The following is a 115,343-nucleotide window of genomic DNA, read 5'->3' as shown; positions in this document are numbered from 1 at the left end:
TGTTTCTTGTCAGGAACATACTTGAATATCAAAGGGATAACAAATAGGCTCAGACTGGACACGATGAACAAAGCACGCCAGCCAAAGTATTGCTCCACGAAACCGCCGAACACAGGCCCGAAGCCGGAAGCAAAGGCAATTGTGGCGGATAAGGTTCCCAGCACCCGTCCCTTGACTGTAGGCTTAAAATACAGGGTTACTGCCGCATAAGACAGGGGAGAGATGGATGAGGCCCCTGCTGCCTGCAGCAGTCTTCCAATGATGACTTGCAAGTATGAAGCTGCAAAAAAGCCGATCATAGAGCCGAAAGCTAAAAGGATTAAACCAATGACATACAGCTGGCGAAAGGAAAAGGACTCCGTTAACTTGCCGTAAGTACCGGCGCCGATAGCCATCAAAATGCTGTAACCGACCATAACCCAGCTCACCTGCGAGGAGGTCAGGGCAAAGTCAGCGGAAATCGAAGGTATAGACAAATTAAACATGGTCATATTGATGTTTCCGAAAATAATGAGCAAGCAAAGTGTCCCCATTAATTTCCGCTCATTGCCGGATAAAGCCATTGATTGAGTATCCATAGCCTGTCCCTCCATTACAGGAAGTCAGGAAAGGTGCGGCATTTTTGCGCCTGATCTCTATCGTGTCCCAAGAAAACATAGGACGGCCGAACATCCTGAATTAACTCCTGCATGCGAGTAATCGATTTGGCAGCCATCTCTTGATCGAATGTCAAGAACGGTACGCTATTCTCGAAGTTCTCCCGAGTATAAGCAACATCAATTGTCAGTAGCACTGGACCCGACTTTTCCGTTGTGACAAGGACTGATTGATGGCCAGGGGAATGACCCGGAGTGAATAAAATTTGAACCCCCGGAATCAATTCATGGTCACCCTCAATGATTTGATATTGTAAATCGGGCAGCCTGCACTCTAATGGAGAGTAATCCTCATTGTTTATGGCCGCATCATACTCTGCCCTTTGAATAAGGATCGGCGTATTGCGGAAATGCCCGTTTCCCCCAGAATGATCCAAGTGTAAATGGGAGCTAATGACCATTTGAATATCGTCAGGTCGATAACCTACACGCTTTAACACATTTACGATTGAGTCGCCGTCAGACATGTTGGGGACGACGCGCCCTTCACGTCTAGTCCCCTTGTAGTAATCGGGATTGTTGATAAAAGCGTCGGGCATTCCCGTATCGATGAGTATCGGCCCGCTGGTCGTTTCCAATAGAAAAGACCACACAGGCATTCCGACTAATTTCCCGGGGGCAAGGGTTCGATTAACTGCCGATTGATCTAGGAAACATTCACCTACAGGTAAAAAATACAACTTTTTTATATTCATCCCAGTTTCACCCTTCATATTATAAATTCGGACAGTTTGTCCGTTTTGTTTTGATTATATCGGACAAACTGTCCGATGTCAATTTGTCAACGGTGGTTGGGCTTCGGCAAAAGCCTTACACCTGCAACAATACGCCAAGCTAAAGAATGTCGCCTAGGTGGAGTGCAAAGAAACAACGGGGCTGCGTTAAAGCCGCAGTGTACAAAAACCAAGGGGATCGCGATATCAAAGTGAGCAAGAGTATTTGCGGCTAAAGAGCCACGCAAGACAAAAGCCAAGGAGCTAAGCGAAAACAGACCGCTTAGTCCTTGGCTTTTTACGATTATCATTCTATTTTTCTGGTGAGGGCGTTCAAATGTTTAGTTTTGGGACAGCCTCTTTTAACAAACTACCCGTTTACCCGTGGTTGAAAGGTACAACTGTTTCAGTAGGAGTAGTAATTGGAACGATAGCGCTAAAAAGCGCAACTGCTAGGCACATATCCGCCAATGCTTTTTTCATTTGTCAGCACTCCCTTTATAATATTTTCATATTGTTGTTGCTGCTCAGTTGTAGCTAATTTTCGCACTTTTTCATACATAGCAGTGGTTGTAATGAATTCCTTATATACATTCATATGAACTGCTATTGATAGATATTCCAGTATATAATTTATTGTGTCATGATAGGAACTTTGGTTGAGTTTATAAATTGCTAATTGATGCAACTTTCCATTCAGTGAACCAGAAGTGACCGTATGTCTGATAGTGATCGTTTTATTGAACAGATCAATGGTAGACCATTTTAGACCTACAACCTCACCCAATTAAAGATTTATATATATTTTTATAAAAAAAGGAAAAATATGAGTTTATCATCGTTGATGAAACACAGCGAATATACATCCACCAACTAGAGATTATCATTGATTATGTGAGACAAAACCAAGTTAAATGTGTTTTTCCATACGACCCAGATCAAGTCTTTACTACTAAAATTAAAGAACTCTTAAACAATTCAGTCGGAAAGATTGAGCAATTAAATCATAAAAAATATAAACTCACTCAAAAGATAAGGACTAATAAGGAGATTGCAGCTTTTATTACCAATTTATTCAATACCAATAATATCAACAATAATATGGACTATAAAAATATTCATCTTCAGTACTTTGATTCTGCAAAATCTTTGCGATACTAGTTAGAGCAGTTAAAAGAAAATAGTTGGGAAGTAATCGACTATACCAGTTCCAGCTATTACCTTTTATCAATTGATAAGTACTCAGTGGGAAATCGAAACGCTCATCATGTTATTGGACAAGAATTTGATAAAGTTGCCGTTGTAATAAACGAGCGTTTTTATTACAACGATTCTGGGCAGCTTTTGTCTACTAGAGAAGCGGGGGCACCTCCCTATCGTATGGACAAAATGCTGTACCAAATGCTAACGAGAGCACGACAGGAGATTACTGTTGTAATCTATAAAAACAAGGATATGCTGAATGCCTGTTTAAAAATAATGGGCTTAAAATGATTGATTGTAGTCAGGAGATAACAATGTTTCGGTTCAGCCATCAATCCAGCGGGAGAAAATTTTTAGAGGTAAAGATTGATTGAATAACTGCTACGGGCTGTGCAGTCGATCAGTTGGACTTAATTAATAAGGAAAGGATGAGTTTTATGAAACTAAGCCTAAGTCGAAAAGCTAATCTTGAAGGTATGCTGATAGGAGATCAAGTTACAATTGGAGGGCCGGCGGTAGAGGAGAACATCCGGTTTGAAGTATTGAGAAATGAATCGGGATTTGAAAATAAGGTTTTTGATCGATTGGTAAAAAAGTTAGATAAAGAACCTTTTTCGACTGTAGATCAAGTAATCAAATATATTGAAACCTATTGAGTTCAATTGATTGAGGACCTGGAAGCGGCTGCGGAGTCAATCAGATCGATTGGGGAAGTGGCCAGCCTGCAGCCGGGTGCAGGTCGATATGTATGCCAATAATTGAGGACTTGAAAAGGGGGATTTTTTATGGCTGGAACGCAAACCAAGATAGATAATTTTAATGAACAATTACAGAAACTCAAGGACTTTTTTCAACGAATCATGGAGCGAGGGATGAACGGGTATGCGGGTGCCGTCTGGCCAGTTATTGTGCGTCGGTGGATAGATAGATGGGAAGATTCCCCTAAAGCTAAATATGTATACCAATACCCGGAAAGATTCTTTCGAAACCTGAGACACAGATATGATATCTTTTTGAATGCCGAAAAGAAGCCTGACCGTCTCGTAATGCTCAAGTACCTGGTGGACGAGCTCATGGACAATAAGATAGATATTCATCTATATCATTTTGGTATGTATCTGCTCTACCCTTACGCATCCCGGAAGCAAGAAGAAGATGCAGAGGCAGTTGGCAAAAAGCGATCCAAGTTTATTAGTCATCTGCCACGATTTGAATTGAAAAGCAACGATGAATTTGTATCTGAAGTGAGGTCCGATTTAATCTTACGACGGTACCCCGAAGTAGGAGAGGAAATTGTGACAGTGCCCTCTTTTAGTCAGCTTAGAATACTATTTACAGCGGATAACTTCGGAATCACACCGGAACATATTATTAGGATGCGGATTGGATAGAACCGATCCCTGGGTTGGAACTGAAAGTCAGGAAGTGGGTTGGGGAGAAGGACCCGATGACTCCGCAGCCGAAAAAAGATGGAATGATTGAAGATCTGATTACACTTGGACACGAAGGCAGCGGCAATGGCCTGCGGCATTTTGTTGCCGGTAAGCCGATCCAAGCGGGTAGCTACATGGAGGTTAAATTTGGGGACGGCTGGATACCAGGGAGATACGAGCAGAGATTTAAAGATTGGTGGGATGAAATGTTTAAGAGATTCAAATTTTGCTTCAGGCTTTATCAAGCGCGTTCGCTTGAAACTGTTTGCATAAGTTTTATATTTAGTTTTCTCGTTGGATTATTCTTGTATTTAGGTCATGCACCGGTTTCATGGTTGCCAATCTACATTATGGCATTCTTCTTGGATTGCTTAGCTTTAACACGAATAGTCTGGTGGCTACGAGTTCCTGGTAAAGGGACGAATATTTACGGCTATTTTCGGTGGGATAATACGATAGAAATTCATATCGGAAAGGTTAAATCACCAATGGAGTTTCAGCGTCGGATTAGAAACACAATCAAATATGCTCGTGAAAAAGGATATCTTATTGAATACACTTCCGGCATATTGACGCAGGTATGAGTTACGGTAATACATGAGACGAATTTAGCTATACTTTTTTTGGTATATGTCTGAGACTTTTTTAGCCGGGCAGATCGCCCACAGTTTACTCAAACGGATGTTGTGTCGCTGTTGCGGTTCAGGTAGAACCAGTAGCTAAAAGGAATCTACTGGTTCTCATTTCTCTTCACAGTTATAGAATGACGAGTGATCATATTAGGGTGTGATTATGTTATTGTTGGAGGATAAGTCTCAGTTATAATCCAAAAAAACGTAAAAAGTCTCAGTTATAAAGCAAGAAAGTATCACTTATAACTAGAAATTTTAGGAATGTAAGAATAACTTTTGTCTCAAGTATAGCCATTACTCATAGCTGGAAAGCAGCAGTTTGAACTACACAATCATAAGACCGGGGATTCTTTTGAATGAAATCGGTACGGGAAAAGTGGCTGCCGCGGAGAATATCACCTATGGCAGTATCCCACGTGAGGATGTAGCCCGTGCCATTGTGGCAGCTTTAGATGAGGAGAACACATACAAGCGAGCATTTGATCTGATTACTGGTGACGATTCAGTTGTCGAAGCATTGCAAAAAATCTGAAGATGAGGATCAAGTGTGAATCCAAACAATAAAGAATTATTTGCACCAATTACTTTGAAGTTTTGAAATCATGCCTAGAGTTGACAAATGAAACAAACATGTTAATGTATATGCTTGTGCATGCATTTTATTGATGCATTTCATAATATAAATCAGAGAGGAGTCTTTCTCACATGAAAGATTTATTTAGTCCCTATACAATTAAAGGTTTGGAATTGAAAAATCGTGTAGTTATGCCTCCAATGTGCCAATATTCGGTTGACAAAAAGGATGGGGTCGCCACAGATTGGCATTATATACACTACCTTAGCCGGGCGGTAGGCGGAGCTGGTTTTATCATAATTGAAATGACAGATGTAGAGCCAGATGGTCGTATCTCCGATTTTGATCTTGGTTTATGGTCAGATGAGCAGATTCCTGCTCTCAAACGGATTGTAGATGCTTGTCACAGCTACGGTGCCAAAGTGGGAATCCAGATCGCGCATGCCGGACGCAAGGCAGAAGATGCTGAAGTCCCTGTAGCACCATCTGCTATTGCATTTGATGAAAATTCTAAACAACCTCGCGCGCTTACAACAGAAGAGGTTAAAGGACTCGTTGAAAAATTTCGTGCTGCTGTAGCTCGCGCTGTTAAGGCTGGATTCGACAGCATTGAAATTCATGGTGCACATGGCTATTTGATTCATCAATTTCATTCGCCGCTTACGAACAAACGGGAAGATGAATATGGTAAAGATCTTACCCTTTTTGGTCGGGAGATCATTCAGGCAGCGAAGGGCGAAATGCCGGAAGATATGCCACTGTTGATGCGTATTTCTGCCAAAGAATATGTAGAAGGTGGATATGGTATTAAGGAAAGCATTGCTTTTGCCAAGGAATATCAAAAGGCAGGAGTAGATATGTTTGATATTTCATCTGGCGGTGAGGGACCTATAGCTGCATGGGGCAGACCAGGAACTCACGCAGCCTATCAAGTCCCCTTGGCAAAAGATATCAAAGAAGCTCTGGATATTCCGGTGATGGCCGTTGGAAGACTGGAAGATCCAATTTTGGCGAATGCAGTTATCGGAAATGAAGAGGCCGATCTGGTTGCTGTGGGTAGAGGGATGTTGAGAAATCCTTATTGGTCACTGGAAGCAGCATCAAAATTGAAAAAAGAAACTTCAATCCCTACACAGTATACTACAGGGTTTTAAGACTGACTGTATACATTACTGATTGAGCCTGCTTGGGTCAGTAAAACGATTCGAATCAAATAAATTGGCTTCATCAGCAGTGCAACCACAAGGAGAGCAACTTGCGTTTTATGGCGGCAAAGGAGCTCTTGCTAATCATAATTGGCCTGTCAAAGTTAAAAATGATGAACCTCTAGCTATATTCGACCAGGAAAATATTTTAAGTCCGAATGCAACGATAAAGGAATTTGAATTGGTCGATTAAGCAAAAAAAGTACGTCCTTTAGACCTTCTGTAAAGTACTCTATCAAGGTACTCTACAAAAGGTCTAATTAATGAGCTCTGCGATCACAGAGAGCATCCAGAATATTGTTGCTCAAACCAATTTGCTGGCTGCCTGGGCATGAGCATGGAAGAAGGTTTCCGATTGTGGCGGGAGAAGTGCGTAAGATTGCCGAATATGCTTTGAATCTGTGGGCGGAATCGATGACCAGACGATTCATCAAAGTACGGCATGTAGAACTTGACCTTACAAACAATAATGAAGATGTTCAGAGGAAGATACATAAGAAGAGATTCAGTTTTAGCTCTGATGTCTTTACATTGGACTTTGTGTAGAAAAATTGGTAAAGATACAAGCTAGTTACGGAGGATTTTTTTGTATCCCATATTTTCTCTAATTGACTTTGTGACTCGACATTATTATTATCTTATACTATAAGATTAATTATCTCATACTATAAGGTATTAGCGAGAAGGTGTTGTGACCAATGGATTATAAAGCATTAGCGACAGAACTATTCGAGTATATCGTCAAATCGCGGAAACCGGCATTAGAGGAACGAGGGCACTTCTCACGTGGCGAAATGGGGATTCTCATTTGTCTGAATTTCAATAAGGACGGGGTTACCTCTGGCCACTTGAGTGAATACTTGTCCGTCAGTACGGGACGGGTAGCAACGGCACTGAAGAGTCTGGAGAAGAAAGGACTAGTTGTACGGCGTACTGATGTCAACGACAAACGTAAGGTGATTGTATTCATTACGGATTCAGGTAAGCAATTTATGATTGATAGGCATAATGAAGGAATTGCATGGACCGAGAATGTTCTTCGAAAGTTAGACGAAGAGGATGCTAAAGAACTGATTCGACTCATTAAGCTTATTGTCTCTAGAAGCTGAATTTCTATGCAGATGCAGGACGCACCATACTTCACCAAACATCAAAGACTATCAGATAAAAGGAGAGCAACAGAATGCTAAAGATATTCAAATATCTCAAGAAAAATGAATGGATGCTCGTGCTTTGCAGCCTAGCTTTCATCGTTGTGCAGGTATGGCTTGATCTGAAGCTACCTGATTATATGGCGGAAATTACGACCAAGCTGCAAACGGAAGGAACGCCTGTGTCCGAACTGCTGATTCCCGGCAGTTACATGTTGTTTTGTGCCGTCGGCAGTATGATTGCATCTATTATTGTGGGCTATTTCGCGGCAAAGGTGGCTGCTGGGCTGGCTATGCGTCTGCGTGCGATGGTCTTTGACAAGACCTTATCCTTTTCAATGGAAGAGATGAACAGCTTTTCGACGGCAAGCCTCATTACCCGCTCCACGAACGATGTTACGCAGATTCAAACGGTGGTTGCGCTGGGGCTGCAGGTGATCATCAAGGCACCTATTCTGGCTGTATGGGCTATTGTGAAGATTGCGGATAAAAACTGGCAGTGGACCGCCTCCACAGGAGCGGCCGTGGCTGTTCTGATTTTAATGCTAAGTGTCATTGTTGTTTTCGCTCTTCCAAGTTTTCAGAGAATCCAGCGTCTCACCGATAATCTGAACAGGGTAACACGTGAGCATCTGATCGGACTTCGGGTAGTACGCGCTTATAATGCAGATCAGTATCAGCAGGAGAAGTTCGAGCAGGCTAACGTTGAGTTGACGAATACAAACCTGTTCGCGAACCGATTAATGACGATGATTGGCCCAGGTATGACCTTTATTATGTCAGGTCTGAGTGTCTCTATCTATTGTATCGGCGCTTACCTGATTAACGGGGCGGCCGTACCAGACCGCATTACGTTGTTTTCCAATATGGTCGTATTCTCCTCTTATGCAATGCAGGTGGTTATGGCCTTTATGATGGTAAGTATGATATTCATTCTGATGCCTCGCGCCTCGATCTCTGCCAAACGGATCATGGAGGTTTTGAATACCGAATCCAGCATCGTTAACGGGCATGAGACGACTGGAGAAGAGAGCGTTATGGGGCAAGTGGAATTCCGTAATGTCAGCTTCAAATATCCAGACGCGGAGGAGGCCGTGCTTCGCAACATTAGCTTTACGGCGAAACGAGGCGAGACGGTTGCCTTTATTGGCGCTACAGGCAGCGGAAAAACCAGCGTGATCAATCTGATTCCCCGTTTCTATGATGTGACCGAGGGAGAGGTACTCGTGGATGGTGTGAATGTCAGGAACTATAATCAGCAGGCACTCCATAACAAAATCGGGTATGTCCCCCAGAGAGCTGTACTGTTCAACGGTACGGTTGTATCCAACGTTTCGTATGGCGATAACGGAAGAGCAGGAGCTTCGGAGAAACTCGTTAAAGAAGCCGTTGGTATTGCTCAAGGAACGGAGTTTGTCGAAAAAATGGATGGTCAATATCAGGGTAGAATTTCGCAAGGTGGAGCGAACGTGTCCGGTGGTCAAAAGCAGCGGCTGTCCATTGCGCGTGCCATCTACCGTCAGCCGGAAATTTATATTTTCGATGATTCCTTCTCGGCATTAGACTACAGAACAGACCGGATTCTGCGCTCCGCTCTCAAAAAAGAAACCGGCCACGCTACGACACTTATCGTTGGTCAGCGCATAGGTACTATCAAAGACGCTGATCGGATTATCGTGCTGGACCAGGGAGAGATTGTAGGGAGCGGCACGCATGAAGAGCTGATGACGAACTGCAGCACCTATCAGGAAATCGCATATTCGCAGCTTTCGAAGGAGGAACTTATACATGGATAAGAATGAACACACCGTCGACAGCCAGCAAATGAAAATGAATCAGCGAGGTCCCATGGGTAAAGGAGCCGCGGGGGGCAAGGGTACTGGTGAAAAAGCGAATAATTTTAAAAAGACCATCAGTCAGCTTGTATCCTACAGCAAGGCCTATGTGCCTATGATTATACTCGCTATGGTACTGGGCCTGGTCGGCTCTACCCTCAACGTGATTGGCCCCGATAAGCTCAGTGATATTGCCAACCTGATTCAGGAAGGAATCGTAACCGGGATTGATGTAAGTGCTGTTCAGAAGATTGTTCTTGTATTGGCGCTTTTATATGGATTTGGTCTTATTTTTAACTATTTCCAGGGCTTCATTACGGCAACCGTCTCACAGCGTCTTACAAAGAAGATGCGGACAGAGCTGTCTCGAAAAATCGATCATATGCCTTTGAAGTATTTTGACTCTACGAGTTACGGTAATGTGCTTAGCCGTGTAACCAACGATGTCGATACCATTGGACAAACGTTAAACAACAGTCTCGGCACGCTTGTCAGTGCGCTGGCTACCTTCGTGGGCGCCTTGATTATGATGCTGTATACGAACTGGATCATGACCGTTACCGGAATTATAGCTACGCTGATCGGCTTTTGCCTGATGAGCGTGATTATGAAGCATTCACAGAAATACTTTGTAGCACAGCAAGCGGAGCTTGGCCAGATCAACGGTCATATCGAAGAAACCTATGCTGGTCATAACGTAGTCAAGGTATATAACGGGGAACAAGCAGCCAAGGAAGTGTTTCATGGTATTAACAGCCGCTTATATACAAATGCATGGAAGTCCCAATTCATGTCTGGTCTGATGATGCCAGTCATGATGTTCATTGGAAATTTTGGTTATGTCGCGGTCTGTGTCGTGGGAGCTTTGCTGGTCAACCAACAGACTATAACTATTGGAACTATTGTCGCCTTCATGGTGTATATTCGTCTGTTTACACAGCCCTTGTCGCAGCTGGCACAGGCCGCAACCAATCTGCAGTCAGCGGCTGCCGCCAGTGAACGTGTATTCGAATTTCTGGGTGAAGAAGAATTGGCAGATGAGCGTCACAAGACCATAAAGCTGGAAACTGCCAAAGGGGATGTCGAATTCAAACATGTCCGTTTCGGCTATAATGCAGATCGTATGATCATCAAGGACTTCTCCATGAAAGCTGAAGCTGGTCAGAAAATTGCCATTGTCGGTCCGACAGGCGCAGGTAAGACCACGCTCGTGAATTTGCTCATGCGGTTTTATGAGCTGAACGATGGAGAAATCTACATTGACGGCACCCCGATTAGCCAATTAACGCGCGAGAATATTCATGAATTATTCTGTATGGTGCTTCAGGATACCTGGCTGTTCGAAGGAACGATTCGTGACAATATCGTCTTTTCCAAAGATCATGTTACCGATGAGCAGGTGGAAGCTGCATGTAGAGCGGTGGGTCTGCACAGCTTCATTAAAACACTGCCGCAGGGCTATGATACAGTGCTGGATGACAAAGCCAATCTCTCTGCCGGTCAAAAGCAATTGATTACCATTGCAAGAGCGATGATTGAAGATTCACCCATGCTCATTCTGGATGAGGCCACAAGCTCGGTCGATACGCGTACGGAATTGCTGATTCAACAAGCGATGGACCAGCTGACTGTGGGGAAAACCTCCTTTGTGATTGCTCACCGACTTTCGACGATCAAGAATGCGGATCTGATTCTGGTCATGAAGGACGGTGACATTATCGAAATGGGTAACCATGAGGAATTGTTGGCTAAAGGCGGCTTCTATGCCGATCTATACAATAGTCAGTTTGAACATGCATCTTAAAAGTAACTGCTTGAAAGCACAATAAATATCCATATAATTCCAAAGACATTGACATCAGCATATGGACATTATAAGGTATGAAAGCCAGAATTTTTTAATCATAATTGTGGAGGCAGATCAATGAACCAGCGTTTTCGAATCACCCGTTCCATGCAGGAAAGTCCTGTGGAGCAATCCATTTCCCTGGAGGAGTGCAAAGATTACTTTGCATCCCAGCCAGACTTTTCGTATTCACGAGTGCTAATCATACAAGGTGCTGAGAGCACCATGTCGATCGAGGGAGATTTTTTCATGTGGAAGTATGCTGATGTAGAAATACCTTTTCGTCATTACATGGGTGATGTGTATGTGGCTATTTCCGATGAGGCTGTCGTGCCTAAGATGATTGAAATTGCAACAGATTTGCAAGCAGATGTGGTGGATGGGTGAAGAACTATTCACTATTCTTATTCTGCTGAAGGTAGTTGACTTCGTAGTATATCTTTACAGCAAATTGACAGTGCTGATTTCTGCCTGCTGACATCGAGTTACATAGATGTCAGCATTTTTGTTAATTATGTCAATATACTGGGAAGAATAATCCATACCATAAAATACATATTCCATTGGCTTGATGCTAAGAGACTTAACAGCTGGATCAACTAAAAGGGGAACATGCTAGGTTAGAGATGTTTCGCTGTTTCCCATTACGGAGGCAGTGCAAGCTGGTAAATTAGGCGAACAACCATTGATGGTAAAAAGCAGCGATTTAATTATTGCTTTGGATGGCGCATTAATGGAGATCTCCAGTTCGGAACAGTTTGGATTGTCAGGATGGGCTGTCAGCGCTCGTTTGTATGGGATGTTTAGCAAGGAAGACAGTGATGAGATTGTTTTGCGTAAAAAACTGGAGCTTCCCAACGGGTGAAGCATTTCGAATCATTTCCCTGCCTGACGCACACCATTTTGAATCGGTTAATGTGAACAGCTGCGGCAAGCCCTTGTCATTTAAAAGACGTGATGTACGAGGGCTTGACTGGATAACTGGTGAGTGGTTTCAAAAGATTCGTTTCCTGTCTGGTCACAGGGCAGAAGCTCACTCGGTTGTGATGCGCTCGGCAACAAAAACGATTCGATTCGTACACAGTATACATTCCACAACAAATGTTTCCGGTACGTTCGCTGTGGGAGTATTCACTTCATTCTTAAGGGTCAAGTCGCCAAAACTTTAAAATAGCAAGTCTCTTGCAACATGGAGACTTGCTATTTTGTATTTTCCGTTCATTAAATTTTGCGAAAAAAAATAGTTCCAAAGTTTTGAGTTTTCTAAAAATTTATATTTTTAAAGGGGAATAAAAACGTTTCTATTAATTAAAAAATAAAATTTATAGCTTAAATTAGAGGAAATTTAAGCTGAACTAAAATTTCAGGAGAAAAATTAAAGAAAATTCCGCATGTAAATTAGTTCAAAAGATCTATTAAAAGTCACTATCTATTTAAAAAGTGAAGAGTTATTAATTTTGAATCATTCCAGTTTAATGCAAATAAATTCCATGATATAGGTAATTAAAGAATATTGCTGAAAAAGTTGAAATTTGTCGGATAATGTCAGGAATATTTGTTATATTTGTGTTAATGGTATGTAACGTAAAATTTGTTTTGGCACAAGGGTTTTGGACTTTCTTGCAAGCCTACATCATTTTGATCTTATCAATTTATAAAATCAAAAATTTTGTTTTGAATCACGTTAACGGGTCATGGTCAGTATTCAATTTAATAAAAAAGTAAAATTCTTGCATTTTAAGATATGAAAATAATAGAATAATATGGGTTATTTATTGATTTCATGAAATCCATCAATTTGGAACTTATGTCCCATGCTAATCGGTTTTAAAGTTTGTATATTTAAAATAGCTAGAAAGTATTGGGAGGAAAAAAGGGATATAAGGATTTATTGTGAGATTTTGGACAGTAAGAGGATATTATATGTCGACTCGGTCATGTCTTGGTTTTAAAAACGTGATCCATCTGACTGAGAAGATCCAGTTATTTTGTTTCGCCCGACATGGGGGCTTTAAACCTGAATGGCTTACAGAACATGAAAGTTGTTCAACAGAAGCTCCATGGATATCAAGCAGAACAATATGCCCTCACGGCTTCCCGAAATGGCTTCATAAGTACATAAGCTGTTTTCTTTTTTAGAACTGTATGGGAGCACTGATTGTAATTGAAACAGCATGGCAGTTGTATAGGCAAAACTGCAAGATTCCCTGTCCATAGCATCATATCTGGTAAATCCGTCTCACATTTTCCGTATTCCAAAAGACTGCTCTATTATTTTTAAGGTATGCGAAATATATCCTTAACAGCCTGGGAAGCCCGTTGGCTCGTCCGATGACCATCATTTTTCATCCATGTACAAAATCAGGAAGTTGTAAGCGCAGTCGTGAGTATTTTTTTGTCCTTTCATCCTAGAATTACGCTCCTCACCACGCTGCAGCAGCTCATGTATCTCGCAGCATCGATACCCTCCAGCCAAGATTCAAACAGCACACAGCATGATACACTACGTTGTTAACACTGCGGCAACCATTCTACAACCCACCACCAAGATGTACTCTCAGCATAATTCAAAAATGTTCTCACTCCATGCACATATTCATACATCCAGAGTCAGAGTTATTTCACTATGTCCGCCCAACTAAAAAAGCTTGCACTGCGAAAGTGTGAGTGATGAAAAAGAGAGATGTGCTTGTTTCGATTCAGATTCAGCTCTTCGAAGACACCCATATCTCAATGGTATATCAGGAGTGGTCGCTTTTGCCGACTGTCATTGGCAATTTAATGCCGGTGAAAAGGTACGCATGACCAGTTCCTTGACAAGGACGGTCATTTATGAGGAGTTACTTTTTACCCACATCTATTTCGCGAGGAGAGATACGTATGACTCAGCACAATGTTCAATTGTTTGCATTAAGCCAACCACAGCAACGTATTTGGTACACGGAGCTTGTGTATCCCAATCGCAACACGTCCACGATTATTACCACTGTTAAAATCAAGGGAACAGTTCGAATAGATGCATTGCAGCAGGCAATGAACCGGGTGATTGCACAAAACGATTCTTTTCGTATCAAAATCACGGCTCGGGACGGCATCCCTTATCAATATGTGGAGCCGTTTGCTGCTCAAAGCATAGAAACGCTTCAGGTTACCCCGGAGGAAGCTGAGCTATGGGTCAGCCATCATAACGCACAGCCGTTCCCCTTGTTGGATTCGCAGCTGTATCGGTTTGTTATTTTGCGGTTGGGGGCAGAAGACACCTGGTTTAGTTTCAAAATGCACCATATTATTTCGGACGGCGTAACCATGGAGCAGGCCATTAATGAAATTACGGGGCATTATATGAATATTGTGCATGGTACAGGTTCAGATGCGTCGGCTCCAGCGAATTCATATCTCGATTTTATTCAGGTGGAGCAAAGCTATGAGCAATCGGAGCGCTATCAAAAGGACAAGACGTACTGGACGGAGAAATTTGCCGATTTGCCGGAGGTTACAGGTTTAAAATCATACAATCCACTTACGGTGAGTACGGCTGCACGCCGGGAGAACTATACACTGGAGCACGAATTATATCGTGGTGTCACGGCTTTTTGCGAGGCGAATAACATCAGTATTTTTACATTTTTCCTGGCTGCTCTGTATATTTATTTGCATAAAATGACAGGGGAACAGGATTTAACCGTGGGTACATTGTATGCTAACCGTACGTTGAAGAAGGAAAAAAATACAATGGGCATGTTCGTCAGCACTGTGGCTACACGTCTGCGGGTTGATCCGGAATCCGAGCTACTCACCTTCCTGCAAGGTGTTGGCAAGGAGCAGGCGTCCATTTTGCGGCATCAGCGTTATCCGTACAACAAAATCATGCAGGATTTGCGTGAACAGCAAAGCGGCACGGATATTCGCCGCCTGTTTGGCGTTACCATTCAATACCGTACACTGAGCTTCTCCCGTTTTGATGAAGCCGTTCAGCAGGTGCATACCGATTTCTGCGGAGATACGGTGAGTGACTTCGATATTGCCATGATAGACATGCTGGATGACGATAAACTTGTATTGCAACTGGATTATCGGACCGAGTTGTTCAGCGAGCAGGAGATCGCCCGAATTATTCGCCAATTCCTGAGTGTGGTAGAGCATATGGTGAAAGGGCCACAGAAGCGGATTCAGGAGTTGTCACTGATGAGTGACGAAGAGCGGGCACAAATTATGGATGTATTTAATGCGACAGCAGTGCCCTATCCACACAATGTGGGGATTCATGAGCTATTCGAGGAACAGGCAGAACGTACACCGGATCAGACAGCGGTTATGTTTGGAAATCAGTGTCTGACCTATCGGGAGCTGAATGAACGAGCGAATTCATTGGCCCGAATGCTTCAAGCACAAGGAGTAGGACCTGACAAACTGGTTGGTCTGATGGTGCAGCGCTCATTGGAAATGATCGTAGGTCTGCTGGCCGTTTTAAAAGCAGGTGGTGCATATGTGCCGATCGATCCCGAATTTCCGTCCTCTCGTATTGAATACATGCTGGAAGACAGCAAGGCCGAAGTGCTTCTGACCAGTCGTGATCTGGCAGAAGAACATCATTACATCGCCAATACCATGTTTCTTGAGGATGCAGCATTGTATCAGGGAGAAAGCGGTAACCTGGAGGCGATTGCCCGCCCAGAGCATCTGGCTTACGTCATCTATACCTCTGGTTCGACTGGAAATCCGAAAGGAGTTATGCTCCAGCATCGCTCGGTACTCAACTTTATTACCGGGATGCGTGAAATCATCGACTTTGAAGCGAACAAAACGATTTTGTCACTGACGACCATTTCATTCGATATTTTCGTATTGGAAACCATCCTGCCCCTGTTGAGTGGAATGACTGTTGTGCTTGGCGACCGCCAGCATCAGGTGAACCCTCAGGCGCTTGGTGAGTTGATTGCTCACCATCATATTGATATGTTGCAAATGACACCATCGCGGCTGCAAATGCTGATGGATCATGAATCAGGTTTCCGCGCGCTGCGAGACGTAAAGGAAATTATGGTCGGGGGTGAAGCCCTTCCGTCCAAGCTGCTCGCAGCACTGCGAGAAATAAACGGCCCCCGCATTTATAACATGTACGGACCTACAGAAACGACGGTTTGGTCGACCGTACAGGAACTGACTCATGCTCAAGACATTAATATCGGACGTCCTATCGCGAATACCCAAATCTATATCATGAATACGAGTGGGGAATTGCAGCCAGTCGGTGTGCCGGGCGAGTTATGTATTGCAGGGGAAGGACTGGCCCGTGGATATTGGAATCGCGAAGAACTGACGGCCGAGAAATTTGTGGATAATCCGTTTGCCGGAGGCAAAGTCGGGTATGAACGTATGTACCGTACAGGCGATTTGGCGAGATGGACGCTGGACGGCAACATTGAATATTTGGGACGGATGGACCACCAGGTGAAAATCCGGGGCTACCGGATCGAACTGGGCGAGATTGAATCGCAGCTATTGCAGGTGGAATCGGTACGAGAAGCGGTCGTCGTGGCCCATACGGACGAAACGGGTCAAAAACAACTCGTGGCGTACTATGTGGCGAGTCAAGAACTCGGAGCCAGCGAACTGAGAAGTGAGCTGGGGCGGGAGCTACCAAGCTATATGGTGCCGTCGTATTTCATTCAATTGGAGCAGATGCCGCTGACACCGAACGGTAAAATTGATCGTAAGTCCTTGCCAGCACCGGAAGGCAGCCTGCAAAGCGGAGCGGATTATGTAGAGCCACGCACTGCAACGGAACGGGCACTCGCAGCCGTCTGGCAGTCAGTCCTGGGCGTGCCAACCGTCGGAATGTTGGACAATTTCTTTGATCTGGGCGGCGATTCGATCAAGGCGATTCAAATCGTATCTCGTGCATTCCAGGCAGGCTACAAGCTGGACATGAAGGATCTGCTTCGGTATCCAAACGTTGCAGCATTGGCACCGCACATGCACGAGGCAAGTCATATGGCAGATCAGGGAGAAGTGAGCGGGGAAACAGCGTTGCTTCCGATCCAGCACGGGTTCTTTGAACAAGAGCAAGTGGATGCGCATCACTTTAATCAGGCGGTTATGCTGCACCGGGAGCAGGGCTTTGACGAAGCTGCTTTGCGTCAGGCGCTTATGCATTTGACGGAGCACCACGATGCACTGCGGATGGTGTTCAGGAAGACCGAGCAAGGCTATCAAGCGTGGAACCGCGGAATACAGGAAGGCGAGCTGTATCATCTGGACGTGCTGGACTTTAGGGATTTGACGGATGAAGCCATTCTGAGCTCGACGATTGAGGCGAAAGCAACTGAAATTCAAAACAACATAAACCTGTCCGAAGGACCGCTGGTAAATCTGGGTCTGTTCCGTTGCATCGATGGAGACCATTTGTTGGTAGCGATCCACCATTTGGTGGTCGACGGCGTGTCTTGGCGTATTTTGCTGGAAGATTTGGCAACCGGCTATGAGCAATCTTTACGGGGCGAGTCTGTCCGTTTGCCCAATAAGACGGATTCCTTCCGTCTGTGGGCTGATCAGCTGTCGACATATGCGAACAGTTCGGCTTTGGAGAAGGAGCGTGCGTACTGGCAACAGCTGGAGCAAGCGGCAGCTACACAAGCAGCTTTGCCCAAGGATTACACTTGCAAATCCGAGGTCAAGCCTCAGCTACGAGATGACCGCACACTGACCGTGGTATGGACTGTCGAAGAAACAGAACAATTTTTGAAGCAGGCACACCGGGCCTACAATACGGAAGCGAACGACCTGTTGCTGACAGCTCTGGGCACCGCAATTCAGGAGTGGGCAGGCATCCGTCAGGTGCTTGTAAATCTGGAGGGTCACGGACGGGAAGCCATTTTGCCGGATGTGGATATTACGCGTACGGTCGGTTGGTTTACCAGCCAATTCCCGGTTGTACTCGATATGGGCGAGGAACAGAATGTGGGACGGCGTGTCAAGAACGTCAAAGAAGGACTGCGCCGTTTGCCGCATAAAGGAATTGGATACGGGATTTTGAGATATCTTGCTGACGGGGAAGGGGAAGCCGCTTTTGTCGCCGAGCCGGAAATCAGCTTTAACTATCTCGGACAATTCGATCAGGATTTAAAGAATAATGCCTTTCGCATGTCTCCTTATTCCATCGGAGCTTCCATTAGTGACACGTTAACCAAGCGGTATGCTCTGGATATCAACGGCATGATCACGGACGGTGCACTGGAACTGACGATCAGCTACAGCAACAAAACATTCATGAAAAAGTCAATCAAAAAGCTGGCTGATCTGCTTCAGGAGAGCTTGCGTGAGGTATTGGCTCACTGTGTGGAAAAAGAGTTGCCAGAGCTGACGCCAAGCGACTTGTCCTTCCAAGGACTGACGGCTGGAGAGCTGGATCATATTGTAGAGCAGACGGCTACTGCGGGAGAACTAGAAAATATTTATTCGCTCACACCCATGCAAAAAGGCATCCTGTTCCACGGTTTAATGGAGCCGAAATCCGGGGCGTACTTTGAGCAGGCGACATTTGATCTGCAAGGTAGCTTTCAAGTGGAGGCTTTTGCCGAAAGCTTAAATCAACTGGTGGATCGCCATCAAATATTCAGAACGAATTTTTATAGCGGCTGGAATGAGCAGCCTTTACAGGTGGTGTACCGCCACAAACATGCCGGGTTCTGTTTTGAAGATGTGCGTTCAATCGGACAAGGAGAGCAGGACGCATACATTGCTGATTTTGCTGAGCGTGACAAAGTCGAAGGTTTTAATTTCAGCTCAGGCGAGCTGATGCGGGTGTCTGTTTTGCGTACAGGCGAGGAGTCGTACCGTTTTGTATGGAGCTTCCACCATATTTTGATGGACGGCTGGTGCTTGTTCCTGGTTGTGGGGGAAGCATTTAATACGTACTTTGCCATCCTCGAAGACCGCAAGCCGGAGCTTGTCCCGATAACGCCATACAGCGAATATATTGAATGGCTGGAGCGACAGGACAACGCGGAGGCTGAACGGTTCTGGAGTGATTACTTTGCTGGTTTCGAGCAGCAGACGGTATTGCCGCAGGCAAAACAGCTGGACGGTCACGCTAAAGAATATGAAGCGGACAAACTTTCGTTTACACTGGGCCGCGAAGTGACGGAACGGATGAACAAGCTGGTTAAGCAAAAGCAAGTGACGGTCAACACCCTTCTGCAAGCAGCATGGGGCGTTGTGCTGCAACGGTATAACAACAGTCGGGATGTTGTATTTGGCAGTGTCGTATCCGGCAGATCAGCGGATATTCCGGGCATAGACAAAATGATTGGTTTGTTCATTAATACGGTTCCTGTACGGATTCACAGTGAGAAAGATATGACGTTTGCTGCGTTAATGAAGCAGATACAGGAGCAGGCACTGGCTTCCCGTGCTTATGAAACCTATCCGTTGTATGAAATTCAGGCCCTGACAGAGCAAAAACAGGACCTGGTGAACCATATTATGGTGTTTGAAAACTACCCAGTGGAACAGCGTATGGAGCAAATGGGTAGCCGTGGTGAGAATGGTTTTACAATTACAAATGTTTCCGTATCGGAGCAAACGAACTATGATTTCAACATTACGGTTGTGCCGGGTGATGAAATTCATGTCCATTTAGAGTACAACGCGCGAGTATTGGAACGTACAGCTATAGAGCAAATCCGCGGGCATTTGCTGCATATGATTGAAGAAGCGATTAACAGACCAGATGCGCTGGTAGATGAGCTTGAGTTGGTGACTGCTTCGGAAAAAGCGAAAATCATCGACGGCTTTGGTTCCGTTGGTGTATCTGCATGGAGTGATGAAAAGCAATCAGAAGGGTTGTTCCACGCCTATGTGGAAGAACAAGCGCAGCTTGCGCCGGATCACGTGGCAGTTGTATACGAGGAGCGGCAGCTTACATACCGTGAGCTGAACGAGCGTGGGAACCAACTTGCTCGTAGATTGCGGAATGAAGGCATTGGGCGCGAATCCATTGTTGGTATTTTGAGCGAGCGCTCGGTGGACATGCTGGTCGGCGTATTGGCAGTATGGAAAGCCGGCGGGGCATATGTACCGTTAGATGCGGATTATCCGTCCGAACGTATCCGCTTTATGCTGGAGGACAGCGGTGCGACAGTGCTACTGACGCAAACTGGCTTGCAGGAGCGCGCGCAGGCATGGCTGGAGGAAAGCCGACAGGCTTTGGCCGGAGGGCAGTCTGAGGGCGAGCTGGAAACGGCGGTTAGCATTGAAACGATGGAAAGAGACAGCCTTAATGAGGGATTAAGCTTGAAATCAGATTCGTCATCTAATAGCGAAGCAGCATCCGAATCCGCAGCGAACTTGCGTCTGCACACCGTACTGGCGCTGGACGATGAGTCGTTGTACACCGGGGATGCCACGGATGTAGAACCTATCAATGAGCCGCAGGATCTGGCGTATGTGATCTACACGTCCGGTACAACGGGACGCCCGAAAGGGGTCATGATCGAGCATCACAGTTTGGTAAACACAGCCGCGGCATACCGCCGGGATTACCGTTTGAACCAGTTCCCGGTACGATTGCTGCAACTGGCAAGTTTCTCCTTCGACGTGTTTGTCGGTGATATCGCGCGGACGCTCTATAACGGTGGCACGATGGTCATCTGCCCGAAAGACGACCGGATTGACCCAAGCCGTCTGTACGGCTGGATTCACGACTACCAGATTACGGTGTTCGAATCGACCCCGGCCCTGATTGTACCGTTCATGCAGCATGTACATGAACAGGGACTGGACATGAGCAGTCTGGAACTGCTGATCACCAGCTCGGACAGCTGCAGCGTGACGGATTATCGGGTGCTGCAAGAACGGTTTGGCGCGGATGTTCGTATTATGAACAGCTACGGCGTCACGGAAGCGGCGATCGACTCCAGCTTCTACGACGAAGAACTGTCGAAGCTGCCAAGTAGCGGCAATGTACCGATTGGTCAGGCGTGGCTGAACGCACGGTTTTACATCTTGGACAGCCAGTTGAATCCGGTGCCGATCGGCGTGCTGGGCGAGCTGTGCATTGGCGGTGCCGGGGTGGCACGGGGATACCTGAACCGTGCGGACCTGACGGCCGAGAAGTTCGTGGCCAATCCGTACGTACCGAGTGAACGATTGTACCGCACAGGTGACTTGGCGCGGTGGATGCCGGACGGCAATGTGGACTTTATCGGCCGGATGGATTATCAAGTGAAAATCCGGGGCTACCGGATCGAGCTGGGCGAGATTGAAACGGCGATCCAGCGGGTGCCGGGTGTGCGTCAAGCGGTAGTCATCGACCGGACGGATGAGCGTGGACACAAGTATTTGTGCGGATACATCACAGGAGAAGCCGAGCTGCGGATCGAGGAGGTACAGGCCGAGCTGGAAGCAGCACTGCCAGCACATATGGTACCTGCACGCTTGATGCGACTGGAGACGATCCCACTGACGAGCAACGGCAAAATCGACCGCAAGGCCTTACCGGAACCGGAAGGAAGCATCCATACGGGTGCAGCTTATGTGGCACCGCGTACCACGGTAGAACAGGTTTTAGCTTCAGTGTGGGCCGGGGTGCTGGGTGTCGAAACGGTAGGCACGCAGGATAACTTCTTTGAACTGGGTGGCGATTCGATCAAAGCGCTGCAAGTATCCTCCCGATTGCTGCAAGCAGGTTATCGACTGGACATGAAAGACCTCTTCAGCAATCCGACGGTAGCGTCACTCAGTCCTTTACTTCGTACAGATGGCAAGATGGCCAGTCAGGAAGAAGTCGTAGGCCAGGTGGAACTGACACCCATTCAGCGGTGGTTCTTCGAGCAGCGGCCGGCTGACCTGCACCACAGCAACCAGGCGATGATGCTGTATCGAGCTGGGCGCTTTGACATAGAAGCGTTGCGCCGTACGGTGGAACGTATTGTCCAGCATCATGACGCATTGCGCACTGTATTCCGTGAGACGGAGCAGGGTTATGTCGCTTGGAACCGCAGTGTGGAGGAAGGCGAGCTATACACGCTGGACATTATAGATTTTAGCGGAGTGGAAGACGAATTCACCGCTGTAGAAGCTAAGGCGAGCGAAATTCAAGCGAGCATTCATTTGAGCGAGGGTCCGCTTGTGAAGCTTGGTTTGTTCCATTGCGCTGAGGGCGATCATTTGCTAATCGTCATTCATCATTTGGTTGTGGACGGTGTATCGTGGCGTATTTTGCTGGAGGATTTGGCATCCGGTTATGAGCAGGCTGTTGCAGGTAAAACAGGCACAACTATTCGACTGCCGCATAAAACAGATTCTTTCCAGGTATGGGCCAAACAGCTGTCAGCCTACGCGAATCGTGCGACGATGGAGCGGGAGCTAGCCTACTGGCAGCATATCGAACAGGCGGAAGCCAGCCTCGCGAAGCCTCTGCCGAAGGATTTTGCAAATGACAATGCACGGCTTGGAGACAGCGAGGTAGTGACAGTCAGCTGGACGAAGCAGGAAACCGAGCAGTTGCTCAAACAAGCTCATCGCGCGTACAACACGGAAATGAATGACCTGCTGCTGGCTGCGCTCGGAAAAGCCGTGTATGAATGGTCTGGTTCCGAACGGGTGCTGGTCAACCTGGAGGGCCATGGACGGGAAGCTATTGTACCCGACGTAGATATTACGCGGACGGTCGGTTGGTTTACGAGCCAGTTCCCGGTTGTACTGGATGGAAGTCTGGGACAAGGGGGAAATACCGCTCGTCTGATCAAACGGATTAAGGAAGGGCTGCGTCATATTCCGCAAAAAGGCATCGGTTATGGTATTTTGCGATACCTGTCAGATATGAATGTGCTGGAAAAAGCAGGCGTACAGTTACAGGCGCAGCCTGAGATCAGTTTTAACTATCTGGGCCAATTCGATCAGGACTATAAAGGCAATGATCTACAGCCTTCCTCCTATTCCATCGGTGTACCAGTTAGCACGAACGCGGCTATGGATTTTGCACTAGATATCAATGGATTAATCGAGGATGGGGAGCTGATGTTCACTATTCGCTACGGCACAACGCAGTTCCGTCATGACACGATTGCACGGCTGGGAGAGCTGCTAGCATCCGGCTTGCGTGAAGTCATTCATCATTGTGTAGCCCAAGATAGAACGGTGTTGACCCCAAGTGATGTCTTGTTAAAACATGTAACGCTGGACGAGCTGGAGCAATTGGTGAAAGATACACAAGATATGGGTGAACTAGAAAATGTGTATGCTTTGACGCCGATGCAAAAGGGTATGCTCTTCTTCAGTCTAATGGATGAGAGTTCGGCAGCTTATTTTGAGCAGGCCACCTTTGAATTGAATGGACGGTTTGATGTGGTTACTTTCGGTAAGAGCTTTGATCTGCTCGTACAACGTCATGAGGCGTTACGGACGAACTTTATCAGTTCATGGAAGGATGAGCCTGTGCAGGTCGTTTTCCGCAATCGCAGCGGAGAGTTGTACTATGAAGACCTGCGCGGACTGGAAAAAGAAGAACGAGTAGCGCGTGTTGAGGCTTTTACCCTTGCCGATAAAGCGAAAGGATTCAATCTCGCAGAAGATGCACTCATTCGTATTTCGATCCTGCAAACCGGGGATGAAACATATCACTTTATCTGGAGCTTCCATCATATTTTGATGGATGGCTGGTGCTTGTCCTTTATGACACAGGAGGTATTCGGCAGCTATCTGGCACTGCGCGCGGGTCATAAGCCCGTACTGGAGCCTGTTACGCCGTTCAGTCGATTTATTGAATGGCTGGAACGTCAGGACCGTGAGGCGGCCCTGCAGTACTGGAGCAGATATCTGGAAGATTATGAGCAGCAAATTACGCTCCCGCAGCAAAAAATACAGCCTAAATCGATGCACACCGGGGAATATGTTGCTGAAGACCTGGATTGCGAATTCCAGCCGGAGCTGGTTGCCCAGATCGAACAAGTGGCGAAGCAAAATCAGGTGACGATCAATACGCTGATTCAGACGGTATGGGGCGTCTTGTTGCAAAAATATAATAATAGTTCGGATGTTGTGTTCGGCAGCGTTGTGTCCGGTCGCCCAGGGGATATTCCAGGTGTGGAGCACATGATTGGGCTATTCATTAACACGATTCCAGTGCGCGTGCAGTCTGAACAAGGTGAAACCTTTGTCGAGCTGATGAAACGAACACAGCAGCAGGCGCTGGCTTCCAATGCCTACGATGCGTTCCCGCTGTATGAAATTCAAGCACTGACCGAGCAGAAGCAGGATTTAATCAATCATATTATGATATTTGAAAATTATCCGGTGGAGCAGCAGGTAGAGCAGTTGGGCAGTGATGGACAGGATAAATTTACGATTTCGAACGTGGTGTCTACAGAGGCAACCAACTATGATCTGAACGTCGTCGTTATGCCAGGTGAAGGCATCAAGATTCGTTTTATGTATAACACGCTCAGCTTTGATCAAGCAGGTATTGAGCGTCTGTATGGGCATTTTGCACGCCTGCTGGGGCAAATTTCGCTCAATCCGCATGTTCGTGTTGAAGAGCTGGAACTACTCACAGCAGCGGAAAAACAACAGATTACAGCGGCATTTAATGACACCGCTTGTGCTTTTCCGTCTCATCAGACGATCCATCAGCTGTTCGAGGAGCAGGTAGAATATACGCCAGATCAGGTGGCATTGGTGTTTGGACATCAGAGTCTGACTTATCGGGAACTGAATGAACGGGCAAATTCATTGGCCCGAATGCTTCAAGCACAAGGAGTAGGACCTGACAAACGGGTCGGACTGATGGTACAGCGTTCAGTGGAAATGATCGTAGGTCTCCTGGCTGTTCTCAAAGCAGGTGGTGCTTATGTGCCGATTGATCCCGAATTTCCGTCCTCTCGTATTGCATACATGCTGGAAGATAGCGAGGCCACAGTGCTTCTGACCAGTCGTGATCTGTTGGAAGAGCATCATTGCAACGCCAATGCCATATTTCTTGAGGATGCAGCCTTGTATCAGGGAGAAAGCGGTAACCTGGAGACGATTGCCCGGCCAGAGCATTTGGCTTATGTCATCTATACGTCGGGTTCGACTGGAAATCCGAAAGGAGTTATGCTCCAGCATCGCTCGGTCCTCAACTTTATTACCGGAATGCGCGAAGTCATTGACTTTGAAGCGAGCCAAACCATTTTGTCACTGACGACTATTTCATTCGATATTTTCGTCTTGGAAACCATCTTGCCCCTGTTGGGTGGAATGACGGTGGTGCTTGGTGACCGCCAGCATCAGGTGAATCCGCAGGCGCTGGGTGAATTGATTACTCAACATTCGATTGAGATGTTGCAAATGACCCCATCCCGGTTACAAATGCTGCTAGGTCATGAAGCAGGTTCCCGCACACTGCAAAGCGTGAAGGCCATTATGGTCGGGGGTGAGGCCCTTCCGTCCAAGTTGCTCGTAGCACTGCAAGAAATAAACGGTCCTCGCATTTATAACATGTACGGACCTACAGAAACGACGGTGTGGTCGACCGTGCAGGAACTGACCCATGCGGAGCACATTAACATTGGACGCCCCATCGCGAATACCCAAATCTATATCATGAATGCGAATGGAGAATTGCAGCCCGTCGGCGTACCGGGTGAGTTATGTATTGCAGGGGAAGGATTGGCCCGTGGGTATTGGAAACGTGAAGAACTGACGGCCGAGAAATTTGTGAATCATCCGTTTGCTGATGACAAGTCAGACCATGAGCGGATGTATCGTACAGGCGATTTGGCCAGATGGATGCCGGACGGCAACATTGAATATTTGGGTCGGATGGACCATCAGGTCAAAATCCGGGGCTACCGGATCGAACTGGGCGAGATCGAATCGCAGCTGCTGCAGGTGGAGTCGGTACAAGAAGCGGTCATCATGGCACGCACGGACGAAACGGGCCAAACACAGCTCGTGGCGTACTACGTGGCGAGTCAAGAGCTTGGAGCGGGTGAGCTGAGACATGAGCTGGGGCGGGAGCTGCCAAGCTATATGATGCCGTCGTATTTCATTCAGTTGGAGCAGATGCCGCTGACACCGAACGGTAAAACCGACCGCAAGTCCCTGCCAGCACCGGAAGGTAGCCTGCAAAGCGGAGCGGATTATGTAGAGCCGCGCACTGCACCGGAACGGGCACTCGTAACGGTCTGGCAATCCGTCCTAGGCGTGCCAACCGTCGGTATTTTAGACAATTTCTTTGACCTGGGCGGCGATTCGATCAAGGCGATTCAAATCGTATCCCGTGCGTTCCAGGCAGGCTACAAGCTGGACATGAAGGATTTGTTCCGCTATCCCCTCGTCGCAACCCTGGCACCGCATATGCACGAGGTCAGTCGTATGGCAGATCAGGGAGAAGTGAGCGGAGAAACGGCGTTGCTTCCGATCCAGCATGGGTTCTTTGCGCAGGCGCAAGTGGATGCGCATCACTTTAATCAGGCCGTTATGCTGCACCGGGAGCAGGGGTTTGACGAAGCTGCTTTGCGTCAGGCGCTTGGCAAACTAGCAGAGCACCATGATGCACTGCGGATGGTGTTCAGCAAGACTGAGCAAGGCTATAAAGCATGGAACCGCGGAATACAGGAAGGCGAGCTGTATCATCTGGACGTGCTGGACTTTAGGGATTTGACGGATGAAGCCATGCTCAGCGCAGCAATGGAGGCAAAATCCACTGAAATTCAAAGCAGTATCCAACTGCATGAAGGACCGCTGTTAAAGGCTGGTTTGTTCCGCTGTGCCGATGGGGATCATCTGCTGATGGTGATTCACCATTTGGTGGTGGACGGGGTATCCTGGCGTATTTTGTTTGAGGATTTGGCCACTGCCTATGAACAGGTCGTTCATCAGGAAGTGCTTCAGCTGCCGGACAAAACGGATTCCTTCCGTTCCTGGTCACAAAAACTTTCCACCTATGCGAATAGCACAGCTATGGAAAGTGAACACGCCTACTGGGAGCAATGGAACGCAGCCGCTTGGGCTGACCAAGTACGTTTGCCTGAGGATCAAGCGCAGGCTGAGCCCTTTACCTTGGCTGACACGGATACAGTGGTCGTCCAGCTTACGGAGGAAGAGACATCAAAATTATTGAAGCAAGCACACCGCGCATATAACACGGAAGTGAATGATCTGCTTCTGACGGCATTGGGCATGATGCTGTACACGTGGACGGGTCATGAACGCAGTCTGATTCATTTAGAGGGACACGGGCGTGAGAACATTTTGCCGGATACGAACATTTCTCGTACGGTAGGCTGGTTTACGAGTCCATATCCGGTATTGCTGGACATCGGTCGTGATCCCGCTTGGTCAGAACGCATCAAACAGGTCAAAGAGAGTCTGCGCCATATTCCGAATAAAGGACTGGGCTACGGAATCTGGAGATATTTGAGTGAATCCGGCCAAGTCGCCAGTCAGCAAGCAGATACACTGAACCCTGGTCAACAGCAAGCTTTTGCCGAGCCGCAAGTGAGCTTCAATTATCTCGGACAGCTGGATCAGGACTTGCCAAACAGCGATATGCGTAGGTCTCCTTACTCAATTGGATCAGTCGTTAGTGACCGGACGAAGATGAAATATGCTCTCGATGTGAGCGGGATCGTAACGAACGGCATCCTGGAACTGGACATTCGGTATAACGGCAAAGCCTTCCGTAAGGACACCGTCCACATGCTGGCTAATCTATTAAAATCCAACCTGCTTGAAATGATCGAGCATTGTGTCACACGGGAGCGGACCGAATTGACTCCAAGTGATGTATTGCTAAAAGGTCTGACCCTGGAGCAATTAGATACGATTAAGGAGCAGACCAAGACGGTTGGGGAATTGGAAAATGTGTACCCGTTGACCCCTATGCAAAAGGGTATGCTGTTCCATAGTTTGATGAATGCAGAAACAGGCGTGTATTTTGAACAGGCAACCTTTGATCTGGAGGGGTACTTTGAAACGTCCCTATTCGAGGAAAGTCTGAAGCTGCTGGTTAGCCGGCATGCTATATTACGGACGAATTTCTACAGTGGCTGGTATGGTCAACCGTTGCAGATTGTCTATCGTCATAAAAATTTGAGCTTCTTTTATGAGGATGTCAGAGGGCGCGAACACGCTGTAGCTGAATTTGTGACCCAGGATAAAGCTCGAGGCTTTGATCTAAGCAAGGATGCGCTTATGCGCGTAGCCGTCTTCCGCACGGGTGAAAGCTCATACCGTTTTGTATGGAGCTTCCATCATATTGTGATGGACGGATGGTGCCTGTCCCTGATGACGGACGAAGTGTTTGGGGCATATGTTGCCTTGCTGGAGCACAAGCAGCCAGAGCTCGCACCTGTCAAGCCGTATAGTGACTATATCGAATGGTTGGAACATCAGGATGCACAGGAAGCGACCCGTTATTGGAGTGACTATTTGGCAGGTTTTGAGCAGCAAACCTTGTTGCCTGGGGAGAACGCACAAGCTTCTGTCGTCGCACGGGATGAAGAACCGGACAGAAGTGGTGAAAGTTCAAATGCCGGCTATGTTTTGGAAAAGCTACCCTTTAGGTTGGGTAAAGAACGGACTGCGGCATTAAACCAAATGGCCAAGCAACAACATGTCACGATTAACACATTGCTGCAAAGCGTGTGGGGCGTTATTTTACAGCAATACAATAATCATCAGGATGTTGTGTTTGGTGGTGTGGTATCCGGTCGTCCGGCAGACCTTCCAGGCGTGGAGAACATGATCGGACTGTTTATCAATACTATACCGGTGCGGATTCAAAGTGAATGGAATGCTACATTTGCTGAAATATTGCAGCGCACCCAGGAACAGTCTTTGGCCTCCAGTGTCTATGATACGTTCCCGCTATACGATATCCAGGCACTGACTGAACAAAAACAAGACCTGATTCATCACATTATGGTCTTTGAAAACTACCCGATCGGGCAACAGATGAAGCAGATGGGCGGTTCCGGCGAGACAAAGGCACAAACAGGCTTCTCGATTGCCAATGTGGCACTTGCCGAGCAAACCAACTACGATTTCAACCTGATTGTCGTGCCTGATGAGGATATCTCTATCCTGCTTGAATACAATGCTCTCGTGTATAGCCGGTCTGCCATGCAGCGTATCCAGGGCCATATCGACCATGTCATCGGACAAATTGTGGACAATCCGAATATCCGAGTGAATGAGCTGGAATTGGTAACCCCGCAAGAACAGGCACAGATCGTTCAGGTTTGGGGAGATACGGCGGCAGCCTATCCGCAGGATCAAACGCTAAGTGCACTGTTCGAGCAGCAGGCAGCGAAAACACCGGATCAGGTGGCAGTGTTGTGCGGAGCGGAATCGTTGACCTACGCGGAGTTGAATGAGCGCGCGAACCGTTTGGCCCGGACGCTGCGTGCGGAAGGTGTTCAGCCGGATCAGCCTGTAGGCATTTTGGTTCACCGCTCGCTGGACATGATCGTCGGCATCTATGCGATCCTCAAGGCAGGCGGGGCCTACGTACCCATCGATCCAGAATATCCGGCGGACCGCATCCGCTTTATGCTGGAGGACTCGGAAGCTAAGCTGGTGCTGACGCAATCGCATTTGGCGGAGCAAGCGTCACTGAGTTTCGACGGCCAGGTGCTGGTGTTGGATCGTCATGCGCAGGATGGCCAAGACATTTACCACGAAGACGGTTCGAATCTGGAGCCACTGGCTGGCCCACACCATGTAGCCTATGTTATCTATACGTCCGGTTCCACGGGAAAACCGAAGGGCGTGATGGTGGAGCACCATTCCGTGCTGAACCGAATTTTGTGGATGCATGATCGATACGGCTTGAGTGCGGAAGATACGATCCTGCAAAAGACGGCCTTCACGTTCGACGTGTCGGTGTGGGAGCTGTTCTGGTGGTCGCTGGTCGGCTCGAAGGTGAGTCTGTTGTCCGTTGGCGGGGAAAAGAACCCGGAAGACATCGTTGACACGATTGCCCGCGATGGCGTGAGCACAATGCACTTTGTTCCCGCCATGCTGCATGCGTTCCTGGAGTACGTGGAGCAGCAGCCACGGGAAGTGATGCAAACGAAGCTGGCAACGCTGCGCCATGTCTTTGCCAGCGGCGAAGCATTGCCGCCGCAGCATGTCGCCCGGTTCCAGCGGCTTGTGTCGAGCCTGGCCGGAGCGAAGCTGATCAACCTGTATGGTCCAACCGAAGCGACGGTAGACGTATCGTACTTCGATTGCGAGCCGGATGAGGAATATGGAGTTATTCCGATCGGGAAACCGATTCAGAATATTCGTCTGTACATTGTGAAGGAAGGCACGGAGCAATTGCAGCCGATTGGGGTTGCAGGAGAACTGTGCATCGGCGGTGTCGGCGTAGCCCGAGGCTATCTGAACCGTCCGGAGCTGACGGCAGAGAAATTCGTAGCCGATCCGTTTGCCGGCGGGGAAGCCGGCTATGAACGGATGTACCGCACAGGCGATTTGGCGAGATGGATGCCGGACGGGAACATTGAATATCTGGGCCGGATCGACCATCAAGTCAAAATCCGGGGGTACCGGATTGAGCTGGGCGAGGTCGAATCGAAGCTGCTCCAAGTGGAATCGGTACGAGAAGCGGTCGTCGTGGCTCGTGTAGACGAAACGGGCCAAAAACAAATGGTGGCGTACTATGTCGCGGGGCAAGAAATGGGTGCCAGCGAGCTGAGAAGTGAGCTGGGCCGGGAGCTGCCAAGCTACATGGTGCCATCGTACTTTGTACAGCTGGAGCAGATGCCGCTGAGTCCAAATGGCAAAATCGACCGCAAGGCCCTGCCAGTACCGGAAGGCAGCCTGCAAACCGGAGCGGATTATGCTGAGCCGCGTACCGCGCAAGAACGTGCTCTGGCAGCGGTCTGGCAGTCAGTACTGGGACTACAGACTGTCGGTATTTTGGACAATTTCTTTGATCTGGGCGGCGATTCGATCAAGGCGATCCAAATCGCATCCCGTGCGTTCCAGGCTGGCTATAAGCTGGACATGAAGGATTTATTCCAGTATCCAACGGTTGCAACACTGGCACCGCATATGCACGAGGTCAGTCGTATGGCAGATCAAGGAGAAGTGAGCGGGGAAACCGCTTTGCTTCCGATCCAGCATTGGTTCTTTGCGCAGGAGCGCGAGCGTCCGCAGCACTTTAATCAGGCGGTCATGCTCTATCGTGCCGAGGGCTTTGATGAGACGGCGGTTCGCCAAGTCATGGATCACATCGTGAAGCATCATGATGTGCTTCGTACGGTTTTCCATCAGGATTCCTCTGGTTATACGGCTTGGACACGCGGTGTAGATGAAGGCGCGTTGTATACGCTGGAAACGATGGATTACCGTGAACAAGCATCCTATGCGGAAGCGCTGGAAGCGAAGGCAAATGAAATTCAAAGCAGCATCCACCTGTCCGAAGGACCTCTGGTCAAGCTGGGATTGTTCCGCACAGCCGAGGGCAATCATTTGCTCATAGCCATTCACCATTTGGTGATAGATGGGGTATCGTGGCGGATTCTGTTTGAAGATTTCTCTACTGGCTACGAACAGGCGATCAAGGGCGAGCCTGTACGATTGCCCTATAAAACGGATTCCTTCCAAACATGGGCACGGGAGTTGTCGTCTTACGCCAACCGTTCAGAGGCTGCATCGGATGAAGCCTACTGGCAGCAGCTGGAACAGGCCAAAGCGAAAGCGGCACCGCTGCCTAAGGATTTCGCCTACGAGGGCTCCTTGAATGCAGACAGCGAAGTGCTGACGGTGGAGTGGACCGAGGCTGAAACGGAGCAACTGCTAAAGCAGGCACATCGCGCCTATAACACCGAGGTCAATGATTTGCTATTGACCGCGTTAGGATTGGCGATGCACAACTGGACAGGCGCAGGACAGGTGCTGGTGAATCTGGAGGGACATGGCCGGGAAGCAATCCTGCCAGAGGTGGATATTACACGTACAGTAGGCTGGTTTACGAGCTTGTATCCGGTGCTGCTGGACACAGATGTCAACCTGACGCTGGCCCAGCGGATTAAAGAAACGAAGGAAGGTCTGCGCCGGATTCCACATAAAGGGCTGACGTATGGCACATGGCGCTACTTGTCCCCTGCGTTCGCATCGGATGAAGCGCAGGCGATTGGAGCAGAACCGGAAATCAGCTTTAACTACTTGGGGCAGGTCGATCAGGATGTGCAAAACAGTGGAATCACATGGTCATCCTATAGCGCAGGGGATACAGAGGATGCCCATTCACCGTTACTGTACACGCTGGATTTGAATGCGATGATCTCGGAAGGCACGCTGCGCTTGACGATCGCTTACAGCCGTAAGCAGTATCGCCAAGAAACGCTGGAACGTGTGGCGGGACTGCTGCAATCCGCTTTGCAAGAGGTGATTGCGCATTGCGTCGCTCAGGAACAGCCGGAGCTGACGCCGAGTGATGTGTCCTTCAAAGGTCTGACGACTGGAGAGTTGGAACAAATTGCGGAACAGGCGGCACATATCGGTGAGCTGGAAAATGTATACGCACTGACGCCGATGCAAAAGGGGATGCTCTTTTACAATCTGATGGATTCGCAATCAGGAGCTTATTTTGAACAGGCCTCCTTTGATCTGCGAGGACATTTTAATATCGCTGCATTTGCGGCAAGTTTGGATGTATTGGTGCAGCGGCATACGGTACTGCGCACGAACTTTTACAGTGGCTGGAAAGATGAACCGCTTCAGGTCGTGTATCGGAATAAGCGCAGCGAACTGTATGTAGAGGATTTGCGGGATATGGAGCAAGAGCAGCAAAACGAGTACATCCTCGAATATACGCGTAAAGACAAGCAAAGAGGCTTTGATCTGGCGCAAGATGCTTTGATGCGTGTGGCCGTTTTGCGCACAGGTGAGGATGCGTACCGTTTTGTATGGAGCTTCCATCATATCGTGATGGACGGCTGGTGCTTGTCGCTGGTGACAGGCGAAGTGTTTGCGAGTTATTTTGCGATACTGGCTCATAAGCAGCCGGAACTGGCCCCTGTAACGCCGTACAGTCAATATATCGAATGGCTGCAGCAGCAGGATCGTCAGGCCGCATCAGGTTACTGGAGCAAGGTTCTGGAAGGATATGAGGAACAGTCCCGCCTGCCACAGGCTAAAATGCAGGGCAAAACGGGGTATCAGGCGGAGCGTCTGGATTTTGACTTGGGCGCGGATCTAACGGCAGGCATTCAGCGCATAGCCAAGCGTTATCAGGTAACGATCAATACATTGATGCAGACCGTTTGGGGCCTGTTGCTGCAAAAATATAATGGCACAGATGATGTGGTGTTTGGCAGCGTGGTATCTGGACGTCCGGCAGACATTCCGAATGTGGAGCACATCATTGGTCTGTTTATCAATACCATTCCTGTACGCATCCGCAGTCAAGTGGACAGCTTATTCTCAGACGTGATGAAGCAAACCCAAGAGCAATCGATTGCTTCCCATACCTATGATACGTATCCGTTGTATGAAATTCAGGGGCTATCGGAGCTTAAGCAGGATTTGATCAATCATATTCTTATTTTTGAGAACTATCCGGTAGAGGAACAATTGGAGCAATTAGGTAGCAGTGATGAGTCCAGCTTCAGCATCACCGGAGCCGAGTCTGTCGAGCAGACCAACTATGACTTTAACCTGGTGGTGCTGCCAGGGAACACCATTCATATGAGCTTTGGGTATAATGCCCTGGCCTTTGAACGGGAAAGTGTAGAGCAAATTCGAGGTCATCTGGTACAGCTGCTGGAACAGGTGACAGCGAAGCCGGACATTCGCGTGTATGAGCTGGATATGGTAACCACGCGGGAACGTGAGCAAATTCTCAGCGTATGGGGAGATACGGCGACCGAGTATCCAAGCGAGCAAACGATCCATGGCTTGTTCGAGGCGCAAACCGCGCAGACGCCGGAGCAGACAGCCTTGTTCTTTGAAGGAGAGCAATTAACCTATCGCGAGCTGAATGAACGCGCCAATCGATTAGCTCGTACCTTGCGCAGTCAAGGCGTGACGAAAGATCGTTTGGTGGGTCTGATGACTGAGCGGTCGGTGGACATGATCGTAGGTATCTTCGGGATTTTAAAAGCCGGAGGTGCATATGTACCCATCGATCCAACCTATCCGGAAGAGCGTATCCGCTATATGCTGGATGACTCGGGTGCGAAGCTGCTGTTGACACAAGGTCATCTGGTGGACAAAGCAGTTATCGATGGCCAAGTGCTGGTGCTGGATGGAGCGCAAACGGTGTATCACGAGGATGGTTCCAACCTGGAGCGGTGGTCCGGTCCGAACGATTTGGCGTATGTGATCTACACGTCGGGTACAACGGGGCAGCCGAAGGGCGTGATGCTGGAGCATCACGGGCTGTGCAATCTGAAAACGTATTTTGATCAGACACTCAAGATCCGTACGTCGGATCATGCGCTGCTGTTCGCCAGCTATTCGTTTGATGCGGCTTGCTGGGAAATCTTCCAGGCGTTGTTCTGTGGAGCCACGTTATATGTGCCAACGACAGAAACGATTTTGAACTACGAGCGGTTTGAGCAATATATGGCGGATCATCAGATCACGGTGGCCGCTTTGCCGCCGACCTATGCGGTGTATCTGGAGCCAGAACGGATGCCAAACCTGCGTATTTTGTTTACGGCGGGTTCAGCATCCTCAACCGAGCTGGTATACAAGTGGAAAGATCAGGTGGCGTACTACAACGGCTACGGTCCCACCGAAAACTCAGTGGCGACGTCGATCTGGCCCGTATCCGAGGATGAGAGAGCCGGACAACTGATTTCCATCGGACGCCCTGTGCCGAATCATCGGGTGTACATGGTGGATGTGTATGGACATTTGGCTCCGGTCGGCGTAGCGGGTGAGCTGTGCGTGTCCGGTCCGGGTCTGGCGCGTGGTTATCTGGATCGTCCAGAGCTGACGGCGGAGAAATTTGTAGCGAACCCGTTTGCGGTTGGGGAAGCAGGCTATGAACGAATGTACCGTACGGGTGACTTGGCGAGATGGATGCCGGACGGCAACATCGAATATTTGGGCCGGATCGACCATCAGGTGAAAATCCGGGGCTACCGGATCGAGCTGGGCGAAGTCGAGGCACAAATATTGAAAGTGGAAGATGTGCAAGAGGTCATCGTGCTGGCCCAAGCGGACGAGCAGGGGCAGAACCAACTGGTGGCGTACTATGTTGCTGAACGGGAAGTAAGCGCGGGTGAGCTACGCAGCTTACTGGGCGAGGAGCTACCAAACTACATGGTGCCTTCGTATTTCATCCAGCTAGAGCAAATGCCACTGACGCCGAACGGTAAAATCGACCGCAAGGCCCTGCCGGCACCAGAGGGCAGTCTGCAAAGCGGAGCGGATTATGTAGAGCCGCGCACAGCGCTGGAGCAGACTTTGGTTTCGATTTGGCAGGCTGTATTAGGAGCGAAGAGAGTCGGGATTTTGGATAATTTCTTTGATCTGGGCGGCGATTCGATCAAAGCGATCCAGGTATCCTCCCGTTTGCTGCAAGCGGGCTACAAGCTGGACATGAAGGATTTGTTCCAATATCCTTCCATCTCGCTGCTGAGTGGTCATGTACACAAGGTCAGCCGCACAGCCGATCAGCGGGTGGTTTCGGGGGCAGTTAGATTGACCCCGATTCAGCAATGGTTTCTTGGACAATCCTCAGCAGAGCCACATTATTTCAACCAGTCGGTGATGCTGTATAGGGCGCAAGGCTTCGATGAAGCCGCATTGCGTGAAACGGTGACCAAGGTAACGGAGCATCATGATGCGCTACGTATGGTCTTCCGTCAGACCGAACAGGGCTATGAAGCGTGGAATCGCGGTTTGAACGAAGGTCAGCTGTACAGTCTGGACGTTGTTGATTTGACGGGTATCAAAGATGCTGCGGATGTGGCGGTGGCGATTGAAATGAAAGCGAATGCCATCCAAAGTTCCATTCGTCTGGACGAGGGACCACTGGTCAAGCTGGGGCTTTTCCGCTGCATGGATGGAGATCATTTACTGATTGCGATTCACCATTTGGTCGTAGACGGGATTTCATGGCGGATTGTGTTTGAGGATTTTGCCGCGGGATATGAGCAGGCGGTTCGTGGAGAAGCCATTCGTTTGCCATATAAAACGGACGCTTTCTCCACTTGGGCAGAGTGCTTATCACAATATGCGAATAGTCCGGCCATCGAAGACGAACGCGAATACTGGCACCGTCTTGCCCAAACGGAAGTTGCATCGTTGCCTAAGAATCAAGAGAGAGCAGAGGGACAACATTCTCTAATCAGAGACACTGCGACGGTGAGCGTAGCTTGGAGTGAACAGGAAACACGACTGCTGCTTCAGGAAGCACACCGTGCGTACCACACCGAGGTCAATGATCTGCTGTTAACCGCACTCGGCACAGCGGTATATAACTGGAACGGTCAGGAGCGTGTGCTGGTCAATCTGGAGGGACATGGCCGGGAAGCCATTATTCCAGATATTGACATCACCCGTACCGTGGGCTGGTTTACAAGCCAATATCCGGTGCTGCTGGATGTGGACGGAAAGGCAGCAGTCGGGCAGCGAATCAAGCGGGTGAAGGAAGACCTGCGCCATGTGCCGCATAAGGGCATTGGCTACGGTGTTTTGAAATATATGTCTCAGCATGATGCCCATCCTTCCTGGACCCTGCAGCCTGAAATTAGCTTTAACTATTTAGGACAATTTGATCAGGACTTGGAAAATGGGGATATTACGCTGTCTTCACATCCAGGTGGAGAGCCGATGAGTGACCATACCGTTCTGGAGCATCCTTTGAATGTGAACGGAATGATTACAGCGGGCGCGCTGACACTGGACATTCGCTATGACAGTAAGGTATATCATCAGCAAAATGTAGAAAAATTTGCGCAGTTGCTGCAGGAAAGCTTGCAGGAAGTGATCGCTCATTGTGCCTCCAAAGAGCGGAGTGAGCTAACACCAAGCGATGTATTGTTCAAGGGTTTGACGCTTGGGCAACTGGAGCAATTGACGGAGCAAACAGCTTCTGTGGGCGAGCTGGAAAATGTGTATGCTCTTTCGCCTATGCAGAAGGGGATGCTGTTCCATAGCTTGATGGAGCCGGAGTCAGGTGCCTACTTCCAGCAAGCGTCGTTTGATCAAAAAGGCAGCTTTGATGTAGCTGTTTTCCGCAAGAGTCTGGATGTACTGACACAGCGTCATGAAGCGCTGCGAACGAATTTCCATATGTTTGAGACAGGACACAGTCAGGAGCCATTGCAGATCGTATTCCGTCACAAAGATAGCGACCTTTCCTTCCAGGATATACGGGAAATGCAGGAAGCGGAGCAACAGGCGTATATCCAGGCGTTTAAGCTAGAGGACCAGGCTAGGGGCTTTAATCTCGGTACGGATGCACTCATGCGCGTACAGGTATTGCAAACCCATGAAGAAACGTATCATTTGGTATGGAGCTTCCATCACATTGTCATGGATGGCTGGTGCTTATCGCTGGTTACGGGTGAAGTGTTTGGTACGTACTTTGCGCTGCTGGAGCAGAAGCAGCCGGAGCTTGCAGCGATTACACCGTATGGCCAATATATCGAATGGCTAGAGCGTCAGGATGAACGTGCGGCAAAAGAATACTGGAGCAGCTATTTGGCGGGCTTTGAACAGCAAACGTTGTTGCCGGGTGCAGATGCTTTATGGAAGGAGCCAACGCCGGACAGCAAGGAAAAAGAAAAGGAACATGTTCCATCCACTACAACAAGCGACACCAGCAAATATATCTCTGAAAAAATAACGGTAGATCTGGATCCAACATGGAGCGAAGCCATACACCGGATTGCGAAGCAGCAGCAGGTCACGATTAATACGCTGATGCAGAGCGTGTGGGGCCTTATTTTGCAGAAATATAACAACAATGAGGATGTTATTTTCGGTAGTGTCGTATCTGGACGTCCAACAGATATTGCCGGCGTAGAGCATATGATTGGTTTGTTCATTAATACGATCCCGGTGCGGATTCAAAGTGAACGGAATGCCACTTTTGTGGAAGTGATGCGGAAAACGCAGGAACAGGCACTGGCCTCGGGAGCCTATGACAGCTTCCCGCTGTATGAAATTCAGGCATTGACCGAGCAGAAGCAGCATCTGATTAACCACATTATGGTATTTGAGAATTATCCGGTAGAGGAGCAAGTCGAGCAGCTTAGTGAAGTTCGTCCATCCGCTTTTGAAATTACGAATGTAGAGGTTGTCGAGCAAACGAATTATGATCTGGACTTGATTGTGATGCCCGATGAAACCTTCCGCATCATGTTCAGATATAACGCCAATGTATACGATCGGTCTACGATAGAGCGAATGCAGGGACATGTACTGCATGTCATCGAGCAAATCGTGAATAATCCGCATATCCGTGTGAATGAGCTGGAATTGGTGACACCCGAAGAGCAGACGCAGATCGTTCAGGTCTGGGGGGATACGGCGGCAGCCTCTCCGCAGGATCAGACGTTAAGTGCGCTGTTCGAGCAGCAGGTAGCGGAAACACCAGATCAAGTGGCAGTGCTGTACGGATCGGAATCGTTGACCTACGCGGAGTTGAATGAGCGCGCGAACCGTTTGGCTCGGACGCTGCGTGCCGCAGGTGTTGAACCGGATCAGCCCGTGGGCATTTTGGTTCACCGTTCGCTGGACATGATCGTAGGTATCTATGCGATCCTCAAAGCAGGCGGAGCCTACGTGCCCATCGATCCGGAATATCCGGCGGACCGTATCCGCTTTATGCTGGAGGACTCGGGAGCGAAGCTGGTACTGACGCAGTCGCATCTGGCCGAGCAAGCGTCACTGAGTTTTGGCGGCCAGGTGCTGGTGCTGGATCGTCATGAGCAGGATAGCCAAGACATTTACCACAAAGACGGTTCGAATCTGGAGTCACTGGCTGGCCCGCACCATGTAGCCTATGTCATCTATACCTCCGGCTCCACCGGGAAACCGAAAGGCGTGATGGTGGAGCACCATTCCGTGCTGAACCGGATTTTGTGGATGCATGATCGATACGGCTTGAGTGCAGAAGACACAATCCTGCAAAAGACCGCCTTCACGTTCGACGTATCGGTGTGGGAGCTGTTCTGGTGGTCGCTGGTCGGCTCGAAGGTGAGTCTGTTGTCCGTTGGCGGGGAAAAGAACCCGGAAGACATCGTCGACACGATTGCCCGCGATGGCGTGAGTACAATGCACTTTGTTCCCGCCATGCTGCATGCGTTCCTGGAGTACGTGGAGCAGCAGCCACGGGAAGTGATGCAAACGAAGCTGGCAACGTTGCGCCATGTCTTTGCCAGTGGTGAAGCATTGCCGCCACAGCATGTGGCCCGGTTCCAGCGGCTTGTGTCGAGCTTGGCCGGAGCGAAGCTGGTCAATCTCTACGGCCCGACCGAAGCGACGGTGGACGTATCGTACTTCGATTGCGAGCCGGATGAGGAATATGGAGTTATTCCGATCGGGAAGCCGATTCAGAATATTCGTCTGTACATTGTGAAGGAAGGCACGAAGCAATTGCAGCCGATTGGGGTTGCGGGTGAACTGTGCATCGGCGGTGTCGGCGTAGCCCGAGGCTATCTGAACCGTCCGGAGCTGACGGCAGAGAAATTTGTAGCCGATCCGTTTGCCGGCGGGGAAGCAGGCTATGAGCGGATGTACCGTACAGGTGATTTGGCGAGATGGATGCCGGACGGCAACATTGAATATTTGGGCCGGATCGACCATCAGGTGAAAATCCGGGGCTACCGGATTGAGCTGGGCGAGGTCGAATCGCAGCTGCTCCAAGTGGAATCGGTACGCGAAGCCGTGGTGCTGGCCCGTGCGGATGAAACGGGACAAAAACAAATGGTGGCGTACTATGTCGCCGGGCAAGAAATGGGTGCCAGTGAGCTGAGAAGTGAGCTGGGCCGGGAGCTGCCAAGCTACATGGTGCCGTCGTACTTTGTACAGCTGGAGCAGATGCCGCTGAGTCCGAACGGCAAAATTGACCGCAAGGCACTGCCAGCACCGGAAGGTAGCCTGCAAAGCGGAACCGATTATGTAGCACCGCAGACGTGGGTGGAAGTGAAGCTGGCTCACATTTGGCAGGATGTACTGGGTCTCACGCAGGTTGGTGTGAAGGAAAACTTCTTCGAGATTGGCGGACACTCGCTGCGGGCGACGACACTGGCCTCGAAGATTCACAAGGAGCTGAACAAGCCGCTTCCACTACGCAGTATTTTTGAAGCACCAACGATTGAACAACTGGCAACGATGTTAGAAAGTCTGGATCAAGTAACCTATGCGTCCATTCCGGTAACGGAAGAACGCAGCTTCTACCCGTTATCTTCGGCGCAAAAACGACTGTATGTGCTGCATCAGTTTGATCCAAGTGATGTGAACTACAACATGCCGTCGGTGCTGCAAGTGAGTGGTCCGCTGGATGTGAAACGAGTAGAAGATGTGTTCCGTCAATTGATCGCCCGCCATGCGACCTTGCGTACCCGCTTTGAGCTGATCGAAAGTGAGCCAATGCAATGGGTTGAGGACACCGTGCCGTTCGAGGTGGAATATACGAAGGTACAAGCAGAGCGTGCAACTACGGATACAGATCAGGACACAGCTACAGATTTGGATACAGCTACGGACACGACGTTCAGCCAGGAAGCACAAGAACGGGTACGACAGTTTGTGCGTCCGTTTGATCTGAAAGCTGCACCGCTGCTGCGGGTAGGCTTGGTGAATCTGGGCGCACGAGGAGCAGAGCAAGAACCCCAGCATCTGCTCATGCTCGACATGCACCATATCGTTTCGGATGGTGTGTCGATGGAGGTACTGACCGATGAATTTGTCCGCTTGTATGGCGGTGAAGAGCTATCGCCATTGCGGATTCAGTACAAGGATTACGCGGTATGGCAGCAAAGCGAAGCCCATCAGGAGTGGATGCAGCGTCAGGAAGCGTACTGGCTGGGTACCTTCCGGGGCGGCGTGCCTGTGCTGGATCTGGCAACCGACTTTGCCCGTCCGGCGGTGCAGAGTACGGCAGGGGATACGATCGAATTCGGACTGGAGCGTGAAGTTAGCGAACGCCTGAAAGAACTGGCTTCGCAAACAGGTTCAACCTTGTATATGGTGCTGCTGGCGGCGTACACCACGCTCTTGCATAAATACACAGGCCAAGAAGATATCGTAGTCGGCACGCCGATTGCTGGAAGACCGCATGCGGAACTGGAGAGTCTGGTAGGTGTCTTCATCAATACGCTGGCAATCCGCAATTATCCGTCTGGCGACCAATCGTTCCTGGATTATCTGCAAGAGGTGAAGGAGCATGCGCTCAGTGCTTATGAGCATCAGGACTATCCTTTTGAAGAGCTGGTTGAAAAGCTGAATTTGACGCGGGATACGAGCCGAAATGCGCTGTTTGACACGATGTTTGAGTTGAAAACATTGGAGCAGCAGGAGTTGCAGCTGGAAGGTCTGACCTTGAATTCATATCCGCTGGAAAATAATACGGCCAAATTTGATCTGACCTTGGATGCAATAGAGCAGCCAGAAGGCATTCTGTGCCGTCTGGAATACAGCACGGCGCTGTATAAGCCTGAGACGATTGCGAGATTGGCGCAGCATTTTACCGAACTCGTACGTGCAATTACACTGCATCCACAACAGCCACTGGCAGCTTTGGATATGGTACCTGCCGAGGAAAAAGCACAAATCATCCATGGATTTGGAGATGTGGGGGTATCGGATGTTGCTGTAGTCGAGGCAGGAGCCTTATTCCATACCTTTGTGGAAGAACAGGCGCAGCTTGTACCGGATCATGTGGCGGTGGTGTACGAGGAGCAGCAGCTTACGTACCGGAAACTGAACGAGCGCGCGAACCAATTGGCGCGGAGATTGCGGAACGAAGGCGTTGGACGCGAGTCGATGGTTGGCATTTTGAGCGAGCGCTCGGTGGATATGCTGGTCGGCGTATTGGCGGTATGGAAAGCCGGAGGTGCATATGTACCGTTAGATGCAGACTATCCATCAGAACGTATTCGTTTCATGCTGGAGGACAGCGGCGCGACAGTACTGTTGACCCAAACGGGCTTGCAGGAGCGTGCACTGGGTTGGCTGAATGAAAGCCAATGGGCTCTGGGCGAAGGAAAGAATGAGAGTGAGCTGGAGACGGCGGTTAGCGCTGAAACGATGGAAAGAGACCGCCTTAGTGAAGGCGTAAGCTTGAAATCAGATTCGAAGTCTGACAGCGAAGCAGCATCCGAACCGGCAACAGTGCTGCGTCTGCATACCGTGCTGGTGTTGGACGATGAGTCGCTGTACATCGGAGACACCACCGATATCGAGCCGATTAACGAACCGCAGGATCTGGCATATGTGATCTACACGTCCGGTACAACAGGACGTCCGAAAGGGGTCATGATTGAGCATCACAGTTTGGTGAATACGGCTGCGGCGTATCGTCGGGATTACCGTCTGAACGAGTTCCCAGTACGACTGCTGCAACTAGCAAGCTTCTCCTTCGACGTGTTCGTCGGGGATATTGCGCGGACGCTCTATAACGGCGGCACGATGGTCATTTGTCCGAAAGACGACCGACTTGATTTTAGCCGTTTGTATGGCTGGATTCGCGATTGCCAGATTACCGTGTTCGAATCGACTCCGGCCCTGATCGTACCGTTTATGCAGCATGTGCATGAACAGGGACTGGACATGAGCAGTCTGGAACTGCTGATCACCAGCTCGGATAGCTGCAGTGTGACGGATTATCGGGTGCTGCAAGAACGGTTTGGCGCAGATATCCGCATTATGAACAGTTACGGCGTCACGGAAGCGGCGATTGACTCCAGCTTCTACGATGAAGATCTATCGAAGCTGCCAAGCAGCGGCAATGTGCCGATTGGTCAGGCGTGGCTGAACGCCCGCTTCTACATCGTGGACAGCCAGCTGAATCCGGTGCCGATCGGCGTACTGGGTGAACTGTGCATTGGCGGAGCCGGGGTGGCACGAGGCTATCTGAACCGTGCAGACCTGACCGCCGAGAAATTCGTAGCGAATCCATATGTGCCAGGTGAACGATTGTACCGCACAGGCGATTTGGCGCGGTGGATGCCGGACGGCAATGTGGACTTCATTGGCCGGATGGATGATCAGGTCAAAATCCGGGGCTTCCGGATTGAACTCGGCGAGGTGGAAGCGCAGCTGCTGACCGTGGACGGCATTCAGAAAGCCATCGTCACCGCCTGGGAAAACGAAGACGGAGACAAGGATTTGTGTGCGTATATCGTAGCCTCTGAGGCGCTGAATTTGCCAGAGCTGCGCAACCTGCTGCAGCCCAAGCTGCCGGGTTATATGATCCCGACGTATGTCGTACAACTGGATCATTTCCCGCTGACACCGAACGGAAAAATTGACCGCAAAGCGTTGCCAGCACCGGAAGCGCGCCTCGAAGGAGGCACAGCGTACGTGGCACCGCGGACACTGCTGGAAGAGCAACTGGTACGTATTTGGCAAAGCGTTTTGAATCACCCGCGGATAGGCATCCAGGATAACTTCTTTGAAGTGGGAGGACATTCTCTGCGCGCGACAACACTGATGGCGAAAATCCATCAGGAGCTGAATTACAAGCTGGCGCTGCGAGATATTTTCCAATATCCGACGATTGAGCAACTGGTACAGGTGATGGGAGAAGTTCAGACACAGCAAACGTATGTATCCATCCCTGTTGCGGAGGAACGTGCATATTATCCGGTTTCCTCGGCGCAAAAACGGATGTACGTGCTGAGTCACCTGGAAGGCGGAGAGGTTAGCTACAATATGCCAGGCGCTTTGATCATTGAAGGTTCCTTGGATAAAACGCGACTGGAGCAAGCCTTCCGCCAGCTGATTGCCCGTCATGAAGCCCTGCGTACCCGATTCGACATGGTGGATGGCGAGGTGATTCAACGGATTGAATCGGGCGTCGCATTCAACGTGGAGCATGTGCAGGCAAGCGAAGAAGAGACCCAGCAGTATGCACTGGACTTTGTACGTGCATTTGATCTCGCACAAGCACCGTTGCTGCGGGTTCAGCTGGTAGAAACCGGACCGGAGCGTCACGTCATGTTCTATGACATGCACCATATTATTTCGGATGGCGTGACTGAAGGAATTATCGTGCAGGAGTTCTCTCAATTGTATGAAGGCAAAGAACTGCCGCCTCTGCGCATCCAGTACAAGGACTATGCGGTTTGGCAGCATGCCGATATGCAAAGTGAACGTCTTCGTGAGCAGGAAAGCTACTGGCTGAACACGATGGCTGGTGACATTCCAGCACTGGATATGCCAACGGATTTTGCAAGACCAGCCGTACAGCGTCTGGAAGGAGCTCGATTGGAATTTGCGATCAGCTTGGAGGACAGCGAGCAGTTGAAACAGCTGGCCGCGCAAACCGGCTCCACCTTGTACATGGTGTTGCTGGCAGCGTATAGCACGCTCTTGCATAAATATTCGGGGCAGGAGGATATTATCGTCGGCACGCCGATTGCCGGAAGACCGCATGCGGAACTGGAGGGCTTGGTAGGCGTATTCCTCAACACGCTGGCGATCCGCAATTATCCGGCTGGCGACAAAACGTTCCTGGATTATCTGCAAGAGGTCAAAGAGCATGCGCTCAGTGCTTATGAGCATCAGGAATATCCTTTTGAAGAACTGGTTGAAAAGCTGAATTTAACGCGGGATACGAGCCGGAATGCGCTGTTTGACACGATGTTTGAGCTGAAAACATTTGAACAGCAGGAGTTCGAGCTGGAGGGTCTGACCTTTAAAACGTATCCGACGGACAATAACACGGCCAAATTTGATCTGACCTTGGATGCAGTGGAGCAGCCGGAAGGCATTCTGTGCAGTCTGGAATACAGCACGGCGCTGTACAAGCCTGAGACCATCGCGCGATTGGCACAGCATTTTACCGAACTCGTACGTGCAATTACCCTTCATCCACAGCAGCCACTGGCAGCTTTGGATATGGTAACCGTCGAGGAGAAGGCACAAATCATCTACGGTTTTGGAGATGTGGGGGTATCGGATGTTGCTGCTGAAGCAGAGGGCTTATTCCATACCTTTGTGGAAGAACAAGCGCAGCTTGTACCAGATCACGTGGCGGTGGTGTACGAGGAGCAGCAGCTTACGTACCGTAAACTGAACGAGCGTGCGAACCAATTGGCGCGTAGATTGCGGAATGAAGGCATTGGACGCGAATCGATTGTCGGCATTTTGAGTGAACGTTCAGTGGACATGCTGGTCGGCGTATTGGCGGTATGGAAAGCTGGAGGCGCGTATGTGCCGCTGGATGCAGACTATCCGTCCGAACGTATTCGTTTCATGCTGGAGGACAGTGGTGCGACGGTACTGTTGACCCAAACGGGGTTGCAGGAGCGTGCACAGGTCTGGCTGGAGGAAAGCCGACAGGCCTTGGCCGGAGGGCAGACTGAGGGCGAGTTGGAAACAGCGGCTGGCACTGAAACGATGGAATCAGATACACTCCATGGAACCCTGAACGGAACAGCAGATTCGGCACCTGACAGCGAAGTAACATCCGAACCCGCAGCGCACTTGCGTCTGCATACCGTGCTGGCGCTGGACGATGAGTCGCTGTACATCGGAGACATCACCGATATTGAGCACATCAACGAACCGCAGGATCTGGCGTATGTGATCTACACGTCCGGGACAACGGGACGCCCGAAAGGGGTCATGATTGAGCATCGCAGCTTGGTGAATACGGCTGCGGCATACCGTCGGGATTACCGTCTGAACCAGTTCCCGGTACGGTTGTTGCAACTGGCGAGCTTCTCCTTCGACGTGTTCGTCGGGGATATCGCACGGGTGTTCTATAACGGCGGAACGATGGTTATCTGTCCGAAAGATGATCGCATCGACCCAAGCCGTCTATATGGCTGGATTCGCGACTATCAGATTACGGTGTTCGAATCGACCCCGGCCCTGATCGTACCGTTTATGCAGCATGTGTATGAACAGGGACTGGACATGAGCAGTCTAGAATTGCTGATTACCAGCTCGGATAGCTGCAGCGTGACGGATTACCGGGTGCTGCAAGAACGATTTGGCGCGGATATCCGCATTATGAACAGCTACGGCGTCACGGAAGCGGCGATTGACTCCAGCTTCTACGACGAAGAATTGTCGAAGCTGCCAAGCAGCGGCAATGTGCCGATTGGTCAGGCGTGGCTGAACGCCCGCTTCTACATTGTGGACAGCCATTTGAATCCGATGCCGATCGGCGTACTGGGTGAGCTGTGCATTGGCGGTGCCGGGGTGGCACGAGGCTACCTGAATCGTGCGGACCTGACGGCCGAGAAGTTCGTGGCAAACCCGTACGTACCGGGTGAACGATTGTACCGCACAGGCGACTTGGCGCGGTGGATGCCGGACGGTAATGTGGACTTTATCGGCCGGATGGATTATCAAGTGAAAATCCGCGGCTACCGGATCGAGCTGGGCGAGATTGAAACGGCGATCCAGCGGGTGCCAGGCGTGCGTCAAGCAGTAGTCATCGACCGGACGGATGAGCGTGGACACAAGTACTTGTGCGGATACATCACGGGAGAAGCCGAGCTGCGGATCGAGGAGGTACAGGCCGAACTGGAAGCCGGGCTGCCAGCGCACATGGTGCCAGCACGTTTGATGCGTCTGGAGACCTTGCCACTGACCCACAATGGAAAAATCGACCGCAAGGTCTTGCCGGAACCGGAAGGAAGCATCCATACCGGTTCAGCCTATGTGGCACCGCGTACCACGGTGGAACAAGTATTGGCCGCGGTATGGGCCGGGGTACTTGGCGTGGAAGCGGTAGGCACGCAGGATAACTTCTTCGAGCTGGGTGGCGATTCGATCAAGGCCTTGCAAGTATCCTCCCGATTGCTGCAAGCAGGTTATCGACTGGAGATGAAAGACCTGTTCAGTCATCCAACCGTGTCTGCCTTGGCACTGAAAGTGCAATCGGTGACCCGATTGGCGGATCAGAGCGAAGTGGTGGGCGCTGTGAAACTGACACCTGTTCAACAATGGTTCTTTGAGCAGAACCTGACGGATGCTCATCATCATAACCAGTCCATTATGCTGCATAGCAAGGACGGTTTTGATGAACCGGCCCTGCGCACAGCGATGGATCAAATCGTTAGCCATCACGACGCACTGCGTATCATTTTCCGTCCTAGTGAGCACGGTTATGAAGCCTGGAACCGCGCGATTGGGGAGGGCGAGCTGTATACGCTGGATCGGGCCGACTTCAGAAATGAGTCTGAGGTATCTGCGGCGATCGAGGCCAAAGTGAATGAAATTCAGGCGGGTATTCATGTAAGCGAAGGACCGCTGGTGAAGCTGGGGCTGTTCCATTGTCCCGATGGAGATCATTTGCTGATAGCTATTCATCACTTAGTGGTGGATACCGTATCTTGGCGCATTTTGTTCGAGGATATTACGACCGCCTATGAGCAGGCATTGAACGGACAAGCGGCTCGTCTTCCGCACAAAACGGATTCGTTCCGCACCTGGGCGGATGGGCAGTCTCAATATGCGAACAGTCCGGCCATGGCAGCAGAACTCGCATTCTGGCAGGAAATGGAACAAGGCGTATATCAGCCGCTTCCAAAAGACGAGTCCCCTTCTCATTCCTTAAATAGGGACAGCGAGAACATTACAGTTACGTGGACAGCTCAGGAAACGGAGCAGCTGTTAAAACAAGCGCATCGTGCTTACAACACGGAGATGAATGATTTGCTGCTTACCGCATTGGGACTGACGATTCATCGCTGGGCGGGCCTGGAACGAGTGCTCGTGAGCCTGGAAGGTCATGGACGGGAGTCCATTCTGCCAGAACTGGATATTACGCGCACCGTGGGCTGGTTTACGACCCAATTCCCGGTTGTGCTGGATATGAGCGTGGGGCAAGACCTTTCACAGCGCATCAAACAGGTGAAAGAAGGACTACGCCGCATTCCGCAAAAGGGCATTGGCTACGGTATGTTGAGATACCTGTCCGCAGCACGTGAGCAAGAGCGTTTTGTAACCGAACCTGAAATCAGCTTTAACTATTTGGGACAATTTGATCAAGATATGCAAAATCAGTCCATTGGCGTATCTCCTTACGCTAGCGGTGCAGAGCTTAGCGCCCATGCAGCCAGATCGCACACGCTGGATATGAACGGACTGATTTCGGAAGGCGAACTGCAATTGACGATCAGCTACAGCAAGCAGGAATATCGTCGTGAAACGATGGAGCAGCTAGCTGAAGCGTTCCGAATCAGTTTGCAGGAAATCATTGCGCATTGCACAGGCCGCAAACAGCAAGAGCTGACGCCAAGCGATGTCATGCTGAAACATGTAACCATGGCCGAGCTGGATCAATTGGTAGAACGGACTCGCGACATGGGGGAACTGGAAAATGTCTATGCGCTGACGCCGATGCAAAAAGGCATGTTGTTCCATAGTCTGATGGATGCAGAGTCAGGTGCTTATTTTGAACAAACGACCTTTGATTTGCATGGACGCTTCCAAGCGGATATTTTCCAAGATAGCTTGAACCATTTGGCGCAGCGGCATGAGATATTTAGAGCCAATTTCATCAGCGGTTGGCAGGATGAGCCTGTGCAGGTTATTTTCCGACGCAAGGATGTTGGTTTTAGATGTGAAGATTTGCGTCATCTGAATGAGCAGGAGCGTGACGCGTATGTGAAGGAATTTATTCGCAAGGACAAGGCAGCCGGATTCGATTTGTCCCGGGATGCGTTGATGCGCGTGGCGATTTTACGAACAGGTGATGAGGATTATTATTTTGTGTGGAGCTCTCATCACATCTTGATGGATGGCTGGTGTGTGGCGTTAGTCACGGATGAGGTGTTTGAGGCTTATTTTGCAGTCGTGGAGCATAGACAGCCGAAGCTTGCCCCCGTGACTCCATACAGTCAGTATATTGAGTGGCTTGAAGCACAGGATGTAGAAGCAGCAGCTTCCTACTGGAAGGATTATTTGCTCGGCTATGATCAGCAAACTTCGATTCCGACCGGAAAAGCAGGCGTGAAAGCGGACGGTGCACAATTTGAGCATATCCTGTGCGATCTCGGCAAGGACTTGACCGGACGTATGGAAATGGTGGCCAAGCAGCACCACGTGACCGCGAATACATTGCTGCAAACAGCCTGGGGCTTGCTGCTCCAAAAGTACAACGGTAGTGACGACGCTGTTTTTGGCGGTGTAGTGTCTGGTCGTCCAGCGGATATTACGGGGATCGAAAATATGGTGGGCTTGTTCATTAACACCATTCCAATACGTATCCGCAGTGGGGCTGAGGACACCTTTGCTGACATGATCAGAACGAATCAACAGCAGGCGCTGACTTCTCAAGATTATGAAACGTATCCGCTGTATGAAATTCAAGCCTTGAGCGAGCAAAAGCAAGACCTGATCAACCACATTATCGTGTTTGAAAACTATCCGGTGGAGGAGCAGGTCGAGCAACTTGGCGAAGGTGCAGCGTCGGATTTTGAAATTCGCAATGCCGGCATGATTGAACAAACCAACTATGATTTTAATCTGGTCGTTATGCCGCAGGAAGCGATGAAAATCCGATTTGAATACAATGCGAAGTTATATGATCGGGAAGCCGTTGAACGGACTCAGGGCCATCTGATACAGCTGTTGGAGCAGGTGGTGGCGAAGCCGGACATTCGAGTGCATGAGCTGGATATGGTAAGTGAGCAGGAGCGTGAGCAAATTCTCCGCGTATGGGGAGATACAGCTGCCGAGTATCCGAGCGGGCAAACGATTCATGGCTTGTTCGAGACACAAACGGCGCAGACACCGGAACAGCCAGCGTTGTTCTTCGAAGGAGAGCAGTTGACCTATCGCGAGCTGAATGAACGCGCCAATCGTCTGGCTCGTACCTTGCGTAGTCAAGGCGTGACGAAGGATCGATTGGTGGGTCTAATGACCGAGCGTTCGGTAGACTTGATCGTGGGGATCTTAGGCATTTTGAAAGCCGGGGGTGCATATGTGCCCATCGATCCGACGTATCCGGAGGAGCGTATCTGCTACATGCTGGACGACTCGGGTGCGAAGCTGCTATTAACGCAAAACCATCTGGTGGATAAAGTGGCTTTCGACGGTAACGTGCTGGTGCTGGATGAAGCACAGAGTGTGTATCACGAGGATGCTTCCAATCTGGAGTCGCTGTCTGGTCCAAACGATCTGGCGTATGTCATTTATACGTCGGGTACGACGGGGCAGCCGAAGGGCGTTATGGTGGAGCATCGTAATGTCGTACGTTTGGTGAAAAATACAAACTACGCGCAATTAGATGCCGACACGCGCATTTTACAGACAGGGGCTGTTGTTTTCGACGCATCCACCTTCGAAATTTGGGGGGCGCTATTGAATGGTGGACAGCTGGTGCTAGTGAGCCAGGATGTCATTTTGGACGCCCCCAAGCTTAAGGAAGCTATGCGTAGCCACGGCATTACCACGATGTTTCTGACTACACCGCTCTTTAACCAGCTGTCCCAGCAGGATCTGGCGCTGTTCGAGGGGGTACGGGAGCTGCTGGTCGGCGGTGATGTGATGTCCGTACCACATATGAACCGGGTGCTGGAGGCTCATCCATCCTTGCGGATCAGTAACATCTATGGCCCGACCGAAAATACGACCTTTTCCACAGTGCATGCGATCACTGGTATGCAATCGGAATCGGTGCCAATTGGCAGACCGATCCATAATTCGACAGCGTATGTCGTGGACCGTTCGATGCGGCTTCAGCCCGTCGGGGTATGGGGTGAGCTGCTGGTAGGCGGTGACGGGGTGGCACGTGGATACCGCAACCGTCCGGACCTGACGTCCGAAAAGTTCATCGACAGCCCGTTCCGCAGCGGAGAACGCTGCTATCGCACAGGTGACCTGGTACGCTTGAATGTGGACGGGACGCTGGAATATAAGGGACGGATCGACGCACAGGTGAAAATTCGGGGCTACCGGATCGAACTGGGCGAGGTAGAAACGCAGCTGTTGAAGCTGGAAGCGGTGCAAGAAGCTGTGGTCATCGCGCGTGAAGATGAGCAAGGGCAGAAGCAGCTCTGCGCTTATGTGGTCGCCGATGGGGAAGTTGTGGCAAGTGAACTGCGCAGCGCTTTGAGCCAGAAGCTACCGGGTTACATGGTCCCTTCCTATCTGGTACAGCTGGAGCAGATGCCGTTAACTCCGAATGGCAAAATCGACCGCAAGGCACTGCCAGCACCGGAAGGCAGCCTGCAAAGCGGAGCTGATTATGTTGCACCGCGGACATGGGTGGAAGTGAAGCTGGCGCAAATTTGGCAGGATGTGCTGGGTCTGGCGCAGGTCGGTGTGAAGGAAAACTTCTTCGAGATTGGCGGGCACTCGCTGCGGGCGACGACGCTGGCCTCGAAAATTCACAAGGAGCTGAACAAGCCGCTTCCACTGCGCAGTATTTTTGAATCACCAACCATTGAACAATTGGCAGTCGTACTAGAACATCTCGATCAAGTAACATATGCGTCCATTCCGGTAACGGAAGAACGCAACTTCTACCCATTATCTTCGGCGCAAAAACGACTGTATGTGCTGCATCAGTTCGACCCGAATGATGTGAACTACAACATGCCGTCAGTGCTGCAAGTGAGCGGACCGCTGGATGTGAAACGGGTAGAAGACGCGTTCCGTCAATTAATCGCCCGTCATGCGACCCTGCGTACCCGCTTTGCACTGGTGGACAGTGAACCGGTGCAATGGATTGAGGACACCGTGCCGTTCGAGGTGGAGTATACGAAGGTACAGGCAGAAGATACAACCACGGATACGGACACGATGGTCAGCAAGGAAGCACAAGAACGGGTGCAGCAGTTTGTACGTCCGTTCGATCTGCAAGCCGCTCCGCTGCTGCGGGTAGGCTTGGTAGATTTGGGTGTACAAGGAACCGAACAGGAACCGCAGCATTTGCTCATGCTCGATATGCACCATATCGTCTCGGATGGTGTGTCCATGGGAGTACTGACCGATGAATTTGTCCGCTTATACGACGGTGAAGAGCTTGCCCCATTGCGAATACAGTACAAGGATTATGCGGTATGGCAGCAAAGCGAAGCCCATCAAGAGTGGATGCAACGTCAGGAAGCGTACTGGCTCGACACCTTCCGGGGTGAACTGCCTGTGCTGGATCTACCGACGGACTTTGCCCGTCCGTCGGTACGAAGTACGGCAGGCGATACGGTGGTGTTCGGACTGGAACGTGAAGTCAGTGAACGGCTGAAAGAACTGGCGGCAAACACAGGCTCCACGCTGTATATGGTGCTGCTGGCAGCGTACACCGCGCTCTTACACCAATACAGCGGGCAAGAGGACATCGTAGTCGGCACACCGATTGCTGGACGACCGCATGCGGATCTGGAGCCGATGATTGGGATGTTCGTCGGAACGTTGGCATTGCGGAACTATCCGACGGCAGAGCAAAGCTTCCGAAGCTACGTGGAGGATGTGAAGACGCGTGCCCTGCAAGCTTACGAGCACCAGGACTATCCGTTTGAGGAGCTGGTGGAAAAGCTGAACGTGAAACGGGATATGAGCCGCCATCCACTGTTTGATACGATGTTTACCCTGCAAACGACTGAGGAAGGCAAGCTGCAGCTGGCGGACCTGAGCTTCCGTCCATACGGCTTAGAACAAACGCCAGTCAAGTTTGATTTGATGATGGAGGCCAGTGAGGAAGAGGCAGGCATCCAGTTCGGATTGCAGTATGCAACCGCGTTGTATCAACGGGAAACCGTGGAACGGATGACACGCCACTTTATTCGTTTGGCCGAAGCCGTGGCGGCGAACCCGGATGCGAAGCTGGGTGAGTTGGAACTGATTACGGCGGAAGAAACCGTGCAGATTCTGGAGGTATTTAATGACCCGAACGCACATTCTGAACACAGACAGGTGCAAGGTCGTTCGCTCAGCGAGCGCTTTGAAGAGCAGGCTGAGCACGACCCTGAGCGGATAGCAGTTGTGTCTGGATCCACCGCGCTGACCTACACTGAGCTGAATGAGCGTGCGAACCAATTGGCTCGTGTGTTACGAGCCAAAGGGGTCGAAGCAGATCAACCGGTAGGGGTATTGCTGGAACGTTCTGCGGATATCCTGGTGAGCATTCTGGGGGTACTTAAGGCCGGAGGCGCGTATGTGCCGATGGATACGATGTATCCACAGGAGCGCATCGACTACATGCTTCAAGACAGTGGGGCCAGGGTCGTGATTACAAGCAGAGTTGCCCATCTGTCGCTCAGCTTGCCATCCACAGTTCGAGCTGTAGTCTTGGATGACGAGGACGTTCAAGCTCAACTGGGAGCACAGGATGCGAGTAATCTAATTCCTGTCGCCCGCCCGCATAACCTGGCCTATATGATTTACACGTCAGGTACCACCGGCCAGCCGAAAGGGGTCATGATCGAGCAGGGCAGTGTTAGCAATCTGGTAGATGCTTTATTGGAGCGAGTATACAGTCGTTATGAACAGCCGCTTCATGTCGCATGGCTGTCGGCATTTGTATTTGACGCTTCAGTGAAGCAAATCTTTGCCAGCTTGCTGTTAGGCCACACCCTGCACGTGGTGTCCCGTGACGTCAGTCTGAGCGGAGAGCATTTGATCGCCTACTACCGCACGCACCGGATTGATCTGTCGGACGGCACACCTGCGCATCTGCATATTTTGAACGAAAGCGTCAATGTGACGGAAGCGCCGGAAGTGAAGCATTACCTGATCGGTGGCGAAGCATTATCCGTGCAGCTGGTAAATGTGTTCCTGCACAAGTGGTCCGGGTATCATCCGGTCATTACGAACGTGTACGGTCCGACCGAAACCACGGTAGATGCGACTGCTTATACGATTGAAGATGTGGAGTCCCTGAACGTACTGCTGGAAAAAGGGGAGCATACGGTATCTATCGGAACGCCGATAGCGAACCAGTCTGTGTACATCTTGAACAGCCAGCAACAGCTGGTGCCGATCGGTATCGCAGGTGAGCTTTATATCGGAGGTGCAGGTGTCGGACGAGGATACCTGAACTTGCCGGAGCTGACGGCAGAGAAGTTCATCCCGAATCCGTTCGCTGATGCGGCAGCAGCCGATCAAGCGGACAGCACTCACGCAAACCGGATGTACCGGACGGGCGACCTGGCACGGTGGTTGCCAGACGGCAGCATTGAGTATTTGGGCCGGATCGACCACCAGGTGAAAATCCGGGGTTACCGGATCGAGCTGGGCGAAGTGGAAGCGCAGCTGCTGACCGTGGCCGGCATTCAGAAAGCCGTGGTCACAGCATGGGAAAACGAAGACGGACACAAGGACCTGTGTGCCTACATCATAGCTTCAGAGTCCCTGAGTTTGCCGGAGCTGCGCAATGCGCTGCAGCCGAAGCTGCCGGATTACATGATCCCGACGTATGTGGTACAACTGGATCGTTTCCCGCTGACACCGAACGGGAAAATCGACCGCAAGGCGTTGCCGGCACCGGAAGCACGTCTCGAAGGAGGCCAGGAGTACGTTGCACCGCGGACGCCGCTGGAAGCCAAGCTAGCCCAAATCTGGCAGGATGTCTTGAAGCTGTCCACCGTAGGAGTCACCGACTCATTCTTTGACGTGGGTGGGCACTCCCTGCGGGCAACGACGCTGGTGGCCAAAATCCATCAGGAACTGGACAGCCGGATTACGCTGCGTGAGGTGTTCCAACACTTTACGATTGAGCAGCAAGCCCAGCTCATAGCTACGCACGGCACAGACACCTATACGATGATCCCTGCGGCGGCGAAACAGGCGTACTACCCGGTTTCCTCGGCTCAAAAACGACTGTACATTTTGAGCCATCTGGAAGGTGGGGATCTCAGCTACAATATGCCGGGTGTATTAACCGTAGAGGGACCGCTTCAGGCCGATCGGCTGGAGGATGCGTTCCGTCAGTTAATAGCCCGCCATGAAACGTTGCGGACTTCCTTTGAAATGGTGGAAGGCGAGGTCGTTCAGCGGGTTTACGATCAAGTGGAGTTTGCAGTAGAGCACCTGCAGGCTAGGGAGTCCGAAACCGAAGCCTATATCGAGTCCTTTGTACGCAGCTTTGATCTTCGCCAGGCGCCACTGCTGCGTGTCCGTCTCATTCAAACTGGACCAGAGCGCCATCTCCTGATGTACGACATGCACCATATTATTTCAGACGGTGTATCGTCTAACAATATCGTGCAGGAGCTGGTACAACTGTACGAGGGACAGGAATTGGAGCCGTTGCAAATTCAGTACAAAGACTACGCCGTGTGGCAGCAGCAGGAGATGCAGCGTGAATCATACCAACGCCGGGAACACTTCTGGCTGGAGCATTTAGCCGGAGAATTGCCGGTACTGGATTTGCCAATTGCTTATCCTAGACCTGCTGTTCGCAGCTTCGAGGGTGCGATGTATGAATTTACAGTGGACGCGAATGTATCCGAGCAACTGCACCGAATTGCGGCACAAACCGGAAGCACGCTGTACATGGTGCTATTAAGCGCCTACACCGTTCTGCTGTCCAAATACAGCGGTCAGGAAGATTTGATCATCGGTACGCCGGTAGCAGGCCGCTTGTTGCCTGAACTGGAGCCACTGATCGGAATGTTCGTCAATACGCTAGCCATCCGGCATCAGCCGAGGGGCAACCAAACGTTCCACAGCTACTTGCAGGAAGCCAGAGATCGTACGCTGCAAGCCTTCGAGCATCAGGATTATCCACTGGAAGAGTTGGTGGAAAAGCTGGATGTAGCACGGGATGCAAGCCGTAACCCGTTGTTTGACACTATGTTTGTACTGGAAAATATGGAGTCACAGGAAGCGAAGCTTGAAATGCTGTCCTTCAGTCCGTATGTTCAGGAGCATCGTATTTCCAAATTCGATTTGACCTTGTCCATGAGTGATGAAGACGGGGAGATCAAGGGTTCGTTTGAATATTGCACGAAGCTGTTTGGAGCTGACGCTATTGAGAGATTAAGCAGGGATTTGATAGCGATCCTGTCCCAGGTTGGGATCAATCCAGATTTACTGTTAAGCGATATTCAGGTGAACTCGGACGAGCAACCGGAAGGCTTCTCGCCGGATTCCATCGACTTTGTTTTCTAAATGCAATGAATTCACTTTGTGTGTGCAAAGGGCGGCGGCTTGTCCGACTGCCCTTGCCTGCAAAGTATTCTTTTTCTGACACAACGCTCAAGTACGTAACAACGCACCATCCAACCGGGGGGGGAACAGGCCCCGAGAAGCAAGAGGGATGTCATTGAAAGCCTTATTTGAGAAGGAAAAAAATTACTGGAGTCATAAACTGGAATCTGAGGATCATATCATCTGCCTGCCATACACCAACCAGGTGTCCAGGGATACAGCTGCAACGAGTATACGTTTGAAACCAAGGTAGAGGGCCATACGACTCCATATCGTAGAAGGTTGGACGTATCATAAACTCATGAAGAAGTTTGGGATCGCAGATCGAATTGATTACAAGAATGGATCAGAATAATATGACATCATGGTTACCTAAAGTAAACATCCCGACAAAATGGATACTCCAATGCAATATTCAGTCACCCATCGGGATACGGGTGGTGCTTTCCATATGCCAATAGTTAACAGCCGAAGGGCACTGCGGTTGGTACGTCATGTCAGAACGAGGAGATTGATTCAAAAAAATTGGTTGGTAGACTTGAGCTTTGAGTTAATAAAAGAATGTCGGAGGACAAAAGCATGTTGCATTAGGAGCCGCCTAAATGACGGCTTTTTTGTTTTAAGAAATCAAGTTCCTTGCTCCGAGCCAAGGACAAGAACTTGATTATTCCATTGCCGATTAGATATCTACCTATTTAATGCTCACTATACCAACCATCCAGTTGTCGCAGGAGCAGACGACCTCATTCTGGAGCGGTTGAAGCGAGGTTCGTTGACTTTCAAATAAGAAGCCCTCAGTGAGCTTTTTTTAGACAAGTCTTTAATAAATAACCCAATTTATAAATTTATACTGTGCAGCTTTGAAAAAGCTCAATAAACTTCTGAGCTGCTGAAGAAAGGGGCAAGTCTTTTTTGATAGCAATACTTAAAAACCTTTTAGGTATGATTTCTTGGATGGGCACTATGAATAGCTGTTGTTGATCCAAATCGCTGCGAACAAAATCCTCGATTACACACGATATGCCCAAACCTTTTTTAGCAAACTCAATTAACAGTTCCATGGTACTCAGTTCTACTTTAGGTATTACTTTTAAGCCATATGAAGTGAAAAAGTTGTCAATATATTTTCTTGTATTAAGTCCTTTCTGCATGAGAATGATCGGGTAATTTACTACTAGTTCTTTTAAGAATATTGGTTTATCACATATTTCTTTAAATCTCTCACCTACTACAAAACAATCTTGTATTTCTATTTTTCCAATCACCGTCAGCGAATCTCTGCTTCCGTTCAGATTGATGATTCCTATGTCAACTTCGCCTGACTCTAGCTGCTTAATTGTAGAATGAGTAGATTGATCTTTGATATAAATCTCGATATTAGGGTAAGCCAAGGAGAATGTCTCTAGGTATTGCATCAAGAAGTTACTACAAGCTGTTGTGCTTACGGCTATTCTTAGTTGGCCAGCATCTAAATTCCTTAATTCCAAAAATTTTCTTTCAGCCGCCTGTAATAACTCATAGCTTTGTTCTACATATTGAAATAATATCTCTCCTTCCGTAGTAAGGGACACTCCTTGTGCTCTTCTATGGAACAATTGTCCACCTAGCTTATTTTCAAGTAGTTTTATGGACTGACTAACTGCCGATTGTGATGTAAACAGTTCCTTTGCCGCATTAGACATACTTCCAGCTTTTACTGTGATATAGAAGATCTTATAGAGTTCATAATTAATATCCATATAAGTATTTAGTATACCTCCTATATTTATTATTAATTTTACTTATTATACTGCGTGAATTATACTCGGGTTGTCAATGATTAATCGATAAATTGAGAAGGTGACCAATCTAGTATTCCCATATTTAAGTTATATTATTGACTCATCTGTAGGGGATATTCAATCTTCAGAATTTGAGAGGGGATAATACTGTGAGGCGGGATTACTTTTGCAATGGACACACTTGAAACCGTTCTTTTGGTATTTTCTTTTCTCGTGGTTCTAAAATCGGATAAACGATTTATTGAAGCACTTCGTTCAATTTCAGATTGGCTAATTGATCAAAGTAAGAGAAAGGGGAAAATACATGGCTATCATATTCATAATTTTCGCATTATTGGCAGGAATGGCCTTGCCTACACAATTTAGTGTTAATGCGCAGCTAAGGACGGTGGTGGGATCACCTATTGTTGCTTCGGCCATTTCTTTTACAGTAGGTGCCATCTCATTAATAATCATATCTTTTTTTGTAAAAGGATCGTTGTTCAAAAAAGAATGGTTTGAAGCTCCCTGGTGGATGTGGACAGGAGGACTACTGGGTGCTTTCTATGTATTGGCGACAACCATTCTCATGCCCAGAATAGGAGTAGCAGCTACGGTTGGATACGTTTTAGCTGGACAAATAATCGTGTCGGTGATCATTGATCATTTTGGATTAATTGGTGCTAGTATGCACACTTTGAATATTCCTCGATTATTGGGAGCTCTTTTGGTTATTGCAGGAGTCTTTATCGTACAAAAATTTTAAATACATTTGGGGGAAACGTACATGAGCAAAATAAGAAAAGACTTTCTGTGGGGAGGAGCTATTGCTGCTAATCAAGTAGAAGGTGCACATCGCAGGGATGGAAGAGGGCTAAGTACCGCTGATATTCAGCCGTTTATTCCAGGAGCTGATCCTATTGATCTACATTTTAATGACATGGATTCAGAAACATACGAAAAATACAAACATGGGACATACTATTTCCCTAAGCGCCAAGGAGTACATTTCTACGAACGATACCGTGAGTATATCGATGCGTTAGCAGACATGCATGTAAAAACATTGCGGTTGTCTATTTCTTGGAGCAGGATTTTTCCGAATGGAGATGATACCGTTCCAAACGAGCAGGGTTTGGCCTTCTATGATCGATTATTTGAGTACATGAAAGAAAAAAATATTGAGCCAATCGTCACGATTTTCCATTATGAAATGCCTTTAAATTTGGTTGAGCAATATGGCGGTTGGACAAACCCGAAACTGATTGATTTCTTCGTGAAGTATGGGCAAACCGTCCTGCAAAGATATCACCAAATCGTTAAATATTGGATCATTATCAATCAAATTAACCTTGTCCACAAAGAGGCATTTGCCTCCCTTGGCATACTGAAAGATAAAGTTGATCATTACGAGCAGTCTAAGTTTCAAGCGGTTCATCACCAATTCGTTGCTTCTGCAAAGATTACTGAGTTTGGCCACAAGCTAAATCCATCCCTTCAAATGGGAATGATGTTGGCCGATACATTAACCGCCCCTTATTCATGTGAACCTGCAGATGTCGAACTGAATTTCAGACGGAATCGAATGCAATATTTCTACAGCGATGTTCTGATTCGAGGCGAGTATCCAGAATATGCATCGACGTATTTCGAAGACCATGACATCCAGCTGGAAATTACGGAATCGGAGAAAGAGTTGCTTCGGAACAATACAGCCGATTTCCTTGCAGTCTCTTATTACTGGTCAAATACTGTTAAAGCTAGTGAGAATACGATGGACCCTAATTCTACCGTCAAAAATCCCCATTTGAAAGCGAATCGCTGGGGCTGGTCTATAAATGCTTCAGGATTATATCTCTGCATGTCTAAATATTGGGACAGGTATCATGTTCCCATGATGGTGGCTGAAAATGGTCTTGGATTTAAAGATGTTTTAACAGCGGACAATAAAGTTCATGACGATTATCGCATCGAATACCACCAGGAGCATATTGCAGCACTGAAAGAGGCAATACATGAAGGGGCAGATGTTTTTGCCTATTGTACCTGGGCCCCTTTCGACATCATCAGTGCAGGTACTGCTGAAATGAGCAAAAGATATGGCTTTATTTATGTGGACTATGATGATGAAGGAAACGGAAGTGGACAATTCCATTTTAAAGATAGTTTTTACTGGTATAAGCAAGTTATTGATTCAAACGGCGAGGATCTTCATAGAACCACCAACGATTAGGATGAGAATGACTGAATGATTAAGGCACCCCCGGATCATTTTGTATCGTGTCAGTTATACGGTATGTGGAAAATGGTCCGGGCATTTATAATAGGGGGGACAACTATGAGTTATCAAAAATTGGCAAAGGATATTCTGGATGGCGTAGGAGGAAAAGAGAATGTAAATGCGGTGTGGCATTGTGCCACTAGGTTGAGATTTAAATTAAATGATGTGAGTGCTGCAGATACTAAAAAGATTGAAAACACAGATGGGGTTATTACCGTCGTCAATAGTGCCGGACAGTATCAGGTGGTTGTTGGTAATTCCGTTGCTCAAGTCTATGATGCACTAACATCATTACCTGGAATGGCATTACATGTTTCTAGCAACAATGAAAGCGCTTCAGAAAAAATAACTGGGAAATTTAATCCTGTCAGTCAGTTGATGGATTTTGTTTCGGCCGTATTTACGCCATTTCTGGGAGCCTTGGCTGGATCCGGAATTTTGAAAGGCATTCTAGCTTTATTTACAACAATGAACTGGATATCGACCGACAGTGGTGCGTATAAAATATGGAATGCAGCAAGTGATGCCATTTTCTATTTTTTGCCGATTTTCTTGGCATTTACTGCGGCCAAGAAGCTGAAAGTCAACCCATTCGTAGCCGTTTCGTTAGCTGGTGCACTCATTCATCCGTCTTTAGTAGAGATCGTATCCAATTCACAAACGATTGATTTCTTTGGCATACCGATCATACCAATTACGTATACGGCGTCTGTGTTTCCCATTCTGTTGTCGATTTGGGGCCTCTCTTACTTGGAACCTTTGTTGAAAAAATTCTTTCCGGAATCAATTCGTAATATGCTAACCCCTCTGGTTTCTCTAGTGATTATGTTGCCTCTAACTTTGGCTGTTATCGGCCCTCTAGGCACAAAGATCAGTGACCTGTTCGCCATGGTATTGTTAGCAATCTTTGGTTTCTCCCCATTACTTGCTGGGTTGGTTTTAGGAGCGTTCCATCAGTCGATTGTTATTTTTGGAGTCCATTGGGCGCTGATTACGCTGATGATAAACAATGTCGCTAATCAAGGATACGACCAATGGTTGCCGATTGTATGTGCAGCCGTACTTTCTCAAGCAGGTGCTGCTCTAGGCGTATTTTTGAAAACCAAGGATGCCAAAATCAAAGGCCTATCGGGTTCTGCAGCAATCACAGCCATTTTTGGTATCACTGAACCGGCAATTTACGGCGTAACCCTTAAATTAAAGCGTCCATTCTACTGTGCAATGATCGCTGCTGGTATTGGAGGCGCTGTTATTGGATCGTTTGAAGTACATGCATCCACATTTACATTTCCTAGCTTGTTGGCTATTCCAACTTATTTAGGCCAAGGTTTCATTGGAGAAGTCATCGGATTGATTATTGCATTCTTTGGAGCCGTCATTTTAACTTATTTCTTCGGTGTTTCGAATAAGAGTGTGACGAATTTGAGTGATCAAGCAAATCCAAACGAGGTTGTGGTACCTGTTAATGGCCAAATTGTTCCTTTAAGCAGTGTAAGCGATGAGGTGTTTGCTTCTGAAGCGATGGGTAAAGGAGCAGGGATTGTTCCAATTAGCGGAATTGTTACAGCTCCGGTAAACGGAACGGTAAGCAGCGTGTACAAAACCGGGCATGCGATTGGCATTGTATCTGATTCCGGTATAGAACTTTTGATTCATATCGGTATTAATACTGTGAAATTAAAGGGACAACACTTTAAACCATTGGTTAAGGAAAATGATAGAATTGGCATTGATGATAAATTAGTTGAGTTTGACTTGGAGCAAATTAAGGCTGCGGGTTATGATCCTACGGTAATGGTTATTGTTACGAATTCATTTAATTATGATCAAGTGCATGTGAATCTGGAGGATCCAAATTCAAAACAGTTATTACATGTGATTCCTGCAAAACCTAGCGTTTCATCTTCAAATTTGGTTTAACACAGGACAGCATGAATTTGATCATGGAAGTAAATTGAAAAAACGTATAACAGCCAGCTATAGCTATTATAGCTGGCTTTTTTAGTAGATAGTTTTGTTGTTAACGAAGAAAAGGATTAGATATTACGAATGCTTGGATAGTTCAGCAAAGTATTGGACAATAAGGTCTCGAAATAGCCTTATCGACTTCGAGAGGTAATGAGTCTGCTTCTAGGACAATGTAATTCAAAGCCTCTGGAACACGTTCAGCACCAATTGCAAATGTGAACCACATCTGTTGTTCCTCCAACAGTCATAACGAAAAATTTTACTGCAAACGTGCTTAGTAGTCTCCCCTTCGAAAAGGTATTAGCCGAATGGTGAATAGAATGTTTCTGTGGACTGAAGATCCTTTAGTATGAATTCCAAGTGTTCTCTAGCTGATTGATTCAATGGTTGTAAGGGCAAAGGAAGACTGGGACTTGAGATCAAGCCACTTATTTCTGCTGCTGCTGAAACAACACGAAGGCTACCATATTGATGAAATAACGTCCAAATAGGTTCAAGTAGCGCCGAGAGTCGTTCCGCTTCATCAGCAAAACCGTCCTGGGCCAAACGGGTCATTTTTAGGCACGCCTTTGGAAACAAACCACCGAGAACCGAGTACCATGCTTCACAGCCTGCATTCAAGCCAGTGACTGCGGATGAGTCTCCACTTACTCCTATAGTTACATGGGGAGGAATGGCCGTTCGCAGTTTTCTAATGCGTGCCTTGGCTGCTTCAGGATCAGAAGGCACTCCAGGAATCTTGATAGAACGAACGTTAGGCAGCTCAGCAATCCGACCGTGCAACTCATCACTGAAATGAAAATGTGTAGTCCCCGGATTATCATATACGCAGAGCGGAATAGAGAGCGAGCTTGTCACCTGTTCATACAACGAATATACCTCTTCATTTGTTAATGCCTGGTAAGAAACAGGAGCTAACAGCACTGCGCTTGCTCCTGCTCTTTGTGCATCTTCCGCTAATCGATGTACTTCAGAAGTACGAATCGCACTTATACTTGTCATCACGGGAATCCCCTCAGATGAATGGACAGCAAGTCGAAGCACACGTAAACGTTCTTCTCGATTAAGATATGCATAATTTCCAGTTGAACCCAATGCACCAATTGAGTCTACACCAGCTGCAACTAATCGTTGAATTAGTGTCACAAATGCTTTTTCGTTAATACCTGTCTCGTTAACTGGGGTGAGTGGAAAAGCAGATAATCCACAGAACATAAAGCTACACTCCTTTATTAATTGACCTTCAAAATACAAACACATTATAAAAATGAATTAGACACAATTAAAGTACCAATGGAGAGACAAATAACCCGTTATAAATGCTGTTAACAACCCCAAAACTTCAGGTCTTTGTCTTTTTAAAAGCGAATTACAACATATCAATATTATAGCTATTATGATTTCCCAACTTCCCACAGTAAGCCCTACATTTATGGACAGTCCTACCAAAAGTGCATCAAAAGGTGAAGTCCCAAGGTCTGATTGTATAGTGAACGAAATTCCAAGGGATAATATAAAAATTCCTAATACGAAAAAAACATATCTCACTTTACTCGACCTCTTTAACATAATTTTATGTTGCAAATGCAATAAAAATAAGGTAAATTCAATATATATCATTTTTATTGCATTTGCAATAAAATAGGTGCGAAGGAGTTAACTATGAAGGAAGTACTTCGTGAAATTGGAATGATCGCAAGGGCATTAGATTCTATAAGTAATATCGAATTTAAAGAATATGACCTTACAAAAGGGCAGTATTTGTACCTTGTGAGAATATGTGAAAACCCAGGAATCATTCAAGAAAAGTTAGCTGAGATGATAAAAGTAGATCGAACAACTGCATCTCGTGCTATAAAAAAACTTGTAATTAATGGATTTATTGAAAAGAAAGAAGATAACCATAACCAAAAAATTAAAAAACTCTATCCAACAGATAAAGGGAACAATGTTTATCCTTTTATAAAAAGAGAAAATGATTATTCCAATAACGTTGCATTAGAGGGATTTTCGGAAAGAGAAGTAGAAACCATTTTCAATCTTCTTCAAAGAGTGAGAGAAAATATAGGGGAAGACTGGGAATTTGTAAAAAAGGGGAACAAGAGAAATTATTGATTTACATGAAGGAGCGATACATTAAGTGACTGTAAAAATAATAAAGTGCAACCGTGAAGATTTACAAATACTCCAAAAAATAAGTATTGAAACATTTAATGATACTTTTAAAGATCAGAATTCACCTGAAAATATGAAAGCCTATTTGGAAAAAGCATTTAACTTTAAACAGTTGGAGGAGGAATTGTCCAACGTCTCTTCAGAAATCTTTTTCATCTATTTCAATGAAGAACTGGCTGGATATTTAAAGGTAAATATGAATGACGCCCAATCTGAAAAAATGGGTGATGAGTCGCTCGAAATTGAGAGGATTTATATAAAAAACAAATCTCAAAAACATGGGCTTGGTAAATATCTGCTAAATAAAGCTATGGAAATTGCGATGGAGCATAATAAAAAGAAAATCTGGCTCGGCGTATGGGAAAAAAATGAAAACGCCATTGCTTTTTATAAGAAAATGGGGTTTGTTCAAACTGGCGCACACTCTTTTTATATGGGTGATGAAGAACAAATTGATTTCATAATGACCAAAACAATGATACAAGTTTAGAATGATATAAGAATTCTTTATTATTTTATATTATAATTTATTCACTACTGTGTATAATATTAACTATAATTGAATTCGAAAATGTTTTCTAGGGTTCCGCGATGTAATATCGGCTGGTCCGAGAGAAAACTCACAGTCGTCGTACTGTGCCACGGAGGGATAAAAGCCTGGGAGAAAAACTGCTGTATGCAGTATTCTCTCAGGCTTTTTTTATTGCTGCTATAAATCCATACTACTTTGCAGCATTATCAAAAAGGAGGAAGCACAAAATGAACAAGACATGGTTATCTGTTGTAGTTGCGGCATTATTCGAAGTTGGATGGGTCATCGGCCTGAAACATGCCAGCGGCTGGTTAGAGTGGGGGGGCACTTTAGTTGCCATTTTAGTAAGTTTCATACTCATGATTATGGCTTCCCGTACGCTTCCGGTAGGTACGGTGTATGCAGTATTTGTCGGGTTGGGAACGGCCGGCACTGTATTAGCAGAAATTTTGTTGTTTGGTGCTGAGGTACAAGGATCTAAATTGTTGCTAATTGGGGTGCTTCTGCTCGGAGTTGTAGGGCTCAAAATACAGAGCAAAGAGAAGAAACAAGGAAAAGAGGTGGACTGACGTATGAACTGGGTATTTCTAATTTTGGCAGGCGTATTTGAGATGATGGGAGTTCTCATGATTAATAAGCTCCATAAAGATCGGAATTTCCTGTCTGCTTTTTACCTGCTTGCAGGCTTTGGATTGAGCTTCTTGTTTCTATCCCTGGCCATGGAAACACTACCAATGGGCACGGCCTACGCTGTTTGGACCGGTATTGGAGCTTCTGGCGGTGCCATATTGGGCATGATCTTTTACAGTGAACCGCGTAATACCGCGAGAATTCTGTTCATCGCGATGGTACTCGGTTCAGCAGTTGGCCTAAAGCTGGTAAGCTGAATAATGATGGAATTGGAAAAAATAAAGAAAATAGATAGAAAAGACCAGTATGCAGACAAAGTAGCGATAAGAAATTTTGTCTGCATGTTTTTTGCATTTGCTTACCCTTCTATACTCTGATCTTTAGGATCGTCGCGTTGTGTTTTCAGTTTTAGAAAATGAAGAGTCAATTGAAGTTTCAGGCGAATATCACCATCGCTTAGATCAATCTCGAAAAGCTCACGTATCCTGTTGATTCGATAGAACAAAGTATTTCTATGAATAAAAAGTGTTTTAGCAGCAATATTTGGAGTGTCCACATATTGAAGATAGGCTTCAAGGGTAGATAGCAAACTTGTTTTGTGGGCATTGTCATAAGCAATTAACTTTTGGATAACTGGATGGCAGAAGTCAGCGAGATCGTTCTGTTCCGATATGATTTTTCCAATATGCTCGCAGAGATAGTCCTCATACATATACACTGGCTTGTTAGAATTAATTTGGAAACCAATCTCAATGGCGGTTAGGCATTGCTTATAATATTTTCGCAAAAAAGTTAAATGACTAAAGCAGTCACTCAGCGAAGCAGTTAGTCCGTTTACTTGGAGAAATTCCAGAATACGTTTGTCTTCAGCAATGATTTTACAGGATGAATCAACAAGGGAAATGAGAAATACAATACGTCCCTGATATACGATCCAACGGCTATCCGGAAGTAATTGGATCATATGCTGTGCAACCAGCTGAACTTTCCCGTCAAAAAAGCCGTTCTTCAGGTCTGTCAAGGTCAGCACTCTCAGGTAAGGTGTAAGAGTCCATTCCAGATGAGCCAGTCGCATTGCGATGACATTAGCATCATTGAGCTCGCCTGTAAGCAGTTCGGAAAGCAAAAAACTATGCATCATTCCTGGATTGTAATTATAAAAGTCGTTCTTTTGCAATTCTACCGAAACCAGCTCACAAAGAAATTGTACGAGTTTAAAATCAATATCTGTAAATTTACGATCCAGTTCCATAACACTGACCTGCGCGAATTCTATACCATGTACGTACACAAAAGCTGTTATCCAACAGTCGTTGGTCTCGGGATCACGTGAATAATAAGGAATAAGAGCCATAAGGGTCAGTTCGTACAGATTGGATTTCTTCATGCTCTCAATATTACTGTCAAGAATATAGCCCAAATTTCGCTGCTGTTCGATATCAGGTCGGCTGGGGATAGGGGCTTGACACATAGCGAGTAACTTATAGCCTGCGTCGACAATGATTACCGGATTACCAAAGATGCGGGAGGCCTCGTTTGTCAAGTTCGGCCACCCTTATGGCTGCAGGAATGGTTCCTTGTATCGCTGCACGTGATTGACGAAGCGGTGAGAGTTACCTGAACAAGATTCTAAAGCTTTCGAACTTCTTGTTTAACAATTGCTTCTTGCTGTCGTTTTTCGAAATAATTACCGCCTAAATCTTTGTAATCCTTGCTGCGCGTGAGGAGATGGTAAACAATAGTCATGATGGAGTGGGCGACCGCCACGGCCGCTCGGTTTCTGCCTTTTCAGCGTCGGTACTGAACACCCGAGTAATTGTCGGATCTGCATACGGAATGGGCAACTTCAATGAGTGCCGAACAAAGGTATTTGTTGCCTTTGCGAGAGTCTTGGAGGATATTCGTTTACCACTTTCGTTCTGCCTTGGAACTAGACCTATCCACTAACAGAGATGAGTGTCGGAGGGGAAACGCGCACCAATGTCGGTCCCGACTTCGTGCAGAATTTGTTCCACGGTGCGTGTTGCGATCCCCGGGATCGTATCTAGCCTTCTTCAGTGTTCTTCGGGCGAATGCAGCCAGCTTTTCCGTATCTTCTTCACCCTCGATCAGGAATTCATCATGTCGCTGCTGCTCACCCCATGATGTCGGAGACAACGGCAGCTAGTTTAATGTTGGCTCCTTCCAGCACTTTTTGGCCCGGTTGTGTTCGCGGGACCGTCTCTGAATCAGGCTGCAACGGTAACGAACTAATTCGCGCAGTTCTCTTAGGTTCCGGTCTGGGATGTAACTGGGTTTCAGCAGACCGTGGCGGAGCAGATTACAAATCCATTCTGCATCTTTTACGTCCGTTTTTCTGCCGGGAATGGCTTTGATGTGCTGGGCGTTAACGACGAGGAACTGAATTTCTTCAGCTTCAAGCAAATTCACGATCGGTTTCCAGAACACGCCGGTACTTTCCATGGCCACATGAGTGCAGCAATGTTGCTTGATCCAGTCGATCAAATCAAGCAGGAAAACCGTGTAGGTATGAAACGTCTTAATCGCTTTCCTTCGGGAGTTACGACACATGCGGTAATGGACTTCTTGTGAACATCCAAACCGCAAGCTCGCTCGATCAGGACATCCATAACATTCACCTTTCTACGGCAATTAAAATTGAGAACTGGCGCAACAACCAGCAAAGGGTTACTCTACCCAGCGTGCTTCTATGTTATGGTTAGAAAAGAATCATTAAGAGGCAGGCATTAGAAAAAGTTTTTAAACATATTATAGGTAATATCCGTTCAAATATGTTGGGGAGGATATCATAAAACCTATGTTACCTATGGAAGAATATTTCGGTAAGTTAGAACTCGTTTATTCATTTTATGGGGCTATGCCTACAGGCGTTAGTGTATCAGAAACCGGGCGTATCTTCATTTGCTTTCCGAAATGGGGAGATGACGTTAGATTTACGGTAGCGGAAATTGTTGAGGGTCGGTTGCAGCCTTATCCTAATTTAGAAACGAATTTGGTAAATCCTTTGAATATCACTATGTCCTTCATCAGTGTCCAAAGTGTAATTGCTGATGGAAGGGGAACCCTGTGGGTACTGGATACAGCTGCACCAAATTTTTCTGAGCCTATTAAAGGAGGGGCAAAATTAGTCGCTGTAGATTTAAAAACAAATACAATAAGAAAAGTATACACGTTTGCAGAAGATGCAATCTTGCCGACAACGTATCTGAATGATGTCCGATTTGATTTTCGTGTTGGTAAATCAGGTTACGCATATATAACGGATTCTTCTTCCAAAGGTCCAGGCGCTATTATAGTCGTAAATTTAGAAAATGGAAATGCGTTTAGACGGTTAAATGGAGCAAATTCAACTTCACCCGATCCGTATTTTTTACCGAAAGTGGAAGGTAAAATTTTGATGAATCGAAACACAGATGGTTCGACATCTCCCTTTCGATTGGCCTCTGATGGTATAGCGATTTCTCCTGATGGAAAAATTATATTTTTTTGTCCATTAACCAGTCGTCATCTATACTCGATCTCAACAGAAGCCCTAAGAGACAGAACGATACCGGATTTCAATTTACGTTATCATGTGCAGTATTGGGGAGAAAAAGGTGCGTCTGATGGATTGATAACCGATGCAAAAGGAAACGTTTACGCTGGTGACTATGAAAACGATAGTATTCGAAAGATATTTCCGAATGGAATAATGGAAACCATCGCACATGATCCGAGAATTTTATGGCCAGATACTTTTTCTATTGGTCCAGATCAATACTTATATGTTATTGTGAACCAATTACATCGGCAGGCAAGATTTCATTATGGAAAAGACCTGCGACAAAAACCTTATAGTTTACTTCGTATAAAAATTGATGAATTACCTGCTCCTACCTTTTAATAAATATTTCACTTTACAAAGTTGACTTTATTTGAATAGAAAATGCATTTCATAACCAATGCATGCTGCCACACAATTAGTAGCGGCATGTATTGTTAATTTCAGCAATTCCAGGGAAGCTCTACATATTCTTATGTATACTTAAATTAGGACGTTTACGTTTTTTGAGAAATTGGAAATCAAATAGCTTTAATCGGTATGCTAGCTGCTGTTATTTTTGATCTTAAGCACTACACTACATTGTAGACTATCGGTACTCTGTTAAGAGCTAACAGGCAGTTTAGTCCAACGAGTAATCCTAATTCCGAAAAAACATTGTGGATAATGGAGCTGCAAACTGGCGACGGTAACTCAACTGGTGTTAGTCTCTTTAATCCAGCTTAGGTTCTTCGATTGTAAAACTATAAATCAAATCGGTGAATTGGTGGCTAGCCTTTAAGCCAATGATATGCGTAGCTTCTTGTGGAACCGCAGATAAGAGTCAAGCAGATGATTACGCACGTCAGAAAAAATTTAAAAATCTTGATATAGTGGTATAATGATTTATTGAACAGAATTTATCGTAACCAGGAGGAAAAGTCGATGGATAGCCAACAAATTCTCATTCGAAACAACGTCAAAGTAAGGGGCTTTGGTTCCAAGACTCTTATATTCGCCCATGGCTTTGGCTGTGACCAGAACATGTGGCGCTTTGTCGCACCAGCTTTCGAAGAGAAGTACAAGCTGGTATTGTTTGACTTTGTAGGTTCGGGAAAGTCCGATATGCAGGCTTATAATCCTTGTATTTATCATGATCTGAACGGGTATGCCCAGGATATCTTAGACATTTGTTCAGCGCTCGAATTGAAGAATGCCATTCTAGTGGGTCATTCCGTCGGTGCTACTATCGGTATGCTGGCCTCTATTCAAAGATCGGAATACTTTGATCGGCTTGTTCTGATTGGTCCTTCTGCACGATATTTGAACGATTTACCTGATTACATCGGCGGGTTTGAACGGGAAGATCTGATGGATTTATTGGACTTGATGGATCAAAACTTTCAAGGTTGGGTGAGCTAGCTGGCTCCTGTCATTATGGGGAATACAGACCGGCCGGAATTATCTCAAGATCTTGAGTTGAGTTTTTGCGCAACCGATCCTAAGGTAGCCCGTGGTTTTGCGGAAGCAACGTTTCTCTCTGATTACCGTAAGGAACTCGGTAAGGTAGTGGTGCCTTCGTTGATTTTGCAATGCTCCGATGATGTAATCGTTCCGATGGAAGCTGGAGCCTATATCCATCAGCAGATGAAGGAGAGCGAGTTCCGACTGATGGATGCAACCGGTCATTGTCCACACGTAAGCCATCCGGATGAAACCCATTAGACTCATCAGTGAATATCTTGCCTCAATCGATTCAATACAGGAAAGCGAGTTGCACACATAATATGGACGAACGGTTGGATCATGCCCCCTGCGGTTATTTGTCGATGGATCAAAATCTGACAATACGCATCGTCAATGCAACGCTGTGCCGCTTGTTAGAATATGAAAAACAAGGGGTAAACGGTATCAGTTTTGAATCCCTGCTAAATCGGTCCAGCCAAATTTTCTTTCAGGTTTATTTTTTACCGTTGATTCGGCTTAATCATCACGTAGATGAGATATATTTAATGATGAAAACGGGTAGCGGCGGAACACTTCCCGTTCTTTTAAATGCTGTGATTCGAGAGCAGGGAGACGAATTGGTGTACGATTGTGTCTTAATTCCCATGCTGCGTAGGAAGGAATACGAGCAACAGATTGAAAAAGCTGAGAAAGCCTGTCGGAAGGCGGGAGAGGAGCTACTAAAGATTGAGCAGAAGCTTGATAAAAAAAAGGAAGAACTTTCATCTTTACCTAATCCCAAGATATAGTTCAATGCTTCTTTGAGTAGTTATACTCTAAAAGCCCGAATCACCCCGGCTTTTTATTTTTGGCTCTGTTAAACTATAGTATTGATAATGTCTATTGGAACCCCCCAGCTATCAGACTTACCTTTATTGACTACCGATAGGCAATTAAAAGAACAGGGAATTTGAACGAGGACCTATACGAACTCGCAAGTGATTTTTTCCAAGCGAATGAACACCCCTTTCAGTAAACAGATGTTGTCGTTATTGATATCAACATTATTAGGTATTCGAAGATTTCCGAATCATTTTGGGAGAATCACTCGCTACCAAAAACTAAGGAAATTTCAAGTATTATTGATCGCTTGAACGATGGTGTGTAAATGTTGACCTAGCTGCGGATCTTATGGTTGGTTTTAAACCACCGGCAAGTGATAATTGCACGATCTATCTATCAGACTAAAACAGGTTCGATGGCCTTCAAGTTTCTCTATAGAACCATGGGCTCTGGGGACAGACTATTCCTTTTTGAAGAGATTAGTTGATTATGATTTTGGTTATGATATTTCGGACTATCGGGATATCGATCCGATGTTCGGGTCTTTGGATGATATGATGAGCATCCCTGGTTTCAAGAAGCAAAAAAAGTAAAGAAAATCCGTACCATGACTATTATGTCTGGAGAGATGGCATTGGAGAAATGCCACCAAACGACTTGGGTTCCATATTTGGTGGTTCAGCTTGGGAATGGTTACCCGAGATAGGACAATATTATTTACATCTTTTTTCTGTAAAACAGCCGGATCTCAACTGGGAGAACCCAAAAGTCCGACAAGAGATTTACGAAATGATCAATTGGTGGATAAGCAATGGTGTAGGCGGTTTTCGGCTTGACGTAATTGACTTAATCGGAAAAGAACCAGATTTGAAAATTACCAGCAACGGGCCGAATCTGCATAAGTATATCAGGGAACTCAGCAAGGAGACGTTTCAAAAAGCTGGAGATCTGCTGACGGTTGGAGAAACATGGGGCGCTACGCCAGAGATCGCCAAATTGTATAGCAACCCGGACGGCAGTGAGTTTTCAATGGTATTTCAATTTGAACATATCAGATTAACAAGGCTTGAGCTACGAAAAACTTGTTCATTATGGTATAAATGGATAATTTAAGGGAATGGGCGAAGTGATTACTGATATATCATTGAGCAGACGAAAAACGTTAGTTGAAAATAGCATGGAGCAGTTTGCCGGTTGGTAGCTGCTCCATTTTTGATAAACTAACGGGCAGTTATCTTCAATCAGTATAGACTCTATTTTAACCTATTATTTAACCCTCTATAGACTTCTCTCCAATAAGGCTCCAACTTGTTCAGCCATGATTTGTGGCGGATACGGCATTTCATTTCTAATCCACCATTCTATTACCCCTACATAAGCGGTACCAGCATATTGCAACATAACGTCTTCATTTAAATCCACATTTCTTCCACTTTCTCTATCAATCTCACCTCTGAATCCTCCCATAACATAATCAAGAAGACGAGTTCTAAAAGAGGGGGCTCCTTTACTGGCTAACATAGTCGAAAAAAATAAATAATTTTTCTCAAAATACTCAAAAAAAGGTACAAGTCCATTGCTCCAATCCAGCTTACATGCCCATTCATCCATTTCGCCTAATTCATTCATGTGTGATTCGATCAGTTTATCCAACAAATCATATTTGTCCTGATAATGAAGATAAATCGTACCACGGTTTACGTTTGCCTGGTCTGCAATGTCTTGAATGGTAATGTCATCGAAGTTTTTTACAGCCATCAGTTCAATAACGGCTTTTTTCAAGGATTCTTGCGTTTTTAGAATTCTCCGATCCACTTTTATCATTTAGTCTTTTCCCCCTGACCAACTCAAAATAATGAACACTTTTCGTGATGATGTTGTTATTTCAACAAATTGCGCTTTTTTAACCATTGAACTTAGGCTTCTTTTTTATAATAATAGACGTGAGTTGATAAAACAACAAGTTTTGTTTATCCGCTCTCTGCGGTTCACTAATATTACCTATAAGGAGAACTTAAATTTAGAAAGGAGGGATGTTCACTTGGTAGTTAATAAAAAAATGTGAATAATCATTACTAATTTCTAAAAAAGGACTAACAGATAAAATTGTATTCACTGGAGGTTATATATGATTAATGCTAATGCACGTGCTGTGTTCGGTCCGGAAGGTCCGTTCATACTAACTACAATTGAGCGCAGAGATCTTAAGCCGCATGATGTTCTCATTGAGATCAAGTATGCGGGTATTTGCCACTCTGACATCCATACCGCCCGTGGGGATTGGGGGCCAGTCCAATATCCTATCGTTCCAGGACATGAGATCGCCGGTGTTGTCGCCCAGGTTGGCTCGGAAGTCACAAAGTATACTGTTGGTGACCGAGTAGGAGTTGGCTGCATGGTTGATTCCTGTCGAGAGTGCGAGAGTTGCCGTAGAGGAGAGGAGCAATATTGTCTTAATGGACATACGGGTACCTACGCAGCTATCGACAGATATGGACAATATACACAGGGGGGTTATTCCACCCACATCGTCGTAACGGAAGATTTCGTGGTTCGAATTCCTGACGGCATTGATCTTGATGTCGCCGCTCCGCTTTTATGTGCTGGGATCACAACGTACTCTCCGCTGCGCCATTGGGGTGCTGCTTCCGGCAAGAAGGTAGCAGTTGTTGGACTTGGCGGACTCGGACACATGGCTGTGAAGCTCGCTCATGCTATGGAAGCAGAAGTAACGGTTTTATCTCAAACCTTGAAGAAAAAAGAAGATGGTTTGAAACTAGGAGCGGACCATTATTATGCCACCAGCGATGCGGAGACATTTAAGAAGCTGGCCGGCAGGTTTGATCTCATCGTGAATACGGTGAGCGCGAAAATTGATTTGAATGCCTACCTATCACTGCTGGCAGTGGACGGTACCTTGGTTAATGTCGGTGCGCCGCCGGAGGCATTGCCTGTTCAAGTATTCTCTCTTATCCCGCATCGTCGGTCGTTTGCTGGATCGGCAATCGGCGGTATTCGGGAAACACAGGAAATGCTTGATTTCTGCGCTGAACACCACATTACGCCTGAGATCGAGGTTATCTCCGCTAATCAGATTGATGAGGCATGGGAACGCGTACTTGCTTCGGATGTCCGGTATCGATTTGTCATCGACATCAGCACGATGGGGAACGAATAGGGATTCATTGCAGCAAAAAAATATCAAGGGCACGCCGGGTGGTGTGCCCTTGAGTTGGATAAGGAAAAGACAGATCTTCCGAAATTTATCTAAGACCCTTTGTATATCGGAGGGGTATACTGTCACAGGGTAATAAAACGACAAAACCTAAAGCAAATGCGTTGGCTTAAAGAATGTGCATTTAATCAATCATAGGAGTTAAAGGAATGAAATATAAGACCCAAAAAAATTCTCTCGGTTTTGCTCTAATATTGGCCACATTCTCGGCGCTGGGGCCGTTTACCGTCGATATGTATCTTGCATCACTTCCGCAAATCGCTGTTTTTTTTGGAACAAGTGCAACTGCCGTTCAAGCGAGTTTAACCACTAGCCTGTTAGGATTAGGGTTAGGACAGTTGATAATGGGGCCGTTAAGCGACATTTATGGAAGACGCCGGCCTTTGTTGATTTCCATGATATTATTTATCCTTTCCTCGATTGGATGCGCTTTTGCACCAAGCATAGAATGGTTTATATTTTTAAGATTTATTCAAGGGGTTGCTGCGTCCGCCGGACTCGTTATTTCGCGCGCTATTGTTCGAGATCGGTTTAGTGGGATTGAAATGACTAAGTTTATATCGTTGCTAACGATGATAAGCAATGTCGCTCCGTTAATTTCCCCTACGGCCGGAAGTACGGTCATGTCATACAGCTCTTGGTTAGGTGTATTTATATTTTTAGGGGTGCTAGGTATAGGATTAACTGGGATAACCATATGGGGGTTAAAGGAAAGCTTACCTGTACAGCAACGTGCTCCAAGCAGTCTCCGTTCGTTGATGAAAAATTATAACAGCTTGTTCCGAAAGCGGTCTTTTATGGGATATGCTCTCGTCAATGGCATATTGTTCGCAGGTGTTTTTGCCTATGTTGCGGGTACCCCATTTATTTATCAAAACATATACGGCGTGTCGCCGCAACTGTTTTCGATCCTGTTTGCGTTGAATGGCCTTGCTATTATCTTGGGATCTCAATTCGTCAAACTGCTTGCAGGCCGGGTAACGGAAAATCGACTATTTTTGACCGGATTAATACTGTCATTTATATCTTCCGCTGCGGTCTTATTTATAGTACTAGTACATGGAGCATTATCAGCTATGTTTATTTCGATCTTCTTATTCGCCTTATCCATTGGGATCATTGGACCCATCTCTTTTACATTAGCAATGGAGTCGCAAGGGCATATTGCAGGGAGCGCTTCTGCCGTGCTCGGCACCTTACAATTCGCGTTAGGTGCCGTTACGTCTCCGCTTGTGGGAATTGCAGGCGAAAATTCTGCTATACCTTTTGGAATTATTATTTTTTCTACCAGTTTATTATCTATAATTACCTATATCATTCTGGTTAAAGGGATAAAAAAATTATCCGTTTGATGCACTCCATATCAAAGGAGTATTGGCGCTCACTCTATGTATGCACCGCGCGAAACCAACACCTAATGTACATCAATAAAGTCGCTCAGTGGACTATTTTTAAAAAAAGAAAGGGAGGAACCATGAAATGGATTATACGAAACTTGGAAATAGAGGGGAATGTATGAATCGAATTGAAAAGAATCAAGTGACGTATAAAAAGCTATTTGGCGATGGAGTGCCAGCGGCATACGCTACCGATCCTGATTTTCAGGACATCCTGAGCCGCTTCATTTTTGGGGAAGTTTTTTATCAAGGTGAATTGGACGATAAACAACGTGAGCTTATCACTCTGGTGGTGCTTGCAACGAACCAAACGTTGCCACAGCTCAAGGCCCATACTCAGGCTGCACTGAACGTTGGGCTGACACCAGTAGAAATCAAAGAGGCCATTTACCAATGTGCGCCTTATTTAGGATTCCCCAAAACGCTAATTGCCATCGCGGAGATTAATGAAGTTTTCAAGGCCCAAAATATAGTGTTACCTCTCGAAAGCCAAAAGCAGGTTGAAGAAGAGAATCGGTTAGATAAAGGGCTTGCAGTGCAGGTAGAGATTTTTGGCGATATCATTGAAAAAAATAGGGATAATGCTCCATCCAATCAAAAGCATATACAGGACTATCTTTCTGCCTTCTGTTTTGGCGACTTCTATACTCGTGGAGGTCTTGATCTGAAGACACGGGAGCTGCTGACCCTCTGTATCTTAAGCAGCCTGGGCGGTTGTGAAAGTCAAGTCAAGGCACATGTGCGGGGCAATCTGAATGTGGGCAATGACAAGGATATGATGATCACTGCCATCACTCACTGCCTTCCATATATGGGTTTTCCGAGAACATTAAACGCTTTAAGTTGCTTAAATGAAATCATTCCGGAATAGGTGGAGAGAATTTAGTGAAGAAACAGATTTCTCTATCCCTTGTTTTTTTGCTGACCCTTACCCTCATGGCTTGTGGCGGTAATACCATTGGAGGAAAAACTGTGGCCAATCAAACAACTAATATAAAAATAAAATTGATATTTAACAACGAGGAAGTAATGGTAAGCATGTACGATAATCCGACCAGCCAAGATTTTTTACAGAAACTTCCAATGACTATAACCTTCGAGGATTATGCTGGAACCGAAAAAATCAGCAGGCTAGAGAAAAGATTGTCCATTGAAGCTGCGCCGTCAGGCATCGATCCTTCCGTTGGAGATTTTACTTATTATTCTCCTTGGGCAATTTGGCTATATTTTATCAAGATTTTGGTTATTCAAGTGGACTTGTAAAGCTAGGTCATATTGAGGTCGGAGTTGAAAAGCTTGTAAAAATGAACGGCAGTTTCACGATGACGATTGAGCAAGCCCAATAGCGTTAATGATTCCTAAAAAGTAAGAAGTCGATAGCATCGCGTTGGATAATAATAAAAATATAAGAAAGTAGGGATAAAAAATGAAGAATGAGCACTTAAGCAATAGCACACTCTTCCCATTGGGTCAAAAAGTCGAAAAAAATTTTATCGGTGACGCATACTTACAAATGGTGTTTACCGATCCAGCACCACTCAATACAGCAATTGGGAATGTAACCTTTGCTCCCGGTGCCCGCAATAACTGGCACTCTCATCATGCTGGGCAAGTGTTGTTGGTTACTGGCGGTGAAGGATGGTATCAAGAAGATGGAAAGCCAGCCCAATTACTCAAAACAGGCGATGTGGTAAACATTCCACCAAACGTAAAACATTGGCATGGTGCTACGAAGGACAGCTGGTTTGTTCACTTAGCTCTTACACCAGGACAAACAGATTGGTTAGAACCCGTAATGGATGAAGATTATACTAAACTTTAATAAATGAAGTAACACACAGAAACGGCAGACATCAATGCTGTCGTTTCTATTGAAGCTTCTCATAAACCAGGAACCCTCTGTTTCTAGTCTGCGGATATTCATCAAACGAATATGAGGTCAGGGAATATTTGAAGCTAGTACTGAGTGATTGGAGACAGTATTATGCAAACGATCGATCAACAAATACTTACTGGAGAACGAGCACTTTTCAAAAGAAATAACCTTACTATTACAAATTCTATTTTTGCAGATGGCGAGTCCCCACTGAAGGAAAGCAACGATATTACTATCGATAATAGCATTTTCAAATGGAAGTATCCCTTATGGTATTGCAATAATATTCGTGTTAGTAGCAGCACTTTCCTTGAAATGGCCCGATCAGGAATATGGTATACACATCAAATTGCCATCAGTGACAGCGTAATAGAGGCACCAAAGATATTTCGGCGTTCGAGCGGGATCCGACTGACAAAAGTCGATCTACCCAACGCGCAAGAAACCTTATGGAATTGCGCAGATATTCACTTGAATCATGTGACCGCAAAAGGCGATTATTTTGGAATGAATAGCGCAAATATCATCATCGACGATTTCACATTAGCGGGGAACTACGCATTCGACGGAGCAAAGAATATGGAGATTCGCAATGCAAAGCTTATTTCAAAGGACGCCTTCTGGAATTGCGAGAATATCACCGTTTATGATTCATTGATCATCGGAGAATATTTAGGCTGGAATTCGAAGAACATCACGTTTATCAACTGCACCATCGAAAGCAATCAGGGAATGTGCTACATGGACCGTCTCGTGATCGAGAACGGAACGATTCTGAATACCGACTTGGCATTCGAATATTCAACCATTGAGGTGGAAACCAAGACCTCAATTGATAGCGTGAAGAATCCAATCTCCGGAAAAATCAGAGCGAAGGATATCGGCGAAATCATCATCAATGACGAAGAAATCAACGCTGCCTACACCCGATACGAGCTGGATAAAGCAGGTGATCGATTTGTCCTTTGATTTTGATAAAATGACGATTCGTTTGGTCACTAACTCTTATAAATGGGATGTTGGTCCGGGAGAGCTAGCGATGTGGGTAGCGGATATGGACTTTGAGACTTCGCCAGCTATAATCGATGCTCTGCAAAAGAGATTAAACCACCGTATTTATGGATATACCTCGATACCAGATACTTACTATGATGCAGTTGCCCGATGGTGGGAAAAGAGACATCACTATCTGGTTCAAAAAGAATGGATAATGTTTTGCACGGGTGTAGTGCCGGCGATATCATCAATCGTGCGCAAAATGACCAAAACCGGCGACAAAGTACTTATGTTTGCGCCTGTCTATAACATTTTCTACAACTCCATAAAGAACAATCAACGAGAAGTTCTCGTAAGCGATTTGGTTTACAAAGACAATCGATATTCGATCGATTTTGACGATGTGGAGAAGAAGCTAGCCGATCCTGACACAACGCTTATGATTTTCTGCAATCCCCATAACCCAATAGGCAAAGTGTGGGACACACAAGTTCTTGAGAAACTCGGCACGCTCTGCGTCAAGCATCAGGTCCTTATCCTTTCCGATGAAATTCATTGCGATCTAACACACCCAGGTCACCAATACATTCCATTCGCTTCCGTATCGGAAGAGATCGCCCAAAATTGCATCACCTGCGTGGCGCCGACAAAAACTTTCAATCTTGCAGGAATTCAAACTTCGAGTATTATCGTGCCCAATCTGGAGATCCGCAAACTTGTACACCGTGGCATTAATACCGATGAAGTGGCCGAACCTAACTTTTTTGCGACTGAAGCGGCAATCTCGGCCTTTACGGAAGGCGAGCCCTGGCTGCAAGCCTTATTGGAATATCTCATGGCAAACAAGCAATATCTTGAACATTTTCTGGCTAGTGAACTGCCGCAGCTCCAAATTAACCATTCAGAAGCCACTTACTTAGCTTGGATCGATTGCCGAAACATAACTCCTAATGTAAGTCAACTGTGTAAATTTATAAGGAGAGAAACGGGACTGTATGTCTCAGAGGGTGCCATTTATGGCGGCAATGGACATGAATTCATTCGATTGAACTACGCCTGCCCTAAAAAACGACTAATTGATGGATTGCAGCGCTTGAAAATTGGGATTCAGGCATATCAAAGATTGGACGATTGATTCAATAACGGTTACCGGACACTCCTCCACGAAACGAATGGAAAATCTGCTTTAGAGATAAGTGAAAAATTCATTAAGTTAGCGATCGAGAAGTTATATATTATGATCAAACTGAAATCGATTTGACCTCTTTGGCGGCCACAATGTGGTCATCGTTATTAAGCATTTTGAGCCATAAGTGAAATGTAAATGATTAAACCCCAGGGACCTTATCCATCTGGAAGAAGCCCTGAGGTTTTTTGTTATTGAGCAGGAAGGCCTTGTCCGTAGTAATACGAAGCGGTCTCAAAATCTTTTTGGTGATAATAAGCTTCAGCTATAAGGATATACAATTCGCTTATTTTTTGTGCGCTTGCTGTTGTTGATATATGGTGCGAGCTAAAAAGAAGTGATCCAGAGCTTGTGCTAGATTTCCATAGCGGGAGTAGATTTGTCCTATTAAAATATTGAGCTGGGCTTTTAAATCCAGGTTCATATTTACATGCAAAAAATTATCACATATCCTTTGTGAAGAAGGCAGAATTATTAATATTTCCTCTGTAGCGGCTTTACGAGAGGAAGCTTCGACCCTCATTATGGTGCTTTCAAGGCCGGATTGATTGGATTAACCAAATCCTCAGCCCGTGAGCTGGCAAAATACAATATTAGTGTGAATGTGATCGCGCCGGGCCCAATCGCTTCGGAAAAGACATTAAATGACGCTGTGATGGAAGGGATTATCGCGAATACGCCGCTGGGTCGCCTGGGTAAAAAATCCGAGGTTGGGGAGCTTGTGCCCCAACTTGCCAATCCGAAAATTGGTTATCTCACTGGACAAACCATTGTCATGGATGGAGGACGCTATATGCAATAATCATATTCGCTTTTTGTTGTATACTACCAGTTTCTACATGTAAAGCATGCCTACCAAAAGCGGTAACACAGCCCCATCTTCTTCTACGAAATCAACACATGAGATTCATTCCATTATGGTACGTTCATATATTAGTCCATATAAAATGACAAAAATCTCGGGATGTATACACTTAAATGGATACATTTATCCATATTCCACAAGATAATAATTCAACCAAGTATATTCACAAGACGGACACAGTGATTTGAAAGGAATTACACAAAAACTTGATTACTTAAACGATGGCAAACCCCATTCGGGGTGGATTTGGAGGTCAACTGCCTCTGGCTTATGCCCCTAATCCGTCTCCAAGTTACCATAAATATGATGTAACTGATTACTATCAGTATACCCGCTGTGTGGGAGTCTAAATGATTTTCGCACCTTGATGGAAGTAGCGGACCGACAGGGAGTCAAGGTTTCATGGACCTTGTTATCAATCATTCAAGCAGCGAACATGGTTCAAGGGGGCAGTAGCAACCTACAAAACAAATACCACTGTATATGGATGATTTTACAGATTTGAATGAAAAGGGCTCGTAGGGTCAGATGTTTTTTCACGTTTAACCATGTTAAAATAATAGAATAATTGGAGACTTGGCATGGAGAGAAGGCAGGTTGAATCAATGAAACCAAAACTTAACGATGTTGCACAATTAGCTGGAGTTTCACCGACTACAGTTTCTCGCGTACTTAATAATCGTGGCTATATCAGTCAAGAAACGAAGGATCAAGTTCATAAAGCGATGCAGGAACTGAATTATTTACCAAATGATGTGGCTCGGTCATTATTTAGTAAACGAACAAATCTAATTGGATTAATCATTCCAACTACAAGCAACCCATTTTTCGGAGAGCTGACTTTTCATATAGAGAATATTTGTGCGTCATTAGGCTATAAGCTATTGCTTTGTAACAGTTTGAATCAGTTGGATAAAGAAGAATCTTATGTGGATATGCTTATGCGAAATCAAGTTGACGGTATTATCGTTGGTACACACAACCGAGGTATCGTAAATTATGAACAGAAGAATATTGCCGTCATTGCAATCGATCGCTTCCTATCCGATTCAATCCCAGTTGTAGGATCGGATAATTATATGGGTGGAAAGCTGGCGTCAGAACTGCTTATTAAAAAGGGGTGCAAGCATATCTTACACATAAATGGCCCTGTTGAATTAGAGACACCGGCAAGCTTAAGAAGAAAAGCATATGAAGATGTGATGGAGCAGTATGGTCGAAAGGCAATTACCTATGAAGTACATGATCCCTTCCACCAACAGAATCACGATGAACCGATTAAACGCTTGCTCGATGAACATCCTGAAGTAGATGGATTGTTTGCGAGTAATGACTTGGTGGCTGCGTCTTTTATTGCTAAAGCAAGAAGAAGAGGAAAACGTGTTCCTGAAGATATTCGCGTAATTGGATATGACGGAACAGAAACAACCCGCAATCTTCTCCCTGAATTAACGACAATTCAGCAACCAATACAGGAGATCGCGAGATCTTCTATAGAGTTACTTATTAAAGAAATTGAAGGTGGATTCAGTGATGTCCCGCGAGAAACTTATCTACCAGTGAAACTTATTGAAGCTAGTACAGCTTAATACAATTTCCATAGTTTCAGCATTGTGATATAAGGTGGAGCTATCCTTATTAGAGTAATTGAAATCAAAGAGGAAAGCTCTTTTCCTTTTAGAAATATGTCAAGCGGTTGACATATGAAAGCGGTTGACATATAATCGATCTGTAAATACGGAAGTGCTTTCATTTACATTAAATGTTTAACTTAGAGGAGCGTTCGATATGAGAAAGTCAAAGAGCATGTACTGGAAACTAAGTGCCTATTTCTTCTTTTTCTTCTTTACTTGGTCAGCAAGTTATTCATTGTTCTCCATCTGGCTAGGGCAAGAAATCAGTCTGAATGGTGCTGAAACAGGTGTTATCTTTACTGTAAACGCTATCTTTGCGCTATGTATGCAACCGCTTTATGGCTATATATCTGATAAAATCGGATTAAAGAAGCATATTTTATTTCTAATCAGTTCTTTGCTCTTATTTGTTGGTCCTTTCTATATTTATATCTATGGGCCGTTACTTCAATACAATGTATTCCTCGGCGCCATTGTAGGTGGATTATACTTGGGTATTTCTTTTTTGGCAGGGATCGGAGCCATCGAATCTTATGTCGAGAAAGTCAGCCGAAAATATGACTTTGAATACGGAAAATCTCGTATGTGGGGCTCGCTAGGTTGGGCAGCAGCAACATTTTTTGCTGGTCAGCTCTTCAATATCAACCCTAACATTAACTTCTGGATTGCATCCGTATCTGCTGTCATTCTGTTTATCATTATGATGACAATTAAAGTTGAAATGACAGATTCCGAGATGGAGCGAGCAGAATCTATTAACTTTAAGCAAATCGGCTATTTGTTTGCAAATAAGCATTTGTGGTTCTTCATTTTATATGTTCTTGGTGTTACCTGTGTTTACAATGTGTATGACCAGCAGTTCCCGAATTACTTTTCATCGACGTTCTCAACGGTTGCTTTAGGCAATCAAGTTTACGGTTACTTAAATTCCCTACAAGTATTCTTGGAAGCAGGCATGATGTTCTTAGCGCCTTTCATTGTCAACAAAATTGGAGCAAAAAAGGGTCTGATATTGGCAGGGTTCTTGATGGCATTCCGGATCATGGGTTCAGGCTTAGTTATTGGACCTTATGGTATCTCAGCTATGAAATTGATTCACGCATTGGAACTGCCAATCATGTTGATCTCCGTATTTAAGTACTTGGCTGCTAATTTCGATACGCGTCTGTCTTCGATCTTGTATCTGGTGGGATTCCAGTTTACGAGTCAGGTAGGAGCTTCGATCTTCTCGCCAATCGCCGGTATGTCTTATGACATTAGAGGCTTTGCAAATACGTACGTGATTATGGGTGTTTTCGTATTTGCCTTTACAACAATCTCAATCTTTACCTTAAAGAAAGAACCGAAAAAGCTGAATCCCAAGCCTAACAAGCATATTGAAACAGCATAGGAGGAAGACAGATGAACACATATAATAACAATACGAAGCAAGCTGAGGAAGCATTGAAACAGGCAGAAGCGAAAATGAACAAGCGGTACCGATTAGGTTATCATATTATGGCACCAGCAAACTGGATTAACGACCCAAATGGATTAATTCAATTTAAAGGTGAATATCACGCCTTCTATCAGCATCATCCTTATGATGAGAACTGGGGTCCAATGCATTGGGGTCACGTGAAGAGTAAAGACCTTGTACATTGGGAGCATTGTCCGATTGCATTAGTACCTGGAGATGCATGTGATCTTGATGGCTGCTTCTCAGGAAGCGCAGTAGATAATAACGGCGAACTGACATTGATCTATACTGGCCATCACTATATTGATCAACCAAACAATATCTTTTTCCAAAATCAAAATGTGGCAGTAAGCACAGATGGCATTCATTTTACAAAACTAAGGCAGAATCCCGTAATCGCTGAACCTCCGATAGATAGCTCCCAGCATTTCCGTGATCCGAAGGTATGGAAGCATGAGGATACATGGTACATGATCCTAGGTAACAGCACGAAAGAAGATCTGCCGCGTGTTATTCTATATACATCTCCTGATCTTAGAACTTGGACCTATCATGGTGTGCTTCTGCAGGGAGATAAGAATATGGGCTTCATGTGGGAGTGCCCTGATTTCTTTGAACTGAACAGTAAGCATATATTTATGTTCTCCCCACAAGGTATTGATGCGCAGGGAGATAAGTACAATAACTTGTTCCAGACGGGATATTATGTTGGCGATTATAATTATGAAAGTAATGAATATAAGCATGGAGAGTTCATCGAGTTGGATAATGGTCATGACTTCTATGCGGTTCAAACTTTTCTAGATGATCAAGGTCGCCGCATTGCGATTGGTTGGATGGATATGTGGGAATCGGATATGCCGACGAAAGCAGACGGCTGGTGTGGAGCAATGACGATCCCGCGTTTAGTTACGTTGGGTGACAATAATAAAGTACTGATGAATCCAGTAGAGGAAATGAAATTGCTTCGTCAAAGCGAACATGTTTTGTACCAATATCGCGCTATTTCTGGAAGTTACTTGGCGGAAGTTGAAGCGGATCTGCTTGAAGTGAAGGTCGTGTTCGACCTGACGAAGTCAAGTGCAGACCTGGTAGGCTTGAAGCTTCGCGGAACAGGTGAAGAGGTGACGGTTATCACTTATTCTATCCTGGCTCAGAAACTTTTGCTTGATTGTTCTAAATCAGGCAAGAAGACAGATGGAGTACGTCAAACAGCCTTAAGTGCAGAGGGGCAGCTGACGTTGCATATATATCTGGATCGCTCATCCATTGAAATATTTGCGAATGAAGGGCAAGCTACGATGACAAGTCGCATCTATCCGAATGAGAAATTGCTAGGCATAGAAATCATAACGGAGGGTGGAGAGGCTCTAGTAAATGAATTGACCTATTGGAAATTGAAAGATATATGGCAAGCTGAATAACTCAATGAAAAGATTGTAGTTCATATTATGTAAAAGAAAAGTAAGATTTTATATCGCTAAATTACTTAAGATAATCGGATTAAAGACGACACTGCAGAAAATATGTAGTGTCGTTTTTTTAAGGCGATAGAATTAATATTTTTTAAAGGCAAATGAGTGGATATTTAGTCTTGAATGAAGGAGCATAAAATTGTAAAAATCAGAGGTGTCAAATAAAGTTTTTATGATTTTTTAATTATTATATGTATACTAATACATTTATGTCTTAAACTTTTTTAAGCTTTATTGTCAGGAATAGTGGGGTGTCAGTTGGTTTTATGGTGTGCCTGTTTTTTTGTGCCTGTAATATGTCTAATTCGGTGAGCCATCGTGGAAGAAAGCTCCAGCCATATATAACTGAAAATGAGTTCTGAAACAAGGGCGTTCATGGATTAATGAGCGTCCTTGTTTCGTTCCTGGTTGCACTCTAGGCTTGGCTTAAACCAAGCTTGGATTAAGGGAGGATTCCAGATAGGGAAGAAATCGGACCGTCTGCAGGAGGATCGGACGTGTTGCAGCTGCCGCGGCGAGACTAAGAGCTTGGTTACTTTGCCGGAAAGAACAAGAACTTGTAAACATTTGTAGATACATTTAGTTTACAAAATAAAGAAGGACGATTAGATAAAATTAAATAAAAGTTTCCATTTTCGAGTTATTTAATATATTTTTGTGCAAATGTAAAATCAACAAGCTCATTTATCTAAAAATATGTGAAATGAAGTAAAAAAAATTGACAAATGCACGCTATTGGATTATTTTGTTTCATAAGAGATGCATTTTTCAGGTACACTAAGCAGTTATTTGCACGCATTCCAATTTAGTTGCCAAGCTAGTTGAATCATTTCTATTAAGATCCTAAATAACCTAAAAGGAGGGTGAGTAACATTAAAGAAATACATTTATCTGGTGAGATGAGTAGCAGAAAAGGACCAGTGAATATTTTTTATAAAATAAATACAGCCTCAATTACACTATTCGCCTAAGGAAAATTGGATGAATGATCCCAACGGCATGGTTTACCATGAAGGAGAGTACCATCTGTTCTACCAACATACCCCTTATGATACACAGCCAAGGTAACCCTGTTTTGTTCCCAACGAAAATGCTAGACTTTCGTGATCCGAAGGTGTTTTGGTATGACGAATCGTCAATGTGGGTAATGGTTCTTGCCGTAAGAGACCGTGTAGAATTTTACACGTCTTCGAATCTTAAGGAATGATCTTTTGCAAGCGGTTTCAATTCCGATATTCCGGGTATCCATCGAGGATATTTTTGAATGTCCTGAGGCATTTAAAATCCAAGTGGATGAAGATCGCAATATCACTAAGTAGATTCTGATGCTAAGTGTCGGGGATAGAAATGGTGTGAATCCAAACGATTCAGAACCACCGGCAGGCGGTTCTGACATGATGTATTTTATAAGCAACTTTGACGGTAAGGTATTTACACTGGATGAAACGTTGGAACCATTCGATACGATCAAATGGATAGATTACGAATCTGACTTTTACGCGGCCGTGACCTGGGGTGGAATTCCGAACGAGGACGTACGAAAGATTTGGGTCGGCTGGATGAACAATTGGCGTTATGCTTCCACTCTTCCTTCAGAAGAATGGCGTGGTCACATGTCAATCCCCCGAGAGATACAGCTTAGGACGTATTCGGAGGAAATTTGCTTAATCCAAACACCCATAAGTGAATTAAGTCAGCTAAGAGCTGTTCCCGTTGATTCGAAAGGCTGTGCTACAGAACCTGAAAGGCTATGTCAGCTCTAGTGTCATACTGGATCACATTGTTGATTATATTGTGCTGCCAGGACTCGTCCAGTTAAGCTCGAGTTGCTGACCGCTACTTTCAATTCCATTAGAAAAGAGGGTAAGGAATGAAAGATAAATCTAAATTTGCAATATGTCTTCTGATGGCAACGGGGTTAGCTCTGACTTCAATGGGCGTTTTTACATCTAATCCGGCTACGGGTTGGGCTGTGTTCGCTGATCAGGAAGCAAGTAAACAGGCAAAGGAGGAGCTTTCTATTTTTGAAAACGCAACCAAATCAAACACCAATTTGACAGGTTGGCAAGTGAAAGGGAAAGGGTTATTAGAGTATACTTCAGAAGGAATCTTGCTGACTTCGCAGCCTAAAGAAAATGTAACGGCCATCTCCGAGACGGTGTCCGATGATTTTATCTATGAAGCTGATGTCATGATCAGGGATACGAAGGCAGTCGCAACGTTGTTGTTCCGTTCTAATGAGGATGGCTTTAGCTCGTACATACTCCAAATCATTCCGGATACAGGTCTGATTCGGTTAAGAGATGCAAGGAATGGAGATGGGAAATTAAAGGAGGAGCGTAAAGTTTCTGTTGAAGCGGGTCAGATTTATCATCTCAAAGTGAAGGCAGTGGGTTCCTCGCTAAAAGTATATTGGGGCAATCAATATAAACCTTTGATTGATGTTCAGGACATTACGTATCGAAGCGGAAAGCTGGGACTTCATGTATGGGATGGATCCGCCTTGTTTTCGAACATCGTGGTGAGCGATCTGAAGGGTAATTTGGGTACAGTGGTTGCAAGTAAGGGAAAATGGCAGCCTGATATCAGCGGCAAAAGAGGGACGATAGCACATGAGAGCAAGGCACAGCAAATCTATAACAAACAGGCGGCTGATATTGTGTATGAAGGGAATATTACCCTTCTTCATGATTCTGTTGCGGCTCTCGCATTTCGTTCCTCCGCCGATGGAGCTGATGGATATGAAGCTACTCTTACGAAGGAAGGAGATCAGGTCCGTGTAAGTTTGACGAATACGAAAGGAACAGTAATTGCAAGTTCACTGCGTACTTATCCGAGTCAGATGGGAGCCAAACATCATGTGGAGATCAAGGCAAAGGGAAATCAAATTCAGGTCTTCCTGGACGGATACACTACGGCCGCGATTGACGTGAAAGATTCAACCTACACGAATGGAAATACCGGAATCGTCGTCAAACAGGGGACGGCTTATTTCCAGGATACTTATGTGACGGAATCGAGCCAATATTATAACGAAATATATCGTCCTCAGTATCACTACACGCCAATACGTGGTTCAGCAAGTGATCCGAATGGACTTGTCTACTTCGAAGGAGAATATCATCTCTTCCATCAGGATGGAGGCACATGGGCGCATGCTGTCAGTAAAGATTTGCTGAACTGGAAGCGGCTTCCGATTGCACTTCCGTGGAATGATCACGGACATGTCTGGTCTGGATCGGCTGTTGCGGATATGACGAATGCATCCGGTTTATTCGGGGATTCAGGAGGCAAGGGCCTTATTGCATATTATACTTCCTTTAATCCGGATGGCCCGAATGGGAACCAGCGTATAGGTCTGGCATACAGCAAGGACCAAGGTCGCACTTGGGAATATTCGAAGGACCGCCCGTTCGTGATCGAGAACCCAGGTAAGAGCGGAGAAGACCCTGGGGGTTGGGATTTCCGCGATCCGAAAGCGATCTATGATGACGAGAATAACCGATGGGTTATGGTTGTGTCCGGAGGAGATAATATTCGTTTCTATACGTCAATGAATTTACTTGACTGGACATTGACAGATAATTGGGGATACGGGGATTACGTCCGCGGAGGTGTATGGGAATGCCCAGATTTGTTCCAGCTTCCGGTAGACGGAACGTCACAGAAGAAGTGGGTTATGATGATCAGTACGGGAGCGAATCCAAAAACTGGTGGATCAGATGCCGAGTATTTTATCGGTCATTTAACAGCTGATGGTAAATTCGTGAATGATAATCCGGCGGGTAAGGTGCTAAGAACAGATTTTGGTAAAGAATTTTACGCTTCGATGTCTTTTGCTAACATGCCTGATCATCGCAGAGTGATGATGGCGTGGATGACGAATTGGGACTATCCGTTCGCTTTCCCAACGACGAATTGGAAAGGTGAACTAACCATTCCGAGAGAAGTATCATTGGTAACGACCGAAGATGGAATTCGGATGGCACAAAGTCCAATTAAAGAATTGGAATCATTGCGTAAACCGTTGTACTCTGCTTCTAACAAAGGGGTGAGTCCTTCTTCCGGGAACCTGCTAAAAGGCATTATTTCAGGTGCTTACGAAATTGAAGCTGAAATTGAAATCCCTGAAGCCAGCACAGTGACCGAGTTCGGCTTTAACATTCGTGAGGGTGCAAATCAGAAGACGGTTGTGGGTTATACCGCAAGCGAGAGTAAAATGTTTGTGGACCGAACTGCATCTGGAGTAACGGACTTTTCTAGCCTTTTCAATAAAAAACATGAAGCGCCGATGCAAATGGAGAATAATCGGGTCAAGATGCGTATTCTTGTGGATGAGTCTTCCGTTGAAGCCTTTGGGAACGGCGGCAAAATCGTCTTTTCAGATGTTATATTTCCGAATCCAGCCAGTAGAGCGATGAGTTTTTACGTGAAAGGCGGGAATGTGAACGTTGTTTCCTTGAAAGTACATCAACTTCAATCCGTCTGGAATGAGGACATTAATTCAAAAGCTCAGATAAAGATGGATACGAGGGTTCGGGAACTGGGTATAGGGGGGTCGGACACACTGCAGGCAATGGTCGAGTACAGACCAGGTTTTGGCGTTCAACCGCTTAAGTGGGAGTCCAGCAATAAAGAAGTAATAGCCATAGACGTGGTAGACAATTCACAGGCGGTTATTGAGGCGAAAAAAGAAGGGGAGTCCACGATCACCGTATCTACTCCGGATGGTAAAGCATCCGCTAGTGTGCTCGTTAAAGTCACAGGTGGTGAGTTCCGGACAAACCTGAGTGGATGGACCAAAGATCTGTCTGCTGCTTCATGGTTAGTTAGCGAGAATGGGATTCGTGGTAATTATTTCAGCGATGCGAATTATATCGCTAAAGAGAAGGCTGGGAATTTTACGTATGAAGCAGACATGATGCTTGGTGAAACAGGAGGGGCAGGTTCTATTTTGTTCAGGGCTAGCGAGGATGGGCGCAGTGGTTACTATCTGAATCTAGACCCTAACATGAAGGCGATCCGTCTGTTCTATAAAATTAATGGAGGATTTGAAGAACGGCAGGTTCTTGCGAAAGTACCGACTTTCATTCAGCCAGGTCAAACTTATAAGGTGAAAATAGAAGCGAATGGACCGCATATTGTAGTTTATGTGGATAGACAAAAAGTCATAGATGTAATGGATGGTACTTTTGCAGAAGGCCACTTTGGACTTCATGTATTTGGCGGCTACGCATCTTATCAAAACGTCAATGTGAGCAACGAAGAACCTGCAAACATCATCATGTCAGCCTTGTAAATGCCGCAGCACAGAAATCGATTTATACAGTGAACCTTGTCAAAGGGGAGCCCGTTGTCCTGCAGGATGCAAGTGCAGCTTCAATGAGAACTTTTCTTATGTTGCCTGCATCATCATCAAGGCTGAAGTGAAGAGTCATTCTCTGACTTATACGGTTGCCATCCTGGCAAGAGAGACAATCTAATATTCCGCCGTGAAAAGCATGAGGTGGAAGTCATTGTGGATAACAACATGAATCTGACCGTGTATGGGTTCTATCAGAAGCAGGGATATGATGAGGAAAAGTCAGTTGCGGTTGCGACATTTATTGAAGTTTGTTTGTCAAGAGCAGGCATGATGGTGGGCGGACATATCCACAGAGGTATTACTTGCTTTACGGGAGAGATTGCCTTTTTACCATTTGGCATGTCTCATGATGAGCTGTACCGCCAGTTGCATGATCGGACAACTTTTCATTCTTTGTCTGGTCGTGCCGTAACCAGCTTGATTGCAATAATGAACCCGGAGACTATTGCCCTGACGGGGAGCTGGGTAGACTCCGGTGATGTGGATATCATTCGTCAGGAATCCCTGAAGTATATTCCAGAGATGCATATGCCAAAGCTGACGCTGCTCGAACATCTGGATGAGGATTAGCGCAATACCTACATTTCCGTTCGAACAAATGTCAATGAAAAAGAAGAAGAACGCCCAGAACGTTGCGGGTGCTCCGGGCGTTCTGACAAAATAAGCTCAAAATAAATTTGAAATTCTTTGCTCAAATAATGTGCAATTTCGTATTATTATTTTATCGCATTTCCTTGGACAGACTCCATAGAAGTTCAGACTTAACTTAAGGCTACTGTTCCTTGGCATAATTCAACCCTAAATGATGAGCTTGGTTAAGCAGCATCTCATAGTGCTTGGGATTGGAGTCTAAAGTCTCGTATAAAAATTCAACCTTGGAATTTAAAACACCGCAATAATCTGCAATTCCCACATTGAGCAGATGAGTAATCATTTCATCATAGTTGCGCTTTTTCATCTGTTCTTTGGAAACGCCCGCCAAACCAATCCACAAGACATGCTGATGATGAAGCCGGTTCGAACCGTACGCAAACCCATTGTTCCATACACGGTCAATATAACCTTTTAGCATGGCAGGCAAATGCCACCACCAAATTGGAAAAATCAAACGCCAAGGCATCATGCTCCTTCATTCTCCTTGTTTCCATTTCTACTTCAGGGGTAAAGGACTGTTCCGCAGCTGACCAGTCAGGTTCATCTACTCCCTTTAAAACAGGGTCAAAGCCAATCCCATGTAAATCCAATATCTCGTAATCGTGGCCAGCCTCGGCAAGACCTTGTACGAAACGATCGGCAACCTTAAAGGTCAAGGAATTTTTTCTCGGGTGCGAAACAACGCTTAATACTCTCATACTTGTATTCTTCACTACCTTTCTCAACAGCTAACTTGTAGCCATGATCAATGGCTGATGCTATTATAAATAGTACTAAAATAATCTGGAAGTACGTACTTTCAAGTTCTATAGGATGATACAGGTCCCTTAGGAACATGGAAGTGCCCTAGATAGATGCCCTAGAAACTTACCTGAATAATGGACTGAAGTGAATGAATGTTATGTAGGAAAAACACAGCCTTTTAACGGAGGAATAAGAGATGACTGAAAAGAGGGGAAATAGCGTTCAAAAGAAGTATAAAGTTGGAGTGGAGGCGGCATTAGAAGTAATGGGGGGAAATGGAAGCCTTTAATCATCTATCATTTGATGACAGGACAGAAACGGACGTCTGAGCTTCGCCGGTTAATCCCCGGCATTACGCAAAAAGTGCTGACCACTCAACTAAGAGGCCTGGAAAAGAATGAGATTGTTGCACGAAAGGTTTATAAAGAGATCCCACCCAAAGTGCAGTATGAGTTAACTTCCTACGGCTGGGGATTAAAGCCCCCGCTAGACCATTTATGCTATTGGGGAGAGGATCACCTGGAAAAGGTTCATGGACAAATCCAAGGTTTTGGAAGAGTTTTAGGTCTGTACAAAGTAAACAAAGGTGCTCAAAAGTATGATGTTCAGTTATACATGAACTAGCTTGGATTGTTACTAAAATAGAGATGATTAAAATGAATAGCAATATAGTAGGAGTGTGTAAAATGAATCTAAAAGAAAAGTTGATATTGATAAAAGCAAATGACTACCAAGCACCTTCCGATACATTCCAATTGATACAAGAGATGATGAATAACATCGGTTCTTTAGATGCCCAATTACGTGATGAGCTAATTTATACAACCTTATCCAATTGGATTCCTGGTAATGCTCTAACTGTAAACGAACTGGAACAACTCCTACCCGTTGTTTTGGATAAAAACCATTTGCTTTTCAGGCTTGATGAAATAAATACAGACTCTGTCTTCACTAGATCTTTCTCTATGCTAGTTATACCGCTTCTCCTTATGAGGCATAGGGAGTCACCATTTCTCTCAAGTGAGCATATTCATCAGATCAAAGCGAAAGTATTTTGTAATATACATAAGGAGCGAGATTACCGTGGGTATGATGAAGAAAAAGGATGGGCTCATGCCATAGCTCATGCAGCAGATGCTTTGGACGATCTGGCCCAATGTTCCGAACTGGACAAAAAAGACCTCTTAACCATACTCGATTTGGTTTATGAAAAGATGACCATATCAGATCGAGTTTACTCCGATGGGGAAGATGAAAGAATGGTGAAATCCGTAATTAGTGTTTTAAATAGAAAAATACTTAGTCAGACCTATGTAGAGAAATGGATCCAAAGTTTTGGTGACGTGGAGAAAAATCCAGAATTTCTTCATGCCTTTAAGCAAAAAAATAATATAAAGAACTTCTTGAAAAGTTTATACTTTCGAGTTAAATTTCACAAAGTAGATGCCGAACTTTGTCCAACTATCGAGCATACATTATATAAAGTAGAACAAGTATACTATTCCTAGTTAAAGTGGGGAACGCCCCCTCACTTGTTCGTCTCACTTCAAGTGCAGTAAAAACAGTAGCCCCCAGAGGACACTTCATCTCCATATTTTTCACAGTTGATTTGATTGGTGGTTCAGATAAATCTCCATTGTTCAAGACGTGAAGTTATTCTGTCATCGAAGAACTCATTTTTTATATGCGGCAATTATTAGACGATTGGGACGCATTATTTTAAATTTAAACGGAGCAGTTTGCTGTCAGCAGCTGCTCCGTTTTACATTAAGCTAACGGGCAGTTTAGTTCAACAAGTAATCTTAATTCCGAAAAAACATATTAAACAGTATTTTACTAATTTCATGAATTTGATTTGTAACAAATTTACTTCTTCTATCGTTGAATAATTAGGGTCGAATATAGATAGGAGGGTTTATATGAAGAATACAGTCTTGTTATTCGTTATGGCACTAACTCTTATATGTATATTTGGTTGCATGGGTGTTCAGCCAAAAAACAAGGACCTTGAGGGAGAGAAACCACCAAAGGTTCAAATTCAGATTGATAAACGAATGTACAAAACAAAACTCGGCACATATTGCTGGACAACATCATGTGTGGATTCAGCTGGTCCAGTTGAACTTTTAAAAGGAAAGGAACCGATTCCAGTAAAGCCTGGTGATGCTGTAAAATTCCTTATGAATTATGAGCCCCAACCGAATAAATTTCATGTCGAGCAATTCTATGAAGGAAGACTTACAGAAGTTTTATTGAAAGAAAATAGTTTTCAAGTTCCTACAGAAAAAGGGACATATTTTTATTCATACGGGGTATGGTGGATGGATGAAGATGTAGAGAACCAATCTCGTGGCGATGCGTTTTATCATTTTGCCTTAAAGGTCACCTAGAGATTAAGATAATTAACGCAACACGATGGTATCATAAGAATAGGTTGCCGTAATATCGACTGCCTGTTGAGCTAACGGGCAGGATGGGTTAATAACATATCGAATTTTTTAAGAGTGGAAGGGTATACGAGGTGAGCGTTGCTTAACTGAAGCATGAAGTAGAATGTAATCAAAATGGAGATACCCAGATGGAAACAAATCAAAATATTCGTTTAGCAATCGAAGAATCTATACAGTTCCTTGAATCTACTCCCCATTTGGGGATGACTCACGGCGAGTGCAGCCGTCGAAAATGGGATGGAGCTTGGTGGCATATGGCTGCTCTTTATGAAATGGGAGAGGTGAAACTAATTCCCGAGTCTGCTATTGTCGGAGCAAAATATTTACTCGAAACTCAGGTCTGGCCGACCTTCATCATATCCGCCGATGACCATCCAACAAGTGAAAGTGATAAGATGAAGATGGATTGCTGCCATTGTGAACTTGCCGTATACTATATGATTCTAATGGCGTATGGCTGTGATTTGGACAAGGAACTGCCTTGGATTCGCGAATGGCTCTTAAAGCATCAGTTACCTGATGGCGGGCTGAACTGCGACCCTGAAGCTTATACTCATTCTAAAAAGAGCTCTATTGTTTCAACACTTCCTCCGCTTGAAGCTATCTTATGGCATACAGACCGTGAATTTACTGAACAGGAAGTCGTTTTCTTAGATGAAGGCGCACGTTATTTAATTGAGCATCGTCTTGTATGTTCTAAACAAAATAGAAGCGTCATCGATATGGAATGGCTGAAGCCTTGCTTTCCGAGGTTTTTTGAATATGATATATTACGCGGCATGTCCTTCTTGGCAGAATGGTCCCGACGTAGGAACAAAACGCTGCCGGTCGGGCTGCTTATTGAAGGATTGGAACGATTGAACATCTTCAAGGAAACAGGAGGATTGCGAATCGGTAGACAAGTCTTTGATCCACGAGGCCCATGGAGTGGGCAACCCTTTCCCTTGTTAGAAGCAGTGGCTGGCATTGGTGACGTTTCGCCTTATCTAACCAAACAGTTGGATCAAGTTATCGAACGATTGGGACCAGAGTATACCTATGCATAAAGACTTCCTTTAGAAGGGAGCTCATGGTGGAAGAGGAAGTGACCAGGATGAGGAAGACTTAGAGGGGAAAGTTGCAAATTTCACATATGTAAAAGATTGTCTAAACACTGATTGAAGCCGTAAAACGGGAAGTAAAAGAAGAGGTCTTTGTTGAGGCAACTCAATAAACTAAACCATGAGGCTGGAGGATTACAATGAAAATAAATGATGAATATTTGAAGGAACAATTAAAGCATGTATATTGGTTAAATGGTGGTTGTTGTGCAGGGAAGTCCACAATGACAAAGAAATTTGTTAAAGAGTTAGGATTTCAAACACTGGAAGATAACGTGATGAAGTACCGACCATTCACCAATCCAGTTGAATACCCTGCCCTACAGTATCCTCATTCGGGTTTAGATTGGGATAAATGGTTCAATAAACCCAATGATGAACATGTTCATTGGCTTTTTCAAATTGTCGAAGAGATGATGGAAAGACTTAAATAAAAATGTTTTCTTTGGATTCAAAATTTCGGTAATAAGCTTGTTTGAAAACTTCATCAGATTAAGGTTTTTCGCCGTATTCCTTACCGAATTCCTCCATCTTCTCAAGGATCGGTAGTAATTTGATTCCCTTGCCTGTTAATGAATACTCTACTCGCGGAGGAACTTCCGGATAAACATTACGTTTAATAACTCCATCGTTCTCCAACTCTTTAAGCTGCTTTGTGAGAGAGCCTTGTGATAAACCTCCAAGAAATTTTTTTATATCCGTATAACGGCGTGTTTCTCCTTTTAAATACCATAATATAAAATATTTCCAACGTCCTGAAAGAACATTTTGGGTAAATGCTATCGCGTACATATCCCTTTTTTCATCCATAAATTCTTTATCAAATCCTTCATTACAGACCCTCATTGATATCACTCCTAATCTTAAGGTACAAAAAGTTGTACTATGTTCATTTATATTGCCCTCTTTGCAAATGAACATAATGACTTTATGATTGTGTCAACAAACCAAAACAATTAATTTTAATTAACCTAAAATGCGAAAGGATAATGTTCTTGTTTTCGTTTTATAGTTTAATAGGGTAACTAAGATTGCGTTTTTATATTTAGTAAGCTAAATAAATATAACACAGAAAGGAGTTACTGATAAGTGAATACAGGAAATAGACTACAGCTTTCGATTTTAGACTTCGTTCATGTCTATAACGGAAGTGATGCTAAGAAAAGTCTCCAAAACATTAGGACTTCTGCAGCTGATGGCTGGACCATGTGGGCATTGCTAAGGTCCAGAGGATTATTGGGGTAAATGATTTTCCAGAGCAATTAGATAACCTGCTTTCCTTTTTTGACTGTAACTTTAAAGAACCTCATGAAAGGGAGATCATTCAACAATGGAAGAAAGAAAGTTAAAAATAGGAGGGATTATTGATGGCGTTGGTTGGAATTACACGGGATGGAGACACCCCGCTATTCCAGCAGATGCCAGTGAAAATATTGATTACTACGTTCAAAAAGCCAGGCAACTTGAACATATGCTGATTCATTTACTGTTGCTAGACAAATAGCCTCACTCGACAAGATTAGCAAGGGCCGAGCAGGATGGAATGCGATCACCTCTAATCCGGGAGGGTTAGCCAATTACAGTCGGTCCCATTTAAGGAAAGCAGATCTTTATCCCATGAAAAAGGAGTTTTTAGAGATTGTTGAAGGCCTCTGGGATTCGTACGAAGACGATGCCTTTATACGTGACAAGAAAAGCGGAGTATTCTATGACCCTGGTAAGATGCATCCGCTGCATTATACCGGGAATTACTTTTCAGTGGAGGGACCATTAAATATCAGTCGATCCCGGCAAGGCAGACCGGTTGTCTTTCAAGCCGGAACTTCCATGGAATTCATGGATATTGCTGCACAGCATGCTGAGATCATCATGGCGCCTGGAGATGATTTTGGGTATCTCAAAGGCATTTACTGCTGAACTTAAACGTAAAGTGCAAAATCAAGGGCGTTCACCAAACGACCTACTGATGATGCCTTCTCATAATCCCATTGTTGGTGAAACGGAAAAAGAAGCCTTAGAAAAGCTAAGAGAAATCGAATCATGGATACCTAAAGGTTATCGAGTGCCGAAACCTCAATGGATGGGATGTGCGGAGCAGGTTGCCGAGAAAATAGACATTGGTATTGAGAGGGCGTTATGGATATCTTGCTCATAAGACAGGATCATCCAGCCGGATTTGAAGATTTTATCCGATTGGTAGTTCCCATCTTGCAAGATAAAGGCATCTTCCGCAAGGAATATGAGGACGACACACTTCGAGGGAATTTGGGTCTACCTTACCCTGAAAACAGGTATACGAAGTAATAATTAATAATTTTTTTTAAAAAGAGGAGAAATCAATCATGAAAAACCGAATTACAGAACTACTGGGTATAGAATATCCTATTATTTCAGCTGCAATGACCTGGGTAACCTCTGCGGAATTTGTTGCAGCAGTATCCAATGCAGGTGGAATGGGCGTACTCGGGCCAAATGCCGGCCAAACCGAAAAGGCAACAAGTGCAGAAGATATGGCAGACCGGTTAACCCAAGAAATTCGCAAGGTAAAAGCTTTAACGAATAAACCCTTTGCAGTAAATTACATTTTCCCGATGGGAGGGGCTACAGAAGACCCCTTTACTAATGCAGTTTTTGATGTATTGGTTAAAGAAAATGTCAAAAACGTTATTGCCATTGGGCTAAATGTGGTCGATCGTGAACTGAAACGGCTTAAAGAACAAGATATTAAGGTAGTGTACAGAGACTTAAGTCCAACTGTAGAGAAGCTTGTAGAAGCCGAGAAATCAGGAGTGGACGCACTCATCGTTACAGGTTATGAAGCTGGTGGCCATATGAGTGATTATAAAATTAGTACGTTTTCCCTTGTTCCACAAATCACTTCACTTGTAAAAATCCCTGTTATTGCTGCTGGAGGAATTATAGATGGTCGGGGAGCGAAAGCAGCACTATCTATGGGTGCAGAAGGTGTATATATGGGAACAAGGTTTATAGTGACCAAAGAAAATCCAGCTAGTATGGAAACAAAGAAAGCCATCATTAAGGTAAAAAGTGAAGAGTTTATTGAATTTAAATCAGGTACAGGACATTTGAGAACCATTCCTACAGAAGCGGGCAAAAAAGCGTTAGAACTCATTAATCAAGGAAAGCCTGCAGAAGCATACAAATATTATGGAGAAGGGTTCAAAATAGGAATGTTAGATGGCGATCTGGTTAATGGGACCGTTAGTGTATCCGAATCAGCTGGTGGTATTCAGCAAATTCTAACGTGTCAAGAAGTGATTGATGAAATTGTTAAAACCATCGGATGAAGATCTCAAAATTTTTTTTCCTACAGTTTGCCACTGATCAAATTCGGATAAATCTAATTCAACCAGGACCTATACAAACAAACATTGTGACTAAAGCTCTAAGTGAAAAGGCAATTGAAGAACGGGCACAACAAGTTCCCATCAAAAGATTAGGTCAGTCTCAAGAGGTAGCGAACCTTGCTTTGTTTCTTGCGAGTGATGAAGCCTCTTATATTACGGGTGCTCATCATGAATTGATGGAGGATTGTCTGTAATGTAACGCAATTTTGTATTGAGTTAGTATATGAGGCCACCTATAACTAAGACCTCATTGCTATTTTTGCTAACACTTTTATTTATGATAATAACATTGAAGGAGATATTCATATGAATAATACCCTTAAATTACTTCATAATCATACGTCCATTCGTTCTTATACAAATCAACCACTGACACAAGAACAACGAGAAGAAATCTTTAAGGCAGCTAATCAAACATCATCATTCAGTCTTTTGCAGGCCGTTTCTATTATTAGAATTACAGATCCAGATCTTCGAAGAAAGGTGATGCAACTTTCGGTTAATCAACCTTATATTGAAGAAGCCGCAGAGTTCTGGATTTTTTGTTCAGATTTCCACCGGAATCATCAAATCGCCCCTGAAGTTGACCTTGAATATATAGAATTTCTTTTAATCGGTTCATTTGATGCCGGGCTTATGGCGCAAAATGCTTTAACCGCAGCAGAATCTATTGGACTTGGTGGCGTTTTTATTGGTGGTGTGAGAAGTAACATTAATGAATTATCTGAAATTTTGAATTTACCGAAGTATGTGATTCCTTTGGTGGGACTATGTATTGGTAGTCCATCTGGAAATAAACCTGAACTCAAGCCAAGGTTGCCTAAATCCATGGTTTTACATGAAAACCAGTATCAAACACTCGATAAACTGAAATTAGCAACTTATGATAAGACCATGTTGAAGTATTATGAAAATCGGTCTGTAAGCGCGCCTTTCACAGTGAAAAAAGTAAAAGGATGGAGTGATCACATTCATGATCATCTCCAAAGAAGCATTCAGCCACAAATGATGGACTATCTCCACAAACAGGGATATGCCAAAAAATGAAGCAGGGAAGAAACTTTTTTGACCAGAAGGAAGTTCATCACAAATTAATTTGACACATCAAATTCGTCGTGATATAGTTAGCCCGCTAAATAACATTCGAGTCGAGGGATGATGAATTAATGACAGATCAAGTGGATTGTGATATTCGTCAGTCGTTAGATCGAATCTCCTCCCAAATGCGTCGAAATTATAGTGAATCTCTCAGGGAACTTAACCTTTATGTAGGGCAAGATAATTTGCTGTATCGTCTGTGGTTGGGTGATGGGGTAACACAAATGCAACTATGTGAACACTTAAAATGCGAACCGCCTACGGTAACGAACATGGTTAAATCATTGGAGCAGAACGGATTTATATATCGTAAACGTGATGAACAAGATGCAAGGATAATGCGCATTTTCCTAACGGACAAAGGCAAAGAATTAGAGACACCGGTTGAGATCAAATGGAGACAACAGCAGGAAAAACTACTTCAATCCATTTCTACGGAAGATCGGCTGATATTAAGACAATTAATGCAACAAATGGAGAATAATCTATCATGAGTTCTCCATCTTTTTTAATATATTTAGCAAGCTAAACATTGCTGATTTAATAACACAACGAGAAAGGGTGCATTATTATTGGCTGCATCCCTATGTGTAATCATCCGAAGAAGGGGTAGTACCAGCGTCGCTGTCACAAGGGCAAAGTAGATGGATAAATATGTTAAATATAAGTTCTGGGAATTTCGCTATGATTGGAGAAATACCAGCGTCTCAAACGTATAGAATAAACCTTCATTTATCTTGTTGGGTAATGTGCAAAGACAGAGCTAGGCTGCCGACATTGATCGGCAGCCTAGTCTTAGTTGGAGATTGAACTATCGTTTCCCGTTAGCGCAAATACATTACATTAATTCACCGTCTTAATCTCCAGGCCGTGACCGTGACATTTAAAGTTATAGTTAGGGTTTTTCATAACCTCTTCTTTCTGAAGTTCATACATGGCAATTTTATAGTTTATTTCTTCCATGTGTTTAAAACTTTCGTCAATTTTCTTCTGAAGTTCCAATTTATGCTGTATCAACATCTCCTCTCTTTGCAAAAAGGTGCTATTTCCCAATTCATAAAGTTCCTTGTAATCCTTGATTTTTGAAAGAGGCATTCCTGTCTCTTTGAGACAACGAATAAAAGAAATCCAATCTATTTGTTGTTGGTTATAAACTCTACGGCCTTTTTCGTCACGAGATATATTTGGTAATATCCCCTGCTCTTCATAAAACCTAAGTGTCTTTGCAGATACATTTAAATTCTCCACTACGTATGTCATTGAATACAACATCTACTTGTCCCACCTTTAGTTACAGTTACTGTAACTAAATATATATCATAAAGAGAATGAAAGCACAACAATTCTATATGTAATCATATAAAAATAAATCCTTGACCTACTGTAACGGTAACCAATTACACTGAAACAGAAAATAAAATATGATAGCGAGGTTAAAGAAATGAATCAAAAATATAGTAGGTTATTTGAATCCTTCACATTCAGAAGTGGAATAACAATGAAGAATAGAATTGTTATGGCACCTATGACAACCTGGTCAAGCAATGACGATCTTACCATTTCGGATGACGAAGTAAAGTATTACAAACAAAGAGTGAATGGAGTAGGACTCGTCATTACAGGGTGTACTCATGTTACACCGAATGGACAGGGTTTTACGAATGAATTCGCCGGGTACAATGATGAATTTACTCCAAGTTTACGAAAATTAGCTGAGGCAGCGAAAAGTGGAGGCTCTCCTGCGATCCTACAGATTTTTCATGCTGGCAATAAAGCATTGCCCGAATTGGATGCAGTTAGTGCGAGTGCATTGCAACCCGAAATTACTAATTTAGGTTCAACTCCAGAAACAAGAGAACTATCACATGAGGAGATTTTGTCGATTGTACGTGCTTTTGGAGACACAACAAGACGAGCGATAGAAGCCGGATTTGATGGCGTCGAAATTCATGGGGCACATGGATTTTTAATTCAAAACTTCTGGTCGCCAGCAACGAATCAACGGACGGACCCATGGGGAGGATCACTTGAAAATCGCTTGCGTTTTCCATTGGCGATTATTAACGAAATCAAAAATGTCATTGAAAAACATGCTACAAAACCATTCATTTTAGGATACCGATTTTCACCTGAAGAATCCTCCAAAGTGGACGGATTACGTATGAAAGACACGTATGAATTAATCGATATTCTTGTTGAACAGAATTTGGATTATATACATGCTTCATTAGATAATGTGTCTTCAAAGCCAGTAGATAGTCAAGATGAAAAAACACGGCTTGAATTAATTCTTGAAAGAGCAAACGGTAAGGTACCTGTGATGGCTGCTGGTTCCATAATAACACCGGATGATGCTCTTAAAGCTGTGGAATTAGGATTGCCGCTAGTTGCCATTGGGCATGCGTTAATTATGAATCCTACTTGGGTTGAAATGGTCGCAAATGGACGAGAAGCCGAGGTAGATTCTAAGTTGAACGTTTCAAAACTCGACCAGCTTAATATTCCAGAAAAACTCTGGAATGTAATTCAAGCAATGCCCGGTTGGTTTAATATTGGGAAATAAAAAGTAGTCCTAAAGGCTACTCAGATTGACGAGAAACCCACGTCTTTTATGAGACTTCGGGTTTCTTTTGCTAATTCTTAAGTGCTCCGTCCATCCGTAGTTCGGTGGGGCAATTCTTACTGTTGCGGACACACATACTGCGAATGTTTCGATCTTGAAGGGGTACCACCAGCAAAACGCAGATTTACAACGCTAAGGAATTCTGAGTACAAAAATAGCCGGTTTTCACACGTTAAGGGTGTAACCGGCTTTTATGCTATCCTTGGTTCAGCGGACGTAATGATTCTAAGATACTAGGCGTTGCATCAGCCATTTTTGTTAAGCCTATATTGGTACCCATAGCCATGAGCGATGCCAGAACAATCGGTTTTTCTTCGGATTTAGGTTGACGATTGGTTGAAGCATGAATGAATTGCTCGTCAAACCCAGTCCAACTTGCTACTTCTAAAAGTAGGTCTGGTAGCTTTACCCGTGGCAACATGCCGTAGAGAGCAGCGCTATATTGTTTCGCCTCTTCTGGAACATCTTTTTCAAGCCGATTAATATGTAGTCTACCTTTTTCAACGTTTACTCCATCAAGCGCATCGATGTTGTCACCAATCTTAAACCGGAAGAGCTCGAGAGAAGAATCGGTCTCTAAAAAGAGATTTTATTTTTTTTGAAGAAGAAATAATAGATGTGATTATCTATTTTACATTGCGGTGGCGGTCATTTTGACCGCCGTTTCTAATACAATAAAGAGCTACAGTTCGCATCAACTTAATCTGAAATAATTAAGTTTTAATTTTATAGAGTTGCCATACATGTTTGTGTCGCTTCGAAAAGTACATTGTGTAAGTTTGTAAAAAAATATAAAAAGCGAATAGGTGTGATTGAATCAGGTGGCACGAAATTCATATGCGGGGTAGGCAATGAAAAAAGTCAGAAAAAAAGCGCTTCAAAGATTATTGAAACGTTTCCAACTTCATGCTATTATAATTCCCATAAGAGATGGGGGGGTTAAATGCCAAGTATTAGAGATGTAGCTAAGATAGCTGGTGTTGCTGTGGGAACGGTGTCCCGAGTTATTAATAACTCGGGCTCTGTAAAACCAGATACACGAAGGAAAGTAGAGAAAGCTATACAAGAACTAAATTATTTTCCTAATGAAGTCGCTCGAAATTTTAAAATGAGGAAATCCAAGATGGTAGCCTTGCTGCTCCCAAGTATCTGGCATCCTTTTTTTTCTGAACTAGCTTATTACATTGAGGATGAGTTGGATCGGGAAGGCTTTAAGCTCATGTTATGTAATAGCGGAGGCAAGCCAGAAAAGGAACTGTATTACCTGGATATGCTACGGCAAAACAAAGTAGCTGGTATTGTCGGCATTACTTACAATGATATAGAAAATAGCGTAAGCAATGACATTCCGATTCTAAGTATTGATAGGCATTTCAACAAAAAAATCACTTGTGTAACCTCAGATAATTATGAGGGAGGCCGTCTAGCTTTGAGGGAACTTGTTAAAGCAGGGGCCCAGAAACCGGCTTTTATGGGAAGTGTAACTTCCGTTTTTAGTGAAACCATGAATCGAAGAAAAGGTTTCATTGATGAGGCGAAAAAATTAGGTGTAGACTATGTTGTATACGAGAAACCAGATCCTATTGTGGACGACGAAGCCTATTTTGGCGAATTTCTATCTAAGCATCAGGATGTGGACGGCATTTTCGCTATTACCGATATGTTTGCCGCCAAATATATAGAAAGAGCAGGTAGGCAGGGGATTCGTATTCCAGAGGATGTAAAGGTCATCGGTTACGACGGCATTCAGGATCATCGTTATTTTCATCCGATATTGTCTACAATCAGGCAGCCAGTGGAGGAGATGGCACGTTTGACAATCAGACTACTGTATCAAAAGATCGATGGTATAACTTTAGATCAGCAAGTGTATCGTCTCCCCGTTATCTTCAGACAAGGCGAAACTACATGATTTTATTGTAAAGATATTAGCTCGTAAAGTCGGATCACAGTCTGGATATGCAAACTTGACTTTCTCTTATAGAAAATTGGAAACGTTTCATTTGACAATCAGACTACTCTGTTAAAAGATCGAAGGAATAAGTTTGAATCAGCAAATGTATCATCTCCCGTTATCTTAGGCAAGTTTTTTTTAGATTGGAAAAACTTCAGCTCATTCGGTGGATTTATGGTATGGATCACCGACTGACGTTTTTCTTATAATAAATTGGAAACGTTTCAAAAATGAAAATATCCTTTTACAAGAAAGGGAGTGTAATGGTGAATTCAAGAACTAGTGAGTTGGATCATTCCACGATCAAGCCAAATCGCAAAATATGGAACCAGGTCAAACGTGATTATGAACTGTATCTGTTTTTGCTGCCAATCATTATTATTTATCTCGTATTTAAGTACTATCCGATGTATGGAATACAAATTGCTTTTAAGGATTTTTCACCAAGTCGGGGGATCTGGGGAAGCGAGTGGGTAGGCTTTAAGCACTTTATTGATTTTTTCGATTCCTATAACTTCTGGACGATTATGACGAATACACTTACACTCAGTGTTCTATCGCTTGTGTTTAGCTTCCCAGCTCCGATTATTATAGCGATTATGTTGAATCAGATGCTGGCCAAAAGATACAAGAAAATTGTACAAACTGTAATTTACGCACCACACTTTATTTCTACCGTAGTGCTCGTCGGTATGCTTAATGTTTTTCTATCTCCAAACAGCGGAATCGTGAATCACATCATCACCTTGTTCGGAGGAGACCCCATTATGTTTTTGGCCGACGAAGGTTGGTTCCGTCCTTTGTATATTTTATCAGGGGTTTGGCAAGAGACAGGTTTTGCTACCATCATTTACCTTGCTGCACTGGCAGGGGTCAATCCAGAATTGCATGAAGCCGCGATTATGGATGGAGCAAGCAAATGGAAGCGCGTAATGCATGTGGATATTCCAAGCATTTTGCCGACGATTGTCATCTTATTGATTCTCGCACTCGGTAACATTATGGGCATCGGTTTTGAAAAGGCTTTCCTTATGCAGAACGATTTGAATTATGCCACTTCCAATATCATTCCGACCTATGTTTATGAAATCGGGATTCAAAAGGCACAATACAGCTTTTCTACGGCAATTGGTCTGTTTAATTCTGTTGTAAATATTATCCTGATAATCACCGTCAACCGGATCGCAAAAAAATTGACGGAAACCAGCCTGTGGTAAGGGGGAGATCATTTTGAATCAATTATTAAAGAGAAAAAGTAAGGGAGACCTATGGTTTGACATCATCAACTACGTCATGCTGACCATAGTTATGTTGCTTGTATTATTCCCGCTGTATTTTGTATTGATAGCTTCACTCAGTGACCCCAATCTCATCTACTCAGGTGAAGTATGGTTCTTCCCAAAGGGTTTTACGCTGGATGGATACGGGCGAATATTCAGCGATTCATCTATATGGATTGGGTATGCCAATTCGATTTTATATGCAGGTCTAGGAACATTAATCGGAGTAGCCGTGACCGTATGTGCGGCTTACCCGTTAGCTCGTAAAGGACTGGCAGGAAAGTCGGTGATAATGTGGTTTTTACTGATCTCCATGTTTTTTAGTGGAGGGCTGATCCCAACCTATTTGCTGATAAAAGATCTTCACATGCTGAATACGATCTGGGCACTTGTTATTCCTGGAGCGGGAGGTGTGTTCAATGTCATTATCGTAAGGACTTTTTTTCAGTCGACCATCCCAGATGAAATGTGGGATGCAGCTTCGATCGATGGTTGTTCCAATACCAGATTTTTTTGGAGCATTGTATTGCCTTTGTCTAAGTCCGTTATAGCCGTAATGGTACTATATCATGTTGTCGGCTTCTGGAATGGTTTCTTTGACGCTTTGATCTACTTGAACGACGAAAACAAGTATCCGTTGCAACTGGTTCTGCGCAACATTCTTGTCCAGAATCAGGCCAACTCGGGCATGATGATAGACGTAGAATCTTACGCAGCGAAGATGCGCGTTACAGAGCTTATCAAATATGGTGTCATCATGGTATCCAGTCTACCGTTGCTGATTTTGTATCCTTTCCTGCAAAAATACTTTGTTAAAGGCGTGATGATCGGCTCGATCAAAGGCTAACATTGTCATGGTGCCTGAAAGGGGGAATGTGCAACAGAATCGATAGATCCAGCATTCAGACAAATATATAACAAGGGCAAGGTAAGTTTTCAACTTGTGGAATGACATAAAGGAGGTTATGTACGATGAAATTATTCAAAAGTGCTGGAATTCTAATGTTGGCCGGAGTGTTTGCGCTTAGTGGATGTTCGGGAGGCGGTGGCGAGTCAAAAAATCAGATGGTAAATCCGGATCAGGATGCGAATTTTAATAAAACCGGTCTTCCGATTGTTAAAGAACCGGTGACCTTAAAGATGGTCTCCCCGAAAGCTTCTTTAGCGCCGGATTACTCGAAAATGGAAATTTTTAAGCGGCTGGAAAAACAAACAAACGTAAAGATTGACTGGGAAAACATTCCAGACACTGACTTTGCAGAGAAGAAAAATTTGTTGTTGGCCAGCGGAGATTTGCCAGACGCATTTTACGGAGCCGGATTCACAGATTACGATCTAATCAATTACGGTAAAGACGGAACCATTATTCCGCTGGAGAATTTAATTGATAAATATGCGCCTAATTTGAAAGCGCTTCTCAATCGTCGGCCTGACATTAAACTAGCCATCACAGCACCAGACGGTCACATCTATGGGCTGCCGTCGTGGGAAGAGAATAAGCTCGATACCAACCCCTTCTTTCACGTCATCAATAAAAATTGGCTCGATAAACTGGGCTTAAAAGTACCTCAAACGTTGGACGAATACACGCAGGCTTTGATTGCCTTTAAAACGAAGGATCCGAACGGCAATGGCAAGGCTGATGAAATCCCATTAAGCTTTATGCACATGCAGTGGTGTAGTGACATTGCTGGCATATTCGGAGCTTTCGGTCTTCCGGATAATTTGGAACATCGGATCGTCCGCGAAGGTAAAGTGATCTTTACCGCTTCGCAACCTCAATATAAGGAAGCATTAAAATATATTCATGATAACTGGTATAAGCAGGGGCTGATTGACCCTGAATCGTTCACCCAGGATGCCGCTCAGTATTTAGCAAAAGGCAAAACACCAGATGAAACGCTCGGCTCCTACGTTTGGTGGGAAGTCGAAGAAGTTGTCGGACCGGAGCGTAGTAAGGATTATGCTCTGCTGCCCCCGCTTAAAGGCCCAAATGGAGATCAAATGGTTGGTCGCAACAACGGCGGAGGACCGGGACGAGGTAGCTTCGTGATTACAAAGGAGAACCGTTATCCGGCAATGACGATGCGTTGGATCGATCAACAGTTTGACCCTTACATGGCGGCTCAAATTCACTGGGGTCCGTTGGATGTCGTATTCAAGAAGGACGAAAAAGGAAAATTGGTGAACCTGCCGCTTCCCAAGGGAGTCTCAGCAGGTGAATTCCGTCAAAAAGTGGCTCCAGGCACAGGAAATCCGGGCGTCATTACTTTCGATGACTTCGGAAAAGTTGTTGATATGGAACCCCGAGCTCAGAAGCGTGCTGATTATCTGGAGAAATATTACACTCCATATATGAAAAAGGAAAACTATCCGAGCATCTTCTTTGAACCGGATGAACTAGATAAAATCAATCGGATTGAGCCAGAACTTATTAAATATGTAAATACCCAAAGAGGCAAGTTCATCGTCGATGGCGACGTAGATGAAAAGTGGGACAGCTATGTGAAGACACTCGAGAAGATGGGGCTGAACGAATTAATGGAGATCTATCAAAAAGGGTTGGACCGATATAATGCAAATTTAAAAAATAAATAATCAAACGATAGGTGGGGAGAAAACTGTGCTTGATGTAATAACCATTGGGGAAGTATTGATAGACTTTACGCCATCAGGTCGTACAGCGGGAGGCAACGAGCAGTTTGAATGCAATCCTGGAGGGGCTCCGGCTAACGTAGCAGCTGCTCTATCCCGTTTAGGAGCTAGAGCGACGTTGATTAGCAAAGTTGGGGATGATCAATTCGGTTCCTTGCTGCACGATACCTTGATGAACGGCGGCATCGACGTGTCTGCGCTTACGTTTACAGATGAAGCCAATACAACGCTGGCATTTGTTCATCTGGATGACAACGGAGACCGATCGTTCAGCTTCTACCGGAAGCCAGGAGCGGATACATACTTGCGCACGCAGGATGTCCCGTTCGATAGGATTGAAAACTGCCATGCACTGCACTTTGGTTCTTTGTCGATGACCCATGAGCCCGCCCGTACGGCAACAAGAGCGGCAGTTGTGAAGGCTAAAGAGGCAGGAGTCCTACTTTCATTCGATCCGAACATCCGGTTTGCTTTATGGGAGAGTAAAGAGGAAGCGAAACAGAATATCATTTGGGGCATGAAGTATGCCGACATCCTGAAAATATCGGAAGATGAGCTCCACTTTATAACGGGTACAACTGATGTGGAAAAAGGCTCGCTAGAGCTGCAACAGCAATTCGGCAGCGCTGGGATCTTCGTAACTTTAGCGGAAAAAGGCTGCTATTACCGATTAGCGGGTCATGACGGATATGTGCCGGGTTTTCAAGTAGAGGCCATTGATACGACAGGAGCCGGCGACGCTTTTCTGGGCTGCTTATTATATAAGATACTGAATGCTGGTATTTCTTTGAATCAGCTGACCAAACAGCAAATCATCGGTATGCTAACTTTTGCTAATGGCGGTGGTGCATTAGTAACCACACGGAAAGGGGCTCTTCAATCTATGCCGACGACAGATGAAATTACCCAGATAATCGAGACAAATAAACAGCACGATGATGATAGATTTAGGCCGGGTTTTCATTTTTCACCTCACTCCCACTGGTTGAATGATCCCAACGGATTAGTCTATTACGAAGGAGTCTATCATCTGTTTTATCAACACCATCCTTATAGTAACCAATGGGGACCAATGCACTGGGGTCATGCTGTAAGCCAAGACCTGGTTCATTGGAAGCATATGCCTATCGCTCTGTTCCCGGATGAGCACGGCGCTATTTTCTCCGGTTGCTGTGTGGTTGACTGGAATAATAGCAGCGGACTGTTCGATGGTTCCCATGGATTGATCGCACTCTTCACTCATGCAGACAGCTGTCCGGAGACCGGACAACCTCGCCAGCGGCAAAGCCTAGCTTACAGCAGCGATAAAGGCCGAACTTGGCACAAATATGAGGGGAACCCAATACTCGACGAGCATGATCTGGTCGACTTCCGGGACCCCAAGGTGTTCTGGCATTCGCCAAGTGAATGCTGGATTATGGCTCTTGTCGCTGGAGACCATGTTCGGTTTTATCGTTCGGACAATTTACGTGAATGGTCGTTGTCAGGCCAATTCGGAAAGAGTGAAGGCTCGCATGACGGAGTTTGGGAATGCCCTGATCTCTTTGAATTGCCGATTGATGACAGCGGGCGTTCCAAATGGGTACTTATCATAAGCATCGGGGATAATCCCAACTGTCTGGAAGGCTCACGCACGCAGTACTTTATCGGAGAGTTCGACGGAAATACGTTCATCAATGACAATCCGGCCGATCATAACCTGTGGCTAGATTATGGCCGGGACAATTATGCGGGGGTCACTTGGTCGGATATAGCTGAGCAAGACGGACGGCGTGTGATCATCGGATGGATGAGCAACTGGAAATATGCCAACCAAACGCCTACCGGAGCCTGGAGAGGCGCAATGACTCTACCTCGCGTCTTATCATTGACCAGCAGAGACGAGGGCGTAGTTCTGACTCAAATGCCTGTCCGGGAAATAGAGCAGCTGCGAAAAGGAACGCTCTGCTGGAATGAGGTCAAGGTTACGCCGGCGGTGCCGTTTACGCAAAAAATGAATGATGTTCTGCTTGAGATTGAAGCGGATATCGACATTCGTTCCGGGGACGAGGTTCATATCAAAATGAAGTCCTCTGGGCAAAGTGAGACTATTATCGGATATGACCCTGTGCGCCAATGGCTATTCATCGACCGTTCAAAATCAGGCCTGACTGACTTCCACCCGTCGTTTGCGTGCAAGCACGGTGCTAGAATGGTTCCGGAGAATGGAAAGATCAAGCTGCATATCTGGCTGGATCGCAACGCGGTTGAAGTGTACGCAAATGAGGGTTTGGTTGTACTGACGGATCAAATATTCCCTGATGCTCCGATGGATCGTATTGAGATAAGTGCGAAAACAGGGGAAGTTGTACTGAACTCGTTTCATATCCATGCTCTTAACTCCATCCATATTCCCAATGGCCCTACGGAGCAGGCATCAAGGAGGGTTGAAGTATGAGCCATGCAACCGATAATCGGGGATTGATCATGTATTGGGCCTTCAATGAAGGAACCGGTACAAGCGCTCTGGAGAGCGTATCCCAAGTCCAGGATAATATCCAGTACGTATTTAACCAAGCGGAGTTTACTAAACCTTGCCCTCCACGGTGGAGACAGGGAGTAATTGGAAATGGGCTCCTGTTCGATGGTTATTCGACTTACATTGCGCATTCGTTCGATGAGGGAAATCAGAACACCGAGCCAGAGTATCGCTCAGCGCTAAGCATTGGAGTATGGGTAGCCCCACGCTCCTATGAATGGGGGGATGATGGCAAATTGTCTGCCATCGTGAACCGCTACAACCTGGATCGCAAGCAGGGTTATCTGCTCGGCATGTTCCGTCACGGTTCCTGGTCCTTCCAAGTCGGGCTGGAAGGAGGGGATTGGAAGGAACTTTGGTCGCCGGACGGCCATGAACTGCCCAAGAATGAATGGTCATACGTGAATGCTGTGTTCGATGGGAACCAAGGGGAAATCAAGCTGTATTTGAACGGCAGTGAAATCGCTTCAGCTGCCGTGCCTCGTGGTTCCCGCCTAGCTGAGGCGGCGGACACGGATCTTCTTATCGGCAAGAATAACCATAGCAGCCTGCTGGCGGAAGTGTTCAGCCTGCACATGTTTAGCGGTATCGTTGATGAACTCAAGATTTATAATCGGGCGCTGAGCGCGGAAGAAGTGGCCGCTTCTTATCGGCATGTGCTGGATACCTTTCACGAAGGTATCCGGCCGCAATTAAACTATGACGAGATCAAGCTGGACCGGACGCCACTGCTGCTTGATCGGCACAGACCGCAATATCATGTTAGCCCGCCAGCCCATTGGATGAACGAACCCCATGCACCGATCTATTTTGACGGGCAATATCATTTGTTCTATCAGCATAACCCGCATGGGCCGTTCTTTCATCAGATCCATTGGGGACATTGGGTAAGTCAGGATTTAGTGCATTGGCGTGATCTTCCCGTGGCCCTGGCACCCGAAAAGGATCAGCTCGCACCAGACGGGATCTGGTCGGGAAGCGCAAGCTATGATGCAGATGGCCTGCCTGTCTTGTTCTTTACGGCGGGCAATGACAGCGCTTCGCCGAATCAGAGCGTGGCGCTTGCCCGAAGCACCTATACCCTTGACGGAAACCCGGATCTGGTTCACTGGGTCAAACATCCGGAGCCGTTGATCGTGCAAAAAAAGGGAATGGGCGCATTTGGGGATTTCCGGGATCCGTTCGTATGGAAGGACGATGACGGCTGGTATGCTCTGGTCGGGTCCGGAATCGAAGGCGGAGCAGCACTGGCATTTGCGTCACAGGATATGCTGAATTGGATATATAAGGGGCCATTTTTTAAAGCGGATATTCAGAAGTTTCCTTACCTTGGACCCATCTGGGAGCTCCCTGTTCTTCTTCCTCTTGGCAGTGACAAGCAGGGAGTGAACAAACATCTCCTGCTTGTCAGCCCTGTGGGGAAGGGAGCGGATGTCGAGGTGTTCTATTGGATCGGGCAACTTGACAAGCAAAATCTTTCGTTCATCCCCGATCAAGAAGAGCCTCAATTGATTGACGTCGGGGATTTCCATTTTACCGGACCGAGCGGAATGGTTGATCCGAAGACCGGCAGAAATATCGTCTTTACGATAGCCCAAGGCGACCGGACGTCCGAGATGGAATATAAGTCGGGCTGGGCTCATAACGGCGGCTTGCCGTTAAGCGTGTATTTGAGGGATGACGGACGTCTGGGAATAGAGCCGATTCAGGAGCTTCAATCGCTGCGTGGCGCCAAGCGGCTATCGCTTCGGGACCAGTCATTGGCTGAAACTAATGTACAGCTCAGGGATGTTCATGGTGACATGCTTGAGATTCAATTGGAATTGGAGCCCGGCAGCGCCAAACAATTTGGAATCAAGGTCCGTTGTACGCCGGACGGAGAGGAAGAAACTCTGCTGTATTATGATTGGAATCAAGCGATGCTCATGGTCGACCGGTCGAAAACGACACTGCATCCGGGAGAAAAGTGCAGAGGGATTCAGGGCGGTAAGCTGGAGCTACTTGGGGAGAATCTGAAGCTTCATATTTATTTGGACCGCTCCATGGTCGAAGCCTATGCAAACGGATTGAAAAGCCTGACAACCCGGGTGTACCCGAGCCGTATGGATGCTTTGGGACTCGAGATTTGGGGAGATGGAGAACCGTTTGTTAAATCCTTGGATATATGGGATATGCAGTCCATTTGGTAAGACGATTGCTTAGGCGCTCCTTACTAATGGGGTCATGCAGCAAATGATCAAGTAACTTCGCTTTTCTCTAATTGGAAACGTTTCATATATTTTCTCCTTTCTTCTTGACTTTCATCTTTGTACTAGGAGAGCATTTCGAAATGAAGTATCGATGTTTGAAAGTGCAAGAAATTTCGAAGGAGGATCTAGAATGAAAAAGGTAAAAATAAGAAAATATTGGATATCGGGAATGCTTATATGGGCTATGGTGCTCCAGCTTGTTGTTCCAGGAATCTCCGCAGTAGCTGAATCTAGAACTGTTGCTGGGAACACGCTCATTCCTAAAAATGACGTAGGCTCGTCGGTTACGAATGCGGTTTATCAAATCAAGAATATTCCTAAGAATGACGTGGGATTGTCAGTTACGGATTCGGTCTATCAAATCCGGAATCCTGGATTTGAAACAGGAGATTTGACGGGATGGACCGTTGTCAAAGGCGATGCGTTCGGTCCGAATAGCGTAACCGACGACACGACTTGGTGGGCGGAAAAAATACCGTATAACCAGGAAGGAGCTTATCATTTAAACGGCTGGAAGTATGACGAATCTGCGACAGGTATACTTCATTCCAGCACTTTCGAGCTGGGCGGCAGCGGCTGGATCAGCTTCAAGCTTGGCGGTGCGAAGAACCCAGACAAGGTATTTATAAATATTGTGGAAGTCGATACGGGACAAGTTATTGCCCGATACGGAAATAGCGCATTCGCCGACGTTGGCTTCCCGGAGCCTGCGCAGGGCATGCGGCTTGCCAATATGGTGCAATACAAGGCGGATCTTTCCACATATTTGGGCAAGAAACTGTATGTGGAGGTCGTCGATAATGCAACCTCGGATTGGGGAATCATTTTTGCGGACGCATTCTCCGTGTACCATGAATCGGAGCCAGCTGAAGGAATGGTTGCGACTGATATCAAGCCAGATTTCAAACGCTATGAAATCGATAATCCAAGCTTTGAAACTGGAAATCTCGATGGCTGGACGGTTGAGGGAGATGCTTTTGAAGTGACCGATGAAGCTCATGCAAGCAAAGAAGGAAACTTCTATGCCAAATCCTCCGTGCAAGGTAAGGGCTCCATCACCTCTAATACTTTCACGCTTCAGGGAACCGGAACAATTAACTTCACTATTTTGGATATCCTCAAACCGGAAAACGCATATGTCGCACTTTACGATGCGAACAGCAACACGTTGCTTATGAAAACCGGGGATGTCAGCTCGAACGAGAAAATCTCATGGAAAGTACAAGAACACTACAACAAGAAGCTCTATGTAAAGGTTGTCGATCATTCCAATGAAGCAAGCATTACCGTTGATAGTTTCCAAGCAAGTGGCAGGGGTACTATTTTCTACTTAAACCTTGATGAAGGCGCAGGAAAGAAAGCGTTGGAGAAAGTACACAATCTTAGGCACGATGTGAACTATGTATTTAACAACGCCAGGTATATCGCATCGAAGGATCCGAGATGGACTCCGCGCGGAATAAAAGGCGGCGCCTTATTGTTCGATGGATACTCGAAT

Annotated in this window: 61 protein-coding genes, 11 pseudogenes and 1 riboswitch (2 of these 73 cut by a window edge); of the genes and pseudogenes, 60 read left to right on the top strand and 12 right to left on the bottom strand. The window is 45.7% G+C overall.

What is annotated here, in order from left to right; genetic code table 11:
• Positions 1-578, bottom strand: the start of a protein-coding gene (locus tag MHB46_RS01785) for an MFS transporter (RefSeq protein ID WP_061830911.1). The gene continues 745 nt to the left of window position 1, outside the view; only the first 578 of its 1,323 coding nucleotides appear in the window; it begins with the start codon at positions 576-578; its stop codon lies off the left edge, out of view.
• Between the two features lie 14 nt (positions 579-592).
• On the bottom strand, positions 593-1,351 hold the full coding sequence (gene aiiA / locus MHB46_RS01780; RefSeq protein WP_165179822.1) for a quorum-quenching N-acyl homoserine lactonase AiiA: 759 nt from the start codon (positions 1,349-1,351) through the stop codon (positions 593-595).
• Between the two features lie 846 nt (positions 1,352-2,197).
• On the opposite strand from aiiA, the pseudogene MHB46_RS26175 reads away from it, so the two are divergent.
• From MHB46_RS26175 to MHB46_RS01725, 12 genes and pseudogenes are all read left to right on the top strand, one after another.
• Positions 2,198-2,530, top strand: a pseudogene (locus tag MHB46_RS26175) (ATP-binding protein); the annotation flags it as partial.
• A gap of 479 nt (positions 2,531-3,009) precedes the next feature.
• Positions 3,010-3,228 carry a hypothetical protein gene (locus MHB46_RS01775; RefSeq protein ID WP_165179807.1) on the top strand — a complete coding sequence of 73 codons (219 nt, stop codon included), beginning with the start codon at positions 3,010-3,012 and terminating at the stop codon, positions 3,226-3,228.
• Between the two features lie 129 nt (positions 3,229-3,357).
• The gene (locus MHB46_RS01770) at positions 3,358-3,963 is read left to right on the top strand and encodes a hypothetical protein (protein ID WP_341161399.1); all 606 of its coding nucleotides are present in this window, start codon (positions 3,358-3,360) and stop codon (positions 3,961-3,963) included.
• 56 nt (positions 3,964-4,019) lie between these two features.
• Entirely contained in the window at positions 4,020-4,589 is a 570-nt protein-coding gene (locus tag MHB46_RS01765) for a hypothetical protein (RefSeq protein WP_341161398.1), read from the top strand.
• Between the two features lie 352 nt (positions 4,590-4,941).
• Positions 4,942-5,169 (top strand): annotated as a pseudogene (locus MHB46_RS01760) (NAD(P)H-binding protein); the annotation flags it as partial.
• 173 nt (positions 5,170-5,342) lie between these two features.
• Positions 5,343-6,365 carry an NADH:flavin oxidoreductase/NADH oxidase gene (locus tag MHB46_RS01755; protein WP_341161397.1) on the top strand — a complete coding sequence of 341 codons (1,023 nt, stop codon included), beginning with the start codon at positions 5,343-5,345 and terminating at the stop codon, positions 6,363-6,365.
• Between the two features lie 749 nt (positions 6,366-7,114).
• A complete protein-coding gene (locus MHB46_RS01750; protein WP_013310356.1) occupies positions 7,115-7,525 on the top strand; it encodes a MarR family winged helix-turn-helix transcriptional regulator in 411 nt (136 codons plus the stop codon).
• Between the two features lie 74 nt (positions 7,526-7,599).
• Positions 7,600-9,363 (top strand): ABC transporter ATP-binding protein, encoded by a 1,764-nt coding sequence (locus MHB46_RS01745; protein ID WP_165179824.1) that lies wholly within the window; start codon positions 7,600-7,602, stop codon positions 9,361-9,363.
• Positions 9,356-11,206, top strand: a complete 1,851-nt coding sequence (locus MHB46_RS01740; RefSeq protein WP_341161396.1) for an ABC transporter ATP-binding protein — start codon at positions 9,356-9,358, stop codon at positions 11,204-11,206. The genes MHB46_RS01745 and MHB46_RS01740 overlap by 8 nt, the downstream gene beginning before the upstream one ends.
• Positions 11,207-11,326: 120 nt before the next feature.
• Complete coding sequence (locus tag MHB46_RS01735; protein WP_025723019.1) at positions 11,327-11,635, top strand: hypothetical protein; 309 nt, start codon at positions 11,327-11,329, stop codon at positions 11,633-11,635.
• Between the two features lie 298 nt (positions 11,636-11,933).
• A complete protein-coding gene (locus MHB46_RS01730; protein ID WP_341161395.1) occupies positions 11,934-12,113 on the top strand; it encodes a hypothetical protein in 180 nt (59 codons plus the stop codon).
• A 2,015-nt stretch (positions 12,114-14,128) separates the two neighbouring features.
• On the top strand, positions 14,129-56,449 hold the full coding sequence (locus tag MHB46_RS01725) for a non-ribosomal peptide synthase/polyketide synthase (RefSeq protein WP_341161394.1): 42,321 nt from the start codon (positions 14,129-14,131) through the stop codon (positions 56,447-56,449).
• 884 nt (positions 56,450-57,333) lie between these two features.
• Here MHB46_RS01725 and MHB46_RS01720 read toward each other — a convergent pair.
• Positions 57,334-58,227 carry a LysR family transcriptional regulator gene (locus tag MHB46_RS01720; RefSeq protein WP_103048528.1) on the bottom strand — a complete coding sequence of 298 codons (894 nt, stop codon included), beginning with the start codon at positions 58,225-58,227 and terminating at the stop codon, positions 57,334-57,336.
• A 346-nt stretch (positions 58,228-58,573) separates the two neighbouring features.
• On the opposite strand from MHB46_RS01720, the gene MHB46_RS01715 reads away from it, so the two are divergent.
• The 3 genes from MHB46_RS01715 to MHB46_RS01705 all read left to right on the top strand — a co-directional run bounded on the left by MHB46_RS01715 (position 58,574) and on the right by MHB46_RS01705 (position 62,449).
• The gene (locus MHB46_RS01715; protein WP_023988632.1) at positions 58,574-59,014 is read left to right on the top strand and encodes a DMT family transporter; all 441 of its coding nucleotides are present in this window, start codon (positions 58,574-58,576) and stop codon (positions 59,012-59,014) included.
• Positions 59,015-59,035: 21 nt separating this feature from the next.
• Complete coding sequence (locus tag MHB46_RS01710) at positions 59,036-60,481, top strand: glycoside hydrolase family 1 protein (protein ID WP_250261356.1); 1,446 nt, start codon at positions 59,036-59,038, stop codon at positions 60,479-60,481.
• A 105-nt stretch (positions 60,482-60,586) separates the two neighbouring features.
• Positions 60,587-62,449, top strand: coding sequence for a beta-glucoside-specific PTS transporter subunit IIABC (locus MHB46_RS01705; RefSeq protein ID WP_341161393.1), 1,863 nt, complete (start codon positions 60,587-60,589; stop codon positions 62,447-62,449).
• A 348-nt stretch (positions 62,450-62,797) separates the two neighbouring features.
• Here MHB46_RS01705 and MHB46_RS01700 read toward each other — a convergent pair whose 3' ends face one another.
• Both MHB46_RS01700 and MHB46_RS01695 read right to left on the bottom strand, forming a co-directional pair.
• The gene (locus MHB46_RS01700; RefSeq protein WP_341161392.1) at positions 62,798-63,712 is read right to left on the bottom strand and encodes a dihydrodipicolinate synthase family protein; all 915 of its coding nucleotides are present in this window, start codon (positions 63,710-63,712) and stop codon (positions 62,798-62,800) included.
• Between the two features lie 69 nt (positions 63,713-63,781).
• Positions 63,782-64,045, bottom strand: a pseudogene (locus MHB46_RS01695) (YitT family protein); the annotation flags it as partial.
• Between the two features lie 114 nt (positions 64,046-64,159).
• Between MHB46_RS01695 and MHB46_RS01690 the strand changes: the two are divergent.
• From MHB46_RS01690 to MHB46_RS01675, 4 genes are all read left to right on the top strand, one after another.
• Positions 64,160-64,612, top strand: coding sequence for a MarR family winged helix-turn-helix transcriptional regulator (locus MHB46_RS01690; protein WP_023988638.1), 453 nt, complete (start codon positions 64,160-64,162; stop codon positions 64,610-64,612).
• Positions 64,613-64,637: 25 nt separating this feature from the next.
• A complete protein-coding gene (locus MHB46_RS01685; RefSeq protein WP_053325458.1) occupies positions 64,638-65,162 on the top strand; it encodes a GNAT family N-acetyltransferase in 525 nt (174 codons plus the stop codon).
• A gap of 77 nt (positions 65,163-65,239) precedes the next feature.
• Positions 65,240-65,338: riboswitch (guanidine-I (ykkC/yxkD leader) on the top strand.
• 93 nt (positions 65,339-65,431) lie between these two features.
• A complete protein-coding gene (locus MHB46_RS01680) occupies positions 65,432-65,773 on the top strand; it encodes a DMT family transporter (RefSeq protein ID WP_053325459.1) in 342 nt (113 codons plus the stop codon).
• A 3-nt stretch (positions 65,774-65,776) separates the two neighbouring features.
• Positions 65,777-66,091 carry a DMT family transporter gene (locus MHB46_RS01675; RefSeq protein WP_023988641.1) on the top strand — a complete coding sequence of 105 codons (315 nt, stop codon included), beginning with the start codon at positions 65,777-65,779 and terminating at the stop codon, positions 66,089-66,091.
• A 101-nt stretch (positions 66,092-66,192) separates the two neighbouring features.
• Here MHB46_RS01675 and MHB46_RS01670 read toward each other — a convergent pair whose 3' ends face one another.
• Positions 66,193-67,377, bottom strand: coding sequence for a PucR family transcriptional regulator (locus MHB46_RS01670; RefSeq protein WP_341161391.1), 1,185 nt, complete (start codon positions 67,375-67,377; stop codon positions 66,193-66,195).
• 86 nt (positions 67,378-67,463) lie between these two features.
• Positions 67,464-68,464: pseudogene (locus MHB46_RS01665) on the bottom strand (IS110 family transposase).
• Positions 68,465-68,643: 179 nt separating this feature from the next.
• Between MHB46_RS01665 and MHB46_RS01660 the strand changes: the two are divergent.
• The 4 genes and pseudogenes from MHB46_RS01660 (at position 68,644) to MHB46_RS01645 (ending at position 72,777) form a co-directional block, all read left to right on the top strand.
• On the top strand, positions 68,644-69,738 hold the full coding sequence (locus tag MHB46_RS01660; protein ID WP_341163676.1) for an L-dopachrome tautomerase-related protein: 1,095 nt from the start codon (positions 68,644-68,646) through the stop codon (positions 69,736-69,738).
• Between the two features lie 582 nt (positions 69,739-70,320).
• Positions 70,321-71,161, top strand: a pseudogene (locus MHB46_RS01655) (alpha/beta fold hydrolase).
• 1 nt (position 71,162) lies between these two features.
• Positions 71,163-71,630, top strand: a complete 468-nt coding sequence (locus MHB46_RS01650) for a PAS domain-containing protein (protein ID WP_341161390.1) — start codon at positions 71,163-71,165, stop codon at positions 71,628-71,630.
• Between the two features lie 601 nt (positions 71,631-72,231).
• A complete protein-coding gene (locus MHB46_RS01645; RefSeq protein WP_445667605.1) occupies positions 72,232-72,777 on the top strand; it encodes an alpha-amylase family glycosyl hydrolase in 546 nt (181 codons plus the stop codon).
• Between the two features lie 165 nt (positions 72,778-72,942).
• Here the strand turns inward: MHB46_RS01645 and MHB46_RS01640 are convergent, their stop codons facing one another.
• Positions 72,943-73,488 carry a TetR/AcrR family transcriptional regulator gene (locus MHB46_RS01640; protein ID WP_165179876.1) on the bottom strand — a complete coding sequence of 182 codons (546 nt, stop codon included), beginning with the start codon at positions 73,486-73,488 and terminating at the stop codon, positions 72,943-72,945.
• A 304-nt stretch (positions 73,489-73,792) separates the two neighbouring features.
• Here MHB46_RS01640 and MHB46_RS01635 point away from each other — a divergent pair, with 304 nt between their 5' ends.
• From MHB46_RS01635 to MHB46_RS01560, 16 genes and pseudogenes are all read left to right on the top strand, one after another.
• Positions 73,793-74,842 (top strand): NAD(P)-dependent alcohol dehydrogenase, encoded by a 1,050-nt coding sequence (locus tag MHB46_RS01635; protein WP_341161389.1) that lies wholly within the window; start codon positions 73,793-73,795, stop codon positions 74,840-74,842.
• 206 nt (positions 74,843-75,048) lie between these two features.
• Positions 75,049-76,251: a multidrug effflux MFS transporter gene (locus MHB46_RS01630; RefSeq protein WP_341161388.1), complete on the top strand. Its 1,203-nt coding sequence runs from the start codon at positions 75,049-75,051 to the stop codon at positions 76,249-76,251.
• A gap of 127 nt (positions 76,252-76,378) precedes the next feature.
• A complete protein-coding gene (locus MHB46_RS01625) occupies positions 76,379-77,167 on the top strand; it encodes a carboxymuconolactone decarboxylase family protein (RefSeq protein WP_341161387.1) in 789 nt (262 codons plus the stop codon).
• A gap of 65 nt (positions 77,168-77,232) precedes the next feature.
• Positions 77,233-77,642 (top strand): annotated as a pseudogene (locus tag MHB46_RS01620) (cyclophilin-like fold protein).
• 80 nt (positions 77,643-77,722) lie between these two features.
• Entirely contained in the window at positions 77,723-78,118 is a 396-nt protein-coding gene (locus MHB46_RS01610; RefSeq protein ID WP_250261329.1) for a cupin domain-containing protein, read from the top strand.
• Positions 78,119-78,280: 162 nt separating this feature from the next.
• Positions 78,281-79,141 (top strand): DUF3737 family protein, encoded by an 861-nt coding sequence (locus MHB46_RS01605; protein ID WP_341161384.1) that lies wholly within the window; start codon positions 78,281-78,283, stop codon positions 79,139-79,141.
• Positions 79,071-80,303, top strand: a complete 1,233-nt coding sequence (locus tag MHB46_RS01600; protein WP_341161383.1) for a MalY/PatB family protein — start codon at positions 79,071-79,073, stop codon at positions 80,301-80,303. Before MHB46_RS01605 ends, MHB46_RS01600 begins: the two co-directional genes overlap by 71 nt.
• Before the next feature lie 556 nt (positions 80,304-80,859).
• Positions 80,860-81,156: pseudogene (locus tag MHB46_RS01595) on the top strand (SDR family oxidoreductase); the annotation flags it as partial.
• A gap of 668 nt (positions 81,157-81,824) precedes the next feature.
• Complete coding sequence (locus tag MHB46_RS01590; RefSeq protein WP_341163675.1) at positions 81,825-82,808, top strand: LacI family DNA-binding transcriptional regulator; 984 nt, start codon at positions 81,825-81,827, stop codon at positions 82,806-82,808.
• Between the two features lie 199 nt (positions 82,809-83,007).
• Positions 83,008-84,243: an MFS transporter gene (locus tag MHB46_RS01585; protein WP_341161382.1), complete on the top strand. Its 1,236-nt coding sequence runs from the start codon at positions 83,008-83,010 to the stop codon at positions 84,241-84,243.
• A gap of 11 nt (positions 84,244-84,254) precedes the next feature.
• Positions 84,255-85,736, top strand: coding sequence for a glycoside hydrolase family 32 protein (locus MHB46_RS01580; RefSeq protein ID WP_341161381.1), 1,482 nt, complete (start codon positions 84,255-84,257; stop codon positions 85,734-85,736).
• Positions 85,737-86,729: 993 nt separating this feature from the next.
• A pseudogene (locus MHB46_RS26170) lies at positions 86,730-86,846 on the top strand (hypothetical protein); the annotation flags it as partial.
• On the top strand, positions 86,797-86,994 hold the full coding sequence (locus MHB46_RS01575; RefSeq protein ID WP_445667604.1) for a hypothetical protein: 198 nt from the start codon (positions 86,797-86,799) through the stop codon (positions 86,992-86,994). The pseudogene MHB46_RS26170 and the gene MHB46_RS01575, both read left to right, overlap by 50 nt.
• Before the next feature lie 187 nt (positions 86,995-87,181).
• Entirely contained in the window at positions 87,182-87,550 is a 369-nt protein-coding gene (locus MHB46_RS01570; protein ID WP_341161379.1) for a hypothetical protein, read from the top strand.
• Positions 87,551-87,657: 107 nt separating this feature from the next.
• On the top strand, positions 87,658-91,086 hold the full coding sequence (locus tag MHB46_RS01565; RefSeq protein WP_341161378.1) for a GH32 C-terminal domain-containing protein: 3,429 nt from the start codon (positions 87,658-87,660) through the stop codon (positions 91,084-91,086).
• A 219-nt stretch (positions 91,087-91,305) separates the two neighbouring features.
• A complete protein-coding gene (locus MHB46_RS01560) occupies positions 91,306-91,722 on the top strand; it encodes a hypothetical protein (protein WP_341161377.1) in 417 nt (138 codons plus the stop codon).
• Positions 91,723-91,924: 202 nt separating this feature from the next.
• Here the strand turns inward: MHB46_RS01560 and MHB46_RS01555 are convergent.
• Positions 91,925-92,504 (bottom strand): annotated as a pseudogene (locus MHB46_RS01555) (NAD(P)H oxidoreductase).
• 242 nt (positions 92,505-92,746) lie between these two features.
• Between MHB46_RS01555 and MHB46_RS01550 the strand changes: the two are divergent.
• The 5 genes and pseudogenes from MHB46_RS01550 to MHB46_RS01530 all read left to right on the top strand — a co-directional run bounded on the left by MHB46_RS01550 (position 92,747) and on the right by MHB46_RS01530 (position 96,534).
• Positions 92,747-93,115 (top strand): annotated as a pseudogene (locus MHB46_RS01550) (winged helix-turn-helix transcriptional regulator).
• A gap of 121 nt (positions 93,116-93,236) precedes the next feature.
• Positions 93,237-94,058, top strand: a complete 822-nt coding sequence (locus tag MHB46_RS01545; RefSeq protein ID WP_341161376.1) for a DUF2785 domain-containing protein — start codon at positions 93,237-93,239, stop codon at positions 94,056-94,058.
• A 411-nt stretch (positions 94,059-94,469) separates the two neighbouring features.
• Positions 94,470-94,940 (top strand): hypothetical protein, encoded by a 471-nt coding sequence (locus tag MHB46_RS01540; RefSeq protein ID WP_341161375.1) that lies wholly within the window; start codon positions 94,470-94,472, stop codon positions 94,938-94,940.
• Positions 94,941-95,128: 188 nt separating this feature from the next.
• On the top strand, positions 95,129-96,046 hold the full coding sequence (locus MHB46_RS01535) for a hypothetical protein (RefSeq protein WP_341161374.1): 918 nt from the start codon (positions 95,129-95,131) through the stop codon (positions 96,044-96,046).
• Between the two features lie 194 nt (positions 96,047-96,240).
• The gene (locus MHB46_RS01530) at positions 96,241-96,534 is read left to right on the top strand and encodes a hypothetical protein (RefSeq protein ID WP_165176773.1); all 294 of its coding nucleotides are present in this window, start codon (positions 96,241-96,243) and stop codon (positions 96,532-96,534) included.
• A gap of 58 nt (positions 96,535-96,592) precedes the next feature.
• On the opposite strand, the gene MHB46_RS01525 is transcribed toward MHB46_RS01530, so the two are convergent.
• Positions 96,593-96,946, bottom strand: a complete 354-nt coding sequence (locus MHB46_RS01525) for a winged helix-turn-helix transcriptional regulator (RefSeq protein ID WP_061828404.1) — start codon at positions 96,944-96,946, stop codon at positions 96,593-96,595.
• A gap of 484 nt (positions 96,947-97,430) precedes the next feature.
• Here MHB46_RS01525 and MHB46_RS01520 point away from each other — a divergent pair, with 484 nt between their 5' ends.
• The 8 genes from MHB46_RS01520 (at position 97,431) to MHB46_RS01490 (ending at position 101,060) form a co-directional block, all read left to right on the top strand.
• Positions 97,431-97,604 carry a hypothetical protein gene (locus tag MHB46_RS01520; RefSeq protein WP_238807797.1) on the top strand — a complete coding sequence of 58 codons (174 nt, stop codon included), beginning with the start codon at positions 97,431-97,433 and terminating at the stop codon, positions 97,602-97,604.
• Positions 97,601-98,017: an LLM class flavin-dependent oxidoreductase gene (locus tag MHB46_RS01515; protein ID WP_341163674.1), complete on the top strand. Its 417-nt coding sequence runs from the start codon at positions 97,601-97,603 to the stop codon at positions 98,015-98,017. Before MHB46_RS01520 ends, MHB46_RS01515 begins: the two co-directional genes overlap by 4 nt.
• Positions 97,989-98,255, top strand: a complete 267-nt coding sequence (locus tag MHB46_RS01510) for a hypothetical protein (protein WP_341161373.1) — start codon at positions 97,989-97,991, stop codon at positions 98,253-98,255. The genes MHB46_RS01515 and MHB46_RS01510 overlap by 29 nt, the downstream gene beginning before the upstream one ends.
• Positions 98,237-98,404, top strand: a complete 168-nt coding sequence (locus MHB46_RS01505) for a hypothetical protein (protein ID WP_341161372.1) — start codon at positions 98,237-98,239, stop codon at positions 98,402-98,404. Before MHB46_RS01510 ends, MHB46_RS01505 begins: the two co-directional genes overlap by 19 nt.
• 38 nt (positions 98,405-98,442) lie before the next feature.
• A complete protein-coding gene (locus tag MHB46_RS01500) occupies positions 98,443-99,408 on the top strand; it encodes an NAD(P)H-dependent flavin oxidoreductase (RefSeq protein ID WP_165176775.1) in 966 nt (321 codons plus the stop codon).
• Positions 99,405-99,662: an SDR family oxidoreductase gene (locus MHB46_RS26165; RefSeq protein ID WP_336078410.1), complete on the top strand. Its 258-nt coding sequence runs from the start codon at positions 99,405-99,407 to the stop codon at positions 99,660-99,662. The genes MHB46_RS01500 and MHB46_RS26165 overlap by 4 nt, the downstream gene beginning before the upstream one ends.
• 112 nt (positions 99,663-99,774) lie before the next feature.
• Complete coding sequence (gene nfsA / locus MHB46_RS01495; protein ID WP_341161371.1) at positions 99,775-100,515, top strand: oxygen-insensitive NADPH nitroreductase; 741 nt, start codon at positions 99,775-99,777, stop codon at positions 100,513-100,515.
• 119 nt (positions 100,516-100,634) lie between these two features.
• Positions 100,635-101,060, top strand: a complete 426-nt coding sequence (locus MHB46_RS01490; protein ID WP_160790819.1) for a MarR family winged helix-turn-helix transcriptional regulator — start codon at positions 100,635-100,637, stop codon at positions 101,058-101,060.
• Positions 101,061-101,409: 349 nt separating this feature from the next.
• Here MHB46_RS01490 and MHB46_RS01485 read toward each other — a convergent pair whose 3' ends face one another.
• Complete coding sequence (locus tag MHB46_RS01485; RefSeq protein ID WP_061828399.1) at positions 101,410-101,838, bottom strand: MerR family transcriptional regulator; 429 nt, start codon at positions 101,836-101,838, stop codon at positions 101,410-101,412.
• A gap of 169 nt (positions 101,839-102,007) precedes the next feature.
• Between MHB46_RS01485 and MHB46_RS01480 the strand changes: the two genes are divergently transcribed.
• Positions 102,008-103,129 (top strand): NADH-dependent flavin oxidoreductase, encoded by a 1,122-nt coding sequence (locus tag MHB46_RS01480; RefSeq protein ID WP_341161370.1) that lies wholly within the window; start codon positions 102,008-102,010, stop codon positions 103,127-103,129.
• A gap of 289 nt (positions 103,130-103,418) precedes the next feature.
• Here MHB46_RS01480 and MHB46_RS01475 read toward each other — a convergent pair.
• Positions 103,419-103,730 (bottom strand): annotated as a pseudogene (locus MHB46_RS01475) (Tn3 family transposase); the annotation flags it as partial.
• Positions 103,731-104,132: 402 nt separating this feature from the next.
• On the opposite strand from MHB46_RS01475, the gene MHB46_RS01470 reads away from it, so the two are divergent.
• The 7 genes from MHB46_RS01470 to MHB46_RS01440 all read left to right on the top strand — a co-directional run.
• Complete coding sequence (locus MHB46_RS01470; protein ID WP_061828396.1) at positions 104,133-105,101, top strand: LacI family DNA-binding transcriptional regulator; 969 nt, start codon at positions 104,133-104,135, stop codon at positions 105,099-105,101.
• A gap of 305 nt (positions 105,102-105,406) precedes the next feature.
• Positions 105,407-106,360 carry an ABC transporter permease gene (locus MHB46_RS01465; protein WP_235309800.1) on the top strand — a complete coding sequence of 318 codons (954 nt, stop codon included), beginning with the start codon at positions 105,407-105,409 and terminating at the stop codon, positions 106,358-106,360.
• Between the two features lie 13 nt (positions 106,361-106,373).
• Entirely contained in the window at positions 106,374-107,270 is an 897-nt protein-coding gene (locus tag MHB46_RS01460) for a carbohydrate ABC transporter permease (protein WP_341161369.1), read from the top strand.
• A 125-nt stretch (positions 107,271-107,395) separates the two neighbouring features.
• On the top strand, positions 107,396-109,021 hold the full coding sequence (locus MHB46_RS01455) for an ABC transporter substrate-binding protein (RefSeq protein ID WP_341161368.1): 1,626 nt from the start codon (positions 107,396-107,398) through the stop codon (positions 109,019-109,021).
• Between the two features lie 25 nt (positions 109,022-109,046).
• Positions 109,047-111,515 (top strand): PfkB family carbohydrate kinase, encoded by a 2,469-nt coding sequence (locus tag MHB46_RS01450; RefSeq protein WP_341161367.1) that lies wholly within the window; start codon positions 109,047-109,049, stop codon positions 111,513-111,515.
• Complete coding sequence (locus MHB46_RS01445) at positions 111,512-113,785, top strand: GH32 C-terminal domain-containing protein (protein ID WP_341161366.1); 2,274 nt, start codon at positions 111,512-111,514, stop codon at positions 113,783-113,785. The genes MHB46_RS01450 and MHB46_RS01445 overlap by 4 nt, the downstream gene beginning before the upstream one ends.
• Positions 113,786-113,975: 190 nt before the next feature.
• Positions 113,976-115,343, top strand: the 5' portion of a protein-coding gene (locus MHB46_RS01440; RefSeq protein WP_341161365.1) for a GH32 C-terminal domain-containing protein. Its footprint extends 2,634 nt past the window's final position; only the first 1,368 of its 4,002 coding nucleotides appear in the window; the start codon lies at positions 113,976-113,978; its stop codon lies beyond the right edge, outside the window.

Source organism: Paenibacillus sp. FSL H7-0703 (genome assembly GCF_038003485.1).
In the GTDB taxonomy this organism is placed as follows: Bacteria; Bacillota; Bacilli; order Paenibacillales; family Paenibacillaceae; genus Paenibacillus; species Paenibacillus polymyxa_B.
The sequence above is the reverse complement of the archived record's forward strand: the minus strand, read 5'-3'. Positions and strand labels throughout refer to the sequence as shown.

Coding starts and splice junctions, on each gene's coding strand:
- aiiA (WP_165179822.1), bottom strand. CDS start 1,351: ATGAATATAAAAAAGTTGTATTTTTTACCTGTAGGTGAATGTTTCCTA.
- MHB46_RS01775 (WP_165179807.1), top strand. CDS start 3,010: ATGAAACTAAGCCTAAGTCGAAAAGCTAATCTTGAAGGTATGCTGATA.
- MHB46_RS01770 (WP_341161399.1), top strand. CDS start 3,358: ATGGCTGGAACGCAAACCAAGATAGATAATTTTAATGAACAATTACAG.
- MHB46_RS01765 (WP_341161398.1), top strand. CDS start 4,020: ATGACTCCGCAGCCGAAAAAAGATGGAATGATTGAAGATCTGATTACA.
- MHB46_RS01755 (WP_341161397.1), top strand. CDS start 5,343: ATGAAAGATTTATTTAGTCCCTATACAATTAAAGGTTTGGAATTGAAA.
- MHB46_RS01750 (WP_013310356.1), top strand. CDS start 7,115: ATGGATTATAAAGCATTAGCGACAGAACTATTCGAGTATATCGTCAAA.
- MHB46_RS01745 (WP_165179824.1), top strand. CDS start 7,600: ATGCTAAAGATATTCAAATATCTCAAGAAAAATGAATGGATGCTCGTG.
- MHB46_RS01740 (WP_341161396.1), top strand. CDS start 9,356: ATGGATAAGAATGAACACACCGTCGACAGCCAGCAAATGAAAATGAAT.
- MHB46_RS01735 (WP_025723019.1), top strand. CDS start 11,327: ATGAACCAGCGTTTTCGAATCACCCGTTCCATGCAGGAAAGTCCTGTG.
- MHB46_RS01725 (WP_341161394.1), top strand. CDS start 14,129: ATGACTCAGCACAATGTTCAATTGTTTGCATTAAGCCAACCACAGCAA.
- MHB46_RS01720 (WP_103048528.1), bottom strand. CDS start 58,227: ATGGATATTAATTATGAACTCTATAAGATCTTCTATATCACAGTAAAA.
- MHB46_RS01715 (WP_023988632.1), top strand. CDS start 58,574: ATGGCTATCATATTCATAATTTTCGCATTATTGGCAGGAATGGCCTTG.
- MHB46_RS01710 (WP_250261356.1), top strand. CDS start 59,036: ATGAGCAAAATAAGAAAAGACTTTCTGTGGGGAGGAGCTATTGCTGCT.
- MHB46_RS01705 (WP_341161393.1), top strand. CDS start 60,587: ATGAGTTATCAAAAATTGGCAAAGGATATTCTGGATGGCGTAGGAGGA.
- MHB46_RS01700 (WP_341161392.1), bottom strand. CDS start 63,712: ATGTTCTGTGGATTATCTGCTTTTCCACTCACCCCAGTTAACGAGACA.
- MHB46_RS01690 (WP_023988638.1), top strand. CDS start 64,160: ATGAAGGAAGTACTTCGTGAAATTGGAATGATCGCAAGGGCATTAGAT.
- MHB46_RS01680 (WP_053325459.1), top strand. CDS start 65,432: ATGAACAAGACATGGTTATCTGTTGTAGTTGCGGCATTATTCGAAGTT.
- MHB46_RS01675 (WP_023988641.1), top strand. CDS start 65,777: ATGAACTGGGTATTTCTAATTTTGGCAGGCGTATTTGAGATGATGGGA.
- MHB46_RS01650 (WP_341161390.1), top strand. CDS start 71,163: ATGGACGAACGGTTGGATCATGCCCCCTGCGGTTATTTGTCGATGGAT.
- MHB46_RS01640 (WP_165179876.1), bottom strand. CDS start 73,488: ATGATAAAAGTGGATCGGAGAATTCTAAAAACGCAAGAATCCTTGAAA.
- MHB46_RS01635 (WP_341161389.1), top strand. CDS start 73,793: ATGATTAATGCTAATGCACGTGCTGTGTTCGGTCCGGAAGGTCCGTTC.
- MHB46_RS01630 (WP_341161388.1), top strand. CDS start 75,049: ATGAAATATAAGACCCAAAAAAATTCTCTCGGTTTTGCTCTAATATTG.
- MHB46_RS01625 (WP_341161387.1), top strand. CDS start 76,379: ATGGATTATACGAAACTTGGAAATAGAGGGGAATGTATGAATCGAATT.
- MHB46_RS01610 (WP_250261329.1), top strand. CDS start 77,723: ATGAAGAATGAGCACTTAAGCAATAGCACACTCTTCCCATTGGGTCAA.
- MHB46_RS01605 (WP_341161384.1), top strand. CDS start 78,281: ATGCAAACGATCGATCAACAAATACTTACTGGAGAACGAGCACTTTTC.
- MHB46_RS01600 (WP_341161383.1), top strand. CDS start 79,071: ATGACGAAGAAATCAACGCTGCCTACACCCGATACGAGCTGGATAAAG.
- MHB46_RS01590 (WP_341163675.1), top strand. CDS start 81,825: ATGAAACCAAAACTTAACGATGTTGCACAATTAGCTGGAGTTTCACCG.
- MHB46_RS01585 (WP_341161382.1), top strand. CDS start 83,008: ATGAGAAAGTCAAAGAGCATGTACTGGAAACTAAGTGCCTATTTCTTC.
- MHB46_RS01580 (WP_341161381.1), top strand. CDS start 84,255: ATGAACACATATAATAACAATACGAAGCAAGCTGAGGAAGCATTGAAA.
- MHB46_RS01575 (WP_445667604.1), top strand. CDS start 86,797: ATGAAGGAGAGTACCATCTGTTCTACCAACATACCCCTTATGATACAC.
- MHB46_RS01570 (WP_341161379.1), top strand. CDS start 87,182: ATGATGTATTTTATAAGCAACTTTGACGGTAAGGTATTTACACTGGAT.
- MHB46_RS01565 (WP_341161378.1), top strand. CDS start 87,658: ATGAAAGATAAATCTAAATTTGCAATATGTCTTCTGATGGCAACGGGG.
- MHB46_RS01545 (WP_341161376.1), top strand. CDS start 93,237: ATGAATCTAAAAGAAAAGTTGATATTGATAAAAGCAAATGACTACCAA.
- MHB46_RS01540 (WP_341161375.1), top strand. CDS start 94,470: ATGAAGAATACAGTCTTGTTATTCGTTATGGCACTAACTCTTATATGT.
- MHB46_RS01535 (WP_341161374.1), top strand. CDS start 95,129: ATGGAAACAAATCAAAATATTCGTTTAGCAATCGAAGAATCTATACAG.
- MHB46_RS01530 (WP_165176773.1), top strand. CDS start 96,241: ATGAAAATAAATGATGAATATTTGAAGGAACAATTAAAGCATGTATAT.
- MHB46_RS01525 (WP_061828404.1), bottom strand. CDS start 96,946: ATGAGGGTCTGTAATGAAGGATTTGATAAAGAATTTATGGATGAAAAA.
- MHB46_RS01520 (WP_238807797.1), top strand. CDS start 97,431: ATGGAAGAAAGAAAGTTAAAAATAGGAGGGATTATTGATGGCGTTGGT.
- MHB46_RS01505 (WP_341161372.1), top strand. CDS start 98,237: ATGGATATCTTGCTCATAAGACAGGATCATCCAGCCGGATTTGAAGAT.
- MHB46_RS01500 (WP_165176775.1), top strand. CDS start 98,443: ATGAAAAACCGAATTACAGAACTACTGGGTATAGAATATCCTATTATT.
- MHB46_RS26165 (WP_336078410.1), top strand. CDS start 99,405: ATGAAGATCTCAAAATTTTTTTTCCTACAGTTTGCCACTGATCAAATT.
- nfsA (WP_341161371.1), top strand. CDS start 99,775: ATGAATAATACCCTTAAATTACTTCATAATCATACGTCCATTCGTTCT.
- MHB46_RS01490 (WP_160790819.1), top strand. CDS start 100,635: ATGACAGATCAAGTGGATTGTGATATTCGTCAGTCGTTAGATCGAATC.
- MHB46_RS01485 (WP_061828399.1), bottom strand. CDS start 101,838: ATGTTGTATTCAATGACATACGTAGTGGAGAATTTAAATGTATCTGCA.
- MHB46_RS01480 (WP_341161370.1), top strand. CDS start 102,008: ATGAATCAAAAATATAGTAGGTTATTTGAATCCTTCACATTCAGAAGT.
- MHB46_RS01470 (WP_061828396.1), top strand. CDS start 104,133: ATGCCAAGTATTAGAGATGTAGCTAAGATAGCTGGTGTTGCTGTGGGA.
- MHB46_RS01465 (WP_235309800.1), top strand. CDS start 105,407: ATGGTGAATTCAAGAACTAGTGAGTTGGATCATTCCACGATCAAGCCA.
- MHB46_RS01455 (WP_341161368.1), top strand. CDS start 107,396: ATGAAATTATTCAAAAGTGCTGGAATTCTAATGTTGGCCGGAGTGTTT.
- MHB46_RS01445 (WP_341161366.1), top strand. CDS start 111,512: ATGAGCCATGCAACCGATAATCGGGGATTGATCATGTATTGGGCCTTC.